Origin of the sequence: Mesorhizobium liriopis, from assembly GCF_024053505.1 — a bacterium.
Lineage (GTDB): Bacteria > Pseudomonadota > Alphaproteobacteria > Rhizobiales > Rhizobiaceae > Mesorhizobium_B > Mesorhizobium_B liriopis.
In genome coordinates, this window is the sequence record NZ_JAMXQS010000003.1 from 1 (window position 1) to 112662 (window position 112662).

Genomic DNA, 112662 nt, shown 5'->3' on the forward strand with positions numbered 1-112662 from the left:
CCAAGGCGACACCTTCGGCGCCCAGAGCCGCTGAACATAGACTGCACATAGACTGCGTACGCGTTATCTCTGCGTATCACCGAGACAAACAAAGGGCGGGCCGCATTTGCAGCCCGCCCTTTGGATTGTGAAGGACTGAAATGCCGTGAGGCATTGCCTGTCGGCCTCCTAGTTGAACCGTTCGGGCCTGAAAGGTTTGGGATCAGCGAAGGGTACTGCGCCGGTCATCATTTCGGCCAGCAGCCGGCCACTTGCCGGGCCCAAGGTCAGGCCGTGATGGGCATGGCCGAAGTCGAACCAGAGGCCTTTGTGGCGGGGCGCCTCGCCGATCACGGGTTTCATATCGGGAAGCGCGGGGCGCAAGCCGAGCCATGGCGTCTGCTCCAAAGGAGCGCCGAGCGGCAGAAGCTGACGGGCGACCGCTTCGGCCCGCGCGAGCTGGATGCTGTTGGCGGGCGCGTCGGGCGAAGCGAACTCGACGCCGGTTGTGAGACGGATGCCCTGGCGCATGGGGGCGAGCACGAAGCCGGCCTGCTCGTCGAGGATCGAGTGGCCGAGCGGCGCACCGTCCGGCTGACGGTAATGGCGATGATGGCCGCGCTTCACTTCGAGCGGCAGGCGGTAGCCGAATTTGCGGAAAACCAGGCCCGATTGCGGGCCGAGTGCGACAACAGCTTGGGAAGCTGAAAGTCTGTCGCCATCAGAAGCATCGAGCACCCACGTTTCGCCTTCCTGACGCAGCGTGGCGGCATCGCCCTGGACGAAGCGGCCGCCTTCCTTCAGAAAAAGCGCGTGGTAGGCTTTGACCAGCCCTTCCGGATCATAGACCGTCTTGGGATCGAGCCAGTGCAGACCACCGGCAATCGAGGCAGTGCCGTGCGCAAGGGCCGGTTCCAGCGCGAACAGTTCGGCTCGGCTCAGGATGCGCGTGTCGAGATTGAAGCGGCTGAGTTCTTCGAGCTCGGCCTGAGCTTGCGAAAAGTGTTCTTCGGACCGGAAAGCGGTGATGAAGCCGTTGGCGCTGACGAGGTTGCCGGCGCCCGCGCGGGCGACCAGCCGGTCATGCTCGGCCACGCTCGCTTCGATGAGCGGCAGGATATCCTGCGCAGCCTGCTCAAGCCTGGTCGGCGCAGAGTTCAGCCAATAACGGAAAAGCCAGGGCGCAATGCGTAAGATGTGAAGCGGGCTGTAGCGCACATCCGAGGACCGGTTGAGCGCATATTTCGCGAGCGCGCGCCAATCGCGCGGGAAGGCGTAGGGGATGACAGAGGCACGCTCGATCAACCCGGCATTGCCATAGGACGTCCCCTCACCCGGTCCCTGGCGATCGATCAGCGTGACGGAGCGGCCGCGCTCCAGAAGGTGAAGTGCGGCCGAGACGCCGACAATGCCGGCGCCCAGAACCAGAACGTCGGATTTCACTTCGAGGCGTAGATATCGAAGGGGAAATATTTCTGGGTGATCTCGGCATAGGTGCCGTTGGCGACGATGGCGTCGATGGCCTTGTTGAAGCGTTCCTTCAATTCGGTGTCGCCCTGACGGATGCCGATGCCGGCCTCGGTTTCCGTGCCGGCGATGTCGCCGAGCATCTTGCAGCACTCCTTGCCGTCCTTTTCGAGCCAGTCGGTCAACACGAACTTGTCGGACACGAGGGCGTCAAGGCGACCGTTGACGAGATCCGCGCGAGCTTCATCGTCGGTCGGATAGGATTTCACCTCGACGCCGGCCGGCGCATAGTGACCGTCGGCATATTCAGCCTGCGTGGTGCCGGATTGTGCGCCGACCGTCTTGCCGGAAAGCTCTTCGGGGCTGACGCCCTTGAGGTCGCTGTCCTTGGGCACGACCACTGCCAGCGGCGTGACATAGTATTTGTTCGTGAAGTCGATCTGCTTCTTGCGCTCTTCGGTGATGCTCATGGACGCGACGATGGCGTCGAACTTCTTGGCGATGAGGCCGGGGATCATGCCGTCCCAGTCCTGCGTGACGATGGTGCACTTGGCCTTCATCTCGGCGCAGAGCGCGTTGGCGATATCGATGTCGAGGCCCTGCAGCGTGCCGTCCGAGCCCATGAAGTTGAAGGGCGGGTAGGCGCCTTCCGAGGCGATGCGGATTTCCGCACCTTCCTGCGAGAAGGCCGCGCCCGATGCCGCAAGAAGCATCATGGATGCGAGGAGAAGGGTTTTCTTCATGAGAAATGCGCCTTGAAAAGGAATTCGGATCCCGAACACTTAGCAGCAAGGTTTTTCCAGACAAGCGGGGTGGCGCCTCTGGTCCACTTGCTTCGCCTCGGTGAAACAGGAATGGTGCGCCGCATGATTTCAGACGCAACTTCTCCGATGACCCCTGTCGCGAGCTTTCGCCTCAGCATGAGCGGCCCCGGCGCGTTGTTGCTCGACGTGGCGGGTGAGACGTTCAGCGAAGACTTGCAGGATCGCGTGCATGGGCTGGCGCGCGCGATGCTCGGCGTAGAGGGCGTGAGCGAAGCCGTGCCAGGGATGAACAATCTCCTCGTGGTGTTCGATCCGCTTCTCGTAGAGCCGGAACGCGTCGAGGATGCGCTTCTGGAAAAATGGCCTTGCATCGAGCCCGATCCGCTCGCCGGGCAGACGGTGGACGTCGCCGTGCGCTACGGCGGCGCGGATGGGCCCGATCTGGAAGAGCTCGCGGCCCATGCCGGAATGAGTGTCGCGGAGGTGATCGAGCGGCACACGGCGGCAACCTATCGCGTCGCGGCGGTGGGGGCGATGCCGGGCTTCGTCTATCTATCCGGGCTCGACCCTCTCCTGGCCCGGCCGCGCCGGGCGAACCCGCGCGGCACCGTGCCGCAAGGGGCTGTGATGATCGGCGGGGCGCAGGCCGGCATCATGCCGGTCACGGCGCCATCGGGGTGGCATATTCTGGGAATGACGGATCTGAAACTGTTCGACCCGAAGCGTGAGCCCCCAGCCACGTTCCGGCCCGGCGATCGTATCCGCTTCGTGACCGAGAGCGTGCAGGCGTGATCGAGATCCTTTCGACGGGCCTGCCCAACACGGTGCAGGATGAGGGGCGGCCGGGCTATCTCGACGCAGGCGTGAGCCTGTGCGGCGCGATGGACCGCCCTGCCCTCCTGGCTGCCAATGCGCTTCTGAACAACAAGCCAAGCTCGGCTGTGATCGAGGTGGCGCTGTTTCCGTTTCGGCTGCGCTTTCAGGCCGAGATGAGCTTTGCGGTGACGGGAGCCGTGGCGCCCGCTACGCTCGACGGCGTGCCCCTCCCGCCATGGTGGACGGGTCACGCGAAAGCGGGACAGGAGTTGCGGATCGACCCACCCGCGCGCGGCGCGCGGGTGGTGGTGGCGTTTGCGGGCGGGATCGATGTGCCGCTCGTGCTCGGCTCGCGGGCGACGGATGCAAAGGGCGGCTTCGGTGGATTGAACGGGCGAGGACTTAAAAGGGGAGACAGGCTCGCAGTGGGCGACGCACCAGCAATGCGCGCCAGGGAATTCGGCACGGTGCCGGATTGGCTGCACGAGGATTGGCAGGTACTGCGCGTGCTGCCGGCGGCCGAATTCGATGCGTTCGACGCGGACTCATTGGACCGGTTCTTCGGCGAGGAATGGACGGTTTCGGCGGACGCCAACCGGCAGGGCTATCGGCTGGATGGCGGGCGGCTGGTGCGCACCACGCCGCGTGAACTGTTCTCGCATGGCATCGTGCCGGGTACCGTTCAGGTTCCCGCCTCCGGCATGCCGATCATCCAGTTGGCCGATGCGAACACGTGCGGGGGGTATCCGAAGATCGCAACCGTGATCGAAGCGGATTTGTGGAAGCTCGCGCAGGCACCGGTGGGGGCCAAGCTCAGGTTTCAGGAAGTAACGCGCGCTGAGGGTATCGCGGCGCTGAGGGCGCAGCGGGATGGACTGGTGCGGTTGCGGGAGGCGGTGACGCTGGCGCGGCGGTGAGGTTTTCCGGGCGTGCCCAGTCGGCTCAGACGACTTCGAACAGTTTCGTGCCGAAGCCGACGCCCTCACCTTCCTCGACGAGTGCATTTCCCGTTTGGCCTTTGCTTGACGCGCGGGCGACGAAGAGCAGCGGGCCGGACTGGATGAACGCGGCAGGGGTGCCCGCTTCCACCGTGTTAGTGGGCTCCGAAGTGGCCAAGGGATGCCGGGCGCGGAACAGGCCGACGACAGGCGCGGTGATCGTTTGCGCGTTCGGCTGGAGTTCGGGCTCCTGAGCCGACGCCTGCTTTTCTTCGGCGTTCGCATCGAATTCGAGGCGCAGGCTCGTGCCGTTCAGCGTGACCGCGAAGCTCGCCATATCGCGGGTTTGGGCAAGGTGCAGCAGGGCTTCGATGTCTTCCAACGTCATGCGCTGGGCTCGATCACGAAAAGCAGGGTGCCGGCCTCGACGGCCGTGGCGTCGTCCACTGCGATCTCGCGAATAATGCCGGCAAGGTCGGCTTCCACCGGGTTCATGGTCTTCATGGCTTCGAGGATGGCAAGTTGCCGGCCTTCCTCAACTGAAGCGCCGACCACGGCATAAGGTGGCTGGTCGGGTGCGGGCGCACGGTAGAAGGTGCCGGGAAAGCCGGCGCGGATTTCATGGCGCGTGATCGAGCCTGCGACGGGTGAAGTGTCCAACCGTGGAGCGATCAGCGCAGGCGCTGCTTGCGTCACGGGCGCGCCTTGGAGGGCGGCGGACCCGTTGGCGCGTTTCACGATCCGCACGCGGTTTTCGCCTTCGGACAGTTCCAGTTCGCTGACCTTGGAGCGTTCGACCAGATCGATCAGCTTGGCGATGAAATCGAGGTTCATCGGATGAAGCTCCGCACAGACATGCCCGCCTCTTCAAGTGCGGCGCGCACGGCGGCGGCGATGCGGATCGATTGGGGCGTGTCCGAATGGACGCAGATCGAGTGGATCGGCGTTTCGATGCGTTTGCCCGAAACTGTTTCGATGGCGCCATCGCGCACCATGCGCACGGCGCGAGTGGCAGCCTCCGCCTCATCGTGGATCACCGCACCCGGCAGTTTGCGAGATACGAGGTGGCCTTCTTCGGTGTAGGCGCGGTCGGCGAAGATTTCGGAGAAAGTGCTGAGGCCCATCTCCTGTGCGATCCGTTCCTGATGGCCGAGCGCGATGGTCAGACAGCCGAGTTTGGGATCGACAGCCTTGACCGCGCGGCAGACCGCAAGGGCCACATCCGGGTCTGTCTGGGTCTGGTTACCGAGTGCACCATGGGCCTTCACGTAGGTGATCGGGTGGCCGGCACAAGCCGAAAGCGCCTGTGCCGCGCCGATCTGGTAGGCGACGAGACGTTCGATCTCGCCGGCCGAATGCGGGATGACGCGGCGGCCGAAGCCCCAGAGATCGGCATAGCCGGGATGCGCACCAACCGCGACGCGCTTTTGCCTGGCGATCTTGAAGCTTTCGGCCATCACCTCCGGGTCGCCGCCATGAAAGCCGCAGGCGATGTTGGCGGACGACACGATGCCGAGCATCGCTTCATCATCGCCCGATCGCCATGCGCCGAAGCTTTCGCCCATGTCGGAGTTGAGATCGACGTCCCTCATAGGGGCTTCTCCGAACCAGCGAGCTTTTCAGCGACGAGGTGCGCCAGGCGCCATGCGACCTCGCGCTTGGTCATTTCAGGCCAGTCCTCGACGCCATCCTTCGAAACCAGCCGCACGCGGTTGTTGGCGCCGCCCATGACATCGCCGGACACGTCGTTGGCGACGATCAGGTCGGCACCTTTGCGCGCGAGCTTGGATTGTGCGTTGACTAGCAGGTTCTCGGTTTCGGCGGCGAAGCCGATCACAAGGCGCGGGCGGCTGGGGTGATGGCCGATGCCTGCGAGAATGTCGGGGTTCTCAACGAGCGTCAGAGCGGGCGCGCCGGTGGAGCCCTTCTTGATCTTCTGGCCCATGGCCTCCACCCGCCAGTCGGCGACGGCCGCGACCATGATCGCGGCATCCGCAGGGAGCGCGGCTGCGACCGCTGCCTGCATTTCGCGGGCGGTTTCGACGCGGGTCATGTGGACGCCGACCAGATCCGGTAGTGCGGTGGGGCCGGAAACGAGGTGAACCTCGGCGCCGAGCGTTTCGAGCATCGCGGCGATGGCATAGCCCTGGCGGCCGGACGAACGGTTGGCGATGTAGCGCACAGGGTCGATGGGCTCATGGGTGGGGCCTGCGGTAACGACCACGCGCTTGCCTTTCAAAGGCTGTTGCCCACGCGCAAAAAGCGCTTCGACGGCATCCGCGATCTCGTTGGGCTCGGCCATGCGCCCCTCGCCCTTTTCGCCCTTCTCGGCCATCTCGCCGCTGTTGGGACCGACGAAGCGGATCAGATCCTGCTCCAGCGTTTCGCGGTTGCGACGGGTGGCCGGATGATACCACATGGCCGGGTTCATAGCCGGCGCCATGAGCACGGGAATCCGAGCGGCCAGCAGCACGGCGGAAGCGAGGTCGTCAGCGTGGCCGTGAGCAAGCTTCGCCATGAGGTTCGCGGTGGCGGGCGCGACCACGATGGCATCGGCTTCGCGCGAGAGGCGGATGTGGCCGACATCGTGCTCGTCCGCACGGTCGAAGAGATCGGTGAAGACATGACCGCCCGCCAGTGCACCGGCGGCGAGCGGCGTCACGAATTCCTGCGCGGCCTTCGTCATCACCACACGAACGGACGCGCCGCGATCCTGCAGCCGGCGGATCAGGTCGAGGCTCTTGTAAGCCGCGATACCGCCGCCGATGACGAGCAGGATGCGTTTTTGGGAAAGCGTCGTCATGCCTGCTTCAATGCGGGTTCGATGTCGGTGAGAGCGAGAACACCGTCACACTTCATCCAAAAAGGAATTGAGCTCGTTGAAAGCCGCTTTCTGATCGAAGTCGTGCCCTCGCTTGCCAAACTTTGCCAGAATCTCCTCAGCAGTCATGCTGAGATGCCACCCTCCTTGCCCTCGCTTCTTTCGGCCATGTTGTACCGAACGAGTCGGCGAGGACTCGCTCTGAACTACATCAAGGTTGTGGTCGGTTAGCTTGCCCATGCGAAGAGGATATTCAGAAGCGAGAATGCTTTCAATCAGCTCACCTGCCACGCGATCACCGCCAACAGCGCGGCGATGACCCACAGCGCCACGCGGCCCGAGCGGGTGTGGCGGGCTTCGGCTTTGCCGATCGCTTCGGCCGTCAGCGGGTCGAAGCGGAGGCCGTTTTCGGCCATGCCGTCGAGGGCGAGGCTCAAACGTTCGGCGCGCGCAGCGTATTCGGGGAGTTGGCGGGTAATCGAGACCAGTGCGCGGGCGCCGTCGCGAGCGTCGGCGAGCATGCCGCGGGAGCCGAGATTACCGCGAATCCAGTCACCGACCACGGGTTCGGCGGCCCTCCACATGTTGAAGGCCGGATCGAGCGAGCGGGACACGCCTTCGACCACGACCATGGTCTTTTGAAGCAGCACCAGTTCGGGGCGCGTTTCCATGTCGAAGAGCTCGGTCACCTCGAAGAGCAGCGTCAAGAGGCGAGCCATGGAGATGGTTTCCGCCGACTGGCCGTGGATCGGCTCGCCGATGGCGCGGATGGCCTGCGCGAAGGCATCGACATCGTGGCGATGGGGCACGTAGCCCGCCTCGAAATGGACTTCGGCGACGCGGCGATAGTCGCGGGTGATGAAGCCGAAGAGGATTTCAGCGAGGAAGCGCCGCTCCTTGCGGCCCAAACGTCCGGCGATGCCCATGTCAACCGCGACGATGCCGCCATCGGCTTCCACGAACAAATTGCCGGGATGCATGTCGGCGTGGAAGAAACCGTCGCGCAGCGTATGGCGCAGGAAACTCTGGATCAGGCTCGCGGCGAGCAGCGGCAGGTCGTGGCCGGCATCGCGCAGGGCCTGGACGTTCGACATCTTGATGCCGTCGATCCATTCCATGGTGATGACGTCGCGGCCCGTGCGCTCCCAATCGACGCGCGGCACGCGGAAGCCGGGATCATCTCGCGTGTTCTCGGCAATCTCGGACAAGGCAGCCGCCTCGAGGCGCAGGTCCATCTCGATGCGCGTGGTCTGCGCGAGGAGCTCGGTGACCTCGATCGGGCGCAGGCGACGGGTGGCGCGCAGGAAACGCGCCTGCATGCGGGCGGCGAGAAAGAAGCTTTCGAGATCGCGCGCGAACGCCACGCGCACGCCGGGGCGCACAACCTTGACCGCGACCTTGCGCGGCTCGCCATCAACCATCACTTCGGCCGGGTGGACCTGCGCGATGGAGGCGGCGGCAATCGGCGCGTCGAACGCCACGTAGAGGTCGAAAAGCGGTCGGCCGAGCGAAAGCTCGATTTCCTTCTTGGCCTCCTCGTTCGAGAAGAACGGCATGCGGTCCTGCAGCTTGGCAAGGTCCACCGCGACCTCGTTGCCGACCACATCGGGACGGGTCGCGAGGAACTGGCCGAGCTTGACGTAAGACGGCCCGAGACGCGCCACGGCGTCAGACATGCGGTCGGCACGCGCGCGGCGTTTGGCTGAGGGCCGTGTGAGGAGCTTCGCCAGACGCCAGCCGAGCAGCGGCATGCCGCGCAGCTCATCGCCGGGGATCGCCGCCACCACGCCTTCGCGCGCCAGGATCCAGCCGGCCCGTGCGAGCCGGAAGGCAGCCGTGGGTGTGCTCAAAGCTTCCAGCCCGAATGGCAGGCGGCGATGCCGCCCGAATAATCGCGCCACGACACGCGCTCGAAGCCGGCGCGCTTCACCATTTCCGCGAAACGCGGCTGGTTCGGGAATTTGCGGATCGATTCCACGAGATAGGAATAGGGTTCGCCATCACCCGTCACCATCTGGCCGATGCGCGGAATGGCGTTGAACGACCAAGCCTCATAGATCTTGTCGAGACCGGCGACATCCACTTCCGAGAATTCCAGGCAGAGGAAGCGGCCGCCTGGCTTCAGAACACGATAGGCCTCGCTCAGCGCCACGTCGATGCGCGGCACGTTGCGGATACCGAAGGCGACCGTGTAGGCGTCGAAATGATTGTCGGGGAACGGTAGCTCCTCGGCGTTCGCTTCCACGAAATCGACATTGGCAGAAAGGCCGCGCTTTTCGGCGCGCTCGCGGCCGACGCCGAGCATCGAGCCGTTGATGTCGAGCACCGTGACGTGGGCTTCACCGCGTGAGGCATCGACGATACGGAAGGCGATGTCGCCAGTGCCGCCGGCCACATCGAGCGAGCGCCAGCCGGGTTTCGGCGAAGGGTTCAACCACGCCACCATCGCGTTCTTCCAGGCGCGGTGCAGGCCGCCCGACATCAGGTCGTTCATGAGGTCGTAGCGGGACGCGACCTTGTGGAACACGCCGTCCACCAGACCCTGCTTTGTGGCCGCGCTCTCCACCTCGCGGAAGCCGTAGGCGGTTTCCATGCCGCCGGCTCCCGTTGCTCTCTGCTCTGACATCATCGTGACCTGTTCGATTTGCGCCGGACCATAGCGGATCAATATGGGTGGCGCTACGTTCGGAACCTAGACAGAATGCCCGGGATGAGAATGACGCCGAAAGCAGAGCTGCACTGCCATATCGAGGGGGCTGCGAGCCCCGCGCTGGTGGAGAAGCAGGCGGCGAAATATGGCGTTGACGTGTCGGGCATCATCCGTGACGGCCGCTACCAGTGGCACGATTTCACGTCCTTCCTGAAAGCCTATGACGTAGCCGCCGACCTTTTCCGCACTGAGGAAGACTATTCGCGGCTGGCGGACACCTACCTGTCGAGCCTTGCGCGCGAAGGCGCGATCTATGCGGAGTTCTTCACCTCGCCCGACCATGCGCGGCGTGCGGGGCTCTCCCCGGAGGCCTATACGGCCGGGCTGGCTGACGGCATGGAGCGGGCGAAAGCGAAAACGGGCATCGAGTCGCGCATGATCGTGACGGGTGTGCGGCATTTCGGCGTGGAAGCCATCGAGGCCGCCGCACGCTTCGCGGCGCGCTCCGGGCATCCGCTGATCGCGGGCTTCGGCGTCGCGGGCGACGAGCGGGTGGGCGAGGTCGAGGATTTCCAGCGCGCCTTCGAGATCGCGCGCGAGGCGGCACTGGGCATCACCATCCATGCCGGTGAGTTCGGCGGGCCGGACAGCGTGCGCGCGGCCCTCGATCATATCAAGCCGGCACGCATCGGCCACGGAGTGCGGGCCATCGAGGACCCGGACCTCGTGAAGCGCATCGCCGACGAAGGCATTGTGCTGGAATGCTGCCCCGGCTCGAATGTGGCGCTGGGGCTTTATCCGGATCTCGCGAGCCACCCCTTCGGCAAGCTCAGGGCCGCAGGCTGCAAGGTTACCTTGTCTTCGGACGATCCACCATTCTTTCATACGACGCTCGGGCGCGAGTACGGGCATGCGCTGGATCATTGGGGGCTCGATCAGAAGGCCCTGCTTGGCGTGACGCGGACAGCACTCGAGGCGGCGTTCGTGGATCGCAAGACCAAGGCAGGCTTACTGGATCGGCTGCCGAAGAAATAGCGAGCGGTGGGCAGCGCTCGCGCCGGGGTTTCCCTCACCGCCCCTCTTCGCTACTGACTGAGGCAACGCAGTCAATCCCCCGGAGCCTCAGTCCATGGCGAACGTCACCGTCGTCGATCACCCGCTCGTGCAGCACAAGCTTTCGATCATGCGCAATCGCGAGACTTCGACAGGCGGGTTCCGGCGGCTCCTGCGCGAAATCTCGCTGCTTCTGGGCTATGAGGTGACGCGCGATCTCGAACTCACCACCATGCGCATCGAGACGCCGATCGAGCCGATGGATGCGCCAACCCTGGAGGGCAAGAAGCTGGTCTTCGCCTCGGTCCTGCGCGCCGGCAACGGTTTGCTCGAGGGCCTTCTCGACCTCGTGCCGGCCGCGCGCGTGGCGCATGTCGGGCTTTATCGCGACCACGACACGCTGCAGGCGGTGGAATATTTCTTCAAGGCGCCGACCGATCTGCACGACCGCCTCGTGATCGTGGTCGACCCGATGCTGGCGACCGCCAATTCCGCGATCATGGCGATCGACAAGCTCAAGGAGCGCGGCGCCACCAATTTGCGTTTCCTGTGCCTGCTGGCGGCACCCGAAGGCATCAAGCGCTTCACCGAGGCGCATCCGGACGTGCCGGTGTTCACGGCGGCGATCGACCGGCAGTTGAACGAGCTGGGTTACATCATTCCAGGCCTGGGTGACGCGGGCGACCGGATGTATGGGACGAAGTAATTTTCGATCCTCAGTTGCGATCCGTTGGGAACATCAGCGATTTTTAACCAGTCCTCCAAGTCGTCACGCGGCTTAACCGGATCAGTGACTGTGGTGGCGTAAAGCTGGGCACGAACAAACCTCTTCGTGCCCTACAGCCATGCTGCGCAAACTCATCATCTTCGGCATCTGCGCCTCATCCTCGGCGGCGCTGCCCTCGCTCCTCAATCTTGATCGCTTGACCGCGCGGCCCTCGGCCACACCGGCCGTGGGGAAAACAGCCGCGCCGGTCGAGCCGGTTGCGCTGACCGGAAGCAAGGTCCGGCTGCAGGCGGATGCGCGCGGGCATTTCGTCAGCGAATTCAAGCTCAACGGCAGGCGGGTGATGGGGCTCGTGGACACGGGCGCGAGTGCGGTGGCACTCAACCTTTCGACCGCGCGCCGACTGGGGCTCGATGTGGGGGAGTTCAGCGGCTCCGCTCAAACGGCGAATGGGACCATCAAGGCCGCTCGCGCCACCATCAAGACGCTGAGCATCGGACGCGTGGAAGCGCAGGATGTGGAAGCGATGGTGCTGGAAGACCGCGCGCTGGACGGCATGCTGGTGGGGATGAGCTTTTTGAAGCAGCTCAGGAGTTTTGAAGTGAAGGACGGGGCGTTGGTGCTGGTGCAGTGAGGGTAGCCTCTCCATCTGCGGGTCGTTAAATCCAGAGCGGAGCACGTAAAAAACTAAGCCCCGCGTGCCACCAGTCTCTGCACCGGCTTGCCCAAAGCGGGCTTTTCGCCGTCGATGCGATAGGCTGCGCGCAAGGAGGCGATCCCTGCGCGCGCCTGATCTTCCGAACGAGCATGGACGAGGCCCAACGGCTCCCCTGCCCGCACCTCCGCACCGAGCGGCAACAGCGCCGTGAACCCGACGGCCCCATCCACCGTATCCTCCGCCTTGCGGCGACCACCGCCGAGCTCGACCACAGCCAGTCCGACCCCGCGCGTGTCGATGGCCCGCACATAGCCGTCGCGAGCGGCAAGAACCGGGAGCTCGACCGGGGCCTGAGCCAGATGGTGGCGGGGGTGTTCGATGATGTCGGTGGGGCCGCCGAGGAGGTGGACCATGCGGCCGAAGGTGTCGGCGGCGCGGCCGCTTTCGAGCGCGTCGCGGGCCTTGGTGGCGGCTTCGCGGCGGGAGCCCAAGCCTGCACCGGCGATCATTTCGGCGGCGAGCGCCAAGGTGACTTCCTCCAAACGGGCGTCGCGGTGCTTGCCTGTCAGGAAATCGATGGCGTTGAGCACTTCCACCGCGTTGCCGGCGGCGGAGGCTAGAGGCTGGTCCATGTCGGTGATCAGCGCCGTGGTGGGCAGACCGGCTCCGTTGGCGACCTCGACCAGGCTTTGGGCGAGCACATAGGCTTCGCGCATGGTGGGCATGAAGGCGCCGCTGCCGCTCTTGACGTCGAGCACAAGGCCTTTCAGCCCTGCCGCGAGTTTCTTGGACAGGATCGAGGCGGTGATGAGCGGCACTGACTCGACCGTGCCGGTGATGTCGCGGATGGCGTAGAAGCGCTTGTCGGCGGGCGCGAGATCGCCCGTCTGACCGATGATGGCGCAGCCTGCGCCGCGCACGGCCGCGCGAAAGACGGCCTCTTCCGGCTGGCTCTTGTATCCGGGCACCGTGTCCATCTTGTCGAGCGTGCCGCCGGTATGACCCAAGCCCCGCCCCGAGATCATGGGCACGAACAGGCCGCAGGCGGCGGCAATCGGGGCGAGCATCAGCGAGACATTGTCGCCGACGCCGCCCGTGGAATGCTTGTCGGAAACCGGTCCCGGCAGTTCGTGCCATTCGAGCACGCGCCCGGAGTCGCGCATGGCAAGCGTCAGTTCCACCGTCTCGGCCGGCTCCATGCCATTGAGCATGACAGCCATGGCAAAGGCCGCCACCTGGCCTTCGGTGAAGCTGTTGTCGGTCAACCCACGCACGAAGGCGCGGATTTCCTCTTCGGACAATTTATTGCCCGTTCGCTTGGTGCGGATGATCTCCTGTGGAAGCATGTTCCGCCCCTCCTCCTGTTGCACCGGGTTATTCGGTCCCCGGCGTTCCCCCGAGCCAACCTTCACCGAGCGCCTGGCGCAGGATCCGCGCGAGCTTGCGTCCCCCTTCCGGCGCCATGTCCTTGGTTTCCTGATGGCTCAGTTCCTGCCCCGTCATGCCGGCCGCGAGATTGGTGACCACCGAACAGGCGGCGACGCGAAGCCCCAGGAACCGCGCGAGGATGACCTCGGGCACGGTGGACATGCCCACCGCATCCGCCCCGAAGGTCCGCGCCATGCGGATCTCGGCCGGCGTTTCGAAGGACGGGCCTGAGAACCACATATAGACGCCCTCGAAAAGCACGATGCCTTCGCGCTCGGCGGCCGTCTTGAGGCCGTCGCGCATCTCGCCGTCATAGGCCTCGGTGAGGCCGACGAAGCGGGCATCGGACGGCTCGCCGAAAAGCGGGTTGGTGCCGGAGAAATTGATGTGGTCGGTGATCAGCATCACGGAGCCGGGGCCCATCTCGGGACGAAGTGAGCCGGCGGCATTGGAAAGCATCAGATGCGTGATGCCGATGGCCTTGAGCGCTTCAAGGACAGGGCGCATGGCGGCCGGGTTGCCGTGTTCGTAATAATGCGCGCGACCAGACAGCATGACGACCGGGCGGCCTGCAAAGAGACCTGCCACCAGCAGCCCCGCATGGCCGGAAACGCCGCTCGATGGGAAGCCTTCAAGGTCGCTATAGGGAATGCGGATCGCATCCTCGACCTCATTCGCCAGATCGCCCAAGCCGGAACCGAGCACCATGGCGACGCGGGGCTCAAGGCCACCCAGACGTTCGAGGATCGTGTCGGCGGCACTCATCTCAGCGTCTCGCCTTGAAAGCCATAGGGCAGCATGTCGGCCATGCGAACGGTTTCGACGACGCCGCTCTGGTCGCATAGATAGAGCCTTGTGTCGGCTTTCGCGAACTCCGCCAGCCGCTGGCGGCAGCCGCCGCAGGGCGTGATGCGGTCCATGCGTTCGGCGACGACAGCCACTTCCGCGATCTCGCCGCCGCCATCCATCAGATAGTGCGAGAGCATGGTCGTTTCGGCGCACCATCCTTCGGGAAAGGAAGCGACTTCCATGTTCGCGCCCGCATAGACGCGGCCATCCACGGTGCGCAGGGCAGCGCCGACAGGAAATTTCGAATAGGGCGCATGGCACTTGGCCATGGCCTCGCGGGCGCGAGTGAAAAGATCGTGCGACATCGGGCGATGCTAAACTGATTTGCCCGCCCGATGCCACGCGGAATGATGCGTTCTCACCATTCCCTCGCCGTTAGCGTTCCTTCACATAAGGCACGCCGCCAGCGCGCGGCGGAATGGCCTTGCCAATGAAGCCTGCGAGCAGGATCACGGTGAGGATATAGGGCAGCGCCTGCATCAGCTGCACCGGCACGCGACCGATGCCGGGGAAGGCTACGCCCTGATAGCGGATCGAGATCGCATCGAGAAAGCCGAACAACAGGCAGGCCCACATGGCAGGCACCGGCTTCCATTTGGCGAAGATGAGGGCCGCAAGCGCGATATAGCCCCGCCCCGCCGTCATGTCCTTCACGAAGCCCGCATTCTGCGACAGTGCGAGATAGGTGCCAGCGAAGCCGGTGAGGATGCCGGTGCAGATCACCGCCCGATAGCGCAGCCAGGGCACGGAAATGCCGGCGGTGTCCACTGCAGCCGGATTCTCACCCACCGCGCGCAGGCGCAGGCCGAAGCGGGTGCGGTAGAGCACCCACCATGTGAAGGGCACCATGGCGAAGGCGAAATAAGCGAGCAGCGTCTGGCCCGAGATGATCTCGGAATAGATCGGGCCGAGTACCGGCACGTCGCGCAAAGCCGCGGCACCCGGCAGCTCGATCGCCCCGAAGCGGGCGTCGCCGCCGACGGAAGGCGTGCGCCCGCCCTGTGAGAACCAGGCTTGCCCCAGAATGATGGTCGAGCCCGCCGCGATGAAGTTGATGGCAACGCCGGAGACGATCTGGTTGCCGCGATTGGTGATCGAGGCAAAGCCGTGCACGAGGGCGAGTGCCACCGCGATGCCGACGGCTGCGAAAAGCGCTATCCAGGCAGAGCCCGTGAGGGCGGCAACCGTGCCGGCCGCGAAGGCGCCTGCCAGCATCTTGCCTTCGAGACCGATATCGAAGATGCCGGCTCGCTCGGAGTAAAGCCCGGCCAGGCAGGCGAGCAGCAGCGGCACGGAAACGCGAACCGTCGCGTCGATAAGCTGAACGACGACATCCATGGTCAGCGCGCCTCCGCCTTGGCGGGTTCGAGCCCGGCGGTTCGGGGCGCGAGACTCGCGAACACCGTCTGCACCCAAGGACGGAACATGTGTTCGAGCGCGCCCGCGAACAGGATCACGAGGCCTTGGATGATAACGATCATATCGCGCGAGATAGCGGGCATCTCGAAGGCGAGTTCGGCCCCGCCCTGGTAGAGCGCGCCGAACAGGATAGCGGCCAGCACGATGCCGAGCGGATGCGAGCGGCCCATCAAGGCCACTGCAATGCCGACGAAGCCGGCACCGGTGACGAAATCGAGTTGCACACGATGCTCGCTGCCGAGGATCGGGTTCAGCGCCATCATGCCAGCGAGCGCGCCGGAGATCATCATGGTGACGACGATGATGCGCGTCTCGTTGATGCCGGCATAGCGTGCGGCCTTGGGCGAAAAACCGAAAGTGCGGATTTCATAGCCGAGCTTGGTGCGCCAGATCAGCGCCCAAACGACGACGGCCATCACGAGTGCCAGAAGAAAGGAAAGGTTGAGCGGGGCCGAGCGAATCTTGGCGCCGAAAAGCTCAATCACCCAGTTGAGCTTCGGCAGCCAAGCGGCTTGCGCGAAGGCGCGGGTTTCAGGCCCCATCGAGGCGGCGGGCTTCAGCACATCCACCAGGAGATAAACCATGGCGGAAGCCGCGATGAAATTGAACATGATCGTGGTGATCACGATGTGCGAGCCGCGTTTGGCCTGCAGATAGGCCGGGATAAGCGCCCAGAGCCCGCCGACGGCGGCCGCTCCCAGGATCGCCAGCGGAAAGATCAGCCACCAGGGCAGATAAGCGTCGAAGGCGAGCGCCACGAGGGCGACGCCCAAGCCCGCGATATAAGCCTGTCCCTCGCCCCCGATATTGAACAGCCCGCCATGGAAGGCGACAGCGACGGCCAGCCCCGTGAAGATGAAGTTCGTCGCGTAGTAAAGCGTATAGGCCACATACTGCCCCCGCCCGAACGCGCCATCGACGAGGATCGCCGCCGCGCGCAACGGGTTCTCGCCCACGATCAGCACGACGAGGCCTGCGACCAGAAACGCCACGAGCAGGTTGATCAGCGGGATCAGGCCATAATCAGCCCAAGCCGGCAGCTTGGCATAAGGGGTGCTCATTCGGCGGCTTCCTGCTTCTCCACACCCGCCATCAAGAGCCCAAGCTCGCCTTCGGTGGCGTTGCCGTCGCGTTCGCCGACGATGCGGCCGGCGAACATCACGAGGATGCGGTCGGACAAAGAGCGGATTTCGTCCAGCTCGACGGAAACGAGGAGGACGGCCTTGTTCGCGTCGCGCATGGCGACGAGACGGCGGTGGATGAATTCAATGGCACCGACATCGACACCGCGGGTGGGCTGGCCGACGAGCAACACGCCGGGGTCCTGCTCGATCTCGCGCGCGAGCACCACCTTCTGCTGGTTGCCGCCGGAAAAATTCGCGGTGCGCAGGCGCTCATTGGCGGGGCGGATGTCGTATTTCTGGATTTTTTCCCGCGCGTCGGCACGGATCGCCGGAATGTCGAGAAACGGGCCTTTCAGATATTGCGGCTTGTCGTGATAGCCGAGGATCGAGTTCTCGGCCTCATCGAAGGCGAGCACCAAGCCCACATGATGACGGTCTTCCGGCACATGGGCGAGGCCGCGATCGCGAAGCGCGCCGGGATCGACCGTGCCGGTGACGTCGATCGGCTCACCATCGAGCAGAACGGTGCCGTTCACCGCGCGGCGGATGCCGGAAATGGCTTCCAAAAGTTCGCTCTGGCCATTGCCGGCGACGCCCGCGATGCCGACGATCTCGCCCGCGCGAACCTCGAAGGAGACGTCATCGACGACGGTGACGCCGCGGCTGTCGCGAACGGTGAGGTTTTTCACCACGAGCTTTGGCGCGGCGGCCTGGGCCTCTTCCTTCTCGACACGGAGCAGCACGCGGCGGCCGACCATCAGTTCCGCCAGTTCCTCGACGGTGGTGGCATTCGTCTTGCGGCTCGCGACCATCGTGCCTTGGCGCATGACCGAGACATTGTCGGTGATGGCCATGATCTCGCGCAGCTTGTGGGTGATCAGCACCACCGTCTTACCTTGTGCCTTCAGCTGGCCGAGGATGCGGAAAAGGTGATCGGCCTCGGCCGGGGTGAGTACGCCGGTGGGCTCATCGAGGATCAGGATATCGGCGCCGCGATAAAGTGCCTTCAGGATTTCCACGCGCTGCTGGAGGCCGACGGAGAGGTCTTCGACCACGGCATCCGGACCGACATCGAGACCATATTCACGCTCGAGCCGCTTGAGCTCGCTGCGCGCCTTGGCGATGCCCTTGCCCAGCAACGCCTCGCCTTCGGCCCCAAGGATGACGTTTTCGAGCACCGTGAAATTCTGCACCAGCATGAAGTGCTGGTGGACCATGCCGATGCCCGCCGCGATGGCGTCGTTGGGCGAAAGGATCGCGATGGGTTTGCCGTTGACGCGGATCTCGCCGCTGTCGGCCTGATAGAAGCCGTAAAGGATCGACATCAGCGTGGACTTTCCCGCGCCATTCTCGCCGATGATGCCGTGGATCGTGCCCTTTTCGACGAGGAGGTCGATGTCGCGGTTGGCGCGCACGGGGCCGAAGCTTTTCGAGATGCCGGAAAGTTGGATTGCGGCGTCAGCCATGGATCGAGATCGTCCCCTGGAGGCGGTTCGGTTGTGATTTTTTGCCGCCCTGTCACTCTCGACAAAGCACGGTGCGCTTGTCAATTTCAAGCCTTGCGGCCTATGCCCCACGGCATCACAATCCCCAAGAAGAGGAGCGGGGCTTGAGCGAGACCAGCGAACGGCTTTCCGAGCTCGAGATGCGCCATGCCGAGCAAGAACGCGTGATCGAGGAGCTTTCGGGCGAGATCGCGCGCCAGTGGGGCGTGATCGAGCGGCTGGAGCGCAGGCTGGAGGGGCTCGCCGGACGCTTCATGTCGCTGGAAGAGGCGATTCCGCCGGCGCCTTTGACGAAGCCGCCGCACTGGTGAGGAGCATGATGAGCGGGAGTGCCGGACGGCCAGGCACGGATAGAGATGCGCAACGCCAGCGCGCCGACGCCTATGTGCTGGGCCGCCTGCGCCCCGTGGAACGCGAGCAGGCGGAAGCCGATCTCGAAACCGATCAGAGTTTTCGCGACGAGGTGCTCGCCGCCGCGCACCGGCTGGGGCAAGTGCCGGATGCCCATGGCGATGGCAGCACGCCGGCTGGCTGGGAGGCGATCGCGGCGCATCTGACGACGCTTCCCCATATGCGGCCGCGATCGGGGCTCGAAGACCAGCGGACGCCCCATGCCGAAACGCGCATGGTTCAAAAGTTGGAAGAAACCGGCTCCCCGCTTTCCCGCATGGCCCGCATGGCCCGCGCGGTGCACGAGACGGTCAGGACGTTGCGGGCGCTTCTGCGTCCATCCCGCTAGCGCTTAAAAAGCCGGGCTCCTATAGGAACCCGGCTTCTGGGAAAAAACGCCGGAGCCCGTAGGCTCCGATTCTATCCACCCATCAATAAGGGCAGGCGTTGTCCGACATGTAGTCGTGCACCGAAATCGTGCCCGCGATGATGTCGGCCTTGGCCTTGTCCACGGCTGCCTGCATCTCGGGCGTCACGAGCGCCTTGTTGTTGTCGTCCATGGCATAGGCCACGCCGTCTTCCTTGAGGCCGAGATTGTTGACGCCAGCCGTGAACTTGTCGTCCGCCGCATCCTTGAAGGCGTTGTAGACCGCGACATCGACGCGCTTGACCATGGAGGTCAGGATCTTGCCGGGCTGCAAGCCGTTCTGATTGGAATCGACGCCGATGCCGAGCTTGCCCGCATCCGCCGCCGCCTGCATCACGCCTACGCCCGTGCCACCGGCCGCCGCGTAGACCACGTCCGCGCCCTGGTCGATCTGTGACTTCGCGATCTCACCGCCCTTGGTGGGGTCGTTCCAGGCAGCGGGCGTGTCGCCGGTGTAGTTCTGGATGACCTCGGTGGCACCGGCCGCCTTCGCGCCGCCCACATAACCGCAGGCGAATTTACGGATCAGCGGAATATCCATGCCGCCGACGAAGCCGACCTTCTTGCTTTTGGACGCCTGGCCCGCCAGCACGCCGACGAGATAGGAGCCCTCGCCTTCCTTGAACACGACCGAGCGCACATTCGGCGCCTCGACGACCGCATCGATCAGCGTGAACTTGGTGTCGGGGAACTCGGGCGCGATCTTTTCGAGCGTCGCGGCCCAGTTGAAGCCCGCCATGACGATCGGGTTGTTGCCATCCTCGGCGAATTTGCGCAGCGCCTGTTCGCGCTGGGCGTCGTTGGAGATCTCGAACTCGCGATAGCTCGTGCCGGTCTCCTTCTTGAACTTCTCGGCACCTTCGTAGGATGCCTCGTTGAAGGACTTGTCGAACTTGCCGCCGAGATCGAACAGCAGTGCCGGCTCGATATCGGCCGCGAAGGCCGGTGCTGCGACCACGGTCGCGGCGAGCAGGCCGAAGATGAAACGCTTCATGTGATCCACACCCTGTCGGTTCTTGTTTTCAGAGCTTACGGTGCGGGGTGTCCAATCAAGAAAAAGCCCCGCCCATGCAGGCTTTGTTGCATGGTGCGGGGCGGATTTCACCTGGAAATTTCTCGTGTACCGAAGAGGGCACAGGACAGGCTTAATCACGCATTGGCAGCGACGGGGGCAGTTTGCGGAACGGCGCACGCGACGCCAGTGCCGCGCAGGCCGCAATAGCCGTAGGGGTTCTTGCCAAGATATTGCTGATGCTCGGCCTCCGCATAGTAGAAGGCAGGCGCGGGCTCGATCTCGGTGGTGATGGCACCGCGATTGGCAGCCCTCAGCGCCGACGCATAAGCATCACGCGAAGCCGTGGCTTCCGCCAGCTGCTCGTCGCCGACCGTGTAGATCACCGAACGATAGGTCGTGCCGACATCGTTGCCCTGGCGCATGCCTTGCGTCGGGTCATGGGCTTCCCAGAAGATCTTGAGGAGGTCGGCATAAGACACAACCGTGGGGTCGAACACCACCTTCACCACCTCGGCATGCCCGGTGAGGCCCGTGCAGGTCTCGGGGTAGGTCGGGTTGGGCGTCAGGCCACCGGCATAGCCGACCGCCGTCACCCACACGCCCGGCGTCTGCCAGAACAGGCGCTCGGCACCCCAGAAGCAGCCCATGCCGAAATAGGCGGTCTCAAGGCCTTCCGGATAAGGACCCTTGAGCGGGCGTCCGGATACGAAATGGCTGGTCGCGGTCGGCAGCGGTTGGTCGCGACCCGGCAGCGCATCGGCGGCCGAAGGCATACGGGTCTTCTTGTTCAGCAGTCCATCGAGAAAGGACATCAATCGAACTCCCTTGGTTTTGGTGCCGAATCTCGCTCAATTCCAGAGCTGTCCGGCCAATAGTGAAAAACTCAGATACGCCGGCGGCGCGCAGGGAACAGCGGATCGCCCCCCCAGCCCGAGCGCTCCGCTGGCTTGCGGCCAAGCGCGAAGAACAGAAGCGCCAGCAGACCGAGGATCGCGACGCCCGGCAGGCTCAGAAGCGGCAAGACAACGCCATTCCACAGCCCCTCGCCCGCATGGCTTGCGACCCAACCCCGCGCAGCCTCGTAGCCCGTCGGCCAGCCATCCGCCCAGGCCTGCGCCAGTGGCGTGACGACCAAGCCTTGCGCGGCAAGCGAACGGGTCGCATCAAGTACGGCGAGAATCACAGCACCCGCGAGTAGAACCGCACCCAACAACCTTAAAAGAAAGCGGATCACGCCAGTCTCGTTTCCTATCCCCGTCTGCGGCGGAATATGGCGATTGGAGGCTCGCGCTGCAATCACCGCACACGATGAGTTGTGCGTGACACGCGCATTTGGATTTGAGTGGAATTGAGTGCCAAAGCCGGCTTGGCAGCGTCCGTTCGATAGGCTAGAGAGCCCCCGCACCCGAAACGCTCAGCGCTTTCAGGCTGCCTGCGGACAGATGGCCGAGTGGTTTAAGGCGCACGCCTGGAACGCGTGTATACGTGAAAGCGTATCGAGGGTTCGAATCCCTCTCTGTCCGCCAAGCTCTCCCCATAACTCCTTGAACTATAATAGTTTTGCCAGCGCTCCTATTTGCTGACCCTAACGCTTACCCTAACTCTGTTTAGGGGTTTAGCAGTGGTAGGCTGAAGCCAGTCGGTTGGGTAAGTATCCTCTTGGCTTTGCTCACCACCTAAGTCGTGATCATTCCCGTTGCCCCCTACCCACCTAGCCTGATTTTGAAGTCAGATAATCGCGCTAAGTCGGAAAAGGAGATGTTTACTTTCATCCGCGTGAATGCCGCCGCGTTCAACTAAACGCGGGTTGCCCGACAGTTGCTGGGCGTCGCGTCGGAAGGGACACACGTCAGCGCCGCCCCTGGTTTCCGCTTGATTGTCGCCTCAGGTCACGTGGCTGCTGACGCGACTGAGGGCGGTCGTCACCAATACGTCCTCTCACGCTTCGTCTAGCTTCCATTAAAGAGGCGAAGGAACTCCCTGCGGGGATTTCGAGTCGCGCAGCATCAGGCTTCAATAGATAGCGCAAGAATACGTCTCTGATTTCAGTGAACTTCTGGGCGTTGGGTTGGATGGTGAGCTTCTTGATCTCGTCTCGAACAGGCTGTTCTGCGAAGCCAGTGACTAAAGCGGTCTGTTCGAGATAGACAGAAGATCCCAACACGAGTTCGAGATGTGCGATACCGCTTTCCTTGATAGCAACTCGATCGGAGAGCTCGACGTCCTCCGAGTTTGGATCAAGCGTCTCGATGAGACCGCGTTTGTAGATACGGCGAAGTGTCCGGAGTGTGATTTCCTCGGGCACGCCGCAGTGATCGAAATATGAGCAGAGGTCATCGGCAAGCCAGTGCCGATCGTCTGATTCCCCCGCTTTCGACGCACTGAGCTTCTGGCGGAGCACCCACAGACAGTAGAATGATAGCAGCGGGGATCCTGGTTTAGTCTGCTCCGTCACAAACATGTTGGTCACGAAGTCGTTCTCCACCTCGCTAAGCCGATCATACTCGCCTTTGATCAACGCACGGTGTGTCCGCAGGCGATCTGCCGTGACGCTAGGGCCGCCGAATGACGACTTGATAATGTCATCGACCTTAAGCTCCGGCGAGACGAAGATGCGTTCGGCGAGCTTCAGCATTCTTCGGATGTCAAAATTCCCGAGCCGACCGATCAGGCCCGTAACGTAATCATTGTCTACGAACACCTTTTCAACAGTATCAGCCATCACCCGAATATCGTTTATCTGAACCCTAAATCTGCGCTTCGAGAAGTAAGCCTCGGTCGTCGGCTTCTCGCCCTTCAACTTCTTCTTGATGAAGGCGACCCGTCTTGAAATGATCTGCTTCGCGTCTGGTACTGGCAGGTAAAAGCTTCGAGAGGTATAGCTCTGCAGCGCACCAGCCTTGGAAAGACGCCAGACAGAGCGGTCGGTGATTGGTACAATGTTGAAGATCGGCGCGGCACTCTCGAGAGAATGCGCCAGCTGATAGACCTTATCTTGGGTTTCCAACGGAAACTGATCGGTGTTATCAAACACTAAGCACGGTAGTAGCCCGTGACCTTTCGCAGCGCGCGCAAGCAAGAGACGAACGTACTCGTCGACGTGCGTTTCGCGCCGCACTTCAATGTGTCGGCCGAACTCGATCTTAAAGGCGTTCTTGTCTGACTCGTAGAGATGTTTGAGCGGCCCCTTGGACATTCGCTGGTACTCGCTGAAAAATATACCCTGAAGCTCTTCGTATGACGGTGCCTCTCCCGAGGTGATGCCGTCCTCCAAAGCGTTGCGTAGCTGCAGGATGCACCACTCAACTGCCGTCGAGGCTGAACCGGTGCTTTCGGCGAGATCCACGCGGGCGAGCAGGCACTTTTTCCGCAATTGCTGGGGCAGTATGTCGCCGAAAAATCTGTCGATGAACGTCGATTTACCAGAACCTTTATTGCCGATCAGGAGGACTGTCTCGGCTCGCTGCGTAGCCATCGTCCGCTCGATTTGATCCTGGAGCACGCCACCCCGATCGGTTGCGATCGACGCCACGTTGTTGAGCACGTTCTGAATGATTTTTTCGAGTTCAAGATCAGCCTTATGGCTCTCCGCCGTCTCGACAAAACAATCCCGAAGCATCTCCTTGTCTTGGTCATTAGACAGTCTAGAAAAGAATTGCGCGAACAGTTCCGCCGCGTCACTGGCCATGGCATCACGGGCGCGCATCTTCGCCTCGTTCGGTGGGTAGACGGTATACTGCTGTTCGGCTTCGGAGACAGTATAACCCTCTGCATCGTTAAGATGCGCAATGTGGCGTTTATCCAGAACCGCCCGGGGCGAGATCAACTCCATGAACGGGACGAAGTAATCCTTCACGGTCTTCCAAGACGGGAAGAGGATCCCTTTGCCCTTCATGGGTGGACGTCCATCTGTCCTCGATGCTCTAAAGAACAACCATGTCACCCCGTCAGTTAGGACGGCTGTCGGGACACCCTGTTCGTTCGCGTATGCCAGAGCTTGTCTGATCCCATCTTTCATAGGCTTTGCGACGGGCCCATCCAACGCGATCGTCATTTTCTCGTTGGACTTTGTCTCGGGAGCGAGCAAACCAGACCTTTTCGCCTCCAAGACAAATAGGTTTCTCTCTGAGCCCGTCTTGAATAGGTAATCTATGAACCCGCTCTCGGTCGGAGGTTCGGTAAAGATAGACCCACGTTCCCATCCCATAACCTCGAGAAGGATCCGGTCTAGCGCCTTGAAGCGCGTGTCGGCTTCGTTCGGACCGGACTGCAGGGCTACTAAGATTTCTGCTTCGATGCCTTGAAGCCGACTGAAAGCATCGTCGATGGAATTGCTCATCCCAAATCCCTCCACCCTTGCCTATTTGGACTATCCGGACAGAAATTCGATTTGTCGACTCGTGACGCTTTACCGTATGCCTGAGCCGAAATACTTCACCGGTCTCCCTTACGTCCCATACGGCAGCTAGGGAACTGCGGTTTACAGCAGCGAATGTGCTTGGTGAAGCGTCGCGCGGAGGTGGCGCAATGCGATCTCCAGTCTGTGTCACCCTGCGTCCACCCTAGGGGCAGAAGCAAAGCTTTACTGAAGTGCCCGAAGGAGGTGCGAAGCGGAATGGCAGGAATTGGGCCGACAGCAGACCGTCCGGTTTCACGCAGGAATATTGAAAAGCTGCCTTCAGCTCTCGACGCCATTTCTGCTGCTGAACAGACTACTCACTTCACCAAGCTGCGTGCTAGCCTACTTGTCAGATCACTGGTGTTGCGTCTTCGCTACTTACCGCAACGGCACCTGGTGCTAGCTCTTCGTGCGGGGATCGTGCCGCTTGGGGGAAGGTGTGCCACGCATATCCGATGATCTTCGGTTCTGGACTGCGTTCTGGGTTCTGATGGTGACGCCAGTGATTGCCGCCTCAGGCTGCGTCTGGTGCGTGATCGTGCCGTGACAGACGATCTCGGACAAGCCTTGATCAGCTTGCTGGCGGCTTCCATTGCAGACTTCATCGACCGGCCGAGCGCTGATGCCGAACCCAACACTGAGAGTTATGCTTCAACGCGGGTAGCTGACAGAGCACACTACTCATCTCACTCTTTTTCCAGTTTCAGGTTTCCGCGTTTCTCGTCAAATTGGAAACAAGCCCTGCAAATGATAATGAGCGCTCTTATCAATTGTTGCATATTGCAGGCACCAGTTGAGGCTGGGGTACTCAATCTTGGCGGGAATGACGGTCACGCTTCCAGCCCAGAATAGAGGGATGACGCGTGGCACCTCACTTCAACGGCCCGGCTGGAACATTCCTCCAGCGTTTGAACGTCCTCGCAGACCTGCCAGCTGATCTCAGCAGCGCAATTCATGACCTCGTCGCCACCTCCCGGAGCCTAGGGGCCAACCACGACATCGTGCTTCAGGGCGACCAGCCATCCCAATGCTGCGTCATCCTCGAAGGCTGGGTCTCGCGCAACAAGGTGGGCGCAGCAGGGAAACGGCAGATCACTTCACTCCACTTTTCCGGTGCCACCCCGGACATCCAAAGCTTACTCCATCCCGTGATGGACCATAACATTACGACCTTGACCAATACCGAGGTTGGTTTCATTCCGCACTTTCACATGCGCTCTCTGATGGAACGCTTTCCCGTTCTCAAGGAGGCCTTCTGGAAGGATACCTTGCTCGAACTCGCCATTGCCCGGGAGTGGGAGGTCAACCTTGGCGCTCGCTCGGCCGTCGAGCGCACCGCGCACCTTTTTTGTGAGATGGCAACGCGTCTTGAATGGTTCGGGAGGGCCACCCGCAGCGGAAGCGCATTGCGTTTTGAATTGCCTCTGACGCAAATCCAGCTCGGCGAAGCGACGGGTCTGTCTTCGGTGCATATCAACCGCTCGATGCGCACCTTGCGCAACAGCGGAATGATCGAGCAGTCCCGACATTGGTTCACCATCAGTGATCTACCAAAGCTGGCTGCGTTTGCCGACTTCAACCCCGATTATCTGCTCGCCGAGCGGCCTCGGGACTGAGCCGGAAAAACCCACAGCGCCGACGAACCAAGTCTCTCGACAAACGTATCCATCTTGCGCCTGACAAACAGGCGGGAGCAAACGATGGCGCGGTACGAGTTTCAAGCCGTTCGGTTGAGAACAGGTTCCACGGATAGCGACGGCAGGCTTGTCTTCATTGATGGCGAGCTCGCGGCCGTTCTAGTTCTGCTTGCTGACGACGTCCATGGCAGCAGCCGGGGCCTGTGGAGTGTTGAAGTGGACTTCCGCTTTGTTTTGGCCAATTCGCCTCTGTTCACCTCGCTTTACGACGCAGCCGCGTGGCTGCAGGAACGTAACAGTGAGTATGTTCTCAAGTGACTCAATGTCACGGCGTTCGCTCGAATAGCGGGGTGACTGGAGCTAGAGCAAAACCAATGTATTCCACAAATACTGGCTCGATGGCTCCCGCTACTTCTAAGCCGGTGAGGGGCTGCAGGGAGTGCGAGACCGGATTTACAAGGTTCGAGCGTAGCTTGATCGGTTGAAACGATAGCACAAATGGTCATGCGCGGAGAGTCAGTGCATAAAGCTCTCGACCTTTCTCATCGACCACCTGCATCTGCAGCCCACTGCCGATCGCCATTAGCGCGCCATGGTCTGTCAAGAACTCGCCACAAGCCACAAGCGCATGTGCCCACACCTCGCGCTCATTGGAGCATTCGGTGCCGATCTCGTCTGGTTTCGAGATGCCATCGTGAATGTGGAAGAAGTACCGCATGGCTGCGGGCTCGCATTGCTGATGGGAGGACAGCGCAGCGGAAGTGGATGCGTTCCGGTCCGCACCCAAATCGTGATCGCTCACTCAACGTAAAGCGTTGACTGCCATCCTGCCGGCATGGATCGCGAGCTGCTCGCCCATCACTATGCCGTCTGGACCGCCATCGACGAGATCGCGGGACAGGTCGACATGTCGCGATGGAGCTTGGCGCAGCATTGCGGGCTCGACCCGACCACGTTCAATCCGTCGAAGCGCGTCAGCGTGAACGGTCTCCCGCGCTGGTCGAGCAGCGAGACGATCGCCACCATCCTGATCACCACCGGCAGAAGCTGGGCCGAGTGGGGCATCTATCTCGATCAGATGAAGAAGATGTACGTGCGTCCTGAAAGCAAGAACCAGGCGTGACGGAAAGTGGCCCAGACCTCATCGCTGAACTTATGCAAGGCGCGGACAATATCGACACGTTGAGCGGCCGCGAACGGAGCACTCTGCTCCGTCGCGCAGCCTCCACGATCCGCAAGTATCACGAAGCGAAGCTGGGCGAGAACGAGCGCAAGCAACTGCCGAGTGTGGGTATGCTCATGGCCGCTGCCGAGACACCATTCGCCGGCTCCAACGCGGAGGTGGCTCGGTCACTGCGATTGGCGGCCGGCCTGATCGCTGGTTACCGTGAGATGGCGATGCTCGCCCAGCACTAGGCTTGCAAGACGAGCCCGTCCGGCCTTTGGCGACCGGACGGACCGCTATACGGCACCCCATTCGCATACCCACCGCTCAGGGGTGCGGGTCAATCTTACGTTCGTCTCGGTGAAAGAAAAGCCCGCCTGACCAAAGCCAAGCGGGCAGTATGCTCGGGAACGCAACTCTGCAGGGAGGTATGATCCCGACAGTGAAAGGTACGGTAGCGAGTTTCAGGGAGTTGCATTGTCCCACCGCCGGTCGAAGCTGACGATTGGAGGGTACAGCAGCGTGACCAGTAGCTGTCCATTCGTTTGATGCAAACGACGGCAGCCACAATCCCGCCCTGAGGCGCGCGCAGATAAATGCGTGCCGGGATTGTTCCGGTGTTCCAACCCGCAGAAGGCATTCATTTATGTCGACGCATCTCACCACCAGCCGCAGCGTTCTCCTCGCTTTGGCGCTCACACTTGCAGCAGGTCCCTCCCTCGCTGCGACCACTGTCAATGTCACGGAAGATGGGAAAACCGAAGACGCCATGACGCTTACGCTTGAGCCAGCTTCCGTGAAAGCAGGCGAAGTCACATTCATGGTCAAGAACGCCGATCCGACCGATGAGCACGAAATGGTCCTGATGCGGCTGAAGTCGGCCGATCAAAAGCTTCCCTTCAACGCCAAGAAGAACCGCGTGGACGAGTCTCAGCTTAAGACCTTGGGAGAGGTCGAAGACATCAAGCCGGGCGCCAGCGGCATGCTGACAGCCACGCTGAAGCCAGGGACATATATGTTGTTCTGCAACATCAAGGGCCACTACAAGGCCGGGATGCACAACACGCTGACCGTGACCAAGTGAGGTTCAGCGAGTTCTCTCCAAAAATGACAAAAAGGCCCCGGCCAGCCGAAGCTGAACCGGGCGACCAAACTAGGCCTTGAAGAAGCAAAGGGCTGAGGCAGATTGGGAGCTTATCATTTGATAGGCTTACCATGCCCTTCTCATCGAACAGACCATCCAACCCCACTGCTGCTCAGAAAGAGATCGAGCGGCGCGCGAAGCTGGTCGATGAGACGTTGGTTCGCATGCTCTCAATGATGGACGAAGAGAGGGCGCAGGCGTTCGCCGACGAATACATCGCCATAATCATCGGCAAGGATCGGCCTGAGCACTTGGCGTCGATGGAGAAGGCACTGGCGCGGGCCTGCCAGCTGCGTACCGACAGGGACCAGTGACGGCACTCGAATGCGAGGCGCGGTGCAGGCGCGCGATGTGTCGAGTGTGTGGCGGGCAAACCAAGCCCTGCCCTTCTACCAAACGCCCCACACCCGACCGAAGCCGAGCTTGGGGCTGTCTTTTTGATACGGCAGAAGTAGCTTGCGGCGATGAATAGCTTCCCGATCGTCGCAACCGTTATCTCGATGATTTTGGGCCTCTCGATCACGAGGCTCTTGCTTGGCTTGGTGACGGTCTTTCGCATTCGACGATCGTCCCAGGCCGACTGGGTTCCGCTCGCATGGAGCGGGGTGCTGTTCGAAATCCAGTTGCAGTTCTGGTGGGCGGTCAACCAGCTTCCTGTACTGCAACCGACCTATGGGTTTGGCGACTTTCTCTTCCTCGTGGCCCTACCGCTGACGCTTTACGTGTCTGCGGCATTGATCCTGCCCAGCCGAGGGGAGGACGAGAAGATCGCCTTGCGCGAATACTTCGAAGCCGATGGCCGCTATGCCCTGCTCGCACTCACAGCCTTCCTCCTACTCGGCTTTCTGATCAACATCTTCTTCTTCAGGTCTCCCATGGAGTCGATATGGGCGCTCATAGATCTGCCGATGATCGTCCTTCCTACGCTTGCGTTTTTCCTCAAAGAGCGAAGGTGCTACGTCGCAATCACCCTTGTCTACCTGCCGCTTGCGGGGCTCGACCTCTGGATCTCGCTGGCGTCCTAGCCCAACAGCCGCCCATCACATCAACCAACAAATGATGGCCGAGCGGAGCACAAAGGCTGAACGCATATTGAACAAAGCGTGCTCGCCCGTCATAGCTCGACGGTTCCGCCTCCACCTTCGCCGGCAGACCCAGCCCCTTATTCACCTTCGGCCAAACCGTGAGCCGCACGCGCGGACTTTCGACCACGATGGGCCAGCCCCAGAAGTTCAGAAAATTGCAGCCGTAGCGCAGGCGGATGTAGTATCAGGCCTTGCTGGGCGGGACCGTCTCTGGGATCGTGATCGCGGTGTCATACACCTCAGCTTCATTAGCTCTGCCGACTGGATTTGATCCTTAATGTTTGTCGGCCAGGCATTCCCCGTGATCGCCGAGCACTTCGATGACACGGCAATCGGAAACGGAGTCATGCGTGCATTCGGTCATACGCGCGACTTCCAGCCGAAGCGCGGTCAAGCGCGCGATCTTGTGGTCGATGTCGGCCAGATGCGCCCTGGCGATCCTGTCAGCCCCCTCGCAGGGGCGGTCAGGCTCGCCGGCTAGTGCCAAGAGTTCACGGATCGGCTCGATTTCGAAGCCCAGTTCGCGCGCATGGCGGATGAAGCGCAGACGCTTGAGGTCCGCACCATCGTAAAGGCGACGATTGCCTTCCGTGCGCGGCGGAGAGGGTAGAAGGCCAATCTGCTCGTAATAACGGATGGTCGGCACTTTAATGCCGCTGGCCCGCGACGCTTCTCCAATCGGGACTGCCTTCAGCAATTTTCCACTTGCTCCTCTAGTCACTAGAGGACGTAGGCGTCTCTCACCTGAGAAGCAAGGAGGCCGGGATGAGCGCTGCATCGAGCGAAAGCCGTTATCGTGTCACCGGGATGGACTGCGCGTCCTGCGCGAGCAAGATCGACACGGCGGTCCGGCGGCTCGATGGGGTCGAGGATGTCAATGTTTCCGTTTCCGCAGGAACGGTGAAGGTTGGGCACAAGGACGATTTCGACAGGGCCGATGTTGTCAGGCAGATCCGCAATCTCGGCTACGGCGCGGAACTCGCGACCGGAAACGCAGGCGCGTCCAGGACGCATGCCCATGCGGATCACGATCACGAACAAGGTCATGCCCACGATCATAGTCACTCGCATGCAAGCCACACGCATGACGATTTGCGCGAGGCTGGTCTTCCCTGGTGGCGCACCAAGAAAGTTCGCCTGACGGCGGCCTGCGCCGTGGCTTTGCTTGCGGCTTATGTGGTGGGGCACCTCGCACCATCGGTCGAGCGACCTGCCTTTCTCATGGCACTTGCAGTCGGTCTCGTTCCTGTCGCGTGGCGCGCGGTCACCGCGGCGCGCTTCGGCACGCCCTTTTCTATCGAGACCCTAATGACGGTTGCCGCAATCGGTGCGGTCTTCATCGGTGCGGAAGAGGAAGCCGCGACCGTGGTGCTGCTGTTTCTGGTGGGCGAGATGCTCGAAGGCATCGCAGCAGGCCGGGCGCGCGCCAGCATTCAGGGGCTCACCGCACTCGTTCCAAAAACGGCCTTGCTGGAACAAGACGGCCAGGCAACAGAGGTGCCGGCCGACAGCCTCATAGTCGGATCAGTCATCTTGGTGCGCCCCGGTGACCGCGTGCCGGCCGATGGCACGGTCGCGGACGGCTCAGGCGAGATCGACGAGGCACCCGTCACCGGCGAAAGCGTTCCCAAGCGCAAGGGGGTGGGCGATCCGGCCTTCGCTGGAACGGTGAACGCGGCAGCGGTCCTGCGGATACGCGTGACTGCCACGGCGCAGGATAACACCATCGCGCGCGTGGTGCGGCTGGTCGAGGAAGCGCAGGAATCGAAGTCGCCCACCGAACGCTTCATCGACCGCTTCTCAAAATATTACACCCCAGGCGTCCTGGTGGTCGGCGCAGTGATCGCCATCTTGCCGCCACTCGTGGCAGGCGCGAACTGGAGCGAGTGGATCTATAAAGGGCTCGCCATTCTTCTGATCGGTTGCCCCTGCGCACTGGTGATCTCGACGCCTGCGGCGATTGCGGCAGGCCTTTCGGCAGGCGCCCGGCGCGGCCTTCTGATGAAGGGCGGTGTAGTGCTCGAAAAGCTCGGCAAGATCACAACCGTCGCCTTCGACAAGACGGGCACCCTGACGGCCGGCAGGCCTGTGGTAACGGATGTGGTCAGTGCCGGACGGTCGGAGCGAGACGTGCTGTCGCTTGCGGCAGCCCTGGAGAAGGGATCGAGCCATCCTTTGGCGATTGCCATTCTCGATCGTGCCAAGAACGACAAGGCGCCCGTTCCGCCCGCCTTCGACGCGCAGGCCGTCGCCGGCGAAGGCGTCGAGGGCACGGTCGGCGGCGATCCGGTGTTTCTCGGTTCCCCCCGCGCCGCCGAGCAGCGCGTTTCGCTACAGCCGGAGTACAAGGCCGCCATCGCCGCGCTCAATGCCGAAGGCAAGACGGTGTCGGTTCTACTGTCACGCGGCGCCCTCGCCGGCTTCATCGCGATGCGCGACGAGGCGCGACCGGACGCATTGCAAGCCCTGGACGAGCTGAAACGGGCCGGCGTGCGCCCGCTCATGCTGACAGGCGACAATCGCGTCACGGCCGAGGCGATCGCAGCGAAGCTCGGGATCGAGGCTCGCGCGGAGCTTCTGCCCCAGGACAAACAGCGGATCGTGCGCGAATTGCAGGCGCAAGGCCTGAGGGTGGCGAAAGTCGGCGATGGCATCAATGACGCGCCCGCCTTGGCCGCCGCCGACATCGGCATCGCCATGGGTGGCGGCACTGATGTCGCGCTTGAAACCGCGGATGCGGCAGTGCTGCACGGGCGGGTCCGCGACGTGCCGAACATGATCGTGCTGTCGAAGAGCGTGATGCGCAACATTCACCAAAACATCGCCATCGCGCTGGGACTGAAGGCGGTGTTTCTCGTCACCACGGTCATCGGCCTCACGGGCCTCTGGCCAGCCATTCTCGCCGACACGGGTGCCACTGTTCTGGTGACGGCCAATGCGATGCGACTGCTGCGCTGGAAACCGGCGAGATAGTTGAAGCAACCTGCTGTGAGCTTGCGAAAAACGAGGAGGACGTGGGTCGCCGATCACAACGATCTGAAGGTAATAATCACGTTTCTCTCCTAACCGTGCCGGAAATGTTCAGCCGTTGGATGCTTTACTAGAGCCTGTTAGCGCTTGAGCCAGTCGAGGGCGGCGAGACAGAGGACGCATAGGAAGCTGGCGGAGGTCTTCTCGTAGCGGGTGGCGACCGTTCTCCACTCCTTAAGCCGAGCCCATAGGCGCTCGACCCGGTTGCAGTTGTTGTAGATCCAATCCGGGCAGGAAACGGCGGCGTCGTGCGGAAACGTCGGGTTCGCTGGTCTGGCGCCGATGTCCCAGATAGGTTCGCGGAACGCATGGCTAGTGTAGCCGCGAACGGCCACGATCCACTTCGCTACCTCGGAAGGCGATCGAGGAGCGAGACGGCGTGCGGCAGTTCGTGGGCCTGCCGCCTGCGAGTCGGAAGGCGATGGCAAGCCCGGCGCCATCGGCTATCACGCAGGCCTTGGTGCCATAGCCGCCCCAAGAGCGGTCTAGCGCTTCATGGCAGTTTAGGCCTGATGCAATTCCCTTTCGTCAGGCGCCCGCTGCCTTCAGGTGTGGCCGGATATTGCTGCCGTTCCCGAACCCTATGCCGAGCCCGACGTCTCGCTCTTGAACAAGCACCAGGATCCTCTCTCAGACGCCGAGCCGCGCCCACCGCGTGAAGGTTTGCGTTGCCGTGCACCATGGGCCGAACTTGGCCGGCAGAGACTACCACTTCGCCCCATTCTGTTGGCGCCAACGGACTTCCTCGACAGTCCGCCGAACGTGCGGGCTCGGCACTCACGCATGCGGGCGGCAGGCCTCAATCAGCGGCTCCAGATCAGACCACTGTTGATCACCCAGCATCACCACTCTCCCTTACCGGAAAGCCAGCGACATAGAGTTGGACCCAGATGCAAAATGGGGCCAACCCTTGAAGCTTCCTCCATACGCTTCCGGCACGAGGTCAGCCTGCGCGTCGCCGCTTCGGATCAAGTCCAGGATCGTGTCCGCAACCAGCTCGGGCGGCTGTGCGAAGGAGGCTGTCTCGGCTTCTTGGGCCTTCGCCGTGTCGCGACCCGATCGCACAGAACCATAGAACTCGGTTGCCGTAATGGAGGGGTGCATAACCGATACAACGATGCCCGCCTGTGCAAGCTCCAGGCGCGCGACGGCGGACAGCATGTTCAGCCCAGCCTTGGAACTTGTGTAGGCTGCCGCACCCGGATAGGTCGCGAGTGTGGCGCCCGAACTGACGTTGACGATGCTCCCGCCACCCTGACTGCGCATAACCGGGATAACGGCCTGCATGACGACAAGGGGTGCGACGAGGTTGAGGTCGAGCAAGCCACGGAAGTCTGCAACCCCGATCTCTTCGATCCCGGCATGCAGTCCTTGGCCGGCGTTGTTCACTAACACGTCGATCCGCCCGAACCTCGCAAGCGTCCGGTCCACCGCTTCGCGTACCTGTCCGGGAAGCGTCACATCGCAAGCGACCGCCAGCGCGTTCCTAATCTCAGTCGCAAGCGTTTCGATGCGGTCTTCGCGCCGGGCTAGGAGCACCACGTTGGCGCCGCGTCTTGCTGCGGCGCGTGCCGTTGCAGCGCCGATGCCCGAGGACGCCCCGGTCACAACTACAACTGCATCCTTGATCTCCATGGCTCTTTCCTCCTTCTCTGCCGCCGTCTGTCTACCTGACGCCGATCATCGCCATCGTATGGAGGGGGAGCGATACGCTGCCCGTGTTTCCGCCGCGTGCCCGTTCCAATCGAACATTTGCCTATTCCTGCTTGATGCAGCATATGTTGGGCGCAAACGAAGAGGCCGATACGCAGATGGGCGACGCCTTCAAGGTGCTGAGGGATTACGCGCTGTCCCGCGCGACAGGCGTGCTGACCCGCACGCCTGTTCCGCGCCTGGACATTCTACGCGTCGCTGCGCCGACCAAGCTGTTCCCCGAGGTCTATCAGCCCCTGGTTAGCCTGATTCTGCACGGCGAAAAGCGACTGGTGATCGGCGATCAGGTCGTGTGCTATGGCGCAGGCGACGCATTCGTCTCGGCTGTCGACCTGCCCGTGGCCGGCGAGGTTGTTGCCGCGAGTCCTGCCGCCCCTTATCTCGCGCTCCGCCTCGTCTTCGATTGCTCGATCGTCGCCGACCTTGTGAGTTCGCTCGATGCCGCCCCGCTCCCGGACATCCCAGCCTTCGGCGCCGCCCCGGTCGATGATAGGCTGATCGACGCATGGCTGCGCTTCTTGCGCCTTTCGGAGGAACCCGAGGAGGTGAACGTGCTGGCGCCTCTTCTGGAGCGCGAGATCCTGTTCCGCCTTCTGCGCGGTCGGCATGGATCGGTGCTGCGGCAAGCTGCCGACCTCAACGGGCGCATCAGTCGGATCGGTAAGGCTGTGTCCGTCATTCGCGCGAACTATGCCGAACCCTTCAGGGTAGAGGATCTGGCCCGCCAGGCAGGCATGAGCGTCTCAGCGTTCCACCGCAGCTTTAAGGCCGTTACCGGTCTATCGCCCCTTCGGTACCAAAAGCACCTGCGGCTCTACGCGGCGCGCCGGATGCTGTTTGTGGGGTCGGGTGCCGTGGCGATGGTGGCATTCAGTGTGGGCTATGAGAGCGCCTCGCAGTTCACCCGCGAATACACGCGTCTGTTCGGCATTCCACCCACGCGCGACGTTCGGAAGCTCCATGCCAGGACCGCTCCTAATCTCGCCAAGGCAGCGTGACCGTCCAGGCTGCCGAACTCCTTCCCGCCACCGATAGCAACGTCGCCCTAGTCGTGCCCCCCCGAGAGCAGAGGGCTCGATCGGGTCAGACGCTAACAGCCCTAATGGGCTTGGGCGCTGCTCACCGCGAGCATCGCATCGTCACTGAAGCGCGGTTGGACGCCTAGGAATGATCCGGCGCGTTTGATGATGTTGCCGGCAAGCGGGGCTGCATTGGAATAGGCGGTGATGCCCATACCCGGCTTTTCCGGGCGTGGATCGTCCACAATGACGAGTACCACGAACTGCGGATCTTCCATGGGCAGGGCTGCGGCAAAAACGTTGAAGTTGTGGTTCTTGGCATAGCGCCCGTTGATGACCTTTTCGGCCGTGCCCGTCTTACCGCCCACCCGATAGCCCTCGATATTCGCCAAGCGGCCCGATCCCTCCACGCCGTTCAGGCGATAGAGATAGCGCATGGCCTGGCTTGTCTTCTCGCTGACGATGGGTCGCGCCACCGCCTTGGCCTCTTCTTCTGTGCGCTTGAGGAATGTCGGTGACAAAAGCTGTCCATGATTGAGGATGCCCGCGATGCCGGCTGCCGTTTGCAGGGGTGTCGTTGCAAAGCCGTGCCCGAACGAGGCGGTGATCGAGGTCGGTTGGGTCCAGACTCGCGGCTGCATGGGGCGCGCCACCTCAGGCAGTTCAGTCTGCATGCGCGTGAGCAGGCCGGCACGCTCGAGAAAGCCCTTGTGGCCCTCAATGCCCACCATCAACGCTTCCTTGGCCGAGCCGATATTCGATGAGTAGCGGAACACTTCGGTGAGAGTAAGAGGACGGCCCTTGCCATGCGCGTCGTGCACGCGCTGGCGACCCACCACGATCGGGCGGCTCGCATCGAACATGGTGGAAAGGTTCGCACCCCCCAGTTCCATCGCCATCGCGGTGGTAAAGGTCTTGATGGTCGAGCCCATCTCCGAGGTGCCCGCCGACATGCGGTTGAGGCGGTCCTTCTCGAGCGCGTTGAACGGGTTATTGGGGTCGTAGTCCGGCATCGAGGCCATGGCGAGCACCTCGCCGGTCTTTGCGTTCAGGATGACGCCACCGGCGGCTGTCGCCTTGTACAGCTCCATGGCCTTGGTGAGTTCGTCATGCACGATGTGCTGGACGCGGGCATCGAGCGAAAGCTGGACGGGTTCAAACGCCCCCTTCACGCCAAGCCCACTCATGCGCAAGTCGACCAGGCCCTGCTGGTCGATCCACTTCTCCATGCCCGACAGGCCCTGATTGTCGATGTTGGTCAGTCCCAGCACATGCGCCATCTGGCTGCCGCCCGGATAGAAGCGCTTGATCTCAGGACGAAAGCCAATGCCGGGCAGCCCGAGTGCGAGGATGTCATGTTGCTGGCGGGGCGTCAGCTGCCGTTTGAGCCAGACAAAACCGGCCTTTCCCTTAAGCTTGCGATAAGTGTCCTCATGGTGAAGCTCGGGCAGCACCGTGGACAGCTTCTCGACCACCTCATCGACATCCGGAATGCGGCGGGGTTCTGCATAGAGAGAAGCGACACGCAGATCGGTTGCCAGGAGCGCGCCATTGCGATCGATGATGTCGGGTCGCGATGTTCCGATAGGGCGCGTCAGCCCATCGCGTGATGGCAAATCGCTGAAGCCGTAGATGACAAGCCGTGCACCGATCACGCAGTAGACCGCACCGAAGACGATCATGGTCATCTTTACACGCGATCTGCTGCGCTGCCCCAAGCTGGCGCGTCCCTCTATGACCGAGGCAGTGTCTTGGTGTGAGGAGCGAAGTGAAGCGAACGTCTTGGAAAGTCTGCTGAGCATCTGGTACGGCGAGCTGGGGAGGAATCAGCACATCCAGACAACCGCCCCTGCGCCTTAATGCAACTTTCTAGCGTTAGCAGGTTAACGCAATTTTACCATGAGCCGTCCCGTTCTGATCCGCCCCGGTGGGCGCAGCGAGCGCATTCAAAAAGCGGTCCACGAGGCTGTGCGGGCCCTACAGGCCGAGAATGCCGAGATCACTGTTGCGCTGATTGCCGATCGCGCCGCCGTGACGCCTTCTACCATCTACCGCCGCTGGGGCTCGCTGGCCGAGCTACTAGGAGACGTTGCCACACAGCATATGCGTCCCGACGCGCAGCCCGTCAGCACCGGAAGCCTGGAAGGCGATCTTCTCGTTTGGCTCGACCAGTTTGTCGATGAGATCTCGACAGGTGTCGGTCGCGCCATGATCCGCGAGCGTGTTGAAAACGTTGCGCTGGCACGGATTGCGGCAGGCTACGCATTCGCCAACCTCGAAACGCTTGTCTGGCGAGCTGTCGAACGTGGTGAGCCGGCGCCCGATCCCGACCGCCTGATGGACCTCCTCGTGGCGCCTGTGATTTACCGCCTCGTTTTTGTGGGGCAAGTGATCGAGAAGGGCTACCAGAAGGAGCTGGTGGCTTTGGCGACTGCATCAGCGCCGCAGCTACAACAGTCGGCACATCAGCCGAGTATCAGGCGATCCTAGAAAAATCCCGCTGATACTTGTGACTTCCATAGTCTGCTTCTTGCCAGTGCTATCCAAGAGATGCCATTCCGCTACCCGCTCCAGTCCCAACGTCCAAACTTCCGCTTCTCATCGGCAGCTTTCGGGTCAGCTTCGGGATATTTGGAACGGCCGGAATGAGGCGCAAAGCGGAATGGCAACTTCTGGGCCGAGAGCGGCCTATCCGGTTGCAGACACAGTCATTAAGAAGCAGACCTTTCGCTTCCGACCTTGTGCTGGACGTCGGCGTATTCGCTGGCGATGCCCACAAGCAGACTCCACCTCTGATCACGAAGCCTCCGCTATAGAATAAATGAAGTTGGTGCGTTGGTAATTCTACTGAAAGCTGCTCGCAGTGAGCATTGCATCGTCATTGAAGCGTGGAGTGACGCCCAGGAATGATCCGGCGCGTTTGATGATGTTACCCGCAAGCGGTGCTGCGTTCCAGAATTATTCTGCCAAAGTAGTGCTAGACGTCAGGTATCCGAAAAGCCGAATGGTGCATCCGGGCGTCGGTAGTCATCTGGAAGGATCTGCCGGCCTATGGGTGGCTCCGAGCGGGCGGTGCAGGCCGTACGATGGCAGAGCCGGCACGCGATACCGATCGGCGTCGCGCCTTGCGCCGGCGCAGGATGCCGTCCGTAGATGAGCCGCTCGGCGTGGTGTGCTTCGCAGACAAGCGCCACGGAACGCTCCACGCGCGCGACGCCATAGGCACCTCCTCCGGAACTGACCGTTCGCGCGATCGAAAGGAAGCGCTGGCCATCCGGCAGTTCGAGCCATTGGGTGGCGATCTTGCCAGGCGTGGCGAAAATCTGGTGGACGCTCCAAAGGGGGCATCCTCCCCCATGGCGCGCGAACGGAAACGTGCCGCTGTTCAGGCGCTTGGAAACGTTTCCGGCGACATCGACGCGAATAAAGAAGAACGGCACGCGCTCCTGTCCCGGCTTTTGCAGGGTCGTCAGGCGATGGGCCGTTTGTTCGAAACTCGTTCCGAACTGCCTGGACAGGGCTTCGATATCGTAACACCGGAAATCCACCGCGCGGACGAATGCCGCGTAGGGCATGACGATCGCCGCCGCACAGTAGGCCGCTAAGGCACGGTGCGCGAGGCGTCGGGCATTTTCGGAACCGAATTTTCCCTCAGTCAGGACATCGCGGATAGAGCCATCGAATTCGAGATAGGCCAATTGCTGCGCGAGCTGGAAGTTCAGGCTTGCCGTGTCCAGCGCTTCATCGAGCAGAAGCTCCTTGCGATGCCAGTCGAGGCGCCGAAGCGAGCCTGTCATAACCTCAGAAGGCAGCCGACGCATGCGAAGATTGTGACGCGCCCTCAGGTAGGCCGCCAATCCGCCGGCATCCGCGACCTGGATCGAAACCCGTTCGGCGGCGGAATCGAGAACAGGAAAGCAGTTCCGCCTTGCAGAAAGAAAGCCACGCAGTTCCGCGATCGGATCGCCTGCCACACTCCCATCGACGAGGACCCCCTCTTGCCGCCGGTCGGCGAGTGCGAACTGCTCTTCCTTGTAGGCGGTGTGAAGACGCAGCATAGCCTCGGCGAAGCCGGGAAAGCTGTGCACCATGTCCGACACCTCCAATGGCGCGAAATCGATGTCAGAAAAAATGGGGTCACTCATCACCATTTTGAGTCGGGCGATGATATCGGGGCCGCTTTCGTCGTCCAGATCGGAGAAATCGACTTTGTAGGCACGTGCCAAGCGCAGCAGTGTTTCAGCCGTGACCGGCCGCTGGTTGCGCTCCATCAGCGCTATGTAGGACGGCGAAATGTCGAGATCGATCGCCATCGCGGCTTGGGTAAGTCCGAGATCGCGCCGCAGGCGCCTCAACCGCGGACCAAGAAACACACCGGGCTTTTCCATACTCATATTACAGCTTTACAAGATTATTTTGTAAAGTGTTACAATCTGACTCCATGAGCAATTCTCTGCTGAAATCTCTCCCAGTAGGTTTCTTGCATGAACAATGCGAACGAGCAGGAGGCTCACATGTCGTATCAGGCGACCATCAACGAAGTCGGCGATCTAGTTGCGGCCAATATGAGCTGGTCGGGGATTTCCGCTGAAGCCGTGGCACGCATGCGGCTGCAGAACCGCTTCAAGACCGGCCTCGACATCGCGCGCTACAATTCCGCGATCATGCGCCGCGACATGAAAGCCTACGACGCGGACCCCTCCAAATACACGCAGTCGCTCGGCTGCTGGCACGGTTTCATCGGTCAGCAGAAGCTCATTTCAATCAAGAAGCATTTCGGCACGACCGACCGACGCTACCTTTATCTGTCGGGATGGATGGTCGCCGCGCTTCGCTCGGAATTCGGTCCGCTGCCCGACCAGTCCATGCATGAGAAGACGAGCGTTCCGGCCCTGATCGAGGAACTCTACACCTTCCTGCGACAGGCGGACTCCCGCGAACTCAACCTGCTTTTCCGCGATATCGATGCAGCCCGAAAGGCCGGCGATCAGGTCAAGGAAAAGCAGCTCATCCATCAGGTCGAGAATTTCCAGACCCATGTCGTGCCCGTCATCGCCGATATCGACGCCGGCTTTGGGAATGCGGAGGCCACCTATCTCTTGGCCAAGAAGATGATCGAAGCGGGAGCCTGCGCGCTTCAGATCGAGAACCAGGTTTCCGACGAGAAGCAATGCGGCCATCAGGACGGCAAGGTCACGGTGCCGCATGAAGACTTCCTGCAGAAGGTGCGCGCCTGCCGGTATGCCTTCCTCGAACTCGGCGTTGAAGACGGTATCATCGTCACGCGCACCGATTCACTCGGCTCAGGCCTGACCAAGCAGATTGCCGTTTCGAAGGAGCGCGGTGACCTCGGCGATCAGTATAACGGCTTTCTCGACTGCGAGGAAATTGCCGCCGACGAGTTACAAAACGGTGATGTCGTCATCAACCGCGACGGCAAGCTGCTTCGTCCCAAGCGGCTTTCCTCCAACCTCTTCCAGTTCCGCGCGGGCACCGGGGAAGACAGGTGCGTACTTGACAGCATCACCTCACTGCAGAACGGCGCCGACCTTCTCTGGATCGAGACCGAGAAGCCGCATGTCGAGCAGATCGCGGGAATGATGGACCGCATTCGCGCGGTCGTTCCGAACGCAAAGCTGGTCTACAACAATTCGCCGTCCTTCAACTGGACGCTCAATTTCCGCCAACAGGTCTTCGATGCCTGGCAGGCGGAGGGCCGCGACGTGTCGGCTTACGACCGCGCGAAACTCATGAGCGTGGACTATGACGGAACCGATCTGGCCGAGGAGGCCGACAACAGGATCCGGACCTTCCAGTCCGACGCCGCGAAGCGCGCCGGCATCTTCCATCACCTGATCACTCTTCCGACCTACCACACGGCGGCACTGTCGACCGACAATCTGGCGAAGGACTACTTCGGAGATCAGGGCATGCTCGGCTACGTGTTGAACGTGCAGCGCCAGGAAATTCGGCAGGGCATCGCCTGTGTGAAACACCAGAACATGTCGGGATCGGATATCGGCGACGATCACAAGGAATATTTCGCCGGTGAGGCCGCGCTGAAGGCCGGCGGCATACACAATACCATGAACCAATTTGCGGCCTGAGCCGCTCGCTTAAGTCGTTCCGGGAATGCCGTTTCAGGCATCCCATTCTCCAGGTCTAGGAATTGAAGCCATGAAGCTACAACCAGAATTTGTCCAACCGAGCGAACCGGCACGCGCCCGCGCGCTCTTCTCGACTGAGGACTTCACACTCATCCGCATGGCCATCAGCGAGTACATGCAGCAAGCAGAGGACCAGAACGAGCGAAGAAAGCTTGCGAACCTTTTCCATCGCTTGGGACGGATGGTGTGACCTCGACGAATTCTATATCCAGGTGTTTGATCCCAGGGTTTGATGGTGTGATCCTTGCAATGAAATGGAAGGCGGCACTATGGGACAGGTTCGCCATAGGAGCGCCACGACCACGCACGCCATCCGAGCAGCGATCGCACGCTTCGCTCGCGACGCTGGGCCGGGAGCTCGGCATCAACCCGAAGACGGTGGCCAAGTGGCGTAAGCGTCAGACTTTGGAGGACCTGGAGACCGGGCCGAACGAGCCGCGCTCAACGACACTGAGTGAGGCCGAGGAGGCCATGTCCGTCGCGTTTCGCCGGCATACGTTGCTGCCGCTCGACGATTGGCTCTACGCGTTGAAGCCGACGATCCCGCATTCGACACGGTCAGCGCTGCACCGCTGCGTCCAGCGGCATGGCATTTCCCGCTTACCGGAAATCGAAGGCGACAAGCCAAAGCGACAGTGCTTCCAACGTTACGCGATCGGCCCTCGGCATGGCCCTCGAACCAATGGCGGGCACTTGCTTCGATCCACATCGATATTGCCAAGGTGCAGACCGCCGAAGGCAAGTTATACCTGTTCGTGGCCATTGATCAGACTAGCAGGTTTGCCGTCACCCAGCTCGTCCACAAGGCTGACAGACGAACGGCATGGGAGTTTCTCAAGCACCTGCTGAAAGCTGTGCGCTACCGCATCCACCCGATCCAAACCGATCGAGCCATCGAGCCGCCACCGGTTGGAGGCCTATGGCGAGAGGCATCCAGTTCGCTGAGCAGCCGCGCAACCGTAACGCTGCCTGGTCCAGGCAGATACGCTTCGACATGATCTGCAAGGCAAACGGCATCGAGCACCGCCTCACGAAGCCGAACCATCCTTGGACCAATGGCGAGGCGCGAGCGGATAAATCGGACCATCAAGGACGCAACCGTCAAACGCTTTCATTACGAGAGCCACAACCAGCTTCTAGCGCACCTCGCCGACTTCATGGCGGCCTACAACCTCGGCCGGCGACTTAAGACGCTCAGCGGGCTCACACCCTACGAATCCATCGCCAAAATCTGGACCTCAGAGCCAGACCGCTTCATCGTCCATCCACTCCACCAGATGCCGGGACTGAACACCCAAAGGCAGGTGAACTACACAAACTGAGGAAGAACCGGTTTGGCGTCGGATTTCTCGGAAGGATCGCTACGTCGCCTGTCACGCGCTCCTCAGGCCGTAAGGGGCCGACCTTGAGCTGCCATAACAGAGTGCAGCGCAGCTGTGACTTCGCGGGGACCTGCGCAGGCAGCCGCCTCAAGTACCTTGGAGATGCTCGGTGATGCTTCACCGCCATGGACCCGCGCAACTGGCTGGTCGAGCCAGTCGAAGACACGACGCTGCAATTCGTCTGCGAGCCAGCCGCCATAAGAAGTGCCGGCGGCACCCTGCTCGACGATGAGGACGTTGTTGGTTTTGCGAATGGACGCCTCTACCGTCTTCCAGTCAAAGCTCGCGCGATCGAGGCTCCTGAGGTCAATAATCTCGGCATCGACGCCCATTTCTTCGGCGACCTGCCGTGTTTTCTCGACCATCGACAGGTAGGTGAGGACCGTGACGCGCATGCCCTGCCGAACGACCTTCGCCTTGCCAAGCGGGATGAAATAATCAAGATCGTCCACCGGTGCCGTTCCCTTGGAATTGTAGAGATCGACATGTTCCAGCACGAGCACCGGATCATTGCAGCGAAGGGCCGAATTCATTAAGCCGACATAGTCGAACGGCGTCGACGGGGCGACGATGCGCCAGCCCGGCGCCGTGGCGAATATTCCCGCCGGGTCCATCGAATGCTGCGACCCGTATCCGGTTCCTATCGCCACCTTGGTCCGCAAAACGAGGGGCATTCCGCCGTCACCGCCGAACATGTGGCGGGCCTTGCCTATCTGGTTGAACACCTGATCGGCGGCGACCCACATAAAATCGGGATACATGAATTCGATGACCGGGCGGACGCGACCATCCGCTGCCATTCCGGCGGCAAGGCCGGTGAATGCATTCTCGCTGATCGGAGTGCCTAGGCAGCGGTCGGGATACTTCTGGGACAAGCCTCGAGTAGCACCATTGGTGCCGCCCCGGAGCCTATGGATATCCTCGCCCATGACGACGATCCGGTCGTCTTTGTCCATCCTTCGACCCATCACGTCCGCCACGAGATCGATGAACTTTGCGTCTTCTACAAGCTTGCCGGAAAAACTCTCCGCCTCCTCGTAGCGAACACCGTCGAACTCACTCAGGTCGCCGCGCAGACCGAAATCTTTGAAATCCTCTTCCGGCCACAGCGCTTGGATAATGCGTCCCCTGCCGTCGACCTGTTCGATCAGCTCACCGGCGATGTCGTTCATGAGTGCCTGGCAATTGGCGCGCAGCCGCTTGATCGCATCCTCGCCCAGGATTTGCCGCTCCATCAACTCGCGGGCCATTCTGTCCAGCGGGTCCCTGCCCCACCAGGCTGCCTCTTCCTCCTTGCTGCGATAGCCGAAAGCGCTGCCGGGAAGCGCGCCGTTCTGGTGGAAATAGCGATAGACGTCAGCCTCGATGATCACCGGACCCTGACCCGACCGCATGATGCGGTTCGCCTCGACGCATGCCAGGTATACGGCAAGCGGATCCATTCCATCGACCTTCAGCGACGGAATGCCGAAGGCCAACCCTCGCGAAGAGAGGCGAGGTTCCGCCGTCGATTCTTCTACGCTCGTGGCAACCGCGTAGCGGTTGTTCTCGATGAAGAACGCCACCGGCAGCTTCCACGCCGCAGCCAGGTTCATGGTTTCGAGCACGGAGCCGATGTTAGTCGCGCCGTCGCCGAAATAGCTGTAGACGACATCTCCGGTCCCTGCCTTCTTGTGGGTGAAGGCGGCGCCTGCCGCCATCGGAACCCCGCCGCCGACGATGGCATTGGTTCCAAGATTTCCGGCTTCCGACCAGCGCAGATGCATCGAGCCGCCACGCCCGCGGCAGAAGCCCTGGGCCAGCCCGAGGATTTCAGCCAGCGTCTTCTTGGAAAGGCCACGAACGTCATCGCCGAACGCCGTCTGTGGGTCGATCCCGTCCGCCTTCACGTAGGACAGCGCCTTTGCCAGAAACTGGTGATGCGCGCGATGCGAGCCGTTGATCTGATCGCTCGTTCGCATGGCGAGCGCCGAAGCGACGGCACCGGCCTCCTGGCCGACCGCGGAATGGGCCGGGCCATGCACAAGCCCTTGTGAGGCGAGTTCGAGAACCTTCTCCTCGAAAGCCCTGATGAGATGCATCTGCGCCAGCATCGTGCCGCCGAGCGAAGGATCGAGCGCGGTCCAGTCCTCGCGCGACGCCCTAATTTCGCGCCACGGCGTGAGCGGGGTGAGATCAATAAATTCAGGCATCGTCAGCCCCGTATTCAGAGTTGGCGGCAGGTTTGTCGTCGGCGATATCGCGAAGCTCGATAAATTCGACGACGAGTTCCTCGGGGCCGTAGACGTAGATCAGTTTCGACCGGCCGTTGCGCAGTTCGACGGGAACGGATGTCGCCCGGTAACCCGCTGCCAGGATGCGCTCGTAGACGGCATCGACGTCGGAAACTTCAAAGCCGACGTGGGTAAGCCCGTTCTTGTCCTGGGGATGCACCCGCGGCAGGTGCTTGGAGCCGTTGTACCGGAAGAGCTCGATTCGATAATCGCCCAGCCGCAGCATCGCCAGACGTATCCGCGCGCCGGGCACGGCCGTTACGGTCGCCAGCTCCGGCTCCGTCCGCTCACTGTCCGCCTCGACGACGAAGCCGAGCAGATCCACGAAAAATGACAGCGCCGCATCGAAGTCGGTGACGCAGAAGGCGGTGTGATGTGGCTTTTTGATGAGGTCCGCTAGCGAAGCCCGGTGGGTTGGGCTGGCAGCCGATGCGCTCTCGCTAGGCATTGTTCATGCCGCCATCGACATTGATGACCTGACCCGTGATATAGCTGCTGTCATCGCCGCAGAGGAACCGGAGGACGCCCGCGACCTCAGGCGGTTGTCCCCACCGTTTCAGAGGGATTTCTGCCAGCAGTCTGTCGGCGCGGGTGTGGCGGATGTCTTCCGTCATCTGCGTCTGGATGATGCCAGGAGACACGGCGTTGACCAGAATGTGGGGAGCGAAGCGGCGGGCGAGAGCACGCGTCATCCCAACGACGCCGCCTTTGGATGCCGAATACGCCAGATGATCCGGCGAACCGCGCCTGAACGCGATGGAACTCGTGAGAATGAGCCGCCCCGGCGCCGCCTTGGACAGGAGCGGCGCAAAGACGCTGGCCAGATTGAACACGGAGGTCAAGTTCACCGCCATCGTGGTGTCCCAGACTCCCTTGAACTCCTCTGAAGCGTCATCGTCGATGTAGACGCCGGCCAGATGAACGAGCGCGTCCAGCCTTTCGAGTCTCTCCATGAGGTGTCGACACGCGTCGAAGGAGGTCAGATCCACCGCCGCGAGTTGCACGGCGGCATCCTTTCCCAACTCGCTTTCGAACCTCGAAAGCGCTGCCGCATCCCTGTCGACGAGCACGAGGTGCGCTCCGTCCGCCAGTGTGAGTTTGGCAAACTCGCGCCCCAAGCCGCCCGCGGCGCCGGTTATTAGGATAGTCTTTCTGTCTGTCATGCCGTTCAATAGACCAGTAGGCACCGGCCGCGCGAAACATTGCGCACCCGAGGAATGAGGAGGAACCGGTGAGGCAGCAGCTGTTCCCTGCCTCGCCGACCATCGTTACTGCTTCATGGCCTGCTGGCCGAGCTTCATGCAATCGTTGCTGATGTAGTTGCCGTACTCGGGCACGTAGCCCTCATCCTTCGTCCCGGTGAGGTATCGGCTCTGTTCCCTCCAAAGGTTTTCAGAGACGTAGTTCACCTCGATGGGTTCGTAGACGTACCGCCAGTTCTCGTAGACGATCTCAGCGCCCTTCCTGTCGAGCCCCTGATGCTTCTGCATGATCTCGAGGACCCGCTCCTTATTCTGGGGATCCTGGACGAACTGGCGCAACTCGATGGTCGCCTTGCAGAAGGCGTGCGCGATGTCGGGATTCTCATCGGCGAAGTCGGAGTTCACGAGCCAGAGACCGTTGATCAGTCCAAAGCTGTTGTCGGGCCCGGAGTTGGCATTGACAGCGGTTTGGTACTCGATGCCCTGTTCGGCGAGGAGGCCGTCTTCGGGAATCCACGTGACGAGGAAATCGACCTGCTTGTTCTTGAAGGCAGCGAGCGCACTTGCGGCACCGCCGGTGGGGACAAAGGTGATCTCCTTATAGTCCAGGCCACCCTGTTGCGCGAGCAGCTGCACGAAGACCTGAGTCTGCGCGCCGAGCGCGGTCACGCCGACGGTCTTGCCCATCATGCTCTTGACGTTTTCGAGCGAGTTCTCGTTCACCCCGACGCCGGGATCGGCAAGTTCGATCTCCTTCTGGGCGATGATATTGTAGAAGCCGGATTCCGCGAAAGGCCCGGCGACCCGCAGAGCGCGGTTCTGCTTGAGCGCCGGCAGATAGAGCGCCGGATAGCCGGGGCCGAACTGCACAGATCCGCTGGCGAGCGCCGAGGTGATGGCCGGCCCGCTGGTCGCCTGCGCAAATTCCGGCTTGAGCCCATTCTTCTCGAAGATGCCCTCATCCATCAGGATGCCGACTTCCAACGCTTCCGACGATCCGTTGAAATAGATCATCGATATGGTCTTCTGCTCCTGGGCCGCTGCGACCGACGAGATCGCTGCACCGACCAGGCCGATGGCGAGGCCACGGCGAAACCCACGGCTGCTGTACATACGACAACGCATTTGATCCTCCATTACTTTGTCTGCTTTCCTTTATTTCCAGGACATGATGCGCTTCTCGACCCTGCCGGCGATCCAGTAGACGCCACCCGAAATGACACCCATCCAGATGAGCGTTCCATAAACGGCATCCATCCTGAATTGCGCGGAATAGAGCATGATGAGCTGGCCCATGCCGGCGCGCGCCGCGACGATCTCCGAACTGACCACACCGAGCAACGCGTAGGTAAAGGCGAGGCGCAATCCAGAAAAAATGGATGGCCAGGTAACCGGCAGCAGCAGGCTGAAGAAGGTCTTGCGCTTGCTGAAATTCAGGGTTCGCGCCAGCATGCTCCAGTCGGGATCGACCGACTTAACGCCGGCGCGGCAATTGTAATAAAGAACGAAGAACACTAGCGAGACGCCGACGGCGACTTTGCCCGCGGTGCCCAGTCCGAGGAACGCGATGAAGACGGGAGCCAGCGCGATGCGCGGCAGGCTGTTCAACGCCGAGGCATAGGGCTCGATGGCGGCTTCGACGCGCGGCGACAGCGAGACCGAGATGCCTGCCGCGATCCCCAGAACGCTCCCGATGAAGAAGCTGATGAACGTCGCCTGCATCGTCGAACTGACATTGCGCCAGAATTCGGAGTCGGAAACGCTTTCGCCCAGGAATGTCGCCACGTCTCCCGGCGTACTGAGGTAGAAACTCAGGCTTGGGTTGAAGCGTATGGCGATCCACCACAGGGTGACGAAGACGATCCCGGGGATGAATCTCTCGATCACTTGCGTCCAGTCTTCCCGGCGCCATCCGGCGCGCGCGGAATCGGCTTCTGAAACCATGGACTGTTTTTGCGAAATCATCGTCACGATGCTTGTCCTCTAGCCCAGCAGGTCGCGGATTTCGGCGAACACCTTGCCAAAGCGCGGGTCGGCGAGAACCGTCTCCGGATCGCGCGGCCATCCGAAGGGCATCTTGTCGTCGTAGATGATCTTGCCCTTGCCGAGTACGATCACCCGGTCTGCCAGTGCGATGGCTTCAGGCAGGTCGTGGGTGACGAAGATGACCGTCGACGCTCTTTCGGCCCACTGCTTGAGGAAGTCCCGCTCGAGGGTGAGCCGCGTCTGGGCATCCAGCGCCGCGAAGGGCTCGTCCATCAGAAGGATGTCGGGGTCGAGAACCCAGGTGCGGGCGATCGCAACACGCTGCCGCATCCCATGGGAGAGAGACTTGGGATAATAATCCGCGAAGTTGCCCAGCCCGACGCGTTTCAGTTCGCGACGCGCGCGGGCGCGACGCTCCTCAGCCGGCACGCCCTTCGCTTCGAGCGGCATCTCGACGTTCTTCTGTGCCCGCCTCCAAGGGAACAGGCAGTCGCGCGCGAACATGTAGCCAATATGTTCACGCCCTTCGGCAGCCTCCTTGCCGTGTATCCTGATGTTGCCTTGCTTGGGCTCGATCAACCCGGCAAGCAGGTTGAGGATCGTCGTCTTGCCACATCCGCTCTTGCCGACGAGAGCAACAAATTCGCCCTCCCGTATCTGCAGACTGATATTGTCGAGAACCTTAGTACCAGGGTTTCCGCTGAAGGATACGGACACGTCCTCTAGAACGACGCTGCATGCCTTCTCGGTGTCCGGCGACACCTCCTTCTCGACTGCCCTCAACAACTCTGCTCTCCCTTGTATGTCGTCCTTTCCGCAACTCTTCACTCGAAACGTGGAGTAACCTGCCGGATGTAGGATGCGGGTGGCTCAGGAAGTGTGAGGAAGCGCGGATGGAACCAGTATCCCGCTCCCAAAAGCGACTGCTTTCATTGCAGCAGATGCGATGCGCTATCGCGCATCTAAAGCCATCTGACTGCCTTGGAGAATAACCACGGAAGTTCTGGAAGCTCGGTCTGAGCGAAATCTCGCCATACCGACACTTCCATTTCCGCACGCTTGGTCACGCCGCGGCGATCTCGCTATGAGGAGCCGGACGACTGCGGTTTAACGACACTACGAACCGCATCGAGCGGAAGTGATTTCACAATCACTGACTTTCCTCCACGATCTAGCGAAAGCCCACTCGCTCGGACCAATGTCTCATCCTATTGACGATCAACCTAAAAAAAAACGAAAAATACCGAAGACTAGCTTTAAAAAATTCGATTTTCTTTGATTGGATGATCGTGAGGTAGAACCTAAAAACAATCGCTCCCGTTGGAGGGACGTCGAAGTGGTTGAGCAGGTAGTGCAGACCGGTGGGCGTGACGTCGAGCGCAAGGGCCTCGAGCAGTATGCCTGAATTTCGGTTGGCAAGGCGAACCTCCGCCTCCGAGAACATCCCATCCTCGGTAGTCCTGCCATGTGGCGGGTCAGGGAAGGGATTCGGACTTCTGGCCATCCGTGGCCCTATCGCCCTGCCGAGCCGGCAGCCGGGCGAACCCCGGCCCCCTCTTCCGCAGCTCTGGTCAGAGCAGCTTCAGCGTCTTGTTCTGCACCAGAAGCCGGTAGTGTCCAATCTCGTAGTTAGGCTTCAGCGGATCGTCGTCGAAAGTGTCGTCCGCATAGTGATACAGATGTGTCTTGCGCTGGAAGGATTCCGGCAATGTGAGCATGTCAGCGATCGAGGAATGCAGCGTGTTCAGGTCGCCGCCCAGCACGTTGGTCGGCCCGAAACGGCACTCGTGCAGGATAACGTCGGCACGGTCGAGCCATTCGATGAGATTGCGGTCGAAGCCGGTGTCCGAGCTGTAGCCGAACTTGAAGTTGCCGAAGTCGAACATGTAGGCGACGGTGCGCGGGAAGTGCTTCGTCACATGGGTCTCGACGGTGAAGCCGCCGAAATCGTGCTTGTCCTGCAAGGGGATCGGCTCGAAGAACCAGTCCATCGATGCCAGTCCGCCGTCGCCGCGCGCCGATTCCTCCATCGCCGTGCGCAGATGCGTCCAAAGGTCCTGAAGCAGCCATTTGGGCGCGTAAAGCTTGATCGGATTTTCGGTTTTGAAATACTGCCAGTATGCAAGCTCCTCGACGCCTCCGACATGGTCGGCGTGCATATGGGTTATGATGAGCTCCTTGTACCGGTCGATGGTGACCTTGCCTTCCCCGTTCTTGTTATTGTCGGCGAGCATCTTCGGTATGTAAGCGGGGCAGTCGATGAAAATCTCACGACCGTCCATGTTTAGGATCATGTTGCTGTACCAGAATTTCTCCGTGAACGCGTCGCCAACACCGAGCGGGTACAATGTTATAGATTTTACCACAACCGCCTCCTCCCGAGACAGATTTATTTGCGATACAAATTTAACATGAAGAGATATCTTTCGGAGCAGTGTCAAATATTCATTATTTTATATGACATATTTCGTTTATATCAATTAAGTCCTTTAAGGTCTCGAAGGCGTGAAGAATGGCGCTGGTACGAGTATCTTGTTTTCGATGTTGTCTACCAGCGGGCGCATCTGAACGGCATAGTCCTGCCACTCCTTTGATGCTTGAAGATTTTTGCGGCGTTCCCAACGGTCGTCCATGCTGTCGTAGCCCCACATGTGAACTACCTGATTGAGGTTTCCGATGTCGGTGTAATAGTATCCGACCATGTTGCCGAGGATGCGCTTCTGCACTTCCATTCCCTCTTCCTCGTAAAGCTTCAGGAACTTCGGGACGTTTCCGTTCTTCAGCGTGTAGGTGCGCATGTCGATGAACATTCTGGACCGTCTCAATCCTAGTTGCGAAAAAGCGGTTGCATGTTGGCGGTCATCCGATGACCTCGTCGGTTCGATCGTCCGTCTCTCCGAAGCGCTTCAGAGTGGCCGGCTTCGTCCCGGCGTAAAGGCGCTCCAGGTTGCCGGCAATCTTGGCGTTCTCGCGTTCGAACAGACACTCGCCGTTGAGGTCGGACGCGACCAGGAACGGACCCATGCGGCTGCAGCGTATGACCCACATAGCCTGGGCGATGCCGAGTTCCTCGTGCCAATGCACGGCTTCGACATTCTCCACGCCGCGCCCCAGCAGCGCGCCGGTGCCATAGCCGACGGTCGAGAGATACACGGCGCCGTTCGGCACAAAGTAGCTCTTGTAGTCCTTCGACGACATGCCGCCCTTGCCGATGATCAGCTTGGCGCCGGTTTTGGCCATCCATTCGGGCAGCCACTTGGCGAAACGGAAGCTCGCGGTAGCCGTCACAGCGCCGAGGTCGAACGAACCGTCCTTGCGGATAGTTGCCGCCGGAGAGCAATGAAAATTGGCCGCACTTTCGGCCGGCAGTTCCAAGGGAATGTTCGCCCGCTGCTCCAGCGCACGCATGTAGACGCCCTCGCGCGCCGTGTACACAAGGCCGTTCAGGTAGACCACGTCCCCAAGCCGCAGCGACGCGATATCTTCCGCGCTGGGCGTCGTGCTCAATTCGATTTGGCGCAGTTTCATTCCGCGGCCTCCAGCATCGGCTCCCATTCGACCGTTTCCCGACGCTGGTAGTCTGTGAACCACTCGGGATCGGTGCGATATTCGACACGTCCGTCGGGGAACACGCGTGCCACCGCGCGGCGCGACGACAGACAGAAGGCATGCACTGACATCTGCATGCCGCCGGTGTGGCAGTACCCCACTTCGATATTGGCATCGATGACCATGTTTTTCCCGACGAAACCCATGGCGCCCATGCCAATCGAGTTGCCGAGCTCTTTCAGCTCGTCTTCGAGTGATGCGATCTTCGGATCACTGTTGCGGCTGCCGACTATGCGCAGGCAGGCGGCGCGCTTGCCGAGCACCATGCAAGTGTCCTTGCAGCCGCCAATCCCAATGCCGATGATAGCTGGCTGGCAGGCAAGCCCGCGCTTGCCGAAGGCGACGAGGCAGTCAAGGTAGAAACGCTTGATGCCTTCGATCCCGTCGGACGGGAATAGCATGCGGTAATCCGTCCCGAACAGGCCGCCCTTGTGGACCGTGATCAGGTCGATCCACTCGCCTCCCGGCTCATAGCCGTATTCGATTTCGGGGGCGCCAATGCCGATGTTGTTGTTATGGTCGGTGCGCCAAAGGGGATGGACGCGGTTCGGACGCAGCGGCAGTTCGTAGGTCGATTGCGCCGTCGCACGCCGCAGCGCCGCCTCGAGCGCGATCGGCCCGCCTTCGATCATGGTTCCGTTACCCATCTTGACGTACCAGCGCGGCGTTCCGGTGTCGCCGCACATGGCTCGACGATCCTGTTTGGCCGCCTCGTAGTTCTCCAGCATTGCCTGCAGGACGTAGGAACTGAGGTCGCCATCCTCGGTGCTGGCGGCCTGCTTCAAGCCGTCTAGATAGTCGTCAGGAATTTCGATCGCGGCTTTGGCCATCAACTCCTTGGCCGTCGCCTCGATAAGATCGATGGAAATCATGATACCTCCGTCTGCGTGTCGCGGCCGGATACGTCCCGGCCGGAACGCGCAATCCAATTCAATGTGCCGCCACAAGTGTTTCCGGCTCGCCCGCCGGAAGTATCGTCTCGCCGGGCCGTACGATCGTGAAGAGAACGGGTTCGCGAGATACTTCCAGTTCGCCGTGAACCCGGCGCGCCACCGTAAAATAGGATGTGTCCAGGTCGCCGGGTTCCGGAAAATCCTCGCGGAAATGTGCGCCGCGAGAGTTTTCGCGAGCGATGCCAGCCGCGGCGATCACCTCCGAAATCTCGGTCAGCGACGCCATGTTTAGCCAGTCGTGCCAAGTGAGGTTGAAGGCAAGGTTCCCACCGTCGACGCCGGTCGCCGCCAGCTTGTTTCGGATTTCGGCGATACGGTTCAGCGCGCGCTTCATGCCGAAGCCGGTTCGCGTCACGCCGGCGTCTTCCCACATCGCTTCCTGCAGATTGTGCCGCAGCGCCTGCACGTTTCCAGGCTTCACGGCGAGCGGGTGGATGGCGCGCCCGACCTCGGCCGCCAGCACGCTCTCGTCGGGATCGCGAAGGGCCTTCATAGTGCGGATATCGACGCCCATTGTGTCGCCGGCGACGCCGCCGAAGACGGTCGAATTGGCGACGCCGTTGCCGCCAAGCCGGTTGGAACCGTGCGCACCGCCCGCGTCCTCGCCGGCAACATACAGTCCATGCAGCGCCGTGCGCGTATCAGGATCGACGATGACGCCGCCCATGAAGTAATGCGCGGTGGGAACCACCTCGACCTTGCCAGCCGCCAGGTCGAAGCCGGAATCGGCGCAGCGCTTGACCATGCCCGGGAACTTCTTGCGCACGTTGTCCGGGCCGAGATGGCTCATCGAGATGAACATGCCGATCTGGGCGGGATCGTTGTTCTTGCGCATCTCGGAATAGATTCCGCGGCTGACGACGTCACGCGTCGCGCGTTCTCCGCGGGAATCGTATTCGAACATGAACCGATTACCCCTGGCGTTGAGCAACTGGCCGCCCGCGCCGCGCAGGCCCTCTTCAAGCACCGTCCCCGTCATGCGCGTATGGTCGCCTGCCAGCAGTCCGGTCGGATGGAACTGCACCATCTCCATGTCGCGAAGCGGAAGGCCGACGCGAAGGGCCATCGCCAGCCCGTCCATCGTCTTGTCGCCGGACGGCGTGTGGTACTTGTACATGGTGGGGCCGCCGCCGGTTCCCATCATTACGCATTTGGCGCGCACGAAGCGGAACCCGCCGGTGCGCATGTCGATGAAGAGCACGCCAGCCAGCGCGGCGCCGTCCTTGGTCGGGATCAGGCCTATGGCGCGATGTTCCTGAAGCTTTTCAATCGGACGCGAGAGCACCTGCTCCATCAGCCGGTTGATGATCTCGATGCCGGTAAGGTCGCCCTTGTGCACCGTGCGGTCCGCCGTCTGCCCGGCGAACGCCTTCTGATGCAGGGTGCCGTCGGGATTGCGGTCGAAATAACAGCCAATTTCATTTTCGAGTTCGCGGATGCGCACCACGGCCTGCTCGCACAGGCGCCACGCCATGTCCTGGTTGGGCAGCCACTTGCCGCCATTGATCGTGTCCATGAAGTGGCGCTCGACCGTGTCGCCGCCACCCAGCGCGACATTGTACCCGCCCTGCACCATGCGGGTGCATCCGCATTTGCCGATCAGGCCCTTCACGGCGAGCGTGATGCGGGTTCCGGGAGGCGCACTCTCCTGCGCGTGAAGCGCGGCGAAGAGCCCTGCCCCGCCCGAGCCGAGGATGAGTATATCTGTATCGAGACGTTCGATCTGGACTTTCATGTCTACACCGCGCGCAGGACGAAGGATCCGGAAACGAAGAAGGCGAAAGCGATTGCCGCCGCGGTTATCGTCTTGCGCTTGCCCGACCAAGGCAGAAATTCAAGCGCGAGGAGCCGCACGCCGCCGAAGAAATGCACCGCCAGCAGGAAGACTAGCCCGCCCTCGGCGAGCTTGACGGTCAGATGATCCGTGAACCGCAGCAGCGCATCGGCGGTCTGCGGCTGGCTAATCACCATCGACAGCAGTAGGAAATGGAACGGCAGGAAGAGCGCCAGCGCGAGGCCTGAGACCCGATGCAGGAAATAGGCCAGCCAGAGTGGATGAGAGCGATGCGGCCGTATCATGCGAACGTCACCTCCAGAACGGCGCGCGCGCCCATGATAAGCAGCAGCGCTCCGATGAGCCATGTCGTCGCCTCGAGCCATTTCCCTTTCAGCGAGAACGTCTCGTGGATGATAACGCGCACGCCGATCGCCGCATGCACGGAGACCGCGGCGACGAAGGTTCCGTAGAACAGGAACCACGTGACGCTGCCCTTCGTGCGTCCGAGTATCTCTGCCGTCGTCAGGCCGCCCTGGATTGCGTAGATCATGACGGCGAGATGTCCGAAGACGAGCGGGATCATGATCATCGCGCTCAGGCGCTGGGCCATGTAGAGCCGCGCGTTCAACATTGCTTGCTTCCGCGCCTGAAGAACGACTTCGCGGTCTCCCGCTTCAGGCCTGCGATGGAGCCGAGCGGATCGAGGTCGTTTGGGCAGAACTTCGTGCAGCTGCCCTGCGTGTGGCAGTTGTGGCAGCCACCCGAACCCGACACCGCGTCGAGGACGGCCTGCTTGTCGACGACCTTCTCGTCGTTGAATAGGGTCCAGGCGCGCTGCAGCGCGGCAGGGCCGAGATAGTCCCGGTTGCTGGAAACCGTATCGCAGGCTGCGTAGCACACCGCGCAGTTGATGCACTCGATGCCATTGTCGGCCGCCTGTCGTTGGGCCGTGTCCGGCTTGACCTCTTGGATGGGCATGTCACGCGATCGGCTGGCCCGATGTACGCCACCCGCCTTCACCCATTTGTCGAAGAACGGATCCATGTCGGTCGCGAGGTCCTTGATGACCGGCAGGTTGCGGAGCGGTGCGATCTCGATCTGGTTGTCGCGCAACACCCGCTTCACATGTGTTCGACACGTCCAGCGGGGTTGCCCGTTGACCATCATGGCGCAGGAACCGCACATGCCGACACGGCAGGCGTAGCGATAGGACAGCGACGGGTCGGCCGCCTGCTGGATCCAAGTTACGACGTCGAGGACGGTCTGGTTGTCCTGCGCGGGAACCTCGAACGTCTCGAACTTGCCCGTCGAGCCCATGCCGCGCCAGACCGATATCATCATATTGGCACGAGCTTCGGTCACGACGCACTCCTCCTGCCTTCGCATGAGACGGATGGCAACCGAAGGCGCTGGCTAGGTGCTGGCCGAGCCATGTTACTTTCTCTTCCCGCGCATCACGGACCAGCTCACATAGAGAAGGCTACCCGCCAGCAGCGCCTTGACTAGGTCGCCGAGCACGAACGGATACAAACCGAGCGCCAGCAGCGTCTTGTCGAAGCCGATGACCGAGCCCAACCAGAGCAAGCCCGTGGGATAGATGCTGGCAGTAGACAGCAGGCCGGCGCCCATCGCCGTCAACATGCTGCGCCCCCATCCGCGCTGCGCAAGCAGGCCGGCAACTACGGCCTGGACCAGGAAGCCGATGATAAATCCGCCGGTCGGCCCAAGCAAATAGGCGATGCCGGCGCCCTGCATGGGCGTGCCGGCGAACACAGGCCAGCCTGCCAGCCCTTGGACGATATAGGCGAGGATTGCCGCACCGCCGCGCTTCGGACCGAGCGCGAAGCCAAGGCCGATGGCCACGAGCGTCTGCAGCGTGAGGGGAACGGGATCGAAGGGCACCGTCACGTGAGTCGCGGCGGCCATGAGAAGCGAGCCGCCCGCAACCAGGAGAACGTCGGTCGCAATGGTTTTGCTACTCGACCGCGATTGATGTGCTTCGAATAGGGCCGTCATATAGATCCTCCACTTCCTGCGCAGCACAGGCGACGCTTCGATTTTCTGCGCTTGACCTGCGACGCTCACTTGTCGCGCCAGTAGGCGCGCCCGTTCAGGCCGCCGTCGATGACCAGCAATTGTCCAGTGATGTACATGGCGCCCTCGCCCGCGAGGAACACGACGGCGTCGGCCACGTCCCGAGGGGTTCCCAGGCGGCCGACCGGGACCATGCGCGCCAGTTCGCCGAGGGTGTCGCCAGCCATGCTGTCGAGAAGCGGCGTATGGATAGGTCCTGGTGCAATGCCGTTGGCCGTGATGCCCGCTCCGGCGAATTCCTGAGCGGCGGATTGCATCAGGCCGATCAACCCGGCCTTAGAGGCGCCATAGGCTGCCATGTTGCGCGCGCCGCGCGTCGCCAGGACGGACGACGTGAGAACGATCGAACGCGCGCCCTGCGTTTCAAGCATGAGAGGCACGAACGCCTTGATCGTGTTGAAGCTGCCGGTCAGGTTTACATCGATGACGGATTTCCACAGTTCTTCCGAAGTCTCCAAGATCGTCCCGCCGGGGCCGATACCCGCGTTGACGATCAGCGCGTGCAGGCCCCCAAAGCGCTTCTTCACTTCACCTGCTGCGGCGGCGATCTCGGACGGGTTGCAGATGTCCGCAGGCAGCGACATCAGGCGGTCGGCATATTGCTCCAGGCCGTCGAGCGCCGGCGCCTGTTTGTCGACCATAGCAACCGAATATCCTGCCTCGAGAAAACGGCGGACGGCCGCACTTCCGATACCCCCTCCGGCTCCCGTAAGGACTGCGATTCGGCTGGACGATTCAGGCTGCAACTTCAATTCCTCGGCTGGCTACGAACGCACAGCCGCTTCCGTGTGCGCAATGCTTGGTCGGAGTGCAGTTGGAAACTAGGCCAGATTTATCTTGAAAAGAAACGAAAAATATCAAAGGTATGATTTATCAATATTCATACTACGTGGCGTTTATGTCGATACGAGATGTGAAGACTCTGCTGGCTGTCGTCGAAGCCGGATCTTTTGCCGGTGGCGCGACCGCGGTCCGCAGGACGCAGTCGGCGGTAACCGTCCAGATCAGGTCTCTCGAGGCGGAACTGGGCATAGAACTGTTCGACCGCAGCAAGCGACCGCCGGTGCTGAACGAGGCCGGACGACGCTTCATGAGCAAGGCGACCGAGGCCGTGCAGGCTTATGACCGGCTGTTCTACGGCAACGACGAGGTGCCGGTCGAAGGCAACCTCGCGCTTGGCGTCGTACCGAGCGTGATAACCGGTATGATGCCGAAGGCGCTGGTGGCCATGCGGGCGAACTATCCGCATCTCCATGTCCAGCTCTCGATGGGTCATTCCGCTGAGCTGGTGACTCGAGTCAGGCAAGGCAGCCTCGACGCGGCGATTGTTAGCGATCTGGTGGAAGGAAGCGCGGGCGTCGAGTGGCACCCGTTCCTGCGCGAGCCGCTCATCTGCATCGCGCCCCCCGATGCACCGCTTCGCAAGGCGGAGGAACTCATCACGACGATGCCGTTCATCCGCTACACCCGGCATGCTTGGGTCGGTGAACTGATCGACGCCTTCCTGAAGCGCAGACGCTTGCAGGTCTCCGAAATGATGGTCCTGGATACGCTGGAAGCGGTCACCACGATGGTCCATCACGGCCTCGGCGTGTCCATCATCCCGCAGCGCCGGCTGATCGATCCCAACGCGCTCGCGGTGAGGCAGCTCGCCTTTTCGGGCACGGCGACATACCGAACGGTCGGGCTGGTCCACCTGCCCGACAACGAGCGGGTCACGCTGGCGGAAACGCTGCTGGAGGAGTTGCGCAAGCTGACCTCCGGCTTCGACCTCGACGGTCCTTCTCGCAGAAGTCACCCTGAGCTGACCAGACCGGGGCCGGTCAATCGTGGACCTTCAGCATGATCTTCCCGATGTGCCGGCTGGTCTCCATGAGCTCATGCGCCTTGGCCACCTCGCCCAGATCGAAGACGCTATGTACTAGCGGACGGATTTCGCCCGCCGCAAGCCTAGGCCAGACGGCCTCGCGAACCTTCGAGACGAGACGCGCCTTCTCCTTGTCGGAGCGGGCGCGCAGCGTCGAGCCGGTCAGGACCTGGCGGCGCATCATCATATGCGTGAGGTTCAACGTGACGGTGCTCCCCTGCAGGAAGGCGATCGACACGTGCCGGCCTTCGACCGCCAGCGCACGCAGGTTGCGCATGACATAGTCGCCGCCGACCATATCGAGAATGACGTCGGCGCCGCGCCCGTCGGTCAGCGACTTCACAACCTCGACGAAATCCTCGCGCCTGTAGTTTATCGCTCGCTCTGCGCCGAGCATCGCGCAGGCCATGCACTTCTCGTCGGAGCCGGCGGTCGCGAAGACGCGCGTGTTTTGCGACCTGGCGATCTGGATCGCCATAGTTCCGATGCCGCTCGACCCTCCATGGACGAGGAGGCTCTCTCCTTGCTTCAGCGCTCCGGCCTCGATCACGTTCGCCCACACGGTCAGAACCGTTTCCGGCACAGCGGCAGCCGTCAGCATGTCGAAGCCGTCGGGGATGGGCAGACAATGCGCTGCAGGCGTCACGCAATATTCCGCGTAGCCACCGCCCGGGAGCAGCGCACACACGAGGTCGCCCACCTTCCAGTTATCGACGCCCTCGCCGACCGCGGTGATCTCGCCTGCGCCCTCCAGCCCTAGGATCGACGTCGAGCCCGGCGGTGGCGGATAGGAACCTGCGCGCTGCAACACATCGGGGCGGTTGACGCCTACGGCATGCAGGCGGATCAACACCTCGCCCGGCCGAGGCTCAGGTATCGCCGCAGATTCCAGTTGTAGGACTTCCGGGCCACCCGGACCAGTGGCCGCCACCCTGCGCATCGTTCCCGTGGAACTCGGAGCTGCGCCTTGCGTGCCTCCGGTCCCAGTCAATGCGCCGCGTTCCGTTCGTCCAGCCAGCGGGTGTGGATGGACGCTTCCTGGAATGCCGGGTTCTTCAGCAGCTCGCGATGGAACGACAGCGTCGTCGGAATGCCAGCGACCTGAAAATCATCCAACGCCCGGCGCGACCTTTCAAGCACTTCCTTGCGGTCGCGACCGCCGACCAGCAACTTGGCGATCATGGAATCGTAGTGCGGCGGGACTTCGTATCCCTCGTAGACGTGACTATCGAGCCGGACATTCTTGCCTCCTGGCGCGCGCCAGCGGATGATTCGGCCCGGACCGGGCGCGAAGCCGCGCACCGGATCCTCGGCGCAGATGCGCCACTCGATCGCGGCGCGGTCGGGAAGCGTCTTCATCTGGTCGAAGGAGATTTGCTCGCCGGCGGCGACGCGCAACTGTTCCACCACGAGGTCGAGGCCGGTCAGCAGTTCGGTGACCGGGTGCTCGACCTGGATGCGCGTGTTCATTTCGATGAAAAAGAATTTCTGGGTCGCTACGTCGAAGATGAACTCGATCGTGCCGGCGTTGCGGTATTCGATCTTCTCGATCATCGCGAGCGCCGCATCGGTCATCTCGCGGCGGACCTTGTCGCTCATCAGCGGTGACGGAGCTTCCTCGACCAGCTTCTGGTGGCGGCGCTGAACGCTGCAATCGCGCTCCCAGAGATGCCTATAGTTGCCGTGGCTGTCGCCGAAGACCTGCACCTCGATGTGCCTGACATTCTCGAAGAAGCGCTCAATGTAGATCTCGCCGTTACCGAAGGCCGACAGGGCCTCGGCAGACGCCTGCTCGAACATCGACTTGAAGTCCGTGATGTCGCGGACGACCCGCATGCCTCGCCCGCCGCCGCCCGCGCTGGCCTTCAGCAGCAGCGGGAAATCCATTTCCTTCGCATATGGCAACGCGGCCTCGGCCGACACGAAACCGTCCTTGCTGCCGGGCACGACCGGCACGCCGAGCGCCTGCGCGGTTCGCCTCGCCGAGGCCTTGTCGCCCATCGTCGCGATCACTTCAGGCGATGGCCCGACGAATATCAGGCCGGCCTCGATGCATGCCTTGGCGAAGCTCTCGCGCTCGGAAAGGAATCCGTAGCCCGGATAAACCGCGTCGCAGCCGGTCGATCGCGCGACCTCGATCAAGAGGTCGGCGAGCAGGTAGCTGCCGGACGGAGATGCCGCGCCGATGCAAACGGCGTGATCGGCGGCCCACACATGCGGCGAAGCAGCGTCCGCCCGCGAATAGACGGCGACGCTTTCGAGCCCGGCCTTTCGACACGCGCGCACGGCACGCAGGGCGATCTCTCCGCGATTGGCAATCAGAACTCTTTTCATGGAAACTCCCACGTCGCCCACAGGCGAAGCCACTGCATGTTGATCCAGGGCGCGTTCGCGCCACAATTGTCGTCAGGCTGCGGACAGATTTCCGGACCCACCGATTTCCTCGATCTCCGCTGAGATCGCCTCTCGCAGCGAGCGATGGTGTCTCGCATAGCCGACGACCTTGCTAACTCCCTCGTCGAGGACCTGCGGCACCGAACCGAACAACTCGTCCGCGTTGCCGTCCTCGATCTCGAAGCGGGAGCCCGGAAGCTGGGCAGCGACTTCGTCGCAGAAGGACCGCATCGTCGCGTAGTCGCCCGCCAGGTTGAAGAACCGTCCGCCGGCAAGCACATTCGTCTCGACGGAAGCCAGCGCGACGAACGCGCCGACGACATCGTCGATATGGATTGCTTGGAAGGCTGCCCTGCCGTTCGGGATCGAAACAATCTGCCCGCTCGCCGCGGTGGCCACGACATTCGCCAGTGCCTTGGCGCGGCCGTTTTTCCGGCTGGCGCCAACGACCGCTCCCGGCCGCAATCCCGTGATCGTTATGCCGTGCTCACGCGCATAGAAGCCGGCCAGAAGCTCCATGTAGACCTTGCCAGCGCCGTAGACGGCGACGCCCTTGGCGCCCAGCAGCGCGGCGTCGTCGCCGAGCGGCAGGTCATCTGCTTTGTAGTCCGAGCGGCTGCCGAAGACGGTGACCGAGCTCGCGAGGATCACACGACCGATGCCCACCTCGCTGCAGGCCTGCAGGAGGCCGGTGCCGCCCACCGCATTGATGCGCGCAGCAGCGACGGGTTCGCGGTTTGCTTCCTCGCCCATGAGATAGGCGAGGTGATAGACGATGTCGGCGCCGTCGACCGCAGCGCGGACCGCACCAGCGTCGGCAATATCGGCTTCCACGCACCGCAGCTTCGTCGGGTCGGCAGCCATGTGCGCGAGGTGCAGATCCACGGCCGTCACGTGTGCGCCGGCTTCAAGCAGCGACCGAACGAGCCGGCCACCGATGGCGCCTCCGGCGCCAGTGACGACAACCCTACTGGATTTCAGCGCGTCCGTCATCGCTGTACGCTACGCCGACAGGACGTGAACGGTGCAGGCGCCGTTGTCGACGCCCCAGATGCCGCCGCCGGTGCAGTGAGCGAAGCCCACCTTGGCGCCCTCGACCTGACGCTCGCCCACGCGACCTTGGAGATGCCACATGATTTCGACGATCTGGGCGACGCCCGTCGCGCCCAGCGGATGGCCGCGACACAAAAGTCCGCCGCTTGGATTTACCGGAATGCGGCCGCCGATGCTTGTTGCGCCCGACATCAGGAGCTCCAATCCCTCGCCTGGCTGGCAGAAGCCGAGGGCCTCGTAATAGATCACTTCGGCGATCGCCGCCGCGTCATGGACTTCGGCGAGATCGACGTCTTCCGGACCTATACCTGCCATCTCATAGGCCGCCTGCGCCGCGCCGATGGAAATGTCGGGCACCGTCAGGTCGCGATAGCCCTGCGCGAACTTTCCGCTGCGCACAACCGAACCCGAGACCTGGACGGCTTTCCTGTCGCTGCTCGCCCCTGGCTTGGCCGAAACGATAACTGCCGCCGCCCCGTCGGCATTGGGGCACATCTGCAAGAGAGTGATCGGGTCGGAGACGGGCCTGGAGGCCAGCACTTCGGCGGCCGTGCAGGGATCGCGGAACTGCGCGAACGGATTCGTCACAGCGTGCCTGCGGTTCTTGACGGTGACTTCCGCGACCTGCTCAATGCTGCCGCCGTGCTTGTGGAGATAGGCGCGGGTCCGCATGGCGTAGAGTGCCGGCATGGTCAGGCCCTGCGCGATTTCAGGATCACCCGTGTCGAGGGCGAGAGGCCCCTTACCGCGCGCGCTCAACTGTTCCACGCCGACCACCAGCGCTGTTTCGACCTGGCCCGCGGCAACGGCGAGGCATGCCTGCGACAGCGCGGTGCCACCGCTCGAACAGGCGTTCTCGACGTTGTAGATCGGCATGCCGGTCATGCCGAGGTCCTTGAGCACGCGCTGGCCGCCTAGGCTGCCTTGGAACACGCTGCCTACGTAAGCGGCCTCGATTGCGTTGCGCTTCAGGGCGGCGTCATTCAGCGCCCCGATCACGGCGCTCTGCGCCATCGCTTCGGACGACCGTTCAGGAAACTTCCCGAAAGGCGTCATGGCGCCGCCGAGGAGGAAGACATTCTGTTGCCCGTACACGCTCAATTCTCCTTCCCGGTGGCATTGGCGGCAGGCAGGAAGACGAAGCTCTCCCTGACCGAGCCGTCGGCTTCAGTCGCAATGGCCGCGTGGCCGATGTCCATCGCCATACCCGACTGTAGCTCTGTCGCTTCCCAACCCATAATCTGCCCTAGCACTCGAACGTCGCCGGGGAGATCGACGTAGCCGACTGCGTAAGGCACCTTGAAACCCTTTGGAGCGATGTGGACGACCGAATAGGAATAGAGTTTGCCGGGCCCGGCGACGCGGACGTCCTTCATCCGGTTGTCGCTGCCGCATTCGGTGCAGAACGTCCGCTTGGGCACGAAACGGCGCCCGCATTCGAGGCATTCGCAGCCCGACAGTGTTGTTGCCGGTTCGGCGTCGATGCTCGAAGCCTTCAACTGACTGGTTTGCATCGTTGCCTCCTACGCCACTGCCTTGGACGATTTTAAGGTCGAGATGCGCTCGGCGGAGTAGCCGAGCGTCCGCTCGAGGATTTCGTCCGTGTGTTCGCCGAGCATCGGCGCGGACGCCGTCGGCACCTCTGGCATATCGGACAGCCGGACCGGAGCGCGCGCGAGTGTCAGCTTACCGACATGCGGATCCTCGACCTCGACCAGTGCGTGGCGGGCCTTGAGGTGCTCGCACTTCACGAGGTCGCGTCCAGTCTGGACCTTGCCTGCCGGCACGCCGAAACCGTCGAGCGTGGTCACCACGTCGTCGGCGGTTCGCGCGGCCATCCACTCCTCGACCCAGGGCTCCCACTCCGCGGTGTTGGCGGCGCGCATGCGGCCCGTCGCCGTCGACGGGTTCGTTATCCAGTCCTCGCGCCCGAGCGCCTTGCAGAAACGCGCCCAGATAAATTCGTTGGGTGTAATGAGCGCGACGAAGCCGTCGCTGACCGCGAAGGTGCGATAGGGCGCCTGGTACCTGTCGCGGCCGCGCGTCAGAATCTCGCCCGCGAACGTGTAGAGCATGACGCTCTTCTCGTTTAGGCCGACGAGGCTGTCGTACATCGCCGCGTCGATGAACTGGCCGGTGCCGGTCTTCTCGCGCATGTAGAGCGCAAGCAGGACCTGGTATCCGGCCATGACGCCGGTAAACAGGTCGCCCAGCGCCACCGGGCTGACGGCGGGTGGACCGTCCTCTTCGCCGAAGAGATTGGTGATGCCGGACATGGCCTGAATCACGGGATCGAACGCCGGCAGTCCTGAAAACGCGCCTTCGAGTTCCTTTGTGCGTCCATAACCGCTGATCGCGGCATAGATCAGCCGCGGGTTGATCCTGCGCAGATCCTCGTAGCCGAGCCCGAGCTTTTCGACCGAGCCGGGCTTCAGGTTTTCCACGACAACGTCAGCGCCGCGGATGAGGTCGCGATAGACCTCCCGGCCTTCCGGCGTCTGGATATCGAGCGTCAGGCTCTTCTTGTTGCGGTTGTAGGTGACGAAGCCACCATACACGGTCTCGCCATCCTTGCCCTTCAGGGCAGGCTGGTAGTCGCGTCGGGGATCGCCGCTGCCAGGACGCTCGATCTTGATGACCTCGGCACCGCAATCGGCCAGCCACATCGTGCAGAATGGCGCAGCTATGTATTGCTCGAGCGCGACGACGCGCACCCCGCTCAACGGGTACTTCTTCATAGCCATTTACCTTTTCACATGTGCTGGCTGTAGCTAATCGTGCCGCTCTGCATGGACAGCCTGCTCACATCAGTCCGCTTCGCCATCTCCTGCATGAGCCCCATCAGCGGCGGCGGAACGTCGCCCTGCCGCGTGGCCTTGCGCTGGGCGCGGTATTTCTGGATCACCGTCTTGCTGTTGAAGAGTTCCAGTAGGAAATCCTCGTCTGATGCGAATGGGCCCTGCTCCGCTTTGAAGTCGGCCACCATCTCGCGGCCGAAAACCGCCGTCGCGTCGATAGGCGTGTCGTTGCCGACGACCCGGTCGAGGATGTTCTGGTCGATGGTGCCGGGCGACCTTCCGTAGTGGCCGCGCATATAGAGGCGAAGTTCTTCAGGAACGGTGTGGTAACGCTTGCCTTCGAGGACGTTGAAGGTTGCCTGAACAGTCACCAGCTGGGAGAACGGCGTTACCATGACGGGAAAGCCCATCTCCTCGCGGACGCGGCCGGTCTCCTCTAGAACTTCCGGCAACCGGTCGATGAGGTTTAGCCCCTTCAGCTGGCTGACGAGGTGTGACATCATTCCGCCTGGCACCTGATGGTGCGCGAAGATCCGGAAGTTCTCGGCATCCGGCGTCACCGACCGGCTGAACGGACGCCCCTCCTGGTAGGCCACCCAGAGGAAATGGTCGTCGACGCGGCGCAGCAGCCGGTCGTCGAGACTGGTGTCGAAACCGCGTTCCGACACCATCGGCACCAAGTCGCGGGTCGCCGGCAGCGATTCCCCGTAGGAGACCGGACGAGACGCGCTAAAGAAGCCGTCGACGCCGGTACCGAGCGCGGCGGAATAGCAGTCGAGAGAAAGTCCCGTCGCATCGTGGCCGGAGAACTCCAAAAGCGTGTTGGGCAATGCGCCGCGCAGCGCCGAAAAATTCTCCCGCGCGGTCTTTCCGGTGAGCAGGCCGCTCGCATCTCCGAAGACGATCCCGTCGGCGCCGGCCGCGATGAACTCACGGCTCTTCTCGACGAAATGTTCGGGCGTGTGCGCGGGGCTCAGCGAATAGGTGACGTATCCAAGCACGCCCATGCCGAGCTTCTTGGCGCAGCGGACGTGGAACTCGACGTTGCTTGTGTCGTTCAGCGCGTCGAAGATGAGCACCCAGTCGACGCCGATGTTCTTCAGCGTGCGCATAAAGAGTTCGACGACGTCGTCCGAATACCGTTTCCACCCGAAGAGATTGCGGCCGCGCACCAAAACGATCGTGTCAGTCTTCTTGATGCGCTTGCGCAGAAGGTGGAGACGCTCCCAGGGGTCTTCGAAGAGATAGACCACCGCGGTCTCGAACGCCGAACCGCTGATCAGGTTTATGCGGTCGAAGCCGCAATCGTCTAGGATCGGCGCGGCGTCAAGCATCGAAGCTGTGCGCATGCGGTTTGCCCAGACCGATTGCGGACCGTCACGGAAGGTCTCGTCTGTGAACCGGATGCGGGGCCGTGCAGCTGGGGCGTTCATCACGCATTGTCCCCTGCTGGTGCGTCAAGATGGAACAGCGTCTGGTCGAACTGGACCAGATCTTCGTTATCCACGCAGATCTCGCTGATCACGCCGCGGCTACCGGCACGGATGTTGTTCATGACCTTCATCACTTCGATGATGCCGACGACGGTATCCGCCTCGACTTCCGTCCCGACTTCCACGAAGGACGGCTCGCCGGGCGCAGGCGCCCGGTAGAAGATGCCCGCGATTGGCGACCGCACGGAGACGGCGTTAACGGCGTTGTCCTGCGCCGGCTTGGCGGCGGGCTTGCGCGAGGGCCACGGTTCCGGGACCGGCGATGCGACGGGTGCTGCGGCTTTTGGCTGTAGCGCAACCGACTGCACCTCGCCGTCGGAAGCGCCATCGCGTTCGACTTCGACCTTCAGGTCGCCGATCGCCAGCGACAGCTTGCGCACGTTCGGTGTGCTGTCGACCAGCCGCAATATTTCCAGCACATCCGCGTAGCTAAACTCGTAGCTGATCTTGTTGCCGTCACCCGCCTGCACGGCGACAGCCTCGCTCAATCCGTCCCAGCTTGTGGCAGCGTCGCTCATATCGATTGCCTTCCTTGTATGTATCCGCTCACTGCCAACGCAGGAGGCGCTTTTCGACGATGTTCATGACTTCGATTAGAACCGTTCCGAGGATCGCCAGGATCAGGAGCACGCTGAACATGCCGCTGATCTGGAAGCTTCCGGCAAGGAACGACAGGAGCTGGCCTAGCCCGTGTTCAGCCGCGATAATCTCGCCGCCGATCACGCCTAGCAGCGCGTAAATCAAGCCGAGCCTCAGGCCGGAGAAGATGGTAGGCACCGCACTCGGCAGCGTCACGCGCATGAATATCTGACGCTTGCTAGCACCCATGGTGCGCGACAGCGTCAGATGGTCGGCGCTCGTGCTTCGTATGCCGGCGACCGCGCTGCTTAGCACTATGAAATATGTGAGGCTGGCGCCGAGCGCGACCTTCGACCAGATGCCGAGGCCGAACCACAACAGGAACAGCGGAGCAAGCGCGATGCGCGGAAGCGCGTTCAGCGCGGAAAAGAACGGCCCGCTAAACCGCTCGAACAGCGGCCAGGTGATGAAGATTAGGGCGGTGGCGATGCCCGCGACGCTGCCGATGGCAAACGCCAAGAACGTGCTGCCCAGCGTCCAGACGAGATCCCTGATGATGCTGTAGTCGACGAACAGGCCGTTCCAGAGGAACTTCGCGATCTGGGACGGAACACCGATGAACAGCGGATCCACGATCCTGTTACGCGCGACATACTCCCAGCCGAGGAAGAAGAAGGCTAGGAACACGATCCGGGCGACCACCAGCGCGATCGTTTCAAAGCGTTCGAAGTTCGGGACGGTCGACGGATTGCTCACGACTTCAACCCCATTTCCAGTTGCTCCCACACCTGGGCATAGAGTCTGTGGTAGGCAGGGTCCTTTTGCAGCGCGGACACGGAGCGCGGGCGCGGCAGGTCGATAGGTATGTCGGCGATGACGCGTCCGGGCCGGCTGCTCATGACTATGACGCGGTCCGACAGCGTGATGGCTTCGGCTAGGTCATGCGTGATGAAGACGACGTTGCGCCGCTCCTTCATCCACAACGACAACAGCACTTCCTCGAGCTGCAGCTTGGTCTGGGCGTCGAGCGCGCCGAACGGCTCGTCCATCAACAGCAGCGGCGATTCCAGGCAGAAGGTGCGGGCGAGCGCGACGCGCTGGCGCATGCCATGCGAAAGCGCTTTCGGATAGCTCTCCTCGAACCCCTTCAGCCCCACGGCCTCCAGCAGTTCGCGCGCGCGGCTCTTCCGCTTGGCGCGATCCATGCCCCTGATCTCCGCGCCGAACTCAGCGTTCCGCTCGGCCGTCAGCCAAGGAAACAGGCAGTCTCGCGCCAGCATGTAGGCGACGTCGTGCCTGCCCGCTTTCGGCGGCTTGCCGAAGATCGAGAGCGTGCCGGTCTGCACCTTGATTAGGCCGGCGAGAAGATTGAGCACCGTCGTCTTACCGCAACCGGACGGCCCGACGATCGACACGAACTCACCGGGAGCAAATGTCAACGAGACATTCGACGCGGCATGGACGCTCTCGCCGAAGCGATGATCGAGACCGTCGATCACGATGCGGTCGGACGAAGTGGCCGCCGCATTCGCTGAGTTTAGAGTTTCGGAAACGATGCTCATCGTGCTTCTGGCGACAGCTTGCGCGTTGACGCTCACGGAGTCGGAGCCTTCCTGTAGACGAAGGATTCCGGATCGACGGGATCCGTGATCAGGCCGGCGTTTATGAGATAGTCCGAGAAGGCCTTGACCGCGCCGCGGTCGATCGAGACGCCGTAAAGAGGCGCCCCCCTCCTGACCAGTTCCTCGAGGATCTTGTCGGCATCGGCGATGTCGGCGCCGAGCTGGAACCGCTTCTTCACGAGTTCGAGCAGTTCGACTTGGTTCGCCGGATCGTTCACCCACGCCGTCGCTTCCGTCATTGCCTGAATGAAGGCATCGATGACGACGGGGTTTTTCTCGATGAAGTTACGCCGCGCGGCATAGGTCTCGAATGCGCCGTTGAGCGCGCTGATCTCAGCCGGGCCCTCCCCTCTCGCGAAGTCTAGGAGGTCAACACACGTATCCTGCACCAGGCAGATCGTGCGGAAGGGTTCGAACATCATCCCGGCGTCGATCTGGCCCGACAGCATCGAACCGTAGGCGGTGCCCGGACCGCCTACGGCGACATAGGTCACGTCGTCAGCCGACATCTTCGCACCCGTCAGCACTGCGCGGGTCTGGAGTTCGGTGCCCGAACCGCGAGCCGTGACCCCGACCTTGAGGCCCTTGAGGTCCTGAACGGACGTCGGGAAGCCCTTTTCCTTGTTCGGAAGCGGGACGCCCTTCTTCACGCTGAGCGTGTAGATGTTATCCGGCGAGTGACCGACGATCAGCTGCACGTCGTTGCCGCGCGACGCGGCCTGCATCGTCACTTCGGTGGAAGCGAAGGTGACGTCTAGGCTGCCGGCGACGAGCGCCTGCAGGCCTACCGGTCCGCTCGGGATCTTCACCATTTCGCACTTCAGGCCATGCGCTTCGCAGAAGCCTTTGTCCGCGGCGACCCACTGGGTGAAATGAATAACCGCTCCTGGATATTCTTGGATGCGGACCGTCTCGCCATTCGCGACGATCTTGTCCTGTGCTTGCGCTGCAGAAGCTGTGAAAAGGCCCGCGGCAACCATAGCCCCGAGAATGCCGGCAAGCGCACGGCATCGCTTGATAGTGATCATACGTCTCTCCTCCAAGCTGCGTTTGATCAGGGTCGGGACAACTCCTGGCGCCCGTATCTTGCTAACCGTAACGAAACACGGGAGCACAAACTGAGCAATACTTTTATTGTTTTTTGCGTTATAATTTGTATTTTGTGGAATAAATCTTTCATTTTTTTCCGGGACGCCATGACAAGAATTGAGAGGAAGAAGGCAGGACGGTCGCCTGAAGGCCGATCCGACGACAGTGCGCTGGGTAGGGGACTGGCGATACTAGAGGTGCTGGCGGCAGCGATGCAGCCGATGACGCTGCACGAGATTGCAGAAGCCGTGCATCTCACCGCCAGCACGGTGCACCGGATCCTGCAGACCCTCTGCGATACGAACCACGCGCAGCGGGACGCTAGCGGCAAGCGCTACCATGCCTCGGCAAAGACGCTGAGCCCTTTGACAATGTATCATCCGCTCCAGATTCTGCGCCGTGATGCCATGGAACCGCTTAGGCAGTTGAGGGCCAAGACCGATCTCACCTCGTCCCTGGTGGTTTTCGTCAGCAACGAGCGTCTCGTACTGGAAGTGTCTGGCGTATCCGGAGTGCTGACCCCCTACTATGGAACTTGCCTGACCAACCCGCTGCACGTTGCCGTTTCAGGCAAGATCATGCTGCTGCACATGGCCCCTGCGAGGCGCCACAACCTTTTGGGGGAAGGCCCATACGAAGCGCTAACGCCCAATACGATCACGAACCCAGCAAACTTTGACAGCGAATTGGAGCAGATCAGGGTGCGCGGTTTCTCGACAAACTTGGACGAAAATTTCGTCGGATTGTCCGCCATCGGCGCGGCGTTAGTATGCCAGCCGGGACAATTGATCGGCTGCATCATGCTCGCGGGATCGAGCAGGGAGTTCAACGAAGAGAAAATTGAGGAATGGGGGCGCGCCCTCAAGGACCAGGCTAGTCTGATTTCCTTCTCCCCCGGTGCACGCGCGCTTTGTAACTTATTTGGCTAGGACACATGATGTGGCTATCTCGTCGCCCGTCGGCAATGCAACAAGCACGAGATGGGAGCGACTATCACCCAGCCACTGCCTCTAGGCAGGACAACGAACCCAAAGCTACTGCGAATTTGGATTTCTGGTACGCCCACGGGAAATCTCTATTCGCGACGCTGGTCGGACTAGCCGCCTCAACGTTAAGAGCGACTAGTTAGTTGAGCCAGATCGTCACCGGCGCGCTCCTCGAAGGATTTCTAACAAGTCTGTCTTCAGTCTCCTAAATTTCGTTCTTGTTACTTCGGAATGTTAAATAGGAGGACCGACCGAAGCCCCCCCCTAACAATCGATTAGACGCCACTCCCAGCTCTGACGGTCGGCCGTCTGGATATGATTATTGCATAAGAGAGGCACGTCTAATCCTCCCTTCGTACTTGGCATCTAATTTGACGATTGTTCGAAATCCGCGAATGATTTGTCCGGATTTTTTAATTGGACGGAAGTTTTCACCTCGGGCTACGCGAAAGGTGTAACTTGGATTTCGACGTTGAGCTCTATCGAATACCAACCGTCCTCCAGCCCCAAGATTGGTTTTTTACGCTACGTCTCGGGCGTGACGCTGGTGGCGATCGTGGCAGCAGCAGCGTTCGGGCTACGACAGGTACCGGGCATGAGCAATTTCAGCCCGATGATCACGGCGATCTTCCTCGGAATGTTGTTTGCGAACTTCGTCGCGGTCCCGCTCAATGCGATGCCAGGCGTGAAGCTGATGGGCAAGGGAATGCTGCGCCTCGCCGTCGCTCTGCTCGGCTTCCAGCTGACGCTGGCGCAAGTGTTCGCGGTCGGTCTCTCGGGAATGCTGGTCCTCGCGGCAATCGTCGCCAGCACTTACTTCTTCACACTTCTCGGCGCGCGGCTGCTTGGGGTGGACATGTCTCTCGCCCGCCTTATAGGCGCGGGAACGGCAATCTGCGGCGCTTCCGCGGTCGCGGCGGCCGATTCGATCCGCTCCGGGCCAGACGAAGACGTCGCCTACGCGATCGGCTGCGTCACGCTGTTCGGAACCATATCGATGCTACTCTATCCGGTCACCGGGGCTTCTCTGCGGCTCGAGCCGGGTCAGTTCGGCTTCTGGGCGGGTTCGTCGATACATGAGGTCGCGCAGGTCGTCGCAACCGGGTTCCAGTACGGAGCAGAAGCAGGCGAGACCAGTGTCGTCGTCAAGCTGTCGCGCGTGTTGCTTCTTGCGCCGCTGTTGATTGGAATGGCCGCTCTGTCGAAGGGTGGTTCGGGTCAGAGCGCCAAATCATTGTCCTTCACGCAAATATTCCCCGTCTTCGTCATCGCATTCATCGCGGCGATGCTGGCCTCCAGCCTCGACATTGTACCGGATGGTATTCACACGCTGTTGGTACAGGTCACGCCGATCCTGCTGACCGCATCGCTCGGCGCGCTGGGTCTCTGCACGACTTTCCAGTCGATCCGCGCACGTGGACTGCGACCGCTAGTGCTTGCAGGATCCGCAACGTTGTTTATTGCTGTGGTGGGCCTACTGTCCAGTCAGGCGCTCGGATAAAACAGAAGGCAGATGACGCTCGAGCAACTCAGGATCTTTGTCGCGGTTGCCGAGCACCAGCATGTTACAAACGCCGCTGCCGAACTGAATCTGACGCAGTCATCGGTTTCGAGCGCGATATCGGCCCTCGAAGCGCGCCATGCCGTCACTTTGTTCAATCGCGTCGGGCGGCGCATCGAGCTGAGCCCCGAAGGCGTTGCATTCGTGGCGTCAGCCCGCGCGGTGCTGGCCGCAAGCCGCAATGCCGAGGCGACGCTGGCCGACTTGAGCGGCCTGCGCGCTGGATGTCTTTCCATATTCGCCAGCCAAACCATCGCCAGCTTCTGGCTGCCAAGCCGGATAGTCGCGTACAACGAGGCTTATCCGTCCGTGAAGCTCGACTTGCAGACCGGCAACACCGCGGAGAGCGTGCATGCAGTGCTCAGTGGCAAGGTCGACATCGGCCTGATCGAAGGCAACGCGCACGAGCCTGGCCTTCACCAGCAGGTCATCGACCGCGACGATATGATCGTGGTGGTCGGCAAGCGGCATCCTTGGGCCGCGAACCCGCCGAAACTGCCGAAGGAGTTGCACAAGACGCGTTGGGCAATGCGTGAGGCGGGATCTGGCACAAGATCCACTTTCGAGGCAGCGCTGCGCACCATGGGCCGCGATCCGCACGATCTCGACATCGCCTTCGAACTGCCGTCGAATGAGGCGCTATGCGCAGCCGTCGCGGAGAGCACTCTGGCCACCATCGTGTCAATATCGGTGGCACGCAGCGGGATCGAAAGCGGAGCGCTGGTTGCCATGTCGCTCGACATTGGCGGCCGCGAGTTTCGACTAATCATGCATGAAGACCGCGCGGTGAGCAGGGCCGCGAGAGCGCTTCTGGATATGATCGGCTCTAAGTCGATCGCACGGAAGTAGACACCGGTAGTCCGAAAGAAGATCTCGCTTGCGGAGATCGATCCTCCTGCGACCCCTCTCGCGACCGTGGCATCACCTGAGTGCGTTCACAGCGCGCCGATGCCCCAGACTTCCTCAAGCTTCACCTTGCGCATCCAGCGGTCGCGCTCTGCTTCGTCGGTGAGGTCGCAGACGCCGCCAAGCTCGGGGTTCTTCTTCGCGATATGGTTGGCAAGCTTGGCCAAGGTCTTTGTGGGTCCAATGCCGACACAGGTCGGGATGCCGGTCCATCGGCCGACGGTTGAGCGCATGTCGCGGGCAAGCTCAGCCCTTGTCTTCGGTGCCACGTCCGTCAGATCGAGAAAGCTCTCATCAATCGAGTAGATCTCCACGCGTGGGGCAAACAGGCGGTAGACCTCGTTCACCCGGTTCGACATCGAGCCATAGAGCGCGTAGTTCGATGAGAAGACCCGCACCCCGTTGGCGCGGCAGAGGTCGCGCATCATGAACCAGGGCTCGCCCATCTTGATGCCCAGCGCCTTGGCCTCTGCCGTGCGGGCAATGGCGCAGCCGTCATTGTTGGAGAGCACGATGACGGGCACATGGTTCAGCTTGTGATCGAACACCCGCTCGCAGGAGCAGTAGAAGCTGTTGCCGTCAGACAGTGCATAGGAGCGGGGAAACGCGCTCATGCGCGTGGGATGTGCAGACAGTAGGTGACAACGCCCCAGACCTGGATATCGGCATTCTCATGCATGGGCCAGGCTGGCATGTCCTTGTTGGCGAACTCGAGCTGGCCGTTGCGGCGGAACACCTTCAAACTGACTTCGCCATTGACCGAGACGGCCACCACGTCACCATCCTTGGGCGAGAGGCTACGATCGATCAGAACGACATCGCCGTCGAAGATGCCGGCGTCGCGCATGGAGTGGCCCTGCACCCGCCACATGAAGGTTGCGGCACGGTTGGTGACGAGGATCTTCTGCAGATCGATGTCGTCTTCGATCCAGTCATCAGCAGGCGAGGGAAAGCCCGCACAGATGGTCGTTGCCACACGGGGGAGGATGATCGAGCCCTCGGCAACTGGGCCGAGATAATCCATGCGGACAGAGGAATGAATCAAATGCATGGACAGTGAACATACCCGGAACGCGAGAGGCGTCTAGACGGGCATAGGATAAAATTCACAGCCGATGCTTGGTTCGGTAATTTAAGGTCTCCAGCTGTCTGACAACTTAACGTCCGAAACTCAAACGCACAGGCTCAAAGGAGCTGCGGTTCGAGGCGTGGAGCCTTGCGAGAGGCTTCCGTCAAACCTTGCGGCTTGAGTTGCCTTTTCGCGAAACGCCCCTCCATCCATATGCGGAAGAGCACCCCAAACAGCGCTGCATAGACAAGAGCACCTGTGTTGCCATTGCCAAAGTACTTGACGGCGAGGCATCCGGCAAAAGCGACGATGGCAAGCACGCCGACATAACGTAATGCCATCGCTGCAAAATATGCAGGGATCAGCCAAGCGATGCCCTCGGCAAAGCTAAACAAAACGACTTGGCTGGAATGGACCGCTGAAGAGAGAACTGCCCCAGCACAAAACAGGACTGCCACAAATAGACAGGCATTCCGAACAGTACCCGTTCGAGCGGCGTCATCATGCCATCGGGCGATGTATAGCGATAACGCTGGTTTAGGTTTCCGAATTGCAATGACCGCGCAAGCGATTGCCGCTGTAAGCACCCAAAGCGTTGCCGCTACGAAGGCATCCCTAAGCGAACTTGGTGCTGCGCCATATGGCGGCGTAGCTGCAGCGAACCCAAGCAGTGCCAACCAGGCAGCCCAGATCCAGATCCTGTGCCATGGCCTGATGAGGCGCCCGTGCGGAACGCGACTAATTTGGGTTGTAGTCTGTACTGGCCGGGCCCGTGGGCCTTTGCCGAGTTCCACCTGCAAGCTGGCCTCAAGCTCTTCGGAGATTTGCTCATCATCTAGCGGCCGAGCGGCTGCGATTGGTTCTTCAACCCGCTCGCCTAAACTCGTGCCGCAGCTGCCGCAGAAACGATGGCTGGCATGTCTTTCTGCTCCGCAACCAAAGCAGAACCGGAGAGGCCTGATGGGTGGGGTGTTGCTGCCAATAGTGCCGCCCCAAACCACCCGTTGCCTCCCCGCATCTCTGCATCAGCCTTGAGCGAGAAAGCTATCCAATAATGATGGCTATAGCCAGTGGTTAAGTAGCCATCCCAATGGTGGCTTGGCCATATGAATGGGCGGGCACTTGTTGCATGGAACCTGCGCCGCCTGCGCGTGGCACGCGGCATCTCGCAAGAACGCCTTGCAGCGGACGCTGAAGTCGATCGTGCTTATCTGGGTGGCCTTGAGCGCCAAACTGAGAACCCGACTGTTGACCTGCTCGATCGCATTGCTGGCGTGCTGGCTGTGACGGTAACTGACCTGTTTGAGAAACCGCGGGCTGGAGATCAGCCTCCTGAAACACTGAAGCGCGGCCGGAAGCCACGGTAGCTGGTGCAAGCGGGCAGACCGCTAGGCGAACCGCTCATGATACCAAAAATTGGCTTCCGCCTTGCGCCCGCCTGTTTTTGCCGTCGCGCATCACCTTCTAAGACGCGCGCAGGCGACAGGATTATCTGCCAACTCAGCAATAACTATCGGCGCTATAGACAGGCGGGGGTGAGAAAAATTCGCGCTTGGCGCAGCGATAACGTCAGCCAGACAGTCTATGGTGATGGGCACACCGCACATGCAGAATGCCGACTTCGCGATCCGTCATTACCTCACGTGTGCTAATCACTCGAGGCTAAAACGAAGTTTTGTTCTGCCGTCGATACCGACGAAGCTCGCTGCACCGCGAACTCCGCTGCTCAGGCTGCTCGGCAGCCTGTTGCGCCTCGAGATCGGTCAGACGCTGCTTGAACACCTTCCATCGATCTGCCAGCGATGCGCTCAGCTTGGCTCGTCCCTCTTGAGTTCGCGGTCCCGTCGATAGGCCACCATGGAGACGACAACGCATCTTCCCAGGCACAACACGCACGGCGCATAACCCACCCTGTCGGATCTTTGCGCCACACCGAGGTCTCTCACTCTTTGGCAACGGCTTCCCATCGCCATCAAGCCCCCTTGCAGCCATGTGCTCGCACTTGAGGCCGCAGTAACACTCCCACTTGCCACATCGATAGTCCGGGCTTTTGCGCTTCGCGCCGGGACATGGAAACCAGCCATAGTCCTGATAATAGCGCCACCAGAACGGATCTATCCGCGGATCGGGGCGGCCATCTGGCAGGCTTTGTGATGTGGGGTTTTTCATCGAAGCCTCACTGCCGTCACCGATCAAACACGCAAAAGGATGTACGGCTTTGACAGGCCATCATCTAAGACCCCATGACGAATTCACTCTATTGGGACCGTACATGATCACCCAACTTTTCGGAGAGCACGCGAACCCTGAGCGCGCAGCAAGCTTTGTTGCCGCCATGTACGGCGTTCGCATTCACCCTGCACGCTTGGTAAGGTCGGTAAGACTAGTAAGATTGAAAGCTTGAAGCAGGTGCCGATTGGATTTTTCCGCTGCTGCCAACTCCAACCACGCACTGCCAACGGCGCCCAACCTTACCTTGTTACTTTCTTACCGATTTTACTCGCTTCGTAGACTCTGCCCGGGAGCCCATAGACGCCGCGTGAGGCCCTCACGAGTTCGCCCACTCTGTACATGCGATGTAGCATCACGTTGAGTGATGCTTCGCTGGACATTCCTGCTCGCTGCAGAATCTCATTGGGACGAAGTGGCTCGCCTGCAGTCTTTAAGACTTCTAGGATGCGCTGCCGCTCTGAGCTCAGCCCGACCTCGTTAGCGCTGCCTATCACCTCCCAAGTGCAGGTTACCTCGTTGAACCTGACGGCAGTTTCGATCTCTTCAATGTCTCGCCCATGCCCACGCAATACAACACCGCCACTTTCCCGCCTAAGGATCAGGCAGCTATCTGCAGCCCCTTGTAGTCCATAAGTGCCTGAGATTTCCTCGTACGGGCTGCCTTCCGAACGCATCTTACGCGTGTGGTGAATGACAACGATTGCAACCTTTGCTTCCAAAGCAAGTGTCTGCAATTCTTTCACAGCAAGATATTCAGCATCGTACTGCGTTTGTCTGCGATTTCCGCCGAGGCCTTTGAACATTGCGAGCACGTCCACAATGACCAAGCCCACTTTAGGGTGACATTCAATCCACTCCTTCAGCTTCGTGATGCCTCCATTATCTGCCCTTGGCCAGTCTATCGCAAAGTGCAGACCAGTCAGCGCTGGCTGAGTTCCCGCCGCTTTTCCTTCATAGAGCTTGTTAATGCGTGACTGCAGGCGGCGCTCGTTGTCCTCAAGGGCAAGATAAAGGGCTTCCACACGTGGTTCGGCAATCCGGTTCAGGAACGAGAAACCAGAAGTCACAGCTGCGGCCATGTGCAACGCAAACCATGACTTTCCGAGCTTGGGTGGGCCAGCAAGGATAGTCAAGCCTTCTGCGACGTAACCTGGTACAACGTATTTGATAGGCTCAAATTTGCGCGCTAATAATTCGCCGGCAGTAAAGGTTTGTAGAGATATGTGACCGGGGAGTGCGGAGAACTTACGATCCCGCTTACGTCCTTTCGGATGGAAATGATAGAGCTCTACTTCGTCTGCAATCGAAAGGCGCGTGATATCGGTGTCAGGCTTAAACATGGATCGAGATCCAGTCGTTTAAGTCGCTTTCTTCAACCGTTGGCACTAGAACCAGTGCCTCCTGTCCAGCATCCTGATAACGATGGGCCACGTGCCTTGCGGCAGTTACTCCTTGTTTACTTTTGTCATGATCAGCAGCAATCCAGACGGCCTCAAGTCCAGCTAGTAAAGGGAAGTTTTTCAGGCCCGTCGCACTGAGACATGCCCAAACAGGTAGTTGATTTAGACCTGGCAGATGACACATGCTCAGTGTTGTTTCGATCCCTTCACCGATACCGAGAACGAGGGTCACATCTGCATTCTCGAACAGCTTGACTGCGCCGCCAGTAAGACGGCCAAGCGCCTTGCGAACTACCCTCTCTCCGCTGCTAGGGATCCTTGTTCGATGAATGGCCTGTGGTTCATTGGTCACAATGTTACGGACTAGCGCAACCATACACCCTGCGCGCTCTCGCCCGAATGGACAGGAAGGATGCCATCGCAGCTCTCCGCTCGCGCATTGCAGGCCGCGACTAGCGAGATAGGCTTCCGCAGGGCTTTTGAGGATCGATTGAGACGCATTCCAGATGCTTTGCCAAGCGCTGGCGCCAGTTGCTGCACTCTTCGTCACAGCGCGCGTATCGTGCATAGAAATCAGCGGATCTCGAGATCGCAGCCTCAGTCGGCGTTGAACATAATCCTTGCACATAGGCCATGCGTCGCCGGCGAAGCTATGCACTCGACAATTGCCGTCAGCGAACAAATCTACCAGCAGCGAGCGGTCAGAAGATGAATGCCCAGGACCAGGCACAAGCAATCGACCGCGATCGAGCACCACGCCTCCGAGAATACGTGCTGCATTTCGGAGAGCGAAAATACTTAGAGTCCCTGCTGGCCGGGAAGCAGAGGGATAGAGATGTTGCCGCAACAATGACGCGGAATTATTGGCTTCAAACCTGCTGTCCGTACTGCTAAATCTTGCTGCGTCGAGTTTTCCGCCAGATTTCTTGACTGATCTAGCCCGGTGAGCGCCTGCCAGCGCTCCCGGGCTTTTCATTTCAACGCTCATGTTGATCACTCCCCGTTGGAAGTGTGCGAATGAAGGCCTCAAGTTCTGGCATCAGGATCAATACGCGCTTGCCAACTTTGCGGGGCTTGAGCACCCCTGATCGGAAGAGCTTGTAGAAGGTAGAACGGCTCAGACCTGAGAGAGCTGAGGCTTCCCGGAGAGTTACTGCGAGTTTTAGTTGCATTGGACCATCTCTGGTTCGTTGAGATGGTGTGCGATTATGCACATGGTGCTTGCAGTGGCTACAAGCGGGATAGCCAATTTGCACGTACCAAAAAAAGATTCGCATTGCGTAAGCTGATGAAATTGCTTCAGCAAATCCTGCGCGATCTAGTTTCTCATAAAATCAGATCGCAGGCCAAATGAAGAGCGCCATGCCACACTTTCTCATCCTGCAACTGCACACAGGCGTTGGGTGATGGTCACCGAGCGAGGACACTAGAAGGATGACCAGCACTCTTCTCCGGCTGGGAGTTTGATGCATTACAGTGAACACCCTGAGTTGCTTGCCCTGCACCAGTTCGCCCGGTTTTATGTCCAGCTGAAACGCTGATGATATTGGTGCCGCGGCGGCCCGAGACGAACCGACGAGCTCCAAGGTCGAGACGGCATTCCCGTTGGGAGCAACCGGGGGACGGGACGCTACACCACGATGTAAAGGTTCGCTTGCACAGGCGCATTGAGCACTCAGTCGGCAAATCTGAGAACGGATGAAAGAATACGACCCGCTACGATAAGGTCGCTGACTCTCAGATTAGCTTTGTCGACCTAATTTTGTACCGCTGTGGCGTCTCACTGTGTGGATCGCCTACCGCTTACGCTTTGGTCAACCCGGTCGCGATGATGACGTCGATGGTGTCTCCGGATGCCAAAGAGAGTGCACGACTACAGCGAACTTTTTGCCGAGGTCGAACCCATCCTGGTGATTATTTGCGCACCGCCTCCAGAAGGTGGACTTCGTCAGCTCCGATATTGGTGGACCGCAAAATCATGCTTGAAGCGCACGCCTGTCGTTAACATGAGCGACGTCGTACGAGCATATGAAATGCCTTCGCTTTTATGCCGCCGCGGACGAGATCCGTCCATCATTAAGAACATAACATTTGATCAGTTAAAGAAGCTTAGCGCCCTTAAGCGTCTCCCCACATCGCAAGTCAAACCACCCCCGTTACGCTACATATCAGGCCACAATCGATGCCATGTCAGGACTTGTCTGGAATCCATTCCATTTACCCCATCGAAAAACATTTCCAATACGGAACTTGATGAATTTTACTAGTTTTTCATTCTGCTTAATATTTTTAAGATCGTGGAGTATGTGACTATCCTTGATAGCCGATAATTTCATATTTCTTATAGTTTTGCAGCAGCGCAACAACATGTTGCAATAATCCGTGCGGAGCTTATGACTAAATGTGCCACGGTTCGCTTTTCTCACAAATATACGAACGAGTTGCTCAAATGTGGTACGATAAAATAGCTGACGCACTTTAAACATCGCATCTGCTGGATCGCGCCCTGCAGCTATGTGACGCGTTGCCCGGTCAGCGCGTTTTCTAGCTTCCGCTAACGATACTTTATTCCCGTATCCACCGAGACCGATTTCACGTCGCTTGCCATCTTCCCTCCATATGAAGACCCAAGAATAGCTTGTTGGAAATCGCCTTAAGTATAATCCACCACCATCACCAAGGATGGCTTTCTTACGATCAATCCAAGCGGATTTGCATTGCTCTTCGGTAAGTTTTCTTGTTTGACGAGCCACTAGTGCGCAGTCCCTCTGATTTTGATATTGCCAGTGCGCGTAGCATCAATTCAGTTCTACTACTTCCTTTAGCTCACCCTCGCACCACCTCTCCCACTCCTGCATTAGCTGCCTGCGCTTCTCCAGCGCGTCTGCCCTCCTATAGGCGCGCTCCGTGGCATCACCCACAGCATGTGCGAGTGCCTGCTCGGCGACATCGCGCGGGAAATGCGTCTCGTCCCCCACCCAGTCGCGAAAAGATGAGCGGAAGCCATGGACCGTGCAATGGTTCTTCTTCATGCGCCTGAGCAGCATCTCCATGGACATGGAGGAAAGCGGACGATCGCAGTCTGATACTGCTCCGATTATGGAGTCGCCGGGTCTGGCGGAAGTGGATCTACGTGCGACTAATCGATTGGTTTCAGCTCTACCCTGTCCGCGCTTTTCATCAGCCCTGCGCCGCCCTATCCTTTGCCCAGGGAACACGAAACTTGATGAGCGCACCTCATGAAGGTCGGCAAGGATGCGGACGGCTTTCGCTGGAAGCGGCACCCGGTGCTCTCGTCCTGCCTTCATGCGGTAAGCAGGCACGATCCAGAGGGCAGCGTCGAAATCTATCTCCTCCCACTTCGCACCCAGCACCTCGCCTGATCGTGCAGCCGTCAGAATTAAGAATTCCAGCGCTCGTGCAGCAAGTGCTTCATGAGTACGTAGCTCCTTCATGAAGAGCGGCAGCTCACCGTAAGGCATGGCGGCATGGTGGCCACGACTGAGTCTTTGGCGAGCCGGAAGCACGTTCTTTAAGTGTCCTCGCCAAAGGGCTGGATTCTCGCCCGAGCGCCATCCTTGTGCCTTGGCAAAGTCAAGCACACGCTCAATGCGACCACGCAGACGGGAGGCGGTCTCTGGCTTTGCTCCCCAAATAGGCGTCAGCACAGAAAGCACGTCGGCCGTTGTTACTTCCGAAATTTTGCGATTAGCGATTTTGGCTGCATAGACTTCGAGCGTCATGCGCCACTGGGCGCGATGCTTATCATTGCGCCACTGCCCTTCCATCATCGATAGGAAGCGTGTCGAGCACTCACCAAACGTGAGCTCCTCTTCTTGTTTGCGCTCGGCAATTGGATCACGCCCCTCAGCCACTGCTGTGCGGATCTCGCCTGCCAGCCCCCGTGCACGACTAAGCCTGACGGCCGGATAGCTGCCCAAGCCCATCTCGCGCCGCCTGCTGCCATCGCGCCAAACGAAGCTCCACGACTTCGAACCTGAGACTTTAACGCTAAGGTAAAGGCCTCCCCCGTCGCTCAGAAGTCCGGCTGACGAGGCTGCCCTACAGGCCGCATCGGTAAGCTTATTAAGCGCCCTAACCATGCGTGCGTCCCTAACATTGTCCCTAACACAATACCGCAATAATGGCAGACAATCAGGATCAATGAAAGACGCATTCCTCCACCAAAAGCTTGATACTACGCCATTTCTCTAGACAGCTATAGATAGTGACAAACCCTACTATGGCGGACTCTCTGTCCGCCATTCTCACTGAAATTTTCGGCTTAACGGCGGCTTCAATTGACGGTCGGCAGGGCCTTGCGGCAGTCGTCCGCGCACTCACGGCACATCGTGGCGCAGAGCTTGCAGTGGTCGTGGTCATGCTTCTCGCATTCCTCGGCGCAGAGTTCGCAGGCGCGGATGCAGGTTTCGAGTTGGGTGCGGAGCATGGCGATGTTCTGGCCGGTACGGCGCACGGCGACGCGCGCGGTAGCGACGCAGATGTCGGCGCAGTCGGAACAGGTGCGAATGCACTGGCGCATGTCCATCGCCTCGCCCGAACAGGCATCCGCGCATGACGTGCAGAACAGCGAGCACAGCATTGAATGGCGCGCAGCGGTAGCAAGAAGCGCATTGAAATCACTTCCCACATCCGGATGAAGCTGAATCATCTTTTCAAGCGACATGATTTTCTCCTCAGAACTTGGTTGTCACCCGCCAGCGGCACTGGTGATGCGTCATGTGTCGGGGCGGCAAACACCGTCATAAAGGATGCCGATCTCGACTTCGCGCGAGCGCGCTTCCTCACACTCGAAATCGAGCAGCGTCAGGCGCGAGAAGGTCTGCCTGGCGACATAGCCAAGGGCTCTGATCGACATGTCTCGGGTGTCCCGCATAACGAGCATGCGGCGCCAACGACCGCTCGCCGGATTGGTTCATCCGGCGGCAAGGCTACTCCGAGGCGTTATAGGTGGGAGGGGCCGGTCAATCGCCCGCGTATGGGTCGGCCAGCGCCGCAGATGGCCGGCTGATCGGCACCGCGGTCAGCGAGGTGCGGGTCGAGAGTTTCTTTTCGCCGTCACGCTTGAGGAGTTTGCGGAAGCTTTCGTGCATGCCGCCGTCGGAATAGCTGTAGGCGACGGGAGCGGCCGTGGTGGTCGTGGCGAAGCGCTCGAAGGCGACCCGGTCCTTCTGCTCGCGCGCAGCCACGAGCGGATCGGGGCCGCCAGCGGCCGGCGGGCAGGCGGCGAGCGGGTCGGTGGGCTCGCCGTTCGACCACTGCGTGTCGAAGACGTATTTGCGCGAGCAATAGGAAACCTTGGGCTGGCGCCTGGTGACCTCGAAGCTGTCATAGCCCTTCTTGAGGTCCTGCCAGAAGACGAAGTTTTCGTCGCTGCGGTTGCGCGCCATGTTTTCGGGCGACATGCGGAAGGGAAAGGCCTGCACCTGGAAGGATTGCTGGCCGCCCTTCAGCGCGTCGCGGGCAAGCGCATAGATTTCGGCCACGCCTTCATCGGTCAGCGCATAGCAGCCGGACGACGAGCAGGCGCCGTGGATCATCAGCGCCTCACCGGAGTAGCCGAGCGCGGATTCGAGCTTGTTCGGGTAGCCGAGATTGAACGACAGATAATATTGCGACTTCGGGTTCATCATGCTGTTGGACACATGATAGAAGCCTTCGGGCGCCTGACGGTCGCCGATCTTGGTCTTCGGCCCGAGTTTGCCCGACCAGCGGCACATCGGATAGGTCTTGAGAAGCGCGTAGCGGCCCTGGGCGTTCTGCTTCCAGACTTCCAGCTCGCTTTCCTGCTTGAAGATGCGCACGAGGATGGGCGAGGACGGCGTCATGCCTTTCGCGCGCATCTGGCTTACGAGCTTCGCCGGGATCGGCTGGATGGCTTTCGTATCCACGTCGAGCACGCTCGAGACACAGCCTGAGAGTGAAAGGCTGGTTGCGGCGATGATCAAAGGCGTGCGCGCTTTGCGGAGCGCGTTGCGAAGAAGGCTGCGGAAACTGGGCGTCGAAGAAGCTGGCATGGTCCCCGGACAATGCGGCGGCGTGGTTAAGACAAGGTTTCGCGGAACCCACGGTCCGCCCCCGCGCACGCATCATCATGAAAGCAAGGCATGAATACGGCCACGGCAGGCCTCGGCTTCAGTGCCTCAAGCCACCCTCTTCTTCCAGAAACTCGATGATCGTTTCGAGCCCCTGGCGGCGGCGCATATCGGTGAAGACGAAGGGGCGCGACCCCCGCATGCGCTCGGTGTCCGAACGCATCACGTCGAGATCGGCACCGACATAAGGAGCGAGGTCCATCTTGTTGATGATGAGCAGATCCGAGCGCGTGATGCCGGGACCGCCCTTGCGCGGCACTTTCTCGCCGCCGGCCACATCGATCAGATAGAGCGTGATGTCGGCGAGGTCGGGCGAGAAGGTGGCTGCGAGGTTGTCGCCGCCCGATTCGATGAACACCACGTCGAGATCGGGAAAGCGGCGGCGCATCTCGGCGATGGCCGCGAGATTGATCGAGGCGTCCTCGCGGATCGCGGTGTGCGGGCAGCCGCCGGTTTCGACGCCCATGATGCGCTCTTCAGGCAGTGCCTGGACGCGGTTCAGGATCAGCTCGTCTTCCTTGGTGAAGATGTCGTTGGTGACGACGGCGACCGAATAGCGATCGCGCATGGCCTTGCAGAGCATTTCGGTCAGCGTCGTCTTGCCGACGCCGACAGGGCCACCGATGCCGACGCGCAAGGGGCCGTTGGGCGATGTCATGAGCGGAATACCCTCGAATACTGTGTTTCGTGCCGCATGGCGGCGATATCGGAAAGGACCGTAGCCGCCCCGAGATCGTCGAGCGTTGACTGACTCGCGCGGGCGGCGGTGTCGAGAATGACGGGTTCGAGGGCGGCAAGTGTCGCTACCCCGTCACGCTGCCCGAGCGGCACGAGACGGACGGCGGCCTGGACGATGTTGGAAGAGAAAGCGTGGAGATAGGCGGTGAGAACCGCATCGAGTGCGATGCCCTGGTTTCGTGCGGCATGGCCGACGGCGACGGGATAGGGCGCCGGGCGGCCCTCGCCCGTCCATGGTTCGGCGGCTTGCACGAACGCCTCGCCCTGCAGCGTGGTTTCCATGTGGCGCTCGCGCGAACCGGCCATGGCTTCAGCAAGTTCCGCCACGTCCTCGCCGCGCCAGCTCGCGGCGCAGAGCACGGCGTCGTTCCAGCCGGAGCCTTGGGTGAGCAGGTCCGACAGCCAGGCGACGAGCGTCGCACGGTCGCGGATCGTGTTGTCGTGGATCGCGCGCTCGACGCCATGGCTATAGGCGAAGGCGCCCACCGGGAAAGCGGGCGACAGCCATGTCAGAAGCCGCAGAAGCTGCGGATCAGCCATGCCGGCAGTTCGGCCCATGCACATGCCCCGGCGCACCGTGCGGCGGGTTGTGGTCGTGGCGATGACCATGCTCGTGATGGTGTTCATGCCCATGGTGGTCATGGTGATCGTGGGCATGGCGCTCATGCTTTTGTTGGTGTCCATGATCATGGTCATGGTGATGGTGCCCGCCATGCTCATGGCCGTGGCCGGAATAGGCGCCACGCAAGGGGTTGAAAGGCTCGACGGCCTCCGTCACCCGCGCGCCGAGGCCTTGGAGCATGTCGCGGATCACATGGTCCCGCAGGATCACGATGCGGGTGGCTTCGATGGCTGCCGGCAGATGCCGGTTGCCGATATGCCAGGCGAGTGCTGTCAAATGTACGGGGTCTCGCGCCTCGACCACATAGACCTCCTCGTCGGGCGCCACGATGCCGACCGTGCGGCCGTCTTCCAGTTCGAGCAGATCGCCGTCAGTCAACGCCACGGGAGCGATGAGGTCCACCAGGATCCGCTCGCCGTTCTTCAGCGTCAGAACGCGACGGCGCAAATGGCGTTCGTCATGTTCGAGCACGGCGTGGTCGAAGGGCGCGGGAGCGCCTGCCGCGTCGGCCGCGCGGCGAAACGAGCCCGCGCGCGGGAACTTGGTGAAATCGGTGTTGACGGAGAGTTTCATGGGTTTGCCAGTGCAATGTGCTGCCGGAGCGGAGAAGTCAGGGCAGAAAGCTCTTGTCGAGAATCTGCGCCAGCGTGAAGGGGCAGGTTGAGGGAAAGGTGGCGCGGTCGAGGCTCGTTTCGCCTGCTGCGTTCAGTCGCGCGATCTCGTATTCCTCGGCGAGGATTTCCGATGGAAAGTTCTTCAGGCTTGGGCTCTCGGCAAGGCGGCGCGATATCCGGGTGCGTTGTTCGAGGATCGTTCCTTCCCAGCTGCCGCTTCGCTTTTCGGGCTGGAATTTCCACTTGAGAAGATGGGCGAGGAGCACGACGAGGCGGCTTTCGATCTCATTGCGTTCGCTGCGCCCCAAGCTTTCCACCTCTTCGGCGAGATTGTCACGGTCGAGATTTCCCCACGCGCCCGCACGCAAGTCGGCCGCCTGCTGCAAAGCCCAGGCGGCGTAGTCGCGGGTAAAGAGCGACGCTTGGACGATGCGCTCGATCTTGTTCATGCGTTGATCATCGCGCTTCGGCGGTTTGTGCGCAACTCAACTTCTCAGAACAGGAAGTAGCGTTGCGCCATGGGCAGGACGTCGGCGGGTTCGCAGGTGAGGAGTTCGCCATCGGCCCGAACCTCGTAGGTTTCGGGGTCGACGTCGATCTCCGGTGTGCGGTCGTTCAGGCGCATCGACGCCTTGGAGATGCCGCCGCGCGTGTTTTCGACCGCGACCATGGCCTTGGATACGCCGAGCCGTTCTTGCAGACCATTCGCAAGCGTGGCCTGGCTGACGAAGGTGACGGATGAGATCGCCGGCCCGCGCCCGAAGGCGCCGAACATCGGGCGGTAATGCACGGGCTGGGGCGTGGGGATCGAGGCGTTGGGATCGCCCATGGGCGCGACAGCAATGGTGCCGCCGACCAGAACCATGTCGGGCTTCACGCCGAAGAATGCCGGGTTCCAGAGCACGAGATCGGCGCGCTTGCCGACCTCGACCGAGCCGACATGTCTGGACAGGCCTTGGGCGATGGCCGGGTTGATCGTGTATTTCGCCACATAGCGGCGCACACGCATATTGTCGTTGTTGCCGGTTTCTTCCAGCAACCGGCCGCGCTGTACCTTCATCTTGTGCGCGGTCTGCCAAGTTCGGATCAGCACTTCGCCCACGCGGCCCATGGCCTGGCTGTCGGACGAAATGATCGAGAACGCGCCCATGTCGTGGAGGATGTCTTCGGCCGCGATGGTTTCCTTGCGGATGCGGCTTTCGGCAAAGGCGATGTCTTCGGACACGCGCGGGTCGAGGTGGTGGCACACCATCAGCATGTCGAGATGCTCGGCGATGGTGTTGCGGGTGTAGGGCCGCGTCGGGTTGGTCGAGGAGGGAATGACGTTCTGGAGCCCGCAGACCTTGATGATGTCGGGCGCATGCCCTCCGCCCGCCCCTTCCGTGTGGAACGCGTGGATCGTACGGTTCTTGAAGGCCTTGATCGTATCCTCAACGAAGCCGCTCTCGTTCAGCGTATCCGTGTGGATCATCACCTGAACATCGTAGTCGTCGGCGACCGAGAGGCAGGTGTCGATGGCAGCGGGCGTCGTGCCCCAATCCTCATGGAGTTTCAGCGCGCAGGCACCGCCCTCGATCATCTCGATCAGGGCGTGGGGTTGCGAGGCGTTGCCTTTGCCCGACAGGCCGAGATTGATCGGGAAAGCGTCGAAGCTTTGGATCATGCGGGCAAGATGCCAGGGGCCGGGTGTGCAGGTGGTGGCAAGCGTGCCATGCGCGGGGCCCGTGCCGCCGCCGAGCATGGTGGTGACGCCGGAAGTCAAAGCCTCGTTGATCTGCTGGGGGCAGATGAAATGGATATGCGCATCCACCCCGCCGGCCGTCAGAATGCGCCCCTCGCCCGCGATGGCCTCGGTGCCGGGGCCAATGATGATATCGACGTTGGGCTGCACGTCCGGGTTGCCGGCCTTGCCGATCGCCACGATCAGCCCGTCGCGCAGGCCGATATCGGCTTTGACGATTCCCCAGTGATCGACGATCAGCGCGTTGGTAATCACAGTATCGACCGCCCCGCCCGCGCGGGAAACCTGGGACTGCCCCATGCCGTCGCGGATCACCTTGCCGCCGCCGAACTTCACCTCCTCGCCGTAAGTCGTGAAGTCCTTCTCGACCTCGATCACGAGATCGGTGTCGGCGAGGCGCACCTTGTCGCCGACAGTCGGCCCGTACATCTGCGCATAGGAGGCGCGGGAAATCGTCGTCGCCATCACAGCGCTCCCATGATCTTGGCCTGGAAGCCGAAGACGGCGCGGGTGCCCGCGTAATCCACCAGCCGCACCTCGCGGCTCTGGCCGGGCTCGAAGCGGATCGCGGTGCCGGCCGCAATGTCGAGCCGGCGGCCGCGTGCCTGTTCGCGGTCGAAATCGAGCGCGCTGTTGGTTTCGAAGAAGTGGTAGTGCGAGCCGACCTGCACGGGACGGTCGCCGCGATTGGTGACGGTCAGCACCGTGCTTTCGCGGCCCTCGTTGAGGGTGACCTCGCCGTCTTGGGTGATGATTTCGCCGGGAATCATCTTCAAGCTCCGAGTGCGAGCCAAAGGCCAGCGATGGCGGTCAGCGCGCCCGCGCCACGCGCGAGGTTGCGGCCCATCAGGCCGCCAGCGCCCAGGCCCAACCCAATGCCGATCGCGTGCAGGATCGCGGTCGCGGCAGCGAAACCAATGGCGAAGGGCCATGCGCCCGCAGCCCCGAGTTCACCGCCATGGGCATGGCCGTGGAAGAAGGCAAGGAAGCCCACCATGGCAGCGGCGAGTGCGACGGGTGCCTGCAGTGCAGTAGCTGCCAGAAGGCCGAGGACAATCACGGAGGCCAGCACGACCGGTTCGACGAGTGGCACGGGCAGACCACCGATAGCGACCCCAAAGCCGACAAGCATGGTCAAGACGAAAGCAGTGGGCACGATCCAGACCGCACGGCCGCCCAGCAATGCCGCCCAAAGGCCAACGGCGACCATCGCGAGAATATGGTCGCCCCCGAAAAAGGGATGCGAGAAGCCGGCCGCAAGAGAGCCGTGCGCGAGCGGGTCGAGATTCGCGAAGGCGGGCGTCGCGGCAGTCGCGAGGAAGAGAGGGACGAGCAGGAGACGCTTCATGGAAAACTCGCTTAGCGGATGGGCTGGTGCACGGTGACGAGCTTGACGCCGTCGGGAAAGGTGGCTTCGACCTGCACGTCGTGGATCATCTCGGGGATCCCTTCCATGACCTGATCGCGGGTGATCACATGCGCGCCCGCTTCCATGAGATCGGCCACCGAACGGCCGTCGCGCGCACCCTCCACCACGAAATCGCTGATCAGTGCGATGGCCTCCGGATGGTTGAGCTTCACGCCGCGCTCAAGCCGCTTGCGTGCCACGACGGCCGCCATGGCGACGAGGAGCTTGTCTTTCTCGCGAGGTGTCAGGTTCATGCAAAAATCTCAGAGTTTCCAGACGGTGGGCAGGGTGCTTCCGCCCATCAGGATTCGCAAGGCGGGTTCGACCGCGCGGCGCAAATGAAGGCCATCCTTCGCCACCACGCGGGCTACGAGCTTGCCGCCCCAGACGCTGGCGCCACCATTATCGCCGAGCGCGTCGCGGATTGAATCGAGAAGACGTTCGGGTTCGGGACCGGCGTGAAAGAGCGTGGCCATGGCGACGTTACCGGCGAGCACGGTGGCGTTCTGGAGCGCCCGGTCGATGGCGCCGGAAAAGCGCAGATCGTCGGCGAAGAGCAGGCGGCCCTCGCGGCGGATGCGCCATCGGTCCTGGAAATGGCCTTGATGCACGCGCTCGCCCATGGCGGTGCGGCCGAAGATGACGGCTTCGACGGCCGTGAAGCGTGCGTCGCTTGCGAGATCAACATCGAGCGTGCGGCGCAGGCGGCTCTGGTCGAACAGGATCGTTTCCTGCGGCAGCCAGGCGAGCGCAGCACGCTTTCCGACATGCAGTTGCGAGGCAATTAATGTGTCATCGCCCGTGGAGCGATAGATGCGTTCGCAGGCCTGGGTGGTGATGATGGCGGATGCGCCCGCCTCGACCTCGACTTGCGTACGAAAGCGGTCGCCGCCCGTCAGCCCGCCGGCGGTGTTGATGAGCACGGCTTGCGCGGGTTCACCGGGCAGACCGGCCGGCATGCGCAGCTTGGCGCACCCTTCCTGATAGAGCCGCGCCAAGCCGGTGCCGCGACCCGCGCGACGGAACGACACGCGCGCAACGCCTTCGGCGCGCTGAAGGCGCACCCTTGCCCGCGCTGCCATGGAGTCGTCCGTGGCGGGCCTTCTCACCACAGGCACTTCAGCCGCCGTAATCTGCTCTGAATGAATGCCGTCCAAACGTTTCCCACCTCTTGGCAGACGCTCAAGCATGGAGCGTGCCACATATCCGGCGCCTTGTTCCACACATCGCTGGTGGGACATTCCTGCCACCGGTGGCGCAAGCCGAAGCATTTTGTGCCCGTCGTCTCAGCAGATGCATGAATGAGAGGCAGTCGCCGGGAAGCCGGCAATTGCAATTGAATCAACTTGTTTGGAGAAGCTGGACCTCGAGGATGGCAGCACGAGCCCACGCAATTTGCGCGCGCAAACCGACAAATGTCGTTTTGCCTTTTTCGCCGGCGTTGCACATATGGGTCCGGTCGGTGCGGGTTCTCCTCCCGTTTTCCCGGCCGATGTTCCCCTCTGGAGGTTTCAGCAAACCTCTGATCTCGCCGGGCTTCCTGAGCCCGGCGTCTTTTTTGGCAGGATCGCGCGTCAGGCGCCTTTGACCGTCATGTCCGGGTTCAGATCGACCCACTGCCCCGCATCGGCAGCCTTGTAGAGAGCCTCGATCAGCCGCACGTCGCGCAGGCCCATTTCGCCAGGCGTCTTGATGGGGATGTTCTCGCGGATCACTTGCGAGAAATGGTCGATCTCGCCGGTGAACTGGACTTCGGAGCCGTCTTTGGTCTTGACCTCCTGGACGCCCTTGTCGCTGAAGACCGACAGCTTGTTGCCTTCATATTCGGTGGCGGGATCGAGAACCACCGTGGCCTTGGAGCCGAACAGGTCGGCGCGCTTCTTGGTAGCATCGTAGCCCGAGGAAATGTTGGCGCGGCGGCCCGAGGGGAAGACGAGTTGGGCGCTGAAGGTGCATTCGACCTCGGCGAAACGCGGATCGTTGGGTGGCGAGAACATTGTCGCAGCGACCCGACTGGGCGCTTCGCCCAACAGCCAGATCAGCCCGTTCAGCGAATAGACGCCGATATCGACCAGCGAGCCGCCACCCGCGATGGCCTTCTTCATACGCCACTCATCGCGCGGCAGCGAGGGGTCCAGCGGGCGATGGTGGTCCGAAGCTGCGAACCAGACGTCGCCGAGCTCGCCCTTATCGACCATCTCCTTGGCCCGGATGTTGTGCGGCTCCCAGTGGACGCGATAGGCGACCATCAGCTTGCGGTTCGCAGCCTTGGCCGCGTCGATCATGCGCTGGCACTCGGCGGGCGAGTTCGCCATCGGTTTTTCGCACAACACATGCTTGCCGGCTTCCAGCGCCTTGATCGTCAGTTCGGCATGCGTCGAGTTGGGCGTGATGATATAAACGGCCGCCACCTCGGCATTGTCGCGCATCTTGGCCATGGTGTCGTAGGCATAGAAACTGCTTTCCGGGATGGCATAGCGGGCGCCCACCGTCTGCAACTTGTCCTGGCTGCCCGAAACGAGCGCCACCGGCTTGGAAAGGCTCGCGCGGGCGAGTGCGGGGAGCGCATAGCCTTGGGCGAAATCGCCCAGACCAACCACGGCCCAGCCGAGTTTTTCGGCCTCGGGGCCTGTGGGTTTCTTTTCCAGCTTGGGTTCGGGGCGACCGGTGGGCGTCGCAGGAATAGCCGCATTGCCTTGCGCGGACGCCACGGAGGATGCAGCCATCAGACCGCTGAGACCGACCGTCAGGCCACCGACGAACTTGCGCCGCGAGGGGTGGGAAAGGCTGCTCTGGTTCATGAATGCTCCGGACTGCTGGTTTCGCTCGATGCGGCAGCAACCGGGGCGACCGGAGAGCGGTTCCATCACGGGTCAGCGGGCGTCCTTGTTCTCCAGCCAGCCACCTGCGAAGCCTGCCACTTCCAGCCCGCGCCGAATGGGCGCCACGTCACGCATCAGTTTCCATAAAAGGCCCGAACGGTGGTTCTCGGCCATCATCACCATGATGCCTTGGTCGAGCCCGTAAAGCGCATCCGATACCCAGCCCTCGGCCCCGAAGCCGCGTGTGTTGGCGAGCGTCGGGTTGATGCCGCTCGGGATGCGGTCTCCCTTCACCGCATGCGGATAATGCTCGACCAGATGGCGCAAGGCCGACAGACAGATTTCCGGCGCGAAAGGCAGCGAGGCGAGATAGGACCAGGGCGCGACCGTGCCATCATCGGGACCATGCGGGGCGCCGCGCGCCTTGTAGCCCCAGAAGCGATGCTTCCTGCCATTCACGGAGCGCCGGAAATTGCCGGGCCCGTCGGTGGCCGACAAGCCCCAGAAATCCTCGCCGTATCCCTTGAAGCCGTAGGGGTTCGTTTTCGCATATTCCCGATGGGTTTCGGTGGCGAGGCGGCTGTTGGTGAAATAGTCGGAATCCTGCTTCCGCATGTAACTGTCGCGAATGCCGCCGAAGTCGATCCAGGCATGCGAGAACTGATCGAGAAAGAGCGGACCGCCATAGAGCTGGCAACGGCCATAAATGCGCTCCCAGCGATAGGTGCTGGCCCAGGCTTCATAGGCCTTGGCTTCGATCGGGTGCGTTTCGGAGCCCAGCGCCAGAATGTAGAGGATCGCGGCTTCATTGTAGCCGTCCCAGCCATAGCGCAGAAAGCCGGAGCGCGGCCGCCAGCCGTGACGGATGGTCTTCTTGTTGGACATGGCCCAGCGCCAGTCCACGCGATCGTAAAGCGCCTGCGCGCGTGTGCGGATTTCCGCTTCGCTCTCGTCTTCGCTGTCGAAATAGGCAGCGGCGGCCAGCCCACCGGCAACAAGGAATGCCGTGTCGAGCATGGACAGTTCGCAGTTCCAGGCCCGGCGGCCGGTCTTCATATCGAGGAAATGGTAGAAGAAGCCGCGATAGCCGGAGGCGTGTTCGTCGCGTGATTGCTCGGCATCCGTCAGGAAACGCAGGGTGGCGAGCGTCAGCGCCACGGCGTCCGTTCGGCTCATCCAGCCGCGCTCGACCCCGACCGGGTAGGACGAGAGCGCAAAGCCGATCACCGCGATGCTCGCCGGGATGTCCTTGCGTGTCGTGTCGGGCACGAGGCCCGTCTTGGGGTAGGCGTGGTCAAGAAAATACTGGAATGCCGCACGCTGGAAGCGGTCGATCAGCGCCTCGTCGCTGTCCGCTTCTTCGTTCGCTCTGCCGCCCGGCATTTCGTCTATTGTCACTCGCATCGGCGGATACCCTGAACCACGCGCCTTAACGTGTCTTAAAGCGGCGCCGCCTGGGCGGTTGCCTCACGATATGGAGCGCAGCCTTCGCGCAGATGGAGAACCTCCTTGCCGGTTCAAGCGTTGAGCGCGCTCCACATCGTGAAAAGCAAGGGAAACCCATGGCCGATATCTGCATCAAGTGCCCGAGCACCGGTGAAACGGTCGCGACCGGCCAGACCATCGAGCCGGAAAATTTCGAAACCACCGATCTCGGCATGCAGACCTTTCAGTGTCCGGCCTGTGACGAGACGCATACTTGGAACAAGCGCGACGCTTTCTTGCGCGACAGCGACGCAGGCATGGACTGATCTCCTGTTTCCCGTTTTTCTCTTGCCAGAGAGCCAGCTTTAGGTTGCACTGCTTTCCGCAAGCGGAGCCCGAACCTTGGCACGTCCGACGCGTGCATCATCCGGCTCCCAAGAGATAAAAGGGGAAGCGACAGATGATCTATCGTAGCAACAGCGACCGGGTGCCCGAGCACATCCGGAACGCCGCCGAAGGCGTGAAATCAGGCAAGCTCGACCGCCGCGAGTTCCTCGCCATGGCAAGCGTGTTCGGCGCCTCCACGGCCATGGCCTATGGCATGATCGGAATGGCAGCACCTTCCAAGGCCCATGCGCAGGAAGAACCGGTCAAGGGCGGCACGATCAAGGTCGCCATGTTCATCAAGGACGCCAAGGACCCGCGGACAGCCGACTGGGCCGAGATCGCCAACGCCCAGCGCCAGACCTTCGACCAGCTGGTGAAATACACCGAGGACTATACGTTCGAGGGCCGTCTGCTGGAATCCTGGGACGTCAACGACGACGCCACCGAATACACGCTGAAGCTCAAGCCGGACGTGACGTGGAACAATGGCGACAAGTTCACGGCCGATGACGTGGTGTTCAATTTTGCCCGCTGGTGCGACAAGTCCGTGGAAGGCAATTCCATGCCCGGCCGCCTGGGCAGCCTCGTGGATGACAAGACCGGCAAACTGCGCGAGGGCGCGGTGACCAAGGTCGACGACCTCACCGTCAAGCTCAGCCTGACCAAGCCCGATATCGGCATCATCCCGAACCTCACCGACTATCCCGCACTCATCGTCCACCGCCAGTTCGACGAGAAGGGTTCGACATTCGCCGCGTGGCCGGTCGGCACGGGTGCCTACGAGCTCGTCTCCTACGATGTCGGTCAGAAAGTGGTGCTGAAGAAGCGCGCCGATGGCAAGTTCTGGCGCGGCGAGCCCAATCTCGACGGCATCGAGTTCATCGACTACGGCGCCGATCCGTCCGCGATGGTTTCGGCCTTCGAGTCCGGTGAGGTGCATACCAATTACGAGACGACCGCCGACTACGTCTCGATCATGGACGGCATCGGCATGGTCAAGGGCGAGGTGGTGACGGCGGCAACCATCGTCGCGCGCACCAATCTCGGCAACAAGCCTTACGACGACGAGAAAGTGCGCAAGGCGCTCCAGATGGCGGTCGACAACGCGACCGTGCTCCAGCTCGGCTACGGCAATGCCGGCACTGTCGGCGAGAACCACCATGTGGCGCCGATCCACCCAGAATATGTGGAGCTTCCGAAGCAAACCCGTGACGCGGCGGGCGCCAAGAAACTGATGGCGGATGCCGGCCAGGCCGACTTCGAGCACGAACTGATCACCGTGGACGAGGACTGGCACAAGAACACGGGCGACGCCATCGCCGCCCAGATTCGCGACGCCGGCATCAAGATCAAGCGCACGGTTCTGCCGGGCTCGACCTTCTGGAACGACTGGACGAAGTACCCCTTCTCCATGACCAACTGGAACATGCGACCGCTCGGCGTTCAGGTCCTGGCCCTCGCCTATCGTACCGGCGAGGCCTGGAACGAGGCGGCATGGTCGAACCCGGATTTCGACGCCAAGCTCAATGCCGCGCTCGCCGAGCCGGATGTCGAGAAGCGCAAGGTGATCATGAAGGACGTCGAAACCATCCTTCAGGGCTCGGGCATCCTCATCCAGCCCTACTGGCGCAAGCTCTACCAGCACTCGCAGGCCAGTGTGAAAGGCTTGCGTGCCCATCCGACGCAGGAACTGGACTTCCAGAAGGTTTGGTTGTCGGAGGCCTGATCGGGGATTGGGTTGAAGTAAGGGGGGCGCCGAGAGGCGCCTTCCTTTTTTTGGAGGCGCTTACGATGCGAGCTCAATCCAACACCACGCAACCCAATGCCTCATCGCGCGTTACGCGCAATCGACCGCGCGGGGGCACGCCGACTTCACATGACTGGAAATTTTCTGACGCGGTTCCGTTCGAGTGCCTGGTGGCTTCGCAACGGTTCAGCGGTTGCTGTCGTGTTGTTCCTGCTGGCTGCGGCGATGACCATCTGGAACTTCGCCGCGACGGGCGCGGACCGCGTCCGCATCTCGGCTCAGACGAATGCCGCGCTCAGCCTCGAACGCTTGCTTTCACTTGCACGCGATATCGAGACGGGCGGGCGCGGCTTCGCGCTGGTGGGCTCTGACAGTTACCTCGAACCGTATCGAAATTCGGTCGCAGGGGTCGAGCGGCTGGAAACCGACGTGACCAATCTCTGGCTGCAGAGCGGGGGCGACGAGAGCGAACTTCAGCCGATCTTCAGTCAATTTGCCCAGAAGCGTGCCTATACCGAACGCCTGATCACGGCGCGGCGCGATGGTGGGCTCGACGCCGCGATCGCGGTCGCGCAGACGGGTGAAGGCAAGGCCTTGATGGATGGCCTGCGCGAGCAGGTGGGGGCACTGCAAGCCGAGTCTGAGGAGCGCCGCGTTCACATTGCAGCCCGCGACCGCCTGCGTTCCGGCGTTCTCACCGCCCTCTCCCTCGCCTCAGCCCTGCTTGCCTGCGCAACCTTTGCCTGGCTGGCCTGGCACCGCCGTCGTCTCGTGCAGCGCTCAGAGCGCGAACTGAGTGCTGTGGGCGACCGCTTCCGCACGCTTGCCGACAACATCCCGCAACTCGCCTGGATGGCGGACACCAAGGGCACGCTCTACTGGTATAACAAGCGCTGGTACGACTATACCGGCACCACGCCCGCCGACATGGAAAACGACGGCTGGAAGAAGGTGCACGATCCGGAATATCTCGAAGCAGCCGCTCAACGTTTCGCCGATGCCATTGCGAACGGCGATCCGTGGCAGGATACGTTTCCCTTGCGCGGCAAGGACGGCTCGTATCGCTGGTTCCTGTCCATGGCGCAGCCTATCCGCGACGATCAGGGCCGCATTCTGCGGTGGTTCGGCACGAACACCGACGTGACCGAACAGCGCGAGCAGGAGCTGGAACTGGCAGCTGCGCGCGACGCGGCCGAGGACGCCAACCGCGCCAAGAGCCAGTTTCTCGCCAATATGAGCCACGAACTGCGAACGCCGCTTTCCGCCGTGATCGGCTACAGCGAGATGCTAGAAGAAGAAGTCGAGGAAATGGGCGAGAAGCACCTGCTGGGCGACCTCGGCAAGATTAAATCCAACGCGCGCCACCTTCTCAGCCTCATCAACGACGTGCTCGATATTTCCAAGATCGAGGCCAACAAGGTCGAGATCTACGCGGAAGAGTTCGACGTGGCCGAGATGGTGCGCGAAGTGGCGGCGACCGTCGATGCGCTGGTGTCGCACAAAAGCAATCGGCTCGAGCTTTCACTGGGAGCGAACCTCGGTCGCGCCCACACCGATGTCGTCAAGATCAGGCAGGTCCTGATCAACCTCCTGAGCAACGCCGCGAAGTTCACGGAGAACGGGCTGATCACACTGACCGTCGAGCGGAAAGCTTCCGACCAGGGCGACCGCATCACCTTCCGTGTGAAGGATACCGGCCTCGGCATGAGCGAAGAGCAGTTGGCGCGCCTCTTCCAGCGCTTCACGCAGGCCGATGCCTCGACCACGCGGCGCTTCGGCGGAACGGGCTTGGGGCTCGCCATCACCAAGGCCTTCACCGACATGCTGGGCGGCGAGGTGAGCGTGGAAAGCCAGCCCGATCTCGGCTCGACCTTCACGGTTTCCATCCCTCCCGAGCTTGGAAAGCCGCGCGTGGTGGATAGCGAAACGGAGATCAAGCCGGTTGAAAGCGAGGAGGATCTGGTTCTCGTGATCGACGACGACGCTTCCACACGCGATCTTCTTTCCCGCTTCCTCGGCCGCGAGGGTTTCACCGTGCGCGAAGCGGGGGATGGCAAAACGGGACTGGCGCTCGCTGAAGCGCTCAAGCCAAAGGTCATCCTGCTCGACGTGACCATGCCGCGCATGGATGGGTGGGAGGTTCTGCGAAACCTCAAGAGCGATCCGCATCTTTCCGCCATTCCGGTCGTCATGTGCACGGTGATCGACGAGAAGCATCTGGGCTTCTCGCTCGGCGCCGCAGACTACCTCGTGAAGCCCGTCGATTGGGACCACCTCAAGGAAGTGATGGAGCGTATCGGCCCTCAGACACCGGTCGGCGATGTGCTTATCGTGGAAGACGATACCGATACCCGCGCGCGTCTCGAAAAGATCATGTCGCGCGAGGGTTGGACGGTAACGGAAGCCGAGCATGGCCGCGATGCCTTGGCCAAGGTGGCGCTTCATACGCCGAGCCTGGTGCTTCTCGATCTGAACATGCCCGAAATGGACGGCTTCACCTTTCTGCGCGAGTTCCGCTCGAAGCCCGACGCGGCCAATGTGCCCGTGGTCGTGATGACTGCCCGCGACCTTTCCGCCGCCGAACGTGCCGAGCTCAAGGGCAACGCGGCAAGGGTGATCGAAAAGGGAACGTTAGGCTTGGGCGAACTCGCAGCGCAGCTGCGCACCTATGCGAGCCCGCGCGATGGTGCGGACGCAAAAGCACCAGAGAAGGTGAGCTGAGCCATGGATCTCGAACTCGCCCGCCTCGTCAAACGCGCGGTCCCGCTCTGGATCGTGCTGGGCTCGGCCCTTCTGGTGCTGACGCTTGCGCTGCTGCTTTATCTCGGCGCGGAGTTCTTCGTGGCGCTGACGCTCGCGATGCTCTTGAGCTTCATCCTCGCGCCCGTGGTGCGGTTTCTGGAAAAGCTCAAGCTGCCGCGCGGCGTCGCCGTGGCGTTGACGGTCGCAAGCGCGTTCGGGGCGATCGCGCTTTTGTTCTTCATCATCGGTAGCCAGCTCGCCGCCCTCGCGACCGACCTGCCGCGCTACCAGACCACGATCAAGGAAAAGGTGGAAGGTCTGTCGAGCCGCGAGGGGCCTGGTGGCTCCATTACCCGCGCGGTCGAGGTGTTCACGCGTTTCGCGTCCGAAATCTCTCCCGGTGAGGCGGAGGACGCCGCCGATGGCTCCCCTGCCGCGACCAACGCCGCGCCGCGCCCGATGCCGGTGGTGGTTCAGGAAGATCACAGCGTACTCGGCACGCTCGGCGTCGTGGTGTCGCCACTGCTTCACCCTTTGGCGACCACGGTTCTGGTCTTGGTCTTCGTCCTGTTCGTGCTGTCCGCGCGGGAGGACTTGCGCAACCGTATGATCCGCCTGATGGGCACGGACGACATCCAGCACACCACCGCTCTTATCGACGATGCCGCGCGGCGCTTGAGCCGGCTCTATCTGATGCAGCTGGCACTCAACATGGCCTACGGCGTGGTGGTCGCCATCGCGCTTTGGCTGATCGGCGTGCCGAGCGCGCCGCTCTGGGGGATTCTGGCGGGTATCACGCGGTTCATTCCTTATGTGGGCGCGTTCCTCGGCGCGATCCCACCGCTGGCTCTGGCCTTTGCGATCGATCCGGGCTGGTCGATGCTGATCATGGTCTTGCTGCTGTTTCTGATCATCGAGCCCATCGTGGGTCATGTGATCGAGCCGCTTGTGTTCGGCCATTCGACTGGCCTGTCGCCGGTCGCGGTGGTGGTGGCGGCCGCCGTATGGACGCTGCTTTGGGGGCCGATCGGGCTCGTTCTTTCGACGCCGCTCACCGTTTGCCTCGTGGTGATCGGGCGGCATGTGGCCAAGCTTGAATTCATCGAGGTGATGCTGGGCGACAGTCCGGCCCTGTCGCCAGCGCAGATCTTCTACCAACGCATGCTTGCGGGCGACCCGTCGGAGGCGGTCGCCAAGGCGCGCGATTTCCTGCGCGAACGCTCGCTCGCCACCTACTATGACGAGATCGCCCTCGAGGCGATCCGGCTTGCGCATGAAGATGTCGCACGCGGCCGTCTCTCGCCCGAGCGGCAGGAGGTCATGCGACGCTCGACCGGCGAACTGGTTGCCACACTCGAACATATCGTAGGTGACCCGCGTCCCAAGGGCGGACAGGTTGGTTCGGAAGCAGCGGCCGCCGTGCGCGCGGTCGGGCCCGACACCGAAGCGGCGATGCGCCTGCTTTCCACGAGCGACCTTCGGCCCGACTGGCGCACCGGACGCGGCGTGCTCTGCCTCGCCAAACCGAACAGCCTGGACGAGATTGTGGCCCATATGCTGGTGCAGGTGCTGAACAAGCACGGATTACCCGCCCAGTATGTGGCGCTGTCGACATCGGGCAAATGCGAGGCCTCCACGGCCGAGCGCGCCGGCGACGTGCAGATGGTGTGCCTGTCCTATATGGAGCCGCTCAGCACCCTTCACCTGCGGCACGCGGTTCGGCTGACGCGCCGCTATTTCGACCATGTGAAAGTATGGATCGGCATCTGGCGCGAGCGCGATCGCGGAATGGCAAGGACGCTGGGCCGTGCCGCACGCGCAGATGGCGTTGCGCCGACGATCGGGATGGTGCTGGCAGCTGCGATGGCCGCAGCGACGGAGCAGGAGGTGAAAGAGGTCGTGGGTTTACGGGTAGCGGCTGAGTGATCCTGCCCCAGAGTATGGCATCCAGTGTCATCACTGGAATGAGCGTCCGAGCGCTCGCGAGCGTTCAGGGGTTGAGGAGATAACTCGCACGCGCCACCCTTGGCCATGAGGATAAGGCAAACCTCATCCTCAAGCTTCGAGTCGGAGCTTAGCCCTCATTACACGGATGAACGGCAGCGCTCATGTCTTTCTCCTCCATATCGAGAGGGGACGAGGTGGTGAAGACGCATGCGCCACCTCGACGCTGCAAGCACGCGTTGTCACTTCGATGGCCTGCGACCCTGTTCAAGCCGGTCCGCCGATCGCGTTATGCCGCAGTCCCTGCATTTGGCACCTTGGCCTCGATCTGGGTCAAGAGTTTTGCGAAATCGACTGGCTTGGGATGGTAGTCGTCGCAGCCTGCTGCGAGCGTCTTTTCCTTGTCGCCAGCCATGGCATGCGCCGTCAGCGCGATGATCGGCGTACGGGCAGTCTCCGGTGTGGACTTGATGATCTTGGCAGCAGACCAGCCGTCGAGCACGGGCAGGTTCATGTCGAGCAGGATGATGTCGGGCAGTTCGGCGCGGGCCTTGTCGACGGCCTGTTGACCGTCGGTTGCGACCACCACGTCATAACCGCGCCGCTTGAGGCGGCGCGACAGGAAATCCCAGATTTCTTCGTGATCCTCGACGAGCAGGATACGCATGGTCGCATGTCCGATTGCATAGTGATCCGCTCCAACGCGCGAGGGCGGGTTTTGCTCCTTAAGCTTGCCCGGCTCTCGTCAGCGCTTCGAGGTCCTCGGCATCGAGCTTCAGCTGGGCGCCGCGCGTCAGGCTTTGCAACTGCTCCACCGAAGTTGCCGAGGCGATGGGCGCTGCGACGCCCGGCTGGGCGGCAACCCAGGCGAGCGCGATTTCGGCATGCTTCGCGCCGGTCTTCTCCGCCACCTGATCGAGAGTAGCCAGAATGCGTTGGCCTTTGCTATCGAGATATTTCTTGATACCACCGCCGCGCTGGCTTTTGCCGAGGTCGGCTTCCGAACGGTACTTGCCCGACAGAAAGCCCGAAGCGAGCGAATAGTAGGAGATCAGGCTCAGGCCCTCGCGCACCACGAGGTCCTGAACGGCACCTTCATAGGCATCGCGGTCGTAGAGGTTGAACTCGTTCTGCAGCGTCTGGTAGCGCGGCAGACCTTTTTCATCGGAAAGCTTCAGAGCTTCCGACAAAAGCTTTTCGTCGTAGTTCGATGCGCCGACAAAGCGCACTTTACCGGCATCGATCAGCTTCTGGTAAGCACCGAGCGTTTCCTCCTGCTGCACCCGATCGTCAGGCCAATGGCTCTGGTAGAGGTCGATGTAATCGGTCTGGAGGCGCGAGAGCGAGTCTTCCACGGCCTGCGCGATCCATTTGGCCGACAGGTCCTTGTGCCCCTGCCCCATGTCGGACCCGACCTTGGTGAAGATATGAACCTTGTCACGGTTGCCGCGCGCTTTTACCCAGCGGCCGATGATCTTCTCGCTCTCGCTGTCATTGCCCGGCACCCAACGGGAATAAACGTCGGCCGTGTCGATGGCCGTGAAGCCCTGATCGACCAGCGCGTCCAGAACAGCGAACGAAGTCGCCTCGTCGGCTGTCCAGCCCATCACATTGGTGCCGAGAACCAGCGGCGCGATTTCGATGTCGGTTCCGCCCAGTCTGCGCTTTTCCATGCGTGATGCTCCTTTGATGTGCGTCTTCAACATAGGCGAGCCGGGTGCGATGAACAGTTCCGGCTTGCCAGTCTTCCGCTTCGCATGGCATCGGACGGCATTTCCTGTCCCATGCGAGCCCTCTCATGACCTCACCCATCGAACAGCGCCGCGAGGCCGCCATCCGCATCGCGCATGAGGCGGGCGAGCTGGGGCTCAAGCATTTCCGCGAAATCGAGACCTTGACCATCGAGAAGAAGGGTCACCAGGATCTCGTGTCCAATGCCGACCGCGAGCTGGAAATCCTCGTGCGCGAGCGCTTGGCCGAAGCCTTTCCCGAAGATGGGATCACCGGTGAGGAGCATGCCGACAGGCCGGGCACGTCGGGCTTCACCTGGGCCATCGACCCGATCGACGGCACAGCCAATTTCGTGCGTGGCATTCCGGCATGGTGCGTGTCGATCGCCTGCGCGGACGCCCAGGGCGTCGTGGTCGGCGTGATCCGTGAGCCATCGAGCGGCGAGACATTTGCCGCGAGCCGTGGCGGCGGCGCAAGCGTGAACGGCCGTCCGATGAAGGTTGCCGACGTATCCTCACTCGGCGAAGGCACGGTCGGCGTGGGCTTTTCCAACCGCTCGGAAGCCAAGAAGACGCTCAAGCTCATAGGCGACATCATCGGCGAAGGCGGCTTCTTCTTCCGCAACGCCTCGGGCGCGCTGATGCTCGCTTACGTCGCCGCAGGCCGACTCATCGGCTATGTCGAGGAGCACATGAATTCATGGGACTGCCTCGCGGCCTTTCTGATGATCGAGGAAGCGGGTGGCACGATCCTGCGCCCGGATCCAGATACCATGATCAAAAGCGGCTGCATGGCGATCTGCGGCGGGCCGAAGCTTTATCCGCGCCTCGAACAGCTCGCGCAGGACGCGTTCGGACATATCGCGCGCTGACAGATTCCTGTCAGACAGAGTGGATACGAGGGGCAGTCGAAGAGTGGCTTAGGCCAAAGTCGCAATCACCACGGGCATTTTGCCTTCTTGCAGGCAAAGGCGTCAGCAAGGACTATTCACCGATGACGACGCCCGAGCCCCTTCATCCCCACGCCATTCGCTGGCACTACAGCGCGGCCGAAATCTGGGCTGACGGCGTGGTGCATGTGCTGGGGCTGGTTCTGGCCTTCGGCGCGTCGCTCGTTCTTCTGCTCAAGCTCGGCGGCTGGGACCTGCCGGGGCTCGAGATCGCGGCGGTGGGAACCTATCTCGCTACGCTCCTTGCCTCTCTCGGCATTTCGGCGGTCTACAATCTCTGGCCGGTGAGCCGTGCCAAATGGATCCTGCGCCGCTTCGACCATTCGGCAATCTTTCTGTTGATCGCCGGCACCTACTCGCCCTTCATGGCGCGGCTCGAAATGTGGTGGATGCTCGGCTTCGTCTGGCTCGCGGCGGGTCTCGGCGTGGCCTTCAAGCTTTCCGCGCCCGGCCGCTTTCCCCGGCTGTCGGTCCTGTTCTATCTGGCGCTCGGCTGGACGGGCGTTTTCGCCTACCAGACGCTCGGTGCCGAGTTGCCCGCGCTGGTCTTATGGCTGATCCTGGGTGGCGGGCTTGCTTATTCGTTCGGTGTGGTGTTCCACATCGCCGACCGCATGCGCTTTCACAATGCGGTCTGGCACGGTTTCGTGCTCGCAGGCGCAGGGCTGCATTTCGGCGCGGTGTTCGCACTGGCTATGGCGGCCTGATCCTGTAGCATCGCATGAGACCGTAAGCAGCCGTCGGCTTCAAAACGCGGCGCTTGGAAAACAGGAGAGGAAATACCCATGAAGACGCTTCTGAGCACGGCCGTGCTCGCCGCGATGCTGACCGGCACGCCGGCGCTTATCACGTCCGCATTGGCCGACGACATCTCGTTCGCGGTGGCAGGCCCGATGACCGGCCAGCTCGCCAATATCGGCGACCAGTTCAAGCAGGGCGCGCAGGCCGCGGCCGACGCCATCAACGCCAAGGGCGGCGTGATGGGCAAATCAATCAAGCTCGTGATGGAAGACGATGTCTGCGATCCCAAGCAGGCCGTGTCCATCGCCAACCGCATCGTCGGCGAAGGCATCATGTTCATCGATGGCCATGCCTGCTCGGGTGCGAGCATCCCGGCCGCCGCCGTTTATGCCGAATCCGGCGCGCTGATGATGACGCCCGCTTCGTCCAACCCGCTTCTCACCGACGATGCCGCCAAGAAGGGCTGGCCCACCATCATGCGCCTTTACGTGCGCGACGACGGTCAGGGCGCTTTCGTCGGCCCATGGATCGCTGAAAAGTACAAGGGCAAGAATGTCGTGATCCTGCACGACAAGTCGGCCTACGGACAGGGTCTGGCCGATGCGGTGAAGGCCAAGATGAACGAGGCCGGCCTGACCGAAGTGCTCTATGAAGGCCTGAATGCGGGCGAGAAGGACTATTCGGCACTCGTCACCAAGCTGAAAGGCTTGAAGGCCGATTTCGTGTTCTTCGGCGGCTACCATCCGGAAGCCGGCTTGATCCTGCGTCAGGCGGCCGAGCAGAACTTCAAGCCGCAGCTGATGATGGGCGACTCCATCGCCTCGCCCGAGTTCTGGGCGGTCGCAGGTCCCGCCGGTGAAGGCGTGATGTTCACCTTCCCTGCCGACCCGCAGAGCCGCCCGCAGGCCAAGGAAGCGGTCGAGACGATCAAGGCCAAGGGCTTCACGCCCGATGGCTTCACGCTGTTCTCCTACGCCGTGATCCAGGCCTTCGCACAGGGCATCGAGCGGGCGCAGTCGGAAGATCCGTCGGCGGTTGCCGCTGCCCTGAAGGATGGCAAGCCGATCGAAACCGTGATCGGCCCGATCACCTTCGACGAGAAGGGCGACATCGCCAACGCCGCCTACGAGATCAATGTCTGGCACGACGGCAAATATGCGCCGATGAAGAACTGAGTTTCATCAAAGATCGGATCGAGCGGGCGGGGTTCGGATGAGCCTCGCCCGTTTTGCATTTAAGTTGTCTGGCTGAGGGAAATCTCCGCTTCGCGAAATCGTCAGATCATCCCCAGCACTCTCGGCGTCATTCCACTCACGAACAGAAACACCCCGAGCGAAACCGCACAGGTCAACACGACCCAGCCAGCAAACCACAGCCGCTCGCTCCGCTGAGAGGCGGGCTTGGCCTGATAGGCGAAGCGAAGTTTGGTGGAGCGGTATCGACCCATGACGCAAGGGAACATGGGCTATCACCTATGTCGAGCGGGATCGTGCGGTGCGCTTAAAGCCCGCTGTGTCCGATCGCTAAATTTGCACTGAAACGCCCTGCCCTTCGACACGCTTTCCCTGTGCATCGAAGAAGTGCAGCTTGTCGGCAGGCACGTTGACTGCGACCCGCTCGCCCACTTCGACCTGCGACCGGCCCGGCGCGCGCAGGATGACGCGGCCGCCAGGGGTGGTGCCATGCAGAAAGCTTTCGGCGCCGACGGGCTCGACGGCCTCGATCCGGGCTTCGAGCCGCAAGCCGGACGTGGCTGAAGCGATCACCGCATCCTCGGGACGGAAGCCGAGTGTTTCGGCGCCGGCCGGGGCCGTCACCGATAGATCCGACAGCTTCAAAAGGTTCATCGGCGGCGCGCCGATGAAGCTCGCAACGAAGGTTGAGGCAGGCTTCTCATAGATGTCGAGCGGACGGCCGGCTTGTTCGACCAAGCCGCCATTCATCACCACGAGGATGTCGGCCAGCGTCATCGCCTCAAGCTGGTCGTGGGTGACATACACGGACGTGACGCCCAGAGCGCGCTGGAGGCTCTTGATCTCGACGCGCATCTGGCCGCGCAGCTTGGCGTCGAGGTTGGATAGCGGCTCGTCGAACAGGAACACTTTCGGCTCGCGCACGATGGCGCGGCCCATGGCGACACGCTGGCGCTGGCCGCCCGAGAGCTGGCGCGGGGTGCGGTCGAGCAGGTGCGACAGTTCGAGCCGCTTCGCCGCCTCATCCACGCGGCGCTTGATCTCGTCCTTGGGCGTGCCACGGTTGCGCAAGCCATAGGCCATGTTGTCGAAAACGTTCATGTGTGGGTAGAGCGCGTAGTTCTGGAACACCATCGCGATGTCGCGCTCGGTGGGACCGATCGCGTTCACCACCTGCCCGTCGAAGCGCACCTCGCCTGCCGTGATCTCTTCGAGACCTGCGATCATGCGCAGAAGCGTGGACTTGCCGCAGCCTGAGGGGCCGACCAGCACGCAGAGTTCCTTGTCGGGAATGGCGATGGAAACGCCCTTCACGGCTTCCGTCGAGCCGTAGCTCTTGCGGACGTCCTTCAGTTCAACCGAAGCCAATTACTTCTCCGTTTCGACAAGGCCGCGCACGAACCAGCGCTGCATGAGAACCACCACGAGAACGGGCGGCAGGATGGCGAGAACGCAGGTAACCATCACCAGATGCCACTGCGTGTCGGCGTCGGCAAACGAGATCATCTTGCGCAGCGCGATGACGATCGTGTTCATGTCCGAGCGGTTGGTGACGAGCAGCGGCCAGAGATACTGCGTCCAGCCATAGATGAAGAGGATCACGAACAGCGCCGCGATATTGGTGCGCGAGAGCGGCAGGAGGATATCCCTGAAGAACCGCCAGGGACCCGCCCCATCGACACGCGCGGCCTCCACCAGCTCGCCGGGAATCGTCATGAAGAACTGGCGGAACAGAAGCGTCGCGGTGGCAGAAGCGATGAGGGGCAGGATCAGGCCGGTATAAGTATCGATCAGGTTGAGATCGACCATCACCTTGTAGGTCGGCAGGATGCGGACCTCCACGGGCAGCATCAGGGTGATGAAGATCAGCCAGAAGAAGACCATCCGGCCGGGAAAGCGGAAGAAGACGATGGCATAGGCCGACAGAAGCGAGATGATGATCTTGCCGATCGCGATGCCGAGCGCCACCACCGTCGAGTTGAACAGAAGTGTGCCGACCGCCACGCCGCCGATACGGCCGACACCGCCGAAGAGCGCGGTGGAGTAGTTCGCCCACCCCTGATCGCCAGGAACGAGCGGCAGCGGCGGACGCAGAATGGTCTGCAGCGAATGCGTCGAGGCGACCAGCACGTAATAGATCGGGAACGCGACGACGAGCACGCCGAGGATGAGGACGGCGTGAGCGATGAAGGTGCGGATAGGGGACTGGCCGATCATCGCTTCAGCGCTTCCTCGGATACGGACAGGTCACGCTCAGCCATAATGCACTTTCCGCTCGACATAGCGGAACTGAACCGCCGTCAGCGCGATCACGATCACCATCAGGATCACCGACTGCGCGGCTGAGTCACCCAGCACCAGATTGACGAAGCCGTCATTATAAACCTTGTAGACCAACGTTTCCGTGGCCTTGCCCGGCCCGCCGCCGGTGACCGCGTGGATGATGCCGAACGTGTCGAAGAAGGCATAGGTCGTGTTGATGACGAGCAGGAAGAAGGTCGTCGGCGCGAGAAGCGGAAAGACGATGGTCCAGAAGCGCTTGGTTTCGCGCGCGCCGTCGATGGCGGCCGCCTCGATCAGGGATTTCGGGATGGCCTGAAGGCCGGCGACAAAGAAGAGGAAGTTGTAGGAAATCTGCTTCCATGAAGCGGCCGCGACCACCAGCGCCATCGCTTGATTGCCGTTGAGCAGCGGATCCCATGCAATGCCCAGATTGCGCATCAGCACGGCAAAGGTGCCGATCGAGGGGCTGAACAGGAACAGCCACAACATGCCGGCGATCGCCGGCGCCACCGCATAGGGCCAGATCATCAGCGTACGATAGAAGCCTTTGCCCCGGACAACCTTGTCGGCCTGAACCGCAAGCAGCAAGGCCACGGCCATCGCGACGAAGGCGGTGGCGACGGAGAAGATCACCGTCACCTGCAGCGCGTTGATGTAGTTCGGGTCGGCCAGAACCTTGCGGAAATTGGCGAGGCCGACGAACTGCGATTTGAGCCCGAACGGATCCTCACGCTGGAGTGACTGCTGGAGCGCCTGGGATGCGGGCCAGTAAAAGAAAATGAGCGTGATCGCCAGTTGGGGCGCGACCAGCAGATATGGCAGGAGCTTGTTGGGAAAGACGACGCGGGGGGTCACGGAGCCTCAAAAGTATGTACGCCGGCGCGGTCAGAGGTGCCGGCGTCGAAAGGGATGAGCCGAGACGAACACATCGCCGCCTCGGCCGTCACGATACTCCGATAGTTCAGTTCCCCAGCGCCTGCTGGATCGCGGCATTGCCGCGGCTGACCGCATTGTCGAGCGCCTGCTGGGCGGTCTGCTGACCGGCGAGCAGCTTCTCGAACTCTTCGTTCTCGATATCGCGCACCTGCGGCAGGTTCACGAGGCGCACTCCCTTGGAGTTTTCGGTCGGCGCCTTTTCGAGCATCTGCTTGATCGGCAGTTCGCGCGCGGGGTTCTTGTCGTAGAAGCCCGACTTCTTGGTTTCCTCATAGGCCGCCAGCGTGACGGGCAGGTAACCCGAGACCTGATGCAGGCGGGCCTGGATCGGGGTCTGCGAAAGGAAATCGAAGAAGGCAGCGACGCCCTTGTATTCCTCGTCGGATTTATTGGCGAAAACCCAAAGCGAAGCGCCGCCCGGCGTGGTGTTCTGCGGGGCGCCCTGCGCCGTCTCGTCATAAGGCAGCATGCCGTTGCCGAAATTCATGCCCGACTTCACGACATCGCCGAGACCGCCGGAAGATTCCGTCATGATCCCGCATTCGCCCGCGAGGAAAAGCTGCTTGGCCTCGGAAGTGCGGCCGCCATACTTGAAGGTGCCGTCCTTGGCGAGGTCGGCGAGCTCCTGAAAATGCTTCACGAAGAGCGGTGCGTTGATCTTCAACTCGACATCCGTGCCTGCGATGCCGTTCTCGTTGGTGCCGTAGGAAACGTTGTTCCAGGCGGCGAAATTCTCGGTCTGGATCCAGGTGAGCCAGGTCGAGGTGAAGCCGCAGGGAGCAGCACCAGATGTCTTGATCTTCTTCGCCGCATCCCAGACCTCTTTCCAAGTCTTGGGCGGCGTGTTCACGTCGAGACCGGCCTTCTGGAAGATGTCCTTGTTGTAATACAGAATCGGCGAGGACGAGTTATAGGGGAAGGACAGCATGGTGCCGTCGGGCTTGGAATAATAGGCCACGATGCCCGGCAGATACTGGCTCTTGTCGAAGGGCTTGGCGCCCATGGAGAGAACGTCGGCCACCGGCTTGATGGCAGCTTCCGCGCCCATCATCACGCCCGTGCCGGCATCGAAGACCTGCATGATATGCGGGGCCTGGCCTGCGCGAAAAGCGGCGATGCCGGCATTCAGCGTCTCCGGATATGTGCCCTTGAACACGGGCACGACCTTGTAGTCGCTCTGGCTCTCGTTGAATTCCTTGGAAAGCGTTTCCACCACTTCGTTGTTCGCACCCGTCATGGCGTGCCACCACTGGATCTCGGTAACGGCGAAGGACGATGTGGTCGTCAGAAGCGTGAGGGTGATGCCGCCGGCGAGGCCGCCCGCGATGGCTGAAAACTTCATGGATTTCTCCCGTTTCTTTGTGAAAGCGGGAACCGGCCGCCTTGGCACCTCCATGCCAAACCAGCCGCTTCCTCCCAGAAGCCAGTATCGACGGATTATGACAGCCCGACAACGATTTTGTTTTGCCGACGACAGATCCGGCTACTTACGCTGGATCACCCAGATGGCGTGGATGATGCCGGGGATATAGCCACACAGGGTCAGAAGGATGTTGAGCCAGAAGTGAAGCCCGAGGCCGACTTGAAGGAAAACGCCGACTGGTGGGAGTATGATGGCGAGCAGGATGCGGATCACGTCCAAAGGGCGGTCCTTTCGGGTAGCGATTGACAGGGTGAGCCCAAACGCGCGACCCGTTTCTTCGTTCAGTCAAGACAATGCAGGGCTGGTATGAGCGGCACTTCCATCGAGCGCATCGAAACCATCCATGACGGATGGGGGCGGTTTCTGACGCTTCATCTGAAATCGGCGGACGGGACGCGGTTCACACGCGAAGTCGAGGATCATGGCGACGCGGCCTGCGTGCTGCCCTACGATTCCGTCCGTCGTTGCGTGATGCTGGTGAAGCAGCCACGCGCGCCTTTGCTGATGCGAAACGAGCCGGATCATATCTGGGAGGCGCCCGCCGGCATTCTGGACGAGGCAGACCCGGCGGCTTGCGCCCGACGCGAGGCGCTGGAAGAAACTGGCCTGCGTATCGGCGAGGTCGAGGCCCTCGGCGCATTCTGGTCGATGCCCGGCGTGTCGGCCGAGCGCATCCACCTGTTCCTGGCACCCTACAATGAAACCGACAAGGTCGCGGCGGGCGGCGGACTGGCCGATGAGAACGAACAGATCGAACTCGCCGAAGTGAGCTTCGAAGACGTGTTCAGCGCAGCGGATACCGGCCAGATCACGGACATGAAAACCTGGGCGCTGCTGCAGGCCTTACGCCTGCGGCACCCGGAAATCAGCCGGCCTGTCGCCGGCTAAGATTTGCGACCGCGCGCGGAAGCGGTTTTCTTTTTCGGCGCGGCTTCCGCACTTTCCTGCGCTTCGCGTTCAAGCCGCATCGCGCGTAGGCGGGCGATCTTCGCATCGCTCTTGCGGCGCTCTTCTGCGAGTGTGTTGAACGCGATCTCCGAAGTGCGCGTAGCCTTTTCGATCTTTTGCTGTTCCGTCAGGACGACCATGCCATGCTCCCAATCCCGTGCGCAGCCAGATAGGGCGAGCTTTCATGAAGTCAGGGGTTAAGTTTTAGTTCTTTCGAGCAGCATCCGTAGGGTCCCGCTGGCAGAGCGGGGCACAGTGCTTATCTAAGGCCTCAAGCCACCGCCCCTCGCGTGGAGCCGCGCCATGACTGTTCATTTTCCCTTCGACAACACCTATTCCGCCCTGCCCGAGCGCTTCTTCCGCCGTACGGAACCCACACGCGTAGCGGCACCACTGCTGTTGAAGCTCAACACGGCGCTGGCGCAGGAGCTCGGGCTCGACCCGGACGCACTCGCTTCGCCCGAGGGGGTCGAGGTGCTCGCCGGTAACCGTGTGCCGGAAGATGCCTTTCCGCTGGCGGCGGCCTATGCCGGACACCAGTTCGGACAGTTCGTGCCGCAACTGGGCGATGGGCGTGCGATCCTGCTCGGCGAAGTGGTCGACGTCCATGGGCAGCGGCGCGACATCCAGTTGAAGGGCGCGGGGCCGACCCCGTTCTCGCGGCGGGGCGACGGGCGCGCGGCGATCGGTCCGGTTTTGCGTGAGTACATCGTCAGCGAAGCCATGGCCGTACTCGGCGTACCCACCACACGCGCACTGGCAGCCGTCGCGACAGGCGAGCATGTGTATCGCGAGACGGCCCTGCCTGGTGCCGTCTTGACGCGCGTGGCGGCGAGCCATATCCGCGTCGGCACCTTCCAGTTCTTTGCCGCACGCGGTGACACGGACGGCATCCGCGCGCTGGCCGACCATGCTATCGCGCGCCATTACCCGGAAGCGGCACAAGAGGTGCGGCCTTATCCGGCCTTTCTTTCGGCGGTCATCGCGGCACAGGCGAAGCTTGTGGCGCAGTGGATGAGCCTCGGCTTCATTCATGGCGTGATGAACACCGACAACTGCTCGATCGCAGGCGAAACCATCGATTACGGCCCTTGTGCCTTCATGGATGCCTACCATCCATCCACTGTGTTCTCGTCGATCGATGCGCAGGGCCGCTATTCCTATGCCAACCAGGCTCCCATCGCGCAGTGGAACCTCACCCGGCTTGCCGAAACACTGCTGCCGCTGTTTTCGGACGATCTCGATGAAGCGGTAAAGGAGGCGGAAGCCTTGCTCGGCGCGTTCAAGTCCGCCTTCGAAGACGCGCTGATCGCACGCTTCCGCCGAAAGATCGGCCTCAACACGGAGCGCGAGGAGGATCGCCTTCTGGTGCAGGGCCTGCTCGACCTGATGGCCCATGCGGGTGCTGACTTCACGCTCTCATTCCGCGCGCTCGCGGATGCTGCGGATGGCGACGAGGCACCGTTGCGCTCACTCTTCGCGGATCCCGAACCCCTTGAAGGCTGGCTCCAGCGCTGGCGCGAGCGGCTTGCGCTCGAACCGGACGAGACGCGCCCCGCCGCCATGCGTATGGTGAATCCGTTCGTGATCCCGCGCAATCATCGCGTGGAGGAAGTGATCCAGGCAGCGCAGCAGGGCGATCTCGCACCCTTCGAGACGCTTCTCAAGGTTCTCGCCAGACCGTTCGAGGCGCAGGTCGGGCTCGACGCCTATGCCAATCCGCCTGCGCTGGACGAGCGTGTCTTGCGCACCTTCTGCGGCACCTGAACGTCGCCGCTCGGAACTTGTTGCCGCGTCCCTTCTTCCTAGTTCCGGAGCGAATATGAGGGGACATGCATGGCGCAGCGCTGGCCGGACCGCATCTGGATCGTTCGTCACGGGGAAAGCGCGGGTAATGTCGCCCGCGTGGCGGCTGACAAAGCCGGGCTCGCCCGCATCGACATCGCCGAGCGCGACGTGGATGTCCCCCTTTCCGATCTGGGCCATGAGCAGGCGGAAGCGCTGGGCGCGTGGTTCGCGGCAAAACCCGAGAATGAACGGCCAGAAGTGCTGGTGTCCTCGCCTTATGTCCGGGCCCGGCAGACCTCCGACATCATCCGCCAATCGGGGGGTCTGACGCAGGATGCGCCTGCGGCTTATCTGGACGAGCGGCTGCGCGAAAAGGAGTTCGGCATTCTTGACCGGCTGACCACCGCAGGCATTCGCGAACTCCATCCAGAACAATTCGAGTTCCGCCGTATCCTCGGCAAGTTCTACCATCGGCCGCCGGCGGGCGAGAGCTGGTGCGACGTGATCCTGCGCCTGCGCAGCGCGGTCGACACGATCAGCCTGCATTATTCGGGAAAGCGCGTGGTGATCGTGGCGCATCAGGTGGTGGTGCTCTGCATGCGCTATCTTCTGGAAAACCTCGACGAGGAGCAGATTCTGGCCATCGACCG

At 61.6% G+C, this 112662-nt stretch carries 115 protein-coding genes, 1 tRNA gene and 4 pseudogenes (1 of these 120 only partly in view); 37 read left to right on the forward strand and 83 right to left on the reverse strand.

What is annotated here, in order from left to right; genetic code table 11:
* Positions 1–168: 168 nt before the first annotated feature.
* Positions 169–1422, reverse strand: a complete 1254-nt coding sequence (locus NGM99_RS05695; protein ID WP_252816960.1) for an NAD(P)/FAD-dependent oxidoreductase — start codon at positions 1420–1422, stop codon at positions 169–171.
* On the reverse strand, positions 1419–2189 hold the full coding sequence (locus tag NGM99_RS05700; protein ID WP_252816962.1) for an ABC transporter substrate-binding protein: 771 nt from the start codon (positions 2187–2189) through the stop codon (positions 1419–1421). Before NGM99_RS05700 ends, NGM99_RS05695 begins: the two co-directional genes overlap by 4 nt.
* 147 nt (positions 2190–2336) lie before the next feature.
* On the opposite strand from NGM99_RS05700, the gene pxpB reads away from it, so the two are divergent.
* Together pxpB and NGM99_RS05710 are read left to right on the forward strand one after the other, a co-directional pair.
* Entirely contained in the window at positions 2337–3002 is a 666-nt protein-coding gene (pxpB, locus tag NGM99_RS05705) for a 5-oxoprolinase subunit PxpB (protein ID WP_252816963.1), read from the forward strand.
* Complete coding sequence (locus tag NGM99_RS05710; RefSeq protein WP_252816965.1) at positions 2999–3943, forward strand: 5-oxoprolinase subunit C family protein; 945 nt, start codon at positions 2999–3001, stop codon at positions 3941–3943. The genes pxpB and NGM99_RS05710 overlap by 4 nt, the downstream gene beginning before the upstream one ends.
* Positions 3944–3968: 25 nt before the next feature.
* Here the strand turns inward: NGM99_RS05710 and NGM99_RS05715 are convergent, their stop codons facing one another.
* From NGM99_RS05715 to ubiE, 7 genes are read right to left on the reverse strand one after another with little or no spacing between them, the layout of a single operon-like run.
* The gene (locus NGM99_RS05715) at positions 3969–4352 is read right to left on the reverse strand and encodes a hypothetical protein (RefSeq protein WP_252816967.1); all 384 of its coding nucleotides are present in this window, start codon (positions 4350–4352) and stop codon (positions 3969–3971) included.
* Positions 4349–4798, reverse strand: coding sequence for an acetyl-CoA carboxylase biotin carboxyl carrier protein (locus NGM99_RS05720; protein ID WP_252816974.1), 450 nt, complete (start codon positions 4796–4798; stop codon positions 4349–4351). The genes NGM99_RS05715 and NGM99_RS05720 overlap by 4 nt, the downstream gene beginning before the upstream one ends.
* A complete protein-coding gene (locus NGM99_RS05725; RefSeq protein ID WP_252816976.1) occupies positions 4795–5556 on the reverse strand; it encodes a LamB/YcsF family protein in 762 nt (253 codons plus the stop codon). The genes NGM99_RS05720 and NGM99_RS05725 overlap by 4 nt, the downstream gene beginning before the upstream one ends.
* Positions 5553–6767 carry a bifunctional phosphopantothenoylcysteine decarboxylase/phosphopantothenate--cysteine ligase CoaBC gene (gene coaBC / locus NGM99_RS05730; protein ID WP_252816978.1) on the reverse strand — a complete coding sequence of 405 codons (1215 nt, stop codon included), beginning with the start codon at positions 6765–6767 and terminating at the stop codon, positions 5553–5555. The genes NGM99_RS05725 and coaBC overlap by 4 nt, the downstream gene beginning before the upstream one ends.
* A 45-nt stretch (positions 6768–6812) precedes the next feature.
* A complete protein-coding gene (locus tag NGM99_RS05735; RefSeq protein ID WP_252816982.1) occupies positions 6813–7076 on the reverse strand; it encodes a hypothetical protein in 264 nt (87 codons plus the stop codon).
* Positions 7061–8635, reverse strand: a complete 1575-nt coding sequence (gene ubiB / locus NGM99_RS05740; RefSeq protein WP_252817751.1) for a 2-polyprenylphenol 6-hydroxylase — start codon at positions 8633–8635, stop codon at positions 7061–7063. Before ubiB ends, NGM99_RS05735 begins: the two co-directional genes overlap by 16 nt.
* Positions 8632–9411 carry a bifunctional demethylmenaquinone methyltransferase/2-methoxy-6-polyprenyl-1,4-benzoquinol methylase UbiE gene (gene ubiE / locus NGM99_RS05745; RefSeq protein ID WP_252816985.1) on the reverse strand — a complete coding sequence of 260 codons (780 nt, stop codon included), beginning with the start codon at positions 9409–9411 and terminating at the stop codon, positions 8632–8634. Before ubiE ends, ubiB begins: the two co-directional genes overlap by 4 nt.
* A gap of 90 nt (positions 9412–9501) precedes the next feature.
* On the opposite strand from ubiE, the gene NGM99_RS05750 reads away from it, so the two are divergent.
* The 3 genes from NGM99_RS05750 to NGM99_RS05760 all read left to right on the forward strand — a co-directional run bounded on the left by NGM99_RS05750 (position 9502) and on the right by NGM99_RS05760 (position 11849).
* On the forward strand, positions 9502–10470 hold the full coding sequence (locus tag NGM99_RS05750) for an adenosine deaminase (protein ID WP_252816986.1): 969 nt from the start codon (positions 9502–9504) through the stop codon (positions 10468–10470).
* Positions 10471–10564: 94 nt separating this feature from the next.
* Positions 10565–11194, forward strand: a complete 630-nt coding sequence (gene upp / locus NGM99_RS05755) for a uracil phosphoribosyltransferase (protein ID WP_252816988.1) — start codon at positions 10565–10567, stop codon at positions 11192–11194.
* Positions 11195–11333: 139 nt separating this feature from the next.
* Positions 11334–11849: a TIGR02281 family clan AA aspartic protease gene (locus NGM99_RS05760; RefSeq protein WP_252816990.1), complete on the forward strand. Its 516-nt coding sequence runs from the start codon at positions 11334–11336 to the stop codon at positions 11847–11849.
* 53 nt (positions 11850–11902) lie between these two features.
* Here the strand turns inward: NGM99_RS05760 and deoA are convergent, their stop codons facing one another.
* The 6 genes from deoA to NGM99_RS05790 all read right to left on the reverse strand — a co-directional run bounded on the left by deoA (position 11903) and on the right by NGM99_RS05790 (position 18159).
* Positions 11903–13219, reverse strand: a complete 1317-nt coding sequence (gene deoA / locus NGM99_RS05765; protein WP_252816992.1) for a thymidine phosphorylase — start codon at positions 13217–13219, stop codon at positions 11903–11905.
* Between the two features lie 28 nt (positions 13220–13247).
* Positions 13248–14066, reverse strand: a complete 819-nt coding sequence (locus NGM99_RS05770) for a purine-nucleoside phosphorylase (RefSeq protein WP_252816996.1) — start codon at positions 14064–14066, stop codon at positions 13248–13250.
* The gene (gene cdd / locus NGM99_RS05775) at positions 14063–14455 is read right to left on the reverse strand and encodes a cytidine deaminase (RefSeq protein ID WP_252816998.1); all 393 of its coding nucleotides are present in this window, start codon (positions 14453–14455) and stop codon (positions 14063–14065) included. Before cdd ends, NGM99_RS05770 begins: the two co-directional genes overlap by 4 nt.
* 70 nt (positions 14456–14525) lie before the next feature.
* Positions 14526–15488, reverse strand: a complete 963-nt coding sequence (locus tag NGM99_RS05780) for an ABC transporter permease (protein WP_252817000.1) — start codon at positions 15486–15488, stop codon at positions 14526–14528.
* Positions 15489–15490: 2 nt separating this feature from the next.
* The gene (locus NGM99_RS05785; protein WP_252817002.1) at positions 15491–16630 is read right to left on the reverse strand and encodes an ABC transporter permease; all 1140 of its coding nucleotides are present in this window, start codon (positions 16628–16630) and stop codon (positions 15491–15493) included.
* Positions 16627–18159, reverse strand: a complete 1533-nt coding sequence (locus NGM99_RS05790) for an ABC transporter ATP-binding protein (RefSeq protein ID WP_252817004.1) — start codon at positions 18157–18159, stop codon at positions 16627–16629. Before NGM99_RS05790 ends, NGM99_RS05785 begins: the two co-directional genes overlap by 4 nt.
* 143 nt (positions 18160–18302) lie before the next feature.
* On the opposite strand from NGM99_RS05790, the gene NGM99_RS05795 reads away from it, so the two are divergent.
* A complete protein-coding gene (locus NGM99_RS05795) occupies positions 18303–18509 on the forward strand; it encodes a SlyX family protein (protein WP_252817006.1) in 207 nt (68 codons plus the stop codon).
* A gap of 8 nt (positions 18510–18517) precedes the next feature.
* Positions 18518–18937: a hypothetical protein gene (locus NGM99_RS05800; protein ID WP_252817008.1), complete on the forward strand. Its 420-nt coding sequence runs from the start codon at positions 18518–18520 to the stop codon at positions 18935–18937.
* Positions 18938–19019: 82 nt separating this feature from the next.
* Here the strand turns inward: NGM99_RS05800 and NGM99_RS05805 are convergent, their stop codons facing one another.
* The 3 genes from NGM99_RS05805 to NGM99_RS05815 all read right to left on the reverse strand — a co-directional run bounded on the left by NGM99_RS05805 (position 19020) and on the right by NGM99_RS05815 (position 21264).
* Positions 19020–20009, reverse strand: a complete 990-nt coding sequence (locus tag NGM99_RS05805) for a BMP family lipoprotein (RefSeq protein WP_252817011.1) — start codon at positions 20007–20009, stop codon at positions 19020–19022.
* 155 nt (positions 20010–20164) lie between these two features.
* A complete protein-coding gene (msrA, locus tag NGM99_RS05810) occupies positions 20165–20842 on the reverse strand; it encodes a peptide-methionine (S)-S-oxide reductase MsrA (RefSeq protein ID WP_252817012.1) in 678 nt (225 codons plus the stop codon).
* Positions 20843–20913: 71 nt separating this feature from the next.
* Positions 20914–21264: a hypothetical protein gene (locus NGM99_RS05815; protein ID WP_252817013.1), complete on the reverse strand. Its 351-nt coding sequence runs from the start codon at positions 21262–21264 to the stop codon at positions 20914–20916.
* A 202-nt stretch (positions 21265–21466) separates the two neighbouring features.
* Here NGM99_RS05815 and NGM99_RS05820 point away from each other — a divergent pair.
* Positions 21467–21556: transfer RNA gene (locus NGM99_RS05820), tRNA-Ser, on the forward strand.
* A gap of 323 nt (positions 21557–21879) precedes the next feature.
* Here the strand turns inward: NGM99_RS05820 and NGM99_RS05825 are convergent.
* Positions 21880–24369, reverse strand: coding sequence for an ATP-binding protein (locus NGM99_RS05825; RefSeq protein ID WP_252817015.1), 2490 nt, complete (start codon positions 24367–24369; stop codon positions 21880–21882).
* Between the two features lie 923 nt (positions 24370–25292).
* Between NGM99_RS05825 and NGM99_RS05830 the strand changes: the two genes are divergently transcribed.
* Positions 25293–26045 (forward strand): Crp/Fnr family transcriptional regulator, encoded by a 753-nt coding sequence (locus tag NGM99_RS05830; protein WP_252817016.1) that lies wholly within the window; start codon positions 25293–25295, stop codon positions 26043–26045.
* 84 nt (positions 26046–26129) lie between these two features.
* A complete protein-coding gene (locus NGM99_RS05835) occupies positions 26130–26384 on the forward strand; it encodes a hypothetical protein (protein ID WP_252817017.1) in 255 nt (84 codons plus the stop codon).
* 184 nt (positions 26385–26568) lie between these two features.
* On the opposite strand, the gene NGM99_RS05840 is transcribed toward NGM99_RS05835, so the two are convergent.
* On the reverse strand, positions 26569–26868 hold the full coding sequence (locus tag NGM99_RS05840; protein ID WP_252817018.1) for a DUF6894 family protein: 300 nt from the start codon (positions 26866–26868) through the stop codon (positions 26569–26571).
* Between the two features lie 33 nt (positions 26869–26901).
* Between NGM99_RS05840 and NGM99_RS05845 the strand changes: the two genes are divergently transcribed.
* The 5 genes from NGM99_RS05845 (at position 26902) to NGM99_RS05865 (ending at position 29400) form a co-directional block, all read left to right on the forward strand.
* Positions 26902–27189, forward strand: coding sequence for a hypothetical protein (locus NGM99_RS05845; RefSeq protein ID WP_252817020.1), 288 nt, complete (start codon positions 26902–26904; stop codon positions 27187–27189).
* Positions 27186–27482, forward strand: coding sequence for a hypothetical protein (locus tag NGM99_RS05850; RefSeq protein ID WP_252817021.1), 297 nt, complete (start codon positions 27186–27188; stop codon positions 27480–27482). The genes NGM99_RS05845 and NGM99_RS05850 overlap by 4 nt, the downstream gene beginning before the upstream one ends.
* A gap of 395 nt (positions 27483–27877) precedes the next feature.
* On the forward strand, positions 27878–28315 hold the full coding sequence (locus NGM99_RS05855; protein ID WP_252817023.1) for a cupredoxin domain-containing protein: 438 nt from the start codon (positions 27878–27880) through the stop codon (positions 28313–28315).
* A gap of 131 nt (positions 28316–28446) precedes the next feature.
* Positions 28447–28689, forward strand: a complete 243-nt coding sequence (locus NGM99_RS05860) for a hypothetical protein (protein ID WP_252817025.1) — start codon at positions 28447–28449, stop codon at positions 28687–28689.
* A gap of 150 nt (positions 28690–28839) precedes the next feature.
* A complete protein-coding gene (locus NGM99_RS05865; RefSeq protein WP_252817027.1) occupies positions 28840–29400 on the forward strand; it encodes a hypothetical protein in 561 nt (186 codons plus the stop codon).
* A gap of 334 nt (positions 29401–29734) precedes the next feature.
* Here the strand turns inward: NGM99_RS05865 and NGM99_RS05870 are convergent, their stop codons facing one another.
* The gene (locus NGM99_RS05870; protein WP_252817029.1) at positions 29735–30157 is read right to left on the reverse strand and encodes a MerR family transcriptional regulator; all 423 of its coding nucleotides are present in this window, start codon (positions 30155–30157) and stop codon (positions 29735–29737) included.
* A 68-nt stretch (positions 30158–30225) separates the two neighbouring features.
* On the opposite strand from NGM99_RS05870, the gene NGM99_RS05875 reads away from it, so the two are divergent.
* Positions 30226–32433: a heavy metal translocating P-type ATPase gene (locus NGM99_RS05875; RefSeq protein ID WP_252817031.1), complete on the forward strand. Its 2208-nt coding sequence runs from the start codon at positions 30226–30228 to the stop codon at positions 32431–32433.
* Between the two features lie 137 nt (positions 32434–32570).
* Here NGM99_RS05875 and NGM99_RS05880 read toward each other — a convergent pair.
* Together NGM99_RS05880 and NGM99_RS05885 are read right to left on the reverse strand one after the other, a co-directional pair.
* A pseudogene (locus tag NGM99_RS05880) lies at positions 32571–33333 on the reverse strand (IS5 family transposase).
* A gap of 12 nt (positions 33334–33345) precedes the next feature.
* Positions 33346–34125, reverse strand: a complete 780-nt coding sequence (locus tag NGM99_RS05885; protein WP_252817033.1) for an SDR family oxidoreductase — start codon at positions 34123–34125, stop codon at positions 33346–33348.
* 176 nt (positions 34126–34301) lie between these two features.
* Here NGM99_RS05885 and NGM99_RS05890 point away from each other — a divergent pair, with 176 nt between their 5' ends.
* Entirely contained in the window at positions 34302–35201 is a 900-nt protein-coding gene (locus tag NGM99_RS05890; RefSeq protein WP_252817035.1) for an AraC family transcriptional regulator, read from the forward strand.
* Between the two features lie 101 nt (positions 35202–35302).
* Here NGM99_RS05890 and NGM99_RS05895 read toward each other — a convergent pair whose 3' ends face one another.
* Positions 35303–37024, reverse strand: coding sequence for a peptidoglycan D,D-transpeptidase FtsI family protein (locus NGM99_RS05895; protein WP_252817037.1), 1722 nt, complete (start codon positions 37022–37024; stop codon positions 35303–35305).
* Positions 37025–37121: 97 nt separating this feature from the next.
* Here NGM99_RS05895 and NGM99_RS05900 point away from each other — a divergent pair, with 97 nt between their 5' ends.
* Positions 37122–37712, forward strand: a complete 591-nt coding sequence (locus tag NGM99_RS05900; protein ID WP_252817039.1) for a TetR/AcrR family transcriptional regulator — start codon at positions 37122–37124, stop codon at positions 37710–37712.
* A gap of 494 nt (positions 37713–38206) precedes the next feature.
* On the opposite strand, the gene NGM99_RS05905 is transcribed toward NGM99_RS05900, so the two are convergent.
* A complete protein-coding gene (locus NGM99_RS05905) occupies positions 38207–39610 on the reverse strand; it encodes a helix-turn-helix domain-containing protein (protein ID WP_252817753.1) in 1404 nt (467 codons plus the stop codon).
* Between the two features lie 126 nt (positions 39611–39736).
* On the opposite strand from NGM99_RS05905, the gene NGM99_RS05910 reads away from it, so the two are divergent.
* The 3 genes and pseudogenes from NGM99_RS05910 to NGM99_RS05920 all read left to right on the forward strand — a co-directional run bounded on the left by NGM99_RS05910 (position 39737) and on the right by NGM99_RS05920 (position 42711).
* Positions 39737–41329 carry an isocitrate lyase gene (locus NGM99_RS05910; protein WP_252817041.1) on the forward strand — a complete coding sequence of 531 codons (1593 nt, stop codon included), beginning with the start codon at positions 39737–39739 and terminating at the stop codon, positions 41327–41329.
* A 70-nt stretch (positions 41330–41399) separates the two neighbouring features.
* Positions 41400–41579, forward strand: a complete 180-nt coding sequence (locus NGM99_RS05915) for a hypothetical protein (protein WP_252817043.1) — start codon at positions 41400–41402, stop codon at positions 41577–41579.
* A 79-nt stretch (positions 41580–41658) separates the two neighbouring features.
* Positions 41659–42711 (forward strand): annotated as a pseudogene (locus NGM99_RS05920) (integrase core domain-containing protein).
* A gap of 62 nt (positions 42712–42773) precedes the next feature.
* Here the strand turns inward: NGM99_RS05920 and NGM99_RS05925 are convergent.
* The 16 genes from NGM99_RS05925 to NGM99_RS06000 form a co-directional block, all read right to left on the reverse strand.
* Complete coding sequence (locus tag NGM99_RS05925; RefSeq protein WP_252817046.1) at positions 42774–44963, reverse strand: alpha-ketoacid dehydrogenase subunit alpha/beta; 2190 nt, start codon at positions 44961–44963, stop codon at positions 42774–42776.
* Entirely contained in the window at positions 44956–45492 is a 537-nt protein-coding gene (locus NGM99_RS05930) for a VOC family protein (RefSeq protein ID WP_252817048.1), read from the reverse strand. The genes NGM99_RS05925 and NGM99_RS05930 overlap by 8 nt, the downstream gene beginning before the upstream one ends.
* Positions 45485–46207 carry an SDR family NAD(P)-dependent oxidoreductase gene (locus tag NGM99_RS05935; RefSeq protein ID WP_252817050.1) on the reverse strand — a complete coding sequence of 241 codons (723 nt, stop codon included), beginning with the start codon at positions 46205–46207 and terminating at the stop codon, positions 45485–45487. The genes NGM99_RS05930 and NGM99_RS05935 overlap by 8 nt, the downstream gene beginning before the upstream one ends.
* Before the next feature lie 105 nt (positions 46208–46312).
* Entirely contained in the window at positions 46313–47359 is a 1047-nt protein-coding gene (locus NGM99_RS05940) for an ABC transporter substrate-binding protein (protein WP_252817052.1), read from the reverse strand.
* 42 nt (positions 47360–47401) lie between these two features.
* Complete coding sequence (locus tag NGM99_RS05945) at positions 47402–48211, reverse strand: ABC transporter permease (RefSeq protein WP_252817755.1); 810 nt, start codon at positions 48209–48211, stop codon at positions 47402–47404.
* Between the two features lie 18 nt (positions 48212–48229).
* Positions 48230–49015, reverse strand: coding sequence for an ABC transporter ATP-binding protein (locus tag NGM99_RS05950; protein ID WP_252817054.1), 786 nt, complete (start codon positions 49013–49015; stop codon positions 48230–48232).
* Between the two features lie 788 nt (positions 49016–49803).
* A complete protein-coding gene (locus tag NGM99_RS05955) occupies positions 49804–50598 on the reverse strand; it encodes an MBL fold metallo-hydrolase (protein WP_435371398.1) in 795 nt (264 codons plus the stop codon).
* Positions 50599–50721: 123 nt separating this feature from the next.
* Positions 50722–51042: an NIPSNAP family protein gene (locus NGM99_RS05960; RefSeq protein ID WP_252817058.1), complete on the reverse strand. Its 321-nt coding sequence runs from the start codon at positions 51040–51042 to the stop codon at positions 50722–50724.
* Positions 51043–51091: 49 nt separating this feature from the next.
* Positions 51092–51760: a fumarate hydratase C-terminal domain-containing protein gene (locus tag NGM99_RS05965; RefSeq protein ID WP_252817060.1), complete on the reverse strand. Its 669-nt coding sequence runs from the start codon at positions 51758–51760 to the stop codon at positions 51092–51094.
* Entirely contained in the window at positions 51757–52713 is a 957-nt protein-coding gene (locus NGM99_RS05970; protein ID WP_252817063.1) for a fumarate hydratase, read from the reverse strand. The genes NGM99_RS05965 and NGM99_RS05970 overlap by 4 nt, the downstream gene beginning before the upstream one ends.
* Positions 52714–52771: 58 nt before the next feature.
* Positions 52772–54529: an L-aspartate oxidase gene (locus NGM99_RS05975; RefSeq protein ID WP_252817071.1), complete on the reverse strand. Its 1758-nt coding sequence runs from the start codon at positions 54527–54529 to the stop codon at positions 52772–52774.
* 2 nt (positions 54530–54531) lie between these two features.
* Complete coding sequence (gene sdhC, locus NGM99_RS05980; protein ID WP_252817073.1) at positions 54532–54873, reverse strand: succinate dehydrogenase, cytochrome b556 subunit; 342 nt, start codon at positions 54871–54873, stop codon at positions 54532–54534.
* Positions 54870–55202, reverse strand: a complete 333-nt coding sequence (locus tag NGM99_RS05985; protein ID WP_252817075.1) for a succinate dehydrogenase/fumarate reductase transmembrane subunit — start codon at positions 55200–55202, stop codon at positions 54870–54872. Before NGM99_RS05985 ends, sdhC begins: the two co-directional genes overlap by 4 nt.
* Positions 55196–55933: a succinate dehydrogenase/fumarate reductase iron-sulfur subunit gene (locus tag NGM99_RS05990; protein WP_252817078.1), complete on the reverse strand. Its 738-nt coding sequence runs from the start codon at positions 55931–55933 to the stop codon at positions 55196–55198. The genes NGM99_RS05985 and NGM99_RS05990 overlap by 7 nt, the downstream gene beginning before the upstream one ends.
* Before the next feature lie 72 nt (positions 55934–56005).
* Complete coding sequence (locus NGM99_RS05995; protein ID WP_252817080.1) at positions 56006–56587, reverse strand: biotin transporter BioY; 582 nt, start codon at positions 56585–56587, stop codon at positions 56006–56008.
* A gap of 65 nt (positions 56588–56652) precedes the next feature.
* Complete coding sequence (locus NGM99_RS06000; protein WP_353937383.1) at positions 56653–57417, reverse strand: SDR family NAD(P)-dependent oxidoreductase; 765 nt, start codon at positions 57415–57417, stop codon at positions 56653–56655.
* A 161-nt stretch (positions 57418–57578) separates the two neighbouring features.
* Here NGM99_RS06000 and NGM99_RS06005 point away from each other — a divergent pair, with 161 nt between their 5' ends.
* Complete coding sequence (locus tag NGM99_RS06005) at positions 57579–58511, forward strand: LysR family transcriptional regulator (RefSeq protein ID WP_252817084.1); 933 nt, start codon at positions 57579–57581, stop codon at positions 58509–58511.
* Here NGM99_RS06005 and NGM99_RS06010 read toward each other — a convergent pair.
* The 11 genes from NGM99_RS06010 to NGM99_RS06060 form a co-directional block, all read right to left on the reverse strand.
* Positions 58489–59472 carry an NAD(P)H-quinone oxidoreductase gene (locus tag NGM99_RS06010; protein WP_252817086.1) on the reverse strand — a complete coding sequence of 328 codons (984 nt, stop codon included), beginning with the start codon at positions 59470–59472 and terminating at the stop codon, positions 58489–58491. The genes NGM99_RS06005 and NGM99_RS06010 overlap by 23 nt on opposite strands.
* Before the next feature lie 47 nt (positions 59473–59519).
* Positions 59520–60866 carry an acetyl-CoA carboxylase biotin carboxylase subunit gene (locus NGM99_RS06015; protein WP_252817088.1) on the reverse strand — a complete coding sequence of 449 codons (1347 nt, stop codon included), beginning with the start codon at positions 60864–60866 and terminating at the stop codon, positions 59520–59522.
* A 72-nt stretch (positions 60867–60938) separates the two neighbouring features.
* Positions 60939–61919, reverse strand: a complete 981-nt coding sequence (locus NGM99_RS06020) for an NAD-dependent epimerase/dehydratase family protein (protein WP_252817090.1) — start codon at positions 61917–61919, stop codon at positions 60939–60941.
* A 9-nt stretch (positions 61920–61928) separates the two neighbouring features.
* Positions 61929–63074, reverse strand: a complete 1146-nt coding sequence (locus NGM99_RS06025) for a thiolase family protein (RefSeq protein WP_252817091.1) — start codon at positions 63072–63074, stop codon at positions 61929–61931.
* A gap of 2 nt (positions 63075–63076) precedes the next feature.
* Positions 63077–63493, reverse strand: coding sequence for a Zn-ribbon domain-containing OB-fold protein (locus NGM99_RS06030; protein ID WP_252817093.1), 417 nt, complete (start codon positions 63491–63493; stop codon positions 63077–63079).
* A 9-nt stretch (positions 63494–63502) separates the two neighbouring features.
* Entirely contained in the window at positions 63503–64717 is a 1215-nt protein-coding gene (locus NGM99_RS06035; RefSeq protein WP_252817094.1) for a CaiB/BaiF CoA transferase family protein, read from the reverse strand.
* Positions 64718–64731: 14 nt separating this feature from the next.
* Entirely contained in the window at positions 64732–66210 is a 1479-nt protein-coding gene (locus tag NGM99_RS06040) for a hypothetical protein (protein ID WP_252817096.1), read from the reverse strand.
* Positions 66210–66788, reverse strand: a complete 579-nt coding sequence (locus tag NGM99_RS06045; RefSeq protein ID WP_252817098.1) for an acetyl-CoA carboxylase biotin carboxyl carrier protein — start codon at positions 66786–66788, stop codon at positions 66210–66212. Before NGM99_RS06045 ends, NGM99_RS06040 begins: the two co-directional genes overlap by 1 nt.
* Before the next feature lie 28 nt (positions 66789–66816).
* The gene (locus NGM99_RS06050) at positions 66817–67605 is read right to left on the reverse strand and encodes an ABC transporter permease (RefSeq protein ID WP_252817100.1); all 789 of its coding nucleotides are present in this window, start codon (positions 67603–67605) and stop codon (positions 66817–66819) included.
* Entirely contained in the window at positions 67602–68411 is an 810-nt protein-coding gene (locus tag NGM99_RS06055; RefSeq protein WP_252817102.1) for an ABC transporter ATP-binding protein, read from the reverse strand. The genes NGM99_RS06050 and NGM99_RS06055 overlap by 4 nt, the downstream gene beginning before the upstream one ends.
* A 32-nt stretch (positions 68412–68443) precedes the next feature.
* Complete coding sequence (locus NGM99_RS06060; protein WP_252817105.1) at positions 68444–69283, reverse strand: ABC transporter substrate-binding protein; 840 nt, start codon at positions 69281–69283, stop codon at positions 68444–68446.
* Positions 69284–69298: 15 nt separating this feature from the next.
* Between NGM99_RS06060 and NGM99_RS06065 the strand changes: the two genes are divergently transcribed.
* From NGM99_RS06065 to NGM99_RS06075, 4 genes and pseudogenes are all read left to right on the forward strand, one after another.
* Positions 69299–70489: an IclR family transcriptional regulator gene (locus NGM99_RS06065; protein ID WP_252817107.1), complete on the forward strand. Its 1191-nt coding sequence runs from the start codon at positions 69299–69301 to the stop codon at positions 70487–70489.
* 529 nt (positions 70490–71018) lie between these two features.
* Positions 71019–72047 (forward strand): YeiH family protein, encoded by a 1029-nt coding sequence (locus NGM99_RS06070; RefSeq protein WP_252817109.1) that lies wholly within the window; start codon positions 71019–71021, stop codon positions 72045–72047.
* A 12-nt stretch (positions 72048–72059) separates the two neighbouring features.
* Positions 72060–72230, forward strand: a pseudogene (locus NGM99_RS21715) (LysR family transcriptional regulator); the annotation flags it as partial.
* 39 nt (positions 72231–72269) lie between these two features.
* Complete coding sequence (locus tag NGM99_RS06075) at positions 72270–72956, forward strand: LysR substrate-binding domain-containing protein (RefSeq protein ID WP_252817110.1); 687 nt, start codon at positions 72270–72272, stop codon at positions 72954–72956.
* A gap of 95 nt (positions 72957–73051) precedes the next feature.
* Here the strand turns inward: NGM99_RS06075 and NGM99_RS06080 are convergent.
* The 3 genes and pseudogenes from NGM99_RS06080 to NGM99_RS06090 form a co-directional block, all read right to left on the reverse strand.
* A pseudogene (locus tag NGM99_RS06080) lies at positions 73052–73627 on the reverse strand (Y-family DNA polymerase); the annotation flags it as partial.
* On the reverse strand, positions 73624–74064 hold the full coding sequence (locus tag NGM99_RS06085; RefSeq protein WP_252817112.1) for a LexA family protein: 441 nt from the start codon (positions 74062–74064) through the stop codon (positions 73624–73626). The gene NGM99_RS06085 and the pseudogene NGM99_RS06080, both read right to left, overlap by 4 nt.
* Before the next feature lie 134 nt (positions 74065–74198).
* The gene (locus NGM99_RS06090) at positions 74199–74540 is read right to left on the reverse strand and encodes a hypothetical protein (RefSeq protein ID WP_252817114.1); all 342 of its coding nucleotides are present in this window, start codon (positions 74538–74540) and stop codon (positions 74199–74201) included.
* A gap of 648 nt (positions 74541–75188) precedes the next feature.
* Here NGM99_RS06090 and NGM99_RS06095 point away from each other — a divergent pair.
* A complete protein-coding gene (locus NGM99_RS06095; protein ID WP_252817116.1) occupies positions 75189–75449 on the forward strand; it encodes a helix-turn-helix transcriptional regulator in 261 nt (86 codons plus the stop codon).
* Between the two features lie 295 nt (positions 75450–75744).
* Here NGM99_RS06095 and NGM99_RS21720 read toward each other — a convergent pair whose 3' ends face one another.
* The 20 genes from NGM99_RS21720 to NGM99_RS06185 all read right to left on the reverse strand — a co-directional run bounded on the left by NGM99_RS21720 (position 75745) and on the right by NGM99_RS06185 (position 93179).
* Positions 75745–76251 carry an HGGxSTG domain-containing protein gene (locus tag NGM99_RS21720; RefSeq protein ID WP_353937384.1) on the reverse strand — a complete coding sequence of 169 codons (507 nt, stop codon included), beginning with the start codon at positions 76249–76251 and terminating at the stop codon, positions 75745–75747.
* A gap of 302 nt (positions 76252–76553) precedes the next feature.
* Complete coding sequence (locus NGM99_RS06100) at positions 76554–77654, reverse strand: AAA family ATPase (RefSeq protein ID WP_252817118.1); 1101 nt, start codon at positions 77652–77654, stop codon at positions 76554–76556.
* Positions 77647–78702: a DUF7146 domain-containing protein gene (locus NGM99_RS06105; RefSeq protein WP_252817119.1), complete on the reverse strand. Its 1056-nt coding sequence runs from the start codon at positions 78700–78702 to the stop codon at positions 77647–77649. The genes NGM99_RS06100 and NGM99_RS06105 overlap by 8 nt, the downstream gene beginning before the upstream one ends.
* Positions 78692–78991, reverse strand: a complete 300-nt coding sequence (locus NGM99_RS21725; RefSeq protein ID WP_353937385.1) for a helix-turn-helix domain-containing protein — start codon at positions 78989–78991, stop codon at positions 78692–78694. The genes NGM99_RS06105 and NGM99_RS21725 overlap by 11 nt, the downstream gene beginning before the upstream one ends.
* 891 nt (positions 78992–79882) lie before the next feature.
* On the reverse strand, positions 79883–80467 hold the full coding sequence (locus tag NGM99_RS06110) for an Arm DNA-binding domain-containing protein (protein ID WP_252817121.1): 585 nt from the start codon (positions 80465–80467) through the stop codon (positions 79883–79885).
* A 45-nt stretch (positions 80468–80512) separates the two neighbouring features.
* Complete coding sequence (locus NGM99_RS06115) at positions 80513–81817, reverse strand: tyrosine-type recombinase/integrase (protein WP_252817123.1); 1305 nt, start codon at positions 81815–81817, stop codon at positions 80513–80515.
* 194 nt (positions 81818–82011) lie between these two features.
* Positions 82012–82401, reverse strand: coding sequence for a four-helix bundle copper-binding protein (locus NGM99_RS06120; protein WP_252817125.1), 390 nt, complete (start codon positions 82399–82401; stop codon positions 82012–82014).
* A 51-nt stretch (positions 82402–82452) separates the two neighbouring features.
* On the reverse strand, positions 82453–82593 hold the full coding sequence (locus NGM99_RS06125; protein WP_252817127.1) for a hypothetical protein: 141 nt from the start codon (positions 82591–82593) through the stop codon (positions 82453–82455).
* A gap of 106 nt (positions 82594–82699) precedes the next feature.
* Entirely contained in the window at positions 82700–83683 is a 984-nt protein-coding gene (locus NGM99_RS06130; RefSeq protein WP_252817128.1) for a L,D-transpeptidase family protein, read from the reverse strand.
* Between the two features lie 187 nt (positions 83684–83870).
* Complete coding sequence (gene ureG / locus NGM99_RS06135) at positions 83871–84488, reverse strand: urease accessory protein UreG (protein WP_252817131.1); 618 nt, start codon at positions 84486–84488, stop codon at positions 83871–83873.
* The gene (locus NGM99_RS06140) at positions 84485–85132 is read right to left on the reverse strand and encodes an urease accessory protein UreF (protein WP_252817757.1); all 648 of its coding nucleotides are present in this window, start codon (positions 85130–85132) and stop codon (positions 84485–84487) included. Before NGM99_RS06140 ends, ureG begins: the two co-directional genes overlap by 4 nt.
* Positions 85101–85763: an urease accessory protein UreE gene (locus tag NGM99_RS06145; RefSeq protein ID WP_252817133.1), complete on the reverse strand. Its 663-nt coding sequence runs from the start codon at positions 85761–85763 to the stop codon at positions 85101–85103. The genes NGM99_RS06140 and NGM99_RS06145 overlap by 32 nt, the downstream gene beginning before the upstream one ends.
* Before the next feature lie 37 nt (positions 85764–85800).
* Positions 85801–86253 carry a DUF29 domain-containing protein gene (locus NGM99_RS06150; RefSeq protein ID WP_252817135.1) on the reverse strand — a complete coding sequence of 151 codons (453 nt, stop codon included), beginning with the start codon at positions 86251–86253 and terminating at the stop codon, positions 85801–85803.
* 44 nt (positions 86254–86297) lie between these two features.
* A complete protein-coding gene (gene ureC / locus NGM99_RS06155) occupies positions 86298–88010 on the reverse strand; it encodes an urease subunit alpha (protein ID WP_252817137.1) in 1713 nt (570 codons plus the stop codon).
* Positions 88010–88315, reverse strand: coding sequence for an urease subunit beta (locus NGM99_RS06160; RefSeq protein ID WP_252817140.1), 306 nt, complete (start codon positions 88313–88315; stop codon positions 88010–88012). Before NGM99_RS06160 ends, ureC begins: the two co-directional genes overlap by 1 nt.
* Before the next feature lie 2 nt (positions 88316–88317).
* Positions 88318–88893 (reverse strand): HupE/UreJ family protein, encoded by a 576-nt coding sequence (locus tag NGM99_RS06165; protein ID WP_252817142.1) that lies wholly within the window; start codon positions 88891–88893, stop codon positions 88318–88320.
* An 11-nt stretch (positions 88894–88904) separates the two neighbouring features.
* On the reverse strand, positions 88905–89207 hold the full coding sequence (locus tag NGM99_RS06170; protein ID WP_252817145.1) for an urease subunit gamma: 303 nt from the start codon (positions 89205–89207) through the stop codon (positions 88905–88907).
* 9 nt (positions 89208–89216) lie between these two features.
* A complete protein-coding gene (locus NGM99_RS06175; protein ID WP_252817147.1) occupies positions 89217–90035 on the reverse strand; it encodes an urease accessory protein UreD in 819 nt (272 codons plus the stop codon).
* Positions 90036–90527: 492 nt separating this feature from the next.
* The gene (locus NGM99_RS06180; RefSeq protein WP_252817149.1) at positions 90528–91754 is read right to left on the reverse strand and encodes a Gfo/Idh/MocA family protein; all 1227 of its coding nucleotides are present in this window, start codon (positions 91752–91754) and stop codon (positions 90528–90530) included.
* A 72-nt stretch (positions 91755–91826) separates the two neighbouring features.
* Positions 91827–93179, reverse strand: coding sequence for a glucoamylase family protein (locus tag NGM99_RS06185; RefSeq protein ID WP_252817151.1), 1353 nt, complete (start codon positions 93177–93179; stop codon positions 91827–91829).
* A 158-nt stretch (positions 93180–93337) separates the two neighbouring features.
* On the opposite strand from NGM99_RS06185, the gene NGM99_RS06190 reads away from it, so the two are divergent.
* The 4 genes from NGM99_RS06190 to NGM99_RS06205 all read left to right on the forward strand — a co-directional run bounded on the left by NGM99_RS06190 (position 93338) and on the right by NGM99_RS06205 (position 100002).
* The gene (locus NGM99_RS06190) at positions 93338–93526 is read left to right on the forward strand and encodes a hypothetical protein (protein WP_252817153.1); all 189 of its coding nucleotides are present in this window, start codon (positions 93338–93340) and stop codon (positions 93524–93526) included.
* Between the two features lie 134 nt (positions 93527–93660).
* Positions 93661–95313, forward strand: coding sequence for an ABC transporter substrate-binding protein (locus NGM99_RS06195; RefSeq protein WP_252817155.1), 1653 nt, complete (start codon positions 93661–93663; stop codon positions 95311–95313).
* Between the two features lie 150 nt (positions 95314–95463).
* Entirely contained in the window at positions 95464–98055 is a 2592-nt protein-coding gene (locus NGM99_RS06200) for a response regulator (protein WP_252817157.1), read from the forward strand.
* Between the two features lie 3 nt (positions 98056–98058).
* Positions 98059–100002: an AI-2E family transporter gene (locus NGM99_RS06205; RefSeq protein WP_252817159.1), complete on the forward strand. Its 1944-nt coding sequence runs from the start codon at positions 98059–98061 to the stop codon at positions 100000–100002.
* Positions 100003–100309: 307 nt separating this feature from the next.
* On the opposite strand, the gene NGM99_RS06210 is transcribed toward NGM99_RS06205, so the two are convergent.
* Entirely contained in the window at positions 100310–100687 is a 378-nt protein-coding gene (locus NGM99_RS06210) for a response regulator (protein ID WP_252817161.1), read from the reverse strand.
* A 58-nt stretch (positions 100688–100745) separates the two neighbouring features.
* Positions 100746–101693 carry an aldo/keto reductase gene (locus NGM99_RS06215; RefSeq protein ID WP_252817162.1) on the reverse strand — a complete coding sequence of 316 codons (948 nt, stop codon included), beginning with the start codon at positions 101691–101693 and terminating at the stop codon, positions 100746–100748.
* Between the two features lie 125 nt (positions 101694–101818).
* Between NGM99_RS06215 and NGM99_RS06220 the strand changes: the two genes are divergently transcribed.
* The 3 genes from NGM99_RS06220 (at position 101819) to NGM99_RS06230 (ending at position 104616) form a co-directional block, all read left to right on the forward strand.
* A complete protein-coding gene (locus NGM99_RS06220; RefSeq protein WP_252817165.1) occupies positions 101819–102622 on the forward strand; it encodes an inositol monophosphatase family protein in 804 nt (267 codons plus the stop codon).
* A gap of 122 nt (positions 102623–102744) precedes the next feature.
* Positions 102745–103407, forward strand: coding sequence for a PAQR family membrane homeostasis protein TrhA (gene trhA / locus NGM99_RS06225; protein ID WP_252817167.1), 663 nt, complete (start codon positions 102745–102747; stop codon positions 103405–103407).
* Between the two features lie 114 nt (positions 103408–103521).
* A complete protein-coding gene (locus NGM99_RS06230; protein ID WP_252817759.1) occupies positions 103522–104616 on the forward strand; it encodes an ABC transporter substrate-binding protein in 1095 nt (364 codons plus the stop codon).
* A gap of 348 nt (positions 104617–104964) precedes the next feature.
* Here NGM99_RS06230 and ugpC read toward each other — a convergent pair whose 3' ends face one another.
* From ugpC to NGM99_RS06255, 5 genes are all read right to left on the reverse strand, one after another.
* A complete protein-coding gene (gene ugpC, locus NGM99_RS06235; protein ID WP_252817169.1) occupies positions 104965–106002 on the reverse strand; it encodes a sn-glycerol-3-phosphate ABC transporter ATP-binding protein UgpC in 1038 nt (345 codons plus the stop codon).
* The gene (gene ugpE, locus NGM99_RS06240) at positions 106003–106851 is read right to left on the reverse strand and encodes a sn-glycerol-3-phosphate ABC transporter permease UgpE (protein WP_252817171.1); all 849 of its coding nucleotides are present in this window, start codon (positions 106849–106851) and stop codon (positions 106003–106005) included.
* 36 nt (positions 106852–106887) lie between these two features.
* The gene (ugpA, locus tag NGM99_RS06245; RefSeq protein ID WP_252817173.1) at positions 106888–107772 is read right to left on the reverse strand and encodes a sn-glycerol-3-phosphate ABC transporter permease UgpA; all 885 of its coding nucleotides are present in this window, start codon (positions 107770–107772) and stop codon (positions 106888–106890) included.
* Between the two features lie 106 nt (positions 107773–107878).
* Entirely contained in the window at positions 107879–109195 is a 1317-nt protein-coding gene (gene ugpB, locus NGM99_RS06250) for a sn-glycerol-3-phosphate ABC transporter substrate-binding protein UgpB (protein WP_252817175.1), read from the reverse strand.
* Positions 109196–109336: 141 nt separating this feature from the next.
* Entirely contained in the window at positions 109337–109495 is a 159-nt protein-coding gene (locus NGM99_RS06255; protein WP_252817177.1) for a YqaE/Pmp3 family membrane protein, read from the reverse strand.
* Positions 109496–109582: 87 nt separating this feature from the next.
* Between NGM99_RS06255 and NGM99_RS06260 the strand changes: the two genes are divergently transcribed.
* The gene (locus NGM99_RS06260) at positions 109583–110164 is read left to right on the forward strand and encodes an NUDIX domain-containing protein (RefSeq protein ID WP_252817179.1); all 582 of its coding nucleotides are present in this window, start codon (positions 109583–109585) and stop codon (positions 110162–110164) included.
* Here NGM99_RS06260 and NGM99_RS06265 read toward each other — a convergent pair.
* Positions 110161–110364: a hypothetical protein gene (locus tag NGM99_RS06265; RefSeq protein WP_252817181.1), complete on the reverse strand. Its 204-nt coding sequence runs from the start codon at positions 110362–110364 to the stop codon at positions 110161–110163. The genes NGM99_RS06260 and NGM99_RS06265 overlap by 4 nt on opposite strands.
* Positions 110365–110527: 163 nt before the next feature.
* On the opposite strand from NGM99_RS06265, the gene NGM99_RS06270 reads away from it, so the two are divergent.
* Both NGM99_RS06270 and NGM99_RS06275 read left to right on the forward strand, forming a co-directional pair.
* Positions 110528–111991 (forward strand): protein adenylyltransferase SelO, encoded by a 1464-nt coding sequence (locus NGM99_RS06270; protein ID WP_252817183.1) that lies wholly within the window; start codon positions 110528–110530, stop codon positions 111989–111991.
* A gap of 69 nt (positions 111992–112060) precedes the next feature.
* Positions 112061–112662 carry the 5' portion of a histidine phosphatase family protein gene (locus tag NGM99_RS06275; RefSeq protein ID WP_252817184.1) on the forward strand. The gene runs 163 nt beyond the window's last position, so 602 of the gene's 765 nt are visible here — the first part of the coding sequence; it begins with the start codon at positions 112061–112063; its stop codon lies off the right edge, out of view.

Coding starts and splice junctions, on each gene's coding strand:
- NGM99_RS05700 (WP_252816962.1), bottom strand. CDS start 2,189: ATGAAGAAAACCCTTCTCCTCGCATCCATGATGCTTCTTGCGGCATCG.
- NGM99_RS05750 (WP_252816986.1), top strand. CDS start 9,502: ATGACGCCGAAAGCAGAGCTGCACTGCCATATCGAGGGGGCTGCGAGC.
- NGM99_RS06210 (WP_252817161.1), bottom strand. CDS start 100,687: ATGCGTATCCTGCTCGTCGAGGATCACGAAGAAATCTGGGATTTCCTG.
- NGM99_RS06015 (WP_252817088.1), bottom strand. CDS start 60,866: ATGAAAAGAGTTCTGATTGCCAATCGCGGAGAGATCGCCCTGCGTGCC.
- NGM99_RS05935 (WP_252817050.1), bottom strand. CDS start 46,207: ATGACAGACAGAAAGACTATCCTAATAACCGGCGCCGCGGGCGGCTTG.
- NGM99_RS05940 (WP_252817052.1), bottom strand. CDS start 47,359: ATGTACAGCAGCCGTGGGTTTCGCCGTGGCCTCGCCATCGGCCTGGTC.
- NGM99_RS06190 (WP_252817153.1), top strand. CDS start 93,338: ATGGCCGATATCTGCATCAAGTGCCCGAGCACCGGTGAAACGGTCGCG.
- NGM99_RS21725 (WP_353937385.1), bottom strand. CDS start 78,991: ATGCGAATCTTTTTTTGGTACGTGCAAATTGGCTATCCCGCTTGTAGC.
- NGM99_RS06125 (WP_252817127.1), bottom strand. CDS start 82,593: ATGTCGATCAGAGCCCTTGGCTATGTCGCCAGGCAGACCTTCTCGCGC.
- NGM99_RS06095 (WP_252817116.1), top strand. CDS start 75,189: ATGAATGGGCGGGCACTTGTTGCATGGAACCTGCGCCGCCTGCGCGTG.
- NGM99_RS06220 (WP_252817165.1), top strand. CDS start 101,819: ATGACCTCACCCATCGAACAGCGCCGCGAGGCCGCCATCCGCATCGCG.
- NGM99_RS06150 (WP_252817135.1), bottom strand. CDS start 86,253: ATGAACAAGATCGAGCGCATCGTCCAAGCGTCGCTCTTTACCCGCGAC.
- NGM99_RS05960 (WP_252817058.1), bottom strand. CDS start 51,042: ATGTTCATCGACATGCGCACCTACACGCTGAAGAACGGAAACGTCCCG.
- NGM99_RS06120 (WP_252817125.1), bottom strand. CDS start 82,401: ATGTCGCTTGAAAAGATGATTCAGCTTCATCCGGATGTGGGAAGTGAT.
- NGM99_RS05875 (WP_252817031.1), top strand. CDS start 30,226: ATGAGCGCTGCATCGAGCGAAAGCCGTTATCGTGTCACCGGGATGGAC.
- NGM99_RS05860 (WP_252817025.1), top strand. CDS start 28,447: ATGCCCTTCTCATCGAACAGACCATCCAACCCCACTGCTGCTCAGAAA.
- NGM99_RS05725 (WP_252816976.1), bottom strand. CDS start 5,556: ATGAGGGACGTCGATCTCAACTCCGACATGGGCGAAAGCTTCGGCGCA.
- NGM99_RS05945 (WP_252817755.1), bottom strand. CDS start 48,211: ATGATTTCGCAAAAACAGTCCATGGTTTCAGAAGCCGATTCCGCGCGC.
- ureC (WP_252817137.1), bottom strand. CDS start 88,010: ATGGCGACGACGATTTCCCGCGCCTCCTATGCGCAGATGTACGGGCCG.
- NGM99_RS06145 (WP_252817133.1), bottom strand. CDS start 85,763: ATGAAACTCTCCGTCAACACCGATTTCACCAAGTTCCCGCGCGCGGGC.
- NGM99_RS06260 (WP_252817179.1), top strand. CDS start 109,583: ATGAGCGGCACTTCCATCGAGCGCATCGAAACCATCCATGACGGATGG.
- NGM99_RS06165 (WP_252817142.1), bottom strand. CDS start 88,893: ATGAAGCGTCTCCTGCTCGTCCCTCTCTTCCTCGCGACTGCCGCGACG.
- NGM99_RS06085 (WP_252817112.1), bottom strand. CDS start 74,064: ATGCATTTGATTCATTCCTCTGTCCGCATGGATTATCTCGGCCCAGTT.
- NGM99_RS05720 (WP_252816974.1), bottom strand. CDS start 4,798: ATGAACCTCGATTTCATCGCCAAGCTGATCGATCTGGTCGAACGCTCC.
- NGM99_RS06170 (WP_252817145.1), bottom strand. CDS start 89,207: ATGAACCTGACACCTCGCGAGAAAGACAAGCTCCTCGTCGCCATGGCG.
- NGM99_RS06140 (WP_252817757.1), bottom strand. CDS start 85,132: ATGTGCATGGGCCGAACTGCCGGCATGGCTGATCCGCAGCTTCTGCGG.
- NGM99_RS05915 (WP_252817043.1), top strand. CDS start 41,400: ATGAAGCTACAACCAGAATTTGTCCAACCGAGCGAACCGGCACGCGCC.
- NGM99_RS05855 (WP_252817023.1), top strand. CDS start 27,878: ATGTCGACGCATCTCACCACCAGCCGCAGCGTTCTCCTCGCTTTGGCG.
- NGM99_RS05930 (WP_252817048.1), bottom strand. CDS start 45,492: ATGCCTAGCGAGAGCGCATCGGCTGCCAGCCCAACCCACCGGGCTTCG.
- NGM99_RS05985 (WP_252817075.1), bottom strand. CDS start 55,202: ATGTTGAACGCGCGGCTCTACATGGCCCAGCGCCTGAGCGCGATGATC.
- NGM99_RS06270 (WP_252817183.1), top strand. CDS start 110,528: ATGACTGTTCATTTTCCCTTCGACAACACCTATTCCGCCCTGCCCGAG.
- NGM99_RS21720 (WP_353937384.1), bottom strand. CDS start 76,251: ATGAAAAACCCCACATCACAAAGCCTGCCAGATGGCCGCCCCGATCCG.
- NGM99_RS06180 (WP_252817149.1), bottom strand. CDS start 91,754: ATGAACCAGAGCAGCCTTTCCCACCCCTCGCGGCGCAAGTTCGTCGGT.
- ugpE (WP_252817171.1), bottom strand. CDS start 106,851: ATGATCGGCCAGTCCCCTATCCGCACCTTCATCGCTCACGCCGTCCTC.
- NGM99_RS05835 (WP_252817017.1), top strand. CDS start 26,130: ATGGCGCGGTACGAGTTTCAAGCCGTTCGGTTGAGAACAGGTTCCACG.
- NGM99_RS05800 (WP_252817008.1), top strand. CDS start 18,518: ATGAGCGGGAGTGCCGGACGGCCAGGCACGGATAGAGATGCGCAACGC.
- NGM99_RS05885 (WP_252817033.1), bottom strand. CDS start 34,125: ATGGAGATCAAGGATGCAGTTGTAGTTGTGACCGGGGCGTCCTCGGGC.
- NGM99_RS05790 (WP_252817004.1), bottom strand. CDS start 18,159: ATGGCTGACGCCGCAATCCAACTTTCCGGCATCTCGAAAAGCTTCGGC.
- NGM99_RS06060 (WP_252817105.1), bottom strand. CDS start 69,283: ATGGTGAAGATCCCGAGCGGACCGGTAGGCCTGCAGGCGCTCGTCGCC.
- NGM99_RS05995 (WP_252817080.1), bottom strand. CDS start 56,587: ATGACGGCCCTATTCGAAGCACATCAATCGCGGTCGAGTAGCAAAACC.
- NGM99_RS06200 (WP_252817157.1), top strand. CDS start 95,464: ATGACTGGAAATTTTCTGACGCGGTTCCGTTCGAGTGCCTGGTGGCTT.
- upp (WP_252816988.1), top strand. CDS start 10,565: ATGGCGAACGTCACCGTCGTCGATCACCCGCTCGTGCAGCACAAGCTT.
- NGM99_RS05900 (WP_252817039.1), top strand. CDS start 37,122: ATGAGCCGTCCCGTTCTGATCCGCCCCGGTGGGCGCAGCGAGCGCATT.
- NGM99_RS06065 (WP_252817107.1), top strand. CDS start 69,299: ATGCGCTTCGCAGAAGCCTTTGTCCGCGGCGACCCACTGGGTGAAATG.
- ubiE (WP_252816985.1), bottom strand. CDS start 9,411: ATGTCAGAGCAGAGAGCAACGGGAGCCGGCGGCATGGAAACCGCCTAC.
- NGM99_RS05925 (WP_252817046.1), bottom strand. CDS start 44,963: ATGCCTGAATTTATTGATCTCACCCCGCTCACGCCGTGGCGCGAAATT.
- NGM99_RS06195 (WP_252817155.1), top strand. CDS start 93,661: ATGATCTATCGTAGCAACAGCGACCGGGTGCCCGAGCACATCCGGAAC.
- NGM99_RS05965 (WP_252817060.1), bottom strand. CDS start 51,760: ATGAAACTGCGCCAAATCGAATTGAGCACGACGCCCAGCGCGGAAGAT.
- NGM99_RS05785 (WP_252817002.1), bottom strand. CDS start 16,630: ATGAGCACCCCTTATGCCAAGCTGCCGGCTTGGGCTGATTATGGCCTG.
- NGM99_RS05770 (WP_252816996.1), bottom strand. CDS start 14,066: ATGAGTGCCGCCGACACGATCCTCGAACGTCTGGGTGGCCTTGAGCCC.
- NGM99_RS06160 (WP_252817140.1), bottom strand. CDS start 88,315: ATGATTCCCGGCGAAATCATCACCCAAGACGGCGAGGTCACCCTCAAC.
- NGM99_RS05975 (WP_252817071.1), bottom strand. CDS start 54,529: ATGAAAGTCCAGATCGAACGTCTCGATACAGATATACTCATCCTCGGC.
- NGM99_RS05715 (WP_252816967.1), bottom strand. CDS start 4,352: ATGACGTTGGAAGACATCGAAGCCCTGCTGCACCTTGCCCAAACCCGC.
- NGM99_RS05865 (WP_252817027.1), top strand. CDS start 28,840: ATGAATAGCTTCCCGATCGTCGCAACCGTTATCTCGATGATTTTGGGC.
- pxpB (WP_252816963.1), top strand. CDS start 2,337: ATGACCCCTGTCGCGAGCTTTCGCCTCAGCATGAGCGGCCCCGGCGCG.
- sdhC (WP_252817073.1), bottom strand. CDS start 54,873: ATGATACGGCCGCATCGCTCTCATCCACTCTGGCTGGCCTATTTCCTG.
- NGM99_RS06115 (WP_252817123.1), bottom strand. CDS start 81,817: ATGGTTAGGGCGCTTAATAAGCTTACCGATGCGGCCTGTAGGGCAGCC.
- NGM99_RS05805 (WP_252817011.1), bottom strand. CDS start 20,009: ATGAAGCGTTTCATCTTCGGCCTGCTCGCCGCGACCGTGGTCGCAGCA.
- NGM99_RS06185 (WP_252817151.1), bottom strand. CDS start 93,179: ATGCGAGTGACAATAGACGAAATGCCGGGCGGCAGAGCGAACGAAGAA.
- msrA (WP_252817012.1), bottom strand. CDS start 20,842: ATGTCCTTTCTCGATGGACTGCTGAACAAGAAGACCCGTATGCCTTCG.
- ureG (WP_252817131.1), bottom strand. CDS start 84,488: ATGACATCGCCCAACGGCCCCTTGCGCGTCGGCATCGGTGGCCCTGTC.
- NGM99_RS06010 (WP_252817086.1), bottom strand. CDS start 59,472: ATGCGCAGGGTGGCGGCCACTGGTCCGGGTGGCCCGGAAGTCCTACAA.
- NGM99_RS06175 (WP_252817147.1), bottom strand. CDS start 90,035: ATGGCAGCGCGGGCAAGGGTGCGCCTTCAGCGCGCCGAAGGCGTTGCG.
- cdd (WP_252816998.1), bottom strand. CDS start 14,455: ATGTCGCACGATCTTTTCACTCGCGCCCGCGAGGCCATGGCCAAGTGC.
- NGM99_RS05970 (WP_252817063.1), bottom strand. CDS start 52,713: ATGATTTCCATCGATCTTATCGAGGCGACGGCCAAGGAGTTGATGGCC.
- trhA (WP_252817167.1), top strand. CDS start 102,745: ATGACGACGCCCGAGCCCCTTCATCCCCACGCCATTCGCTGGCACTAC.
- NGM99_RS06205 (WP_252817159.1), top strand. CDS start 98,059: ATGGATCTCGAACTCGCCCGCCTCGTCAAACGCGCGGTCCCGCTCTGG.
- NGM99_RS05910 (WP_252817041.1), top strand. CDS start 39,737: ATGTCGTATCAGGCGACCATCAACGAAGTCGGCGATCTAGTTGCGGCC.
- NGM99_RS06040 (WP_252817096.1), bottom strand. CDS start 66,210: ATGAACGCCCCAGCTGCACGGCCCCGCATCCGGTTCACAGACGAGACC.
- NGM99_RS06045 (WP_252817098.1), bottom strand. CDS start 66,788: ATGAGCGACGCTGCCACAAGCTGGGACGGATTGAGCGAGGCTGTCGCC.
- NGM99_RS05825 (WP_252817015.1), bottom strand. CDS start 24,369: ATGAGCAATTCCATCGACGATGCTTTCAGTCGGCTTCAAGGCATCGAA.
- NGM99_RS05890 (WP_252817035.1), top strand. CDS start 34,302: ATGGGCGACGCCTTCAAGGTGCTGAGGGATTACGCGCTGTCCCGCGCG.
- NGM99_RS06215 (WP_252817162.1), bottom strand. CDS start 101,693: ATGGAAAAGCGCAGACTGGGCGGAACCGACATCGAAATCGCGCCGCTG.
- coaBC (WP_252816978.1), bottom strand. CDS start 6,767: ATGACGACGCTTTCCCAAAAACGCATCCTGCTCGTCATCGGCGGCGGT.
- deoA (WP_252816992.1), bottom strand. CDS start 13,219: ATGCTTCCACAGGAGATCATCCGCACCAAGCGAACGGGCAATAAATTG.
- NGM99_RS05845 (WP_252817020.1), top strand. CDS start 26,902: ATGGATCGCGAGCTGCTCGCCCATCACTATGCCGTCTGGACCGCCATC.
- NGM99_RS06020 (WP_252817090.1), bottom strand. CDS start 61,919: ATGACGGACGCGCTGAAATCCAGTAGGGTTGTCGTCACTGGCGCCGGA.
- NGM99_RS06105 (WP_252817119.1), bottom strand. CDS start 78,702: ATGAGCGTTGAAATGAAAAGCCCGGGAGCGCTGGCAGGCGCTCACCGG.
- NGM99_RS06230 (WP_252817759.1), top strand. CDS start 103,522: ATGCTGACCGGCACGCCGGCGCTTATCACGTCCGCATTGGCCGACGAC.
- NGM99_RS05760 (WP_252816990.1), top strand. CDS start 11,334: ATGCTGCGCAAACTCATCATCTTCGGCATCTGCGCCTCATCCTCGGCG.
- NGM99_RS05895 (WP_252817037.1), bottom strand. CDS start 37,024: ATGCTCAGCAGACTTTCCAAGACGTTCGCTTCACTTCGCTCCTCACAC.
- NGM99_RS06035 (WP_252817094.1), bottom strand. CDS start 64,717: ATGAAGAAGTACCCGTTGAGCGGGGTGCGCGTCGTCGCGCTCGAGCAA.
- NGM99_RS05905 (WP_252817753.1), bottom strand. CDS start 39,610: ATGGAAAAGCCCGGTGTGTTTCTTGGTCCGCGGTTGAGGCGCCTGCGG.
- NGM99_RS06265 (WP_252817181.1), bottom strand. CDS start 110,364: ATGGTCGTCCTGACGGAACAGCAAAAGATCGAAAAGGCTACGCGCACT.
- NGM99_RS06100 (WP_252817118.1), bottom strand. CDS start 77,654: ATGTTTAAGCCTGACACCGATATCACGCGCCTTTCGATTGCAGACGAA.
- NGM99_RS05780 (WP_252817000.1), bottom strand. CDS start 15,488: ATGGATGTCGTCGTTCAGCTTATCGACGCGACGGTTCGCGTTTCCGTG.
- NGM99_RS06055 (WP_252817102.1), bottom strand. CDS start 68,411: ATGAGCATCGTTTCCGAAACTCTAAACTCAGCGAATGCGGCGGCCACT.
- NGM99_RS06030 (WP_252817093.1), bottom strand. CDS start 63,493: ATGCAAACCAGTCAGTTGAAGGCTTCGAGCATCGACGCCGAACCGGCA.
- ugpB (WP_252817175.1), bottom strand. CDS start 109,195: ATGAAGTTTTCAGCCATCGCGGGCGGCCTCGCCGGCGGCATCACCCTC.